At 72.1% G+C, this 87,763-nt stretch carries 65 protein-coding genes and 1 pseudogene; 37 read left to right on the top strand and 29 right to left on the bottom strand.

Going from position 1 to position 87,763, the window contains the following annotated elements:
• Positions 1 to 358 precede the first annotated feature (358 nt).
• The 7 genes from LNK82_RS21085 (at position 359) to LNK82_RS21050 (ending at position 7,401) form a co-directional block, all read left to right on the top strand.
• Positions 359 to 1,285, top strand: a complete 927-nt coding sequence (locus tag LNK82_RS21085; RefSeq protein ID WP_230568747.1) for a 3-oxoacyl-[acyl-carrier-protein] synthase III C-terminal domain-containing protein — start codon at positions 359 to 361, stop codon at positions 1,283 to 1,285.
• Positions 1,286 to 1,304: 19 nt separating this feature from the next.
• Complete coding sequence (locus tag LNK82_RS21080; protein WP_230568746.1) at positions 1,305 to 2,663, top strand: preATP grasp domain-containing protein; 1,359 nt, start codon at positions 1,305 to 1,307, stop codon at positions 2,661 to 2,663.
• Positions 2,660 to 3,961, top strand: coding sequence for a type III PLP-dependent enzyme (locus LNK82_RS21075; RefSeq protein WP_230568745.1), 1,302 nt, complete (start codon positions 2,660 to 2,662; stop codon positions 3,959 to 3,961). The genes LNK82_RS21080 and LNK82_RS21075 overlap by 4 nt, the downstream gene beginning before the upstream one ends.
• Entirely contained in the window at positions 3,958 to 4,230 is a 273-nt protein-coding gene (locus tag LNK82_RS21070; protein ID WP_230568744.1) for an acyl carrier protein, read from the top strand. The genes LNK82_RS21075 and LNK82_RS21070 overlap by 4 nt, the downstream gene beginning before the upstream one ends.
• A 2-nt stretch (positions 4,231 to 4,232) precedes the next feature.
• Positions 4,233 to 5,060 carry a beta-ketoacyl-[acyl-carrier-protein] synthase family protein gene (locus LNK82_RS21065; protein ID WP_230568743.1) on the top strand — a complete coding sequence of 276 codons (828 nt, stop codon included), beginning with the start codon at positions 4,233 to 4,235 and terminating at the stop codon, positions 5,058 to 5,060.
• 137 nt (positions 5,061 to 5,197) lie between these two features.
• Positions 5,198 to 6,217, top strand: a complete 1,020-nt coding sequence (locus tag LNK82_RS21055) for a hypothetical protein (RefSeq protein ID WP_230568742.1) — start codon at positions 5,198 to 5,200, stop codon at positions 6,215 to 6,217.
• Positions 6,214 to 7,401, top strand: coding sequence for an acyl-CoA dehydrogenase family protein (locus LNK82_RS21050; RefSeq protein ID WP_230568741.1), 1,188 nt, complete (start codon positions 6,214 to 6,216; stop codon positions 7,399 to 7,401). Before LNK82_RS21055 ends, LNK82_RS21050 begins: the two co-directional genes overlap by 4 nt.
• Here LNK82_RS21050 and LNK82_RS21045 read toward each other — a convergent pair.
• The 3 genes from LNK82_RS21045 to LNK82_RS21035 form a co-directional block, all read right to left on the bottom strand.
• Positions 7,343 to 7,915, bottom strand: coding sequence for a P-loop NTPase family protein (locus tag LNK82_RS21045; RefSeq protein ID WP_230568740.1), 573 nt, complete (start codon positions 7,913 to 7,915; stop codon positions 7,343 to 7,345). The two genes, LNK82_RS21050 and LNK82_RS21045, sit on opposite strands and share 59 nt — an antisense overlap.
• 37 nt (positions 7,916 to 7,952) lie before the next feature.
• Positions 7,953 to 10,229, bottom strand: a complete 2,277-nt coding sequence (locus LNK82_RS47810; RefSeq protein WP_230568739.1) for an RCC1 domain-containing protein — start codon at positions 10,227 to 10,229, stop codon at positions 7,953 to 7,955.
• Between the two features lie 183 nt (positions 10,230 to 10,412).
• Positions 10,413 to 12,005 carry a tryptophan halogenase family protein gene (locus tag LNK82_RS21035; protein WP_230568738.1) on the bottom strand — a complete coding sequence of 531 codons (1,593 nt, stop codon included), beginning with the start codon at positions 12,003 to 12,005 and terminating at the stop codon, positions 10,413 to 10,415.
• Between the two features lie 260 nt (positions 12,006 to 12,265).
• Between LNK82_RS21035 and sbnB the strand changes: the two genes are divergently transcribed.
• The 11 genes from sbnB (at position 12,266) to LNK82_RS20980 (ending at position 34,231) form a co-directional block, all read left to right on the top strand.
• On the top strand, positions 12,266 to 13,288 hold the full coding sequence (sbnB, locus tag LNK82_RS21030) for a 2,3-diaminopropionate biosynthesis protein SbnB (RefSeq protein ID WP_230568737.1): 1,023 nt from the start codon (positions 12,266 to 12,268) through the stop codon (positions 13,286 to 13,288).
• A gap of 36 nt (positions 13,289 to 13,324) precedes the next feature.
• Positions 13,325 to 14,308, top strand: a complete 984-nt coding sequence (sbnA, locus tag LNK82_RS21025; protein ID WP_230568736.1) for a 2,3-diaminopropionate biosynthesis protein SbnA — start codon at positions 13,325 to 13,327, stop codon at positions 14,306 to 14,308.
• The gene (locus LNK82_RS21020) at positions 14,305 to 25,845 is read left to right on the top strand and encodes a non-ribosomal peptide synthetase (RefSeq protein WP_230568735.1); all 11,541 of its coding nucleotides are present in this window, start codon (positions 14,305 to 14,307) and stop codon (positions 25,843 to 25,845) included. The genes sbnA and LNK82_RS21020 overlap by 4 nt, the downstream gene beginning before the upstream one ends.
• Positions 25,842 to 26,657, top strand: a complete 816-nt coding sequence (locus LNK82_RS21015) for an ABC transporter permease (protein ID WP_230568734.1) — start codon at positions 25,842 to 25,844, stop codon at positions 26,655 to 26,657. Before LNK82_RS21020 ends, LNK82_RS21015 begins: the two co-directional genes overlap by 4 nt.
• A gap of 13 nt (positions 26,658 to 26,670) precedes the next feature.
• A complete protein-coding gene (locus tag LNK82_RS21010) occupies positions 26,671 to 27,882 on the top strand; it encodes a cytochrome P450 (protein ID WP_230568733.1) in 1,212 nt (403 codons plus the stop codon).
• 218 nt (positions 27,883 to 28,100) lie between these two features.
• Positions 28,101 to 30,287, top strand: a complete 2,187-nt coding sequence (locus tag LNK82_RS21005; RefSeq protein ID WP_230568732.1) for an MMPL family transporter — start codon at positions 28,101 to 28,103, stop codon at positions 30,285 to 30,287.
• Positions 30,288 to 30,473: 186 nt separating this feature from the next.
• On the top strand, positions 30,474 to 30,677 hold the full coding sequence (locus tag LNK82_RS21000) for an MbtH family protein (RefSeq protein WP_230568731.1): 204 nt from the start codon (positions 30,474 to 30,476) through the stop codon (positions 30,675 to 30,677).
• A gap of 1 nt (position 30,678) precedes the next feature.
• A complete protein-coding gene (locus LNK82_RS20995) occupies positions 30,679 to 31,623 on the top strand; it encodes an ATP-binding cassette domain-containing protein (protein WP_230568730.1) in 945 nt (314 codons plus the stop codon).
• 174 nt (positions 31,624 to 31,797) lie between these two features.
• Positions 31,798 to 33,048 (top strand): cation:proton antiporter, encoded by a 1,251-nt coding sequence (locus LNK82_RS20990; RefSeq protein ID WP_230568729.1) that lies wholly within the window; start codon positions 31,798 to 31,800, stop codon positions 33,046 to 33,048.
• On the top strand, positions 33,045 to 33,554 hold the full coding sequence (locus LNK82_RS20985) for a flavin reductase family protein (protein ID WP_230568728.1): 510 nt from the start codon (positions 33,045 to 33,047) through the stop codon (positions 33,552 to 33,554). The genes LNK82_RS20990 and LNK82_RS20985 overlap by 4 nt, the downstream gene beginning before the upstream one ends.
• Positions 33,555 to 33,637: 83 nt before the next feature.
• Positions 33,638 to 34,231 (top strand): hypothetical protein, encoded by a 594-nt coding sequence (locus LNK82_RS20980; protein ID WP_230568727.1) that lies wholly within the window; start codon positions 33,638 to 33,640, stop codon positions 34,229 to 34,231.
• Positions 34,232 to 34,269: 38 nt separating this feature from the next.
• Here the strand turns inward: LNK82_RS20980 and LNK82_RS20975 are convergent, their stop codons facing one another.
• From LNK82_RS20975 to LNK82_RS20965, 3 genes are all read right to left on the bottom strand, one after another.
• Positions 34,270 to 35,172: a hypothetical protein gene (locus tag LNK82_RS20975; protein WP_230568726.1), complete on the bottom strand. Its 903-nt coding sequence runs from the start codon at positions 35,170 to 35,172 to the stop codon at positions 34,270 to 34,272.
• A gap of 235 nt (positions 35,173 to 35,407) precedes the next feature.
• Positions 35,408 to 36,484 carry an LCP family protein gene (locus LNK82_RS20970; protein ID WP_230568725.1) on the bottom strand — a complete coding sequence of 359 codons (1,077 nt, stop codon included), beginning with the start codon at positions 36,482 to 36,484 and terminating at the stop codon, positions 35,408 to 35,410.
• Positions 36,481 to 36,984: a SigE family RNA polymerase sigma factor gene (locus tag LNK82_RS20965; RefSeq protein WP_230568724.1), complete on the bottom strand. Its 504-nt coding sequence runs from the start codon at positions 36,982 to 36,984 to the stop codon at positions 36,481 to 36,483. The genes LNK82_RS20970 and LNK82_RS20965 overlap by 4 nt, the downstream gene beginning before the upstream one ends.
• 253 nt (positions 36,985 to 37,237) lie before the next feature.
• Here LNK82_RS20965 and LNK82_RS20960 point away from each other — a divergent pair, with 253 nt between their 5' ends.
• Together LNK82_RS20960 and LNK82_RS20955 are read left to right on the top strand one after the other, a co-directional pair.
• Positions 37,238 to 38,194 (top strand): hypothetical protein, encoded by a 957-nt coding sequence (locus LNK82_RS20960; protein WP_230568723.1) that lies wholly within the window; start codon positions 37,238 to 37,240, stop codon positions 38,192 to 38,194.
• A gap of 35 nt (positions 38,195 to 38,229) precedes the next feature.
• Positions 38,230 to 38,736 carry a hypothetical protein gene (locus LNK82_RS20955; RefSeq protein WP_230568722.1) on the top strand — a complete coding sequence of 169 codons (507 nt, stop codon included), beginning with the start codon at positions 38,230 to 38,232 and terminating at the stop codon, positions 38,734 to 38,736.
• Between the two features lie 61 nt (positions 38,737 to 38,797).
• On the opposite strand, the gene LNK82_RS20950 is transcribed toward LNK82_RS20955, so the two are convergent.
• Both LNK82_RS20950 and LNK82_RS20945 read right to left on the bottom strand, forming a co-directional pair.
• On the bottom strand, positions 38,798 to 39,547 hold the full coding sequence (locus LNK82_RS20950; protein WP_230568721.1) for an SDR family oxidoreductase: 750 nt from the start codon (positions 39,545 to 39,547) through the stop codon (positions 38,798 to 38,800).
• A 157-nt stretch (positions 39,548 to 39,704) separates the two neighbouring features.
• Positions 39,705 to 40,610, bottom strand: coding sequence for an AraC family transcriptional regulator (locus LNK82_RS20945; RefSeq protein WP_230568720.1), 906 nt, complete (start codon positions 40,608 to 40,610; stop codon positions 39,705 to 39,707).
• A 136-nt stretch (positions 40,611 to 40,746) separates the two neighbouring features.
• Between LNK82_RS20945 and LNK82_RS20940 the strand changes: the two genes are divergently transcribed.
• Positions 40,747 to 41,076 (top strand): putative quinol monooxygenase, encoded by a 330-nt coding sequence (locus tag LNK82_RS20940; RefSeq protein WP_230568719.1) that lies wholly within the window; start codon positions 40,747 to 40,749, stop codon positions 41,074 to 41,076.
• Between the two features lie 52 nt (positions 41,077 to 41,128).
• Positions 41,129 to 42,094, top strand: coding sequence for an alpha/beta hydrolase (locus LNK82_RS20935; protein ID WP_230568718.1), 966 nt, complete (start codon positions 41,129 to 41,131; stop codon positions 42,092 to 42,094).
• 286 nt (positions 42,095 to 42,380) lie between these two features.
• Here the strand turns inward: LNK82_RS20935 and lanKC are convergent, their stop codons facing one another.
• Positions 42,381 to 45,014: a class III lanthionine synthetase LanKC gene (gene lanKC, locus LNK82_RS20930; RefSeq protein WP_230568717.1), complete on the bottom strand. Its 2,634-nt coding sequence runs from the start codon at positions 45,012 to 45,014 to the stop codon at positions 42,381 to 42,383.
• A 145-nt stretch (positions 45,015 to 45,159) separates the two neighbouring features.
• Between lanKC and LNK82_RS20925 the strand changes: the two genes are divergently transcribed.
• The 4 genes from LNK82_RS20925 (at position 45,160) to LNK82_RS20910 (ending at position 47,547) form a co-directional block, all read left to right on the top strand.
• The gene (locus LNK82_RS20925) at positions 45,160 to 45,423 is read left to right on the top strand and encodes a hypothetical protein (RefSeq protein ID WP_230568716.1); all 264 of its coding nucleotides are present in this window, start codon (positions 45,160 to 45,162) and stop codon (positions 45,421 to 45,423) included.
• A gap of 6 nt (positions 45,424 to 45,429) precedes the next feature.
• Entirely contained in the window at positions 45,430 to 45,747 is a 318-nt protein-coding gene (locus tag LNK82_RS20920; protein ID WP_230568715.1) for a hypothetical protein, read from the top strand.
• Between the two features lie 71 nt (positions 45,748 to 45,818).
• Positions 45,819 to 46,598, top strand: a complete 780-nt coding sequence (locus LNK82_RS20915) for a nucleotidyl cyclase domain-containing protein (RefSeq protein WP_230568714.1) — start codon at positions 45,819 to 45,821, stop codon at positions 46,596 to 46,598.
• Positions 46,599 to 46,731: 133 nt separating this feature from the next.
• Positions 46,732 to 47,547: an alpha/beta fold hydrolase gene (locus tag LNK82_RS20910; RefSeq protein ID WP_230568713.1), complete on the top strand. Its 816-nt coding sequence runs from the start codon at positions 46,732 to 46,734 to the stop codon at positions 47,545 to 47,547.
• Positions 47,548 to 47,566: 19 nt separating this feature from the next.
• Here LNK82_RS20910 and LNK82_RS20905 read toward each other — a convergent pair whose 3' ends face one another.
• The 4 genes from LNK82_RS20905 to LNK82_RS20890 are packed head-to-tail and all read right to left on the bottom strand — an operon-like array spanning position 47,567 to position 54,358.
• A complete protein-coding gene (locus LNK82_RS20905) occupies positions 47,567 to 48,298 on the bottom strand; it encodes a hypothetical protein (RefSeq protein WP_230568712.1) in 732 nt (243 codons plus the stop codon).
• Positions 48,285 to 49,862, bottom strand: coding sequence for a vWA domain-containing protein (locus tag LNK82_RS20900; protein WP_308257243.1), 1,578 nt, complete (start codon positions 49,860 to 49,862; stop codon positions 48,285 to 48,287). The genes LNK82_RS20905 and LNK82_RS20900 overlap by 14 nt, the downstream gene beginning before the upstream one ends.
• The gene (locus LNK82_RS20895; protein WP_230568711.1) at positions 49,859 to 51,028 is read right to left on the bottom strand and encodes a hypothetical protein; all 1,170 of its coding nucleotides are present in this window, start codon (positions 51,026 to 51,028) and stop codon (positions 49,859 to 49,861) included. Before LNK82_RS20895 ends, LNK82_RS20900 begins: the two co-directional genes overlap by 4 nt.
• 42 nt (positions 51,029 to 51,070) lie before the next feature.
• A complete protein-coding gene (locus tag LNK82_RS20890; protein WP_372470536.1) occupies positions 51,071 to 54,358 on the bottom strand; it encodes a WD40 repeat domain-containing protein in 3,288 nt (1,095 codons plus the stop codon).
• A 264-nt stretch (positions 54,359 to 54,622) separates the two neighbouring features.
• Here LNK82_RS20890 and LNK82_RS48340 point away from each other — a divergent pair.
• Positions 54,623 to 54,976, top strand: a pseudogene (locus LNK82_RS48340) (AfsR/SARP family transcriptional regulator); the annotation flags it as partial.
• A gap of 210 nt (positions 54,977 to 55,186) precedes the next feature.
• Here LNK82_RS48340 and LNK82_RS20885 read toward each other — a convergent pair.
• The 7 genes from LNK82_RS20885 to LNK82_RS20855 all read right to left on the bottom strand — a co-directional run bounded on the left by LNK82_RS20885 (position 55,187) and on the right by LNK82_RS20855 (position 62,846).
• A complete protein-coding gene (locus tag LNK82_RS20885) occupies positions 55,187 to 55,600 on the bottom strand; it encodes a Fur family transcriptional regulator (RefSeq protein ID WP_230568709.1) in 414 nt (137 codons plus the stop codon).
• A 53-nt stretch (positions 55,601 to 55,653) separates the two neighbouring features.
• The gene (locus LNK82_RS20880; protein WP_230568708.1) at positions 55,654 to 56,598 is read right to left on the bottom strand and encodes a methyltransferase; all 945 of its coding nucleotides are present in this window, start codon (positions 56,596 to 56,598) and stop codon (positions 55,654 to 55,656) included.
• A gap of 79 nt (positions 56,599 to 56,677) precedes the next feature.
• Positions 56,678 to 58,327: an ABC transporter ATP-binding protein gene (locus LNK82_RS20875; RefSeq protein ID WP_230568707.1), complete on the bottom strand. Its 1,650-nt coding sequence runs from the start codon at positions 58,325 to 58,327 to the stop codon at positions 56,678 to 56,680.
• Positions 58,324 to 59,988 carry an ABC transporter ATP-binding protein/permease gene (locus tag LNK82_RS20870; protein ID WP_230568706.1) on the bottom strand — a complete coding sequence of 555 codons (1,665 nt, stop codon included), beginning with the start codon at positions 59,986 to 59,988 and terminating at the stop codon, positions 58,324 to 58,326. Before LNK82_RS20870 ends, LNK82_RS20875 begins: the two co-directional genes overlap by 4 nt.
• Entirely contained in the window at positions 59,985 to 60,983 is a 999-nt protein-coding gene (locus tag LNK82_RS20865) for an ABC transporter substrate-binding protein (RefSeq protein ID WP_230568705.1), read from the bottom strand. The genes LNK82_RS20870 and LNK82_RS20865 overlap by 4 nt, the downstream gene beginning before the upstream one ends.
• Entirely contained in the window at positions 60,976 to 61,788 is an 813-nt protein-coding gene (locus tag LNK82_RS20860) for an ABC transporter ATP-binding protein (RefSeq protein WP_230568704.1), read from the bottom strand. The genes LNK82_RS20865 and LNK82_RS20860 overlap by 8 nt, the downstream gene beginning before the upstream one ends.
• The gene (locus LNK82_RS20855; RefSeq protein WP_230568703.1) at positions 61,785 to 62,846 is read right to left on the bottom strand and encodes a FecCD family ABC transporter permease; all 1,062 of its coding nucleotides are present in this window, start codon (positions 62,844 to 62,846) and stop codon (positions 61,785 to 61,787) included. Before LNK82_RS20855 ends, LNK82_RS20860 begins: the two co-directional genes overlap by 4 nt.
• Before the next feature lie 249 nt (positions 62,847 to 63,095).
• On the opposite strand from LNK82_RS20855, the gene LNK82_RS20850 reads away from it, so the two are divergent.
• Both LNK82_RS20850 and LNK82_RS20845 read left to right on the top strand, forming a co-directional pair.
• The gene (locus LNK82_RS20850) at positions 63,096 to 63,596 is read left to right on the top strand and encodes a SigE family RNA polymerase sigma factor (protein WP_230568702.1); all 501 of its coding nucleotides are present in this window, start codon (positions 63,096 to 63,098) and stop codon (positions 63,594 to 63,596) included.
• On the top strand, positions 63,596 to 64,507 hold the full coding sequence (locus LNK82_RS20845; RefSeq protein WP_230568701.1) for a hypothetical protein: 912 nt from the start codon (positions 63,596 to 63,598) through the stop codon (positions 64,505 to 64,507). Before LNK82_RS20850 ends, LNK82_RS20845 begins: the two co-directional genes overlap by 1 nt.
• Here the strand turns inward: LNK82_RS20845 and LNK82_RS20840 are convergent.
• Positions 64,504 to 65,442, bottom strand: a complete 939-nt coding sequence (locus LNK82_RS20840) for a serine hydrolase domain-containing protein (RefSeq protein ID WP_230568700.1) — start codon at positions 65,440 to 65,442, stop codon at positions 64,504 to 64,506. The genes LNK82_RS20845 and LNK82_RS20840 overlap by 4 nt on opposite strands.
• A 276-nt stretch (positions 65,443 to 65,718) precedes the next feature.
• On the opposite strand from LNK82_RS20840, the gene LNK82_RS20835 reads away from it, so the two are divergent.
• The 6 genes from LNK82_RS20835 (at position 65,719) to LNK82_RS47805 (ending at position 75,955) form a co-directional block, all read left to right on the top strand.
• On the top strand, positions 65,719 to 66,381 hold the full coding sequence (locus LNK82_RS20835; protein ID WP_230568699.1) for a hypothetical protein: 663 nt from the start codon (positions 65,719 to 65,721) through the stop codon (positions 66,379 to 66,381).
• A 609-nt stretch (positions 66,382 to 66,990) separates the two neighbouring features.
• Complete coding sequence (locus tag LNK82_RS20830) at positions 66,991 to 68,235, top strand: MFS transporter (protein WP_230568698.1); 1,245 nt, start codon at positions 66,991 to 66,993, stop codon at positions 68,233 to 68,235.
• 5 nt (positions 68,236 to 68,240) lie between these two features.
• On the top strand, positions 68,241 to 69,980 hold the full coding sequence (locus LNK82_RS20825) for a S9 family peptidase (RefSeq protein WP_230568697.1): 1,740 nt from the start codon (positions 68,241 to 68,243) through the stop codon (positions 69,978 to 69,980).
• Between the two features lie 259 nt (positions 69,981 to 70,239).
• Positions 70,240 to 72,138 (top strand): RiPP maturation radical SAM C-methyltransferase, encoded by a 1,899-nt coding sequence (locus LNK82_RS20820; protein WP_230568696.1) that lies wholly within the window; start codon positions 70,240 to 70,242, stop codon positions 72,136 to 72,138.
• Entirely contained in the window at positions 72,135 to 72,806 is a 672-nt protein-coding gene (locus LNK82_RS20815; RefSeq protein WP_230568695.1) for a DUF5825 family protein, read from the top strand. The genes LNK82_RS20820 and LNK82_RS20815 overlap by 4 nt, the downstream gene beginning before the upstream one ends.
• A gap of 179 nt (positions 72,807 to 72,985) precedes the next feature.
• Complete coding sequence (locus LNK82_RS47805; RefSeq protein WP_230568694.1) at positions 72,986 to 75,955, top strand: P-loop NTPase fold protein; 2,970 nt, start codon at positions 72,986 to 72,988, stop codon at positions 75,953 to 75,955.
• Positions 75,956 to 76,054: 99 nt separating this feature from the next.
• On the opposite strand, the gene LNK82_RS20805 is transcribed toward LNK82_RS47805, so the two are convergent.
• From LNK82_RS20805 to LNK82_RS20790, 4 genes are all read right to left on the bottom strand, one after another.
• Positions 76,055 to 76,333 carry a hypothetical protein gene (locus tag LNK82_RS20805; RefSeq protein WP_230568693.1) on the bottom strand — a complete coding sequence of 93 codons (279 nt, stop codon included), beginning with the start codon at positions 76,331 to 76,333 and terminating at the stop codon, positions 76,055 to 76,057.
• Between the two features lie 50 nt (positions 76,334 to 76,383).
• Positions 76,384 to 77,586, bottom strand: a complete 1,203-nt coding sequence (locus tag LNK82_RS20800) for a glycosyltransferase 87 family protein (protein WP_230568692.1) — start codon at positions 77,584 to 77,586, stop codon at positions 76,384 to 76,386.
• Between the two features lie 62 nt (positions 77,587 to 77,648).
• Positions 77,649 to 78,950, bottom strand: a complete 1,302-nt coding sequence (locus tag LNK82_RS20795) for a bifunctional glycosyltransferase family 2/GtrA family protein (RefSeq protein WP_230568691.1) — start codon at positions 78,948 to 78,950, stop codon at positions 77,649 to 77,651.
• 190 nt (positions 78,951 to 79,140) lie between these two features.
• Positions 79,141 to 79,767 carry a TetR/AcrR family transcriptional regulator gene (locus tag LNK82_RS20790; protein ID WP_230568690.1) on the bottom strand — a complete coding sequence of 209 codons (627 nt, stop codon included), beginning with the start codon at positions 79,765 to 79,767 and terminating at the stop codon, positions 79,141 to 79,143.
• Between the two features lie 60 nt (positions 79,768 to 79,827).
• On the opposite strand from LNK82_RS20790, the gene LNK82_RS20785 reads away from it, so the two are divergent.
• Complete coding sequence (locus LNK82_RS20785) at positions 79,828 to 80,088, top strand: hypothetical protein (RefSeq protein WP_230568689.1); 261 nt, start codon at positions 79,828 to 79,830, stop codon at positions 80,086 to 80,088.
• Here LNK82_RS20785 and LNK82_RS20780 read toward each other — a convergent pair.
• The 4 genes from LNK82_RS20780 to LNK82_RS20765 form a co-directional block, all read right to left on the bottom strand.
• Complete coding sequence (locus tag LNK82_RS20780; RefSeq protein WP_230568688.1) at positions 80,082 to 80,315, bottom strand: hypothetical protein; 234 nt, start codon at positions 80,313 to 80,315, stop codon at positions 80,082 to 80,084. The two genes, LNK82_RS20785 and LNK82_RS20780, sit on opposite strands and share 7 nt — an antisense overlap.
• A gap of 626 nt (positions 80,316 to 80,941) precedes the next feature.
• Positions 80,942 to 82,030, bottom strand: coding sequence for a hypothetical protein (locus LNK82_RS20775; RefSeq protein ID WP_230568687.1), 1,089 nt, complete (start codon positions 82,028 to 82,030; stop codon positions 80,942 to 80,944).
• A 318-nt stretch (positions 82,031 to 82,348) separates the two neighbouring features.
• Positions 82,349 to 83,146 carry a hypothetical protein gene (locus LNK82_RS20770; protein WP_230568686.1) on the bottom strand — a complete coding sequence of 266 codons (798 nt, stop codon included), beginning with the start codon at positions 83,144 to 83,146 and terminating at the stop codon, positions 82,349 to 82,351.
• Positions 83,143 to 83,484, bottom strand: a complete 342-nt coding sequence (locus LNK82_RS20765; RefSeq protein ID WP_230568685.1) for a hypothetical protein — start codon at positions 83,482 to 83,484, stop codon at positions 83,143 to 83,145. Before LNK82_RS20765 ends, LNK82_RS20770 begins: the two co-directional genes overlap by 4 nt.
• A 66-nt stretch (positions 83,485 to 83,550) precedes the next feature.
• Between LNK82_RS20765 and LNK82_RS47800 the strand changes: the two genes are divergently transcribed.
• Positions 83,551 to 87,585 carry a CHAT domain-containing protein gene (locus LNK82_RS47800; protein WP_308257242.1) on the top strand — a complete coding sequence of 1,345 codons (4,035 nt, stop codon included), beginning with the start codon at positions 83,551 to 83,553 and terminating at the stop codon, positions 87,583 to 87,585.
• Positions 87,586 to 87,763 lie beyond the last annotated feature (178 nt).

Here is an 87,763-nt window from a genome sequence, read left to right as displayed (position 1 = left end):
GTAGACTGGTAACGCAACGGCTCCGCTCCTGGTCAGACGTCTTCTGTGAGAGGAAAACGATCTTAACCAGGCGGGGCCGTTGCGCTGTCACCAGCGATCAAGAGTTCTGAATAACGCTCCTACGTTCGCGACCCCCGAATTCAACGCTCAGCGCCCCGCGCCCGGACCTGAGCGTTGAATTCGGGGTACCTGAACGTAGGACTCACGCGACGCGAACGTAGGACTCTCGGGACCTGGAGGTTCGACACGCGGGGCCTGAGCGTTCGACACGCGGCGGTCAGTGGAGTGTCAGCACGGTGTCAGCGGGCCTTGCGAACCTTGATCCGGCAACGGGCCAGGGCGAGCGAGGAGGACGCACATGACGGCGTTGGTGGCGGTTTCGAGTCACCTGCCGGAAACGGTGGCCGTCGCGGACCTCAAGGAGCCGCTCGGCCTCGACGACCAGCAGGTGCGCCGGTTCACCCGGCTCTACGGCCTCGACCGGATCTGCAAGTCCGACCTGTCCGAGGCGCAGCTGCTGATCGCGGCGGCCGAGAAGCTGGACGGGCTGCGCGGCCAGGAGGACCGGGTCCGCTACCTCATCCGCGCCAAGGGCATGCGCACCACCGCGCCCTACCCGCTCAGCCCCGTGCACGAGGTCCGCGAGGCCTTGAACCTGCGGCACGCGAAGACCCTCTCGGTCGCCGACCACGGCTGCGCCACCGGCCTGCTCGCCATGGACGTGGCCGGCACGCTGCTTGCCGCCGACGGCGACCCCGACGCGCTGGCCCTGATCCTGGCCGGCGACAAGACGTTCACGCCGTTCACCCAGTGGGTCCGCGACACGTCGATCATGGGCGAGGGCATGGCGGCGATCCTGGTGGCCGCCGACGGCGACCGCGACCACGTGCGCGGCTACGCCAGCCGCATCCACGGCCGCGACGACGGCGTGATCGACCTGACCCCCGAGATCGCCAAGGACGCCCGCCGCATCTACCAGGACGCGCTGGCCGAGGTCGTCGGCGCGGCCACCGAGGAGGCGGGCATCGGCGTCGCCGACCTCGACCTCGTGCTGCCCCACAACGTCAACCGCGTGTCGTGGACGGTCGCGGCGAAGAACCTCGGCCTGCCCAACGACAGGTTCTTCCTGGACAACCTCGGCGCCACCGGCCACTGCTTCTGCGCCGACCCGTTCATCAACTACCAGACGGTGACGGAACTCGGCCTGCTCAAGCCCGGCGACAAGTACCTGATGACGGCCGCCGGCCTCGGTCAGACGTTCGCCGCGATGGTCCTGGAGCACTGAGATGTCCTGGAGCGCTGACATGGACGAACCCGACTTCACCCGCCGGCTCAAGTCGGCGCTGCTCGGCACGCCGGACGCCCCGCTCGCGTTCCTCGGCAACTTCGAGGTCGAACAGCGGTGGGCGCTCGGCGAGCACACCCTGCCCCGGCTGTCGGCCGAGGGCGGCGCGGCCGTGGTCAACCACATGGACGAGTTCGCGCTCCTGCTGGCCGGAGGCGACGACCACGTGGTGCTCAAGGCGGCCCCCGACCCCGTCTACCTGGCCTACCTCACCGAGCTGGGCATCGACCTGCCCACCATCCACGTCGTGGCGGACTCCGACCCCCGCCGCACGGTCACCGCCGACGCCCTCGCCGACCCCGCGACGCTGAAGGCGCTGGCCGGCCTCGCCAAACGGGGCGTGCGGCTGACCGCGCACGGCGTGTCCGACCTCGAAGTCGAGCTGGCCGAGCGCACCGGCATGGCGCTGGCCGCGCCGGACGCCGGCACGTGCAAAGCGGTCAACAGCAAGGTCTACAGCCGACGCGCGGCCGACGAGCTGGGTCTGCGCCAACCCGCCGGGTGGGCCTGCGAGACCGTGGACGAGCTGCGCGAGGCGTTCGAGCGGGCGCGCGAGCTGATCGCGGACGGCCGCAAGGTCGTGGTGAAGGAGGCGTTGGGCGTCTCCGGCAAGGGCATCGCGGTGCTGGAGAGCGAACGCCGGATGGACCGGCTGCTCGGCCTGGTCGCCAAGCAGGTGGAGAAGTCCGGCCGAGCGCGGGTGGGGTTCGTGGTCGAGGAGTGGGTCGCCAAGCGCGCCGACCTCAACTACCAGTTCACCGTGGCCCGCGGCGGCGACGTGCGGTTCGACTTCGTCAAGGAGCTGCACACCGAAGGCGGCGTCCACAAAGGACACCGGATGCCCGCGCGGCTGACCGCGGGCCAGGTCGCCGAGCTCACCGAGACCGCCCACCGGCTGGGCAAGAAGCTCGCCGCGGACGGCTACTTCGGCGTGGTCGGCGTGGACGCGATGGTCGACCCCGACGACGGCCTCTACCCCGTCGTCGAGATCAACGCCCGCCACAACATGTCCACCTACCAGGCACGCGTGCAGGAGCGGTTCGTCGGCGCCGGGCAGATCGCGCTGGCGCGGCACTACCCCGTGCGGTTGCGCCGCAGGCTGCCGTTCGCCGAGGTCCGCGAGCTGCTGCGCGGCCTGCTGCTCGACCGGGCCGGCGGCACCGGCCTGCTGGTCAACAACTTCGCCACGGTCAACGCGGGCCACCGCGCCGACTCGGCGTTCGACGGGCGGCTCTACGGCCTGCTCGTCGCGTCGTCGGACGAGGAGCTGCGCGGCGTGGACGACGACATCACCTCCCGATTGGAGGCGCGACCGTGAGCGCAGAGTTAGAGGTGCAGGGCATCGGGATCACCGAGATCGCCGAACGGCACGGCACACCCCTGTACCTGTACGACGGCGAGGAGCTGGAGTCCCGGGTCGACGGGCTCAAGGAGCTGCTGCACCCGCGGCTGGAGTTCTTCTTCTCCCTCAAGTCGAACCCCAACATCGGCGTGCTGTCCGTGCTGCACGCCCGGGGCGCGCGGGCCGAGGTGTCGTCGATGGCCGAGCTGGTCACCGCGCGACGCGCCGGCGTCGACCCGGCCGACATCATCTTCCTCGGACCGGGCAAGAGCGCCGACGAGCTGGCCGCCTGCCTCGACGAGGGCGTCTACGCGATCGTGTGCGAGTCGTTCGGCGAGCTGGCGCTGATCGAGGAGTTCGCCGCGCTGCGCGGGATGCGCGCGCCGGTCGCGCTGCGGGTCAACCCCAGCTTCGCGGTCAAGGGCTCCGGCCTGACCATGGGCGGCAAGCCTCGCCAGTTCGGCATCGACGAGTCGCAGCTGTTCGCGTCCGACGACCTCGTGGCACGGCACCCGAACGTCCGGTTCATGGGCGTGCAGGTCTACATGGGCACCCGCATCCTGTCCGAGGAGGCGGTCGCCGAGAACACCGAGCGGATCTTCGAGCTGGCCGACCGGCTGGCCGGGCACCTCGGCATCCCGCTGGAGCTGGTCGACATCGGCGGCGGCCTCGGCGTGGCCTACTTCGACGGCGAACGCGACCTCGACCTCGCCCTGCTCGCCGCCCGCGTCAACCCGATCATCGCCGCGTTCGCCGACCGGCACCCCGGCACGCGCCTGGTCATGGAACTCGGCCGCTACCTCACGGCCACGGCCGGCACGTACGTCGTGCGCGTCCGGTACGTGAAGGAGTCGATGGGGGAGAAGTTCGCGGTCGCCGACGGCGGCACGAACCACCACATGGCGGCGGTGGGCATCGGGTCGTTCGTCAAGCGGAACTTCCCCATGCGGGTGCTCAACCGGGTCGACGAGCCCGCCACCGAGAGCTGGCACGTCACCGGACCGCTGTGCACGCCCAACGACACCCTCGGCAAGAAGGTCGAGCTGCCGCCCGTGCGGCCCGGCGACCTCGTCGGTGTGCTGCGCTCCGGCGCGTACGGCCCGACCGCCTCGCCGGTGCTGTTCCTCAGCCACGGCTACCCGGCGGAAGTGCTCGTCCACGGCGGGCGCGCGCACCTGGTGCGCACCCGTGACGAGACCGAGGACCTGCTGCGCCACCAACACCTCCCCGACCTCGCCGCCGCCACGGCTCTCACCGAAGGAACCGCATCATGAGCGAAGCCACCACCGACGCCACGCACGAGCGGATCGTCGGCGCCATCACCGCCGTCCTGGCCCAGGTGCTGGACTACGAGCTGCCGGAGCTGACCGAGCAGTCCCGGCTGTTCGACGAGCTCGGCCTCGACTCGACCGGTGTCTTCGAGCTGCTGATGCAGCTGGAGGAGGCGCTGGAGGTCGAGTTCGACACCGACAACCTGGAGATGGCGCACTTCGAGACGGTCCGCTCGCTGGCCGACTTCGTCGCCGCGGAAATGGACCGCTAGCCGTGTACCGGACGTCCTCGGCGACGTTGTCCTCGTCGTCGCGCCCGGCGGGAGCGCTGGGGTTGGCGCGGGTCGTGCGGACCCGCGTCGCACCCGACCGCTCGCTGGACGACGAGTTCTCGTTGCGCCACTTCACCGATCTCACGTCTCTCTACGGGGTCGCCGTGCGGCCGGAGGTGCTCGCCTCGCCGGGCACGACGTTCACCGCGCTGACCCGGTCGCTGCACGCCGGGTTGGCGCCGTTGGGGCCGGTGGAGCTGGCGATCGTCGCCCACGCCACGCCGGACCTCGACTGCCGGCTGGCCGCGGCGACGTACCTGGCCGAGGCGGTGCCCGGCGCGCCGTTGTCGTTCTCGGTGTCCGACGTCGGCCGGTGCGCGCCGTTCGCGGCGTTGCGGATCGCGTCGGACTACGCGGCGCGGCACGGTTTCGCGCGGGCGCTGGTGGTGATCGCCGACCAGGCGACGTTGCCTTACGAGGTCGACGACCGGCCCGCCGGTGACGCCGGGGTGGCGTTGTTGCTGGAGCCCGGTGGTGCGCCGTTGTCGGTGGTGCACACGCCGGGGGTCGCGGTGGTCGACCTGCCGGACGCCCTCGCCGTTGCGCTGGCGTCGGTGGTGGGTCCGGACGAGCGGGTGGCCGTGGTCGCCGGCGCCGGGATCGACCCGGAGCTGGTGCGGCACGGTGGGACGGTGCGGTCCGCGGCGGCCGGGTACCCGTGCACGTCGCTGTGGGAGGGGTTGGCCGATTCGCTCGGACGGGTGGTTCTCGTCGAGCACGACCCGGTGACCGGCGACCTCGGGCTGGCCGTGGTGGGGGAGGCGCGGTGACGACGTCGGTGAGGTTGGGCGCTGCGGTGTTGTGGCGGGGGGGCGGGGGGCGCGGGGGGGGGGGGGGGGGGGCCGCGCGGTCGCGGCGGGGGTGGCTCGGGGGGCCCGGGGGGCGGCCCGCGGCGGGGACGCGGCGGGTGCGGTTGGGCGCTCCGGTGTTGCCGCGCTGCCCCGGGGCCGCGCGGGAGGAGGGGCTGGCGCCCGCGTTGACGCTGCTGGGTTCGCTCGTGGCGCCGGGTCTGCTGCCGTGCGGTCCGGGTGGGCACGCGGTCGTGCCGCAGGAGGTCGCGGCGTCGGCGGACCGGGTGTGGGCGGACGGTGTCGTGGTGGACCGGTCTGGACTGGACGAGTCCACTGTGGATACGATCGACCTGCCCGGCGGGGCGGTGGTGCTGTTGCGGGTCCTGGATACACGATCGGGTGAAGATGGCCCGAAAATGTACGGAAACAGTGTTCTCGTACCTCGGTTGAGAGCAGCGGACCCCGAGACCGACCCTGGCACGTCCGACCCCGGCGCGTTCGACCAGCGAGCCGCCTGGGCGTTGGGCTTGGTGTGGCTGAGGCTGGGGCTGTCGGAGGCGCTGCGCGAGACGTGCATGCGCTACCTGAACGGGAGGCGCACCGGCAACACCACCCTGCTCCAGCAGCAGATGGTGAAGTCGACCGTCGCCGACGGGCTGATCGAGCACCTGGAGGTGCGCGCGGTCCTGACGGGCGTGGACGCGGGCGAGCCGCCCGGGGTGATCCTGGCCCACCTGCACGCCAGGATCACGGCGGCGGACCGGTGGCTGGTGAACCTGCTCGGTGCGAGCGGGTACCTGGTCGGCGGCCCGGGACAGGTGGCACACCTGTCGGAGCTGCTGGCGGAGGCCTACGTGCCCACCCCGACCACCCACGCCGGTGTCGCGGCGGGTTCGGTTGGTGGCGGATCGGCGGATGTCGTGGGTGGCATGGCGGCCGGTTTGGCTGGTGGTGGGCCCGTGGATGTCGTGGGTGGCACGGCGGCGGGTCCGGTCGGTGCGGCCGATGCCGGTGCGGCCGGTGTCGCCGGTTCGGGTGCCGGCGGTTCGGGTGCCGGCGGTGCCCCTGGTGCGAATGCCGCCGGTGTGGGCGCGGTTGGAGCCGGTGGGGTGCGGTCCGTGGGCGTCGAGTCGTGAGCGCGTTGGACGCGCGGCTCGTCGCGTTGCGCGACCAGGTGCGCGAGTGGGGCGCGGACTTCCGTCGCCTCGGGCTCGCGCTGGACCGCGACCCGGAGCTCATCCGCGACCACTTCGACCTCCCGGCGGTCCGCTACCTGTCGACCATGGGCATCCCGCCGGAGTACGGGAACGTCCCCATCCCCATCGCGGGCAACCGGTTCTACGGCACGCTCGCCCTCGAACGGGCGATCATCATGGAGGAGTTGGCCTGCGCGGACGTCGGCATGCTGGTCGCGTCACCCGGCCCGCTGCTGGCCGGCGTGCTGGTCGACCTGCTCGCCGACGCCGAGCAGAAGGAGTGGTTCTACGGGCGGATGCTCGCCGAGCCGCTGTGGACGTTCTTCGCGCTCACCGAGCCGGACCGCGGGTCCGACGCGGGCGGCCTCACGTCGACGTTGACCCCGGTCGACGGCGGCGGCGTGCTCGCCGGCGAGAAGCGGTACGTCGGCAACGCCTGCCGGGCGCAGCTCGGGGTCGTGTTCGCACGCGTCGGGTCCGGCCCGCTCGGCATCAACGCGGTCCTGGTGGAGACGCCCACGCCCGGCTTCTCGGCGACTGCGCTGGAGACCATCGGCCTGCGCGGCGCCCGGATCAGCGCGATCACGCTGGACGACGTGCACGTGCCCGCCTCCCGCTTCGTCGGACGGCACCTCTCGCCGTCACGCCGCGGCATGTGGGCGTTCGTGCAGACGTTCAACCTGCTCCGGCCGGGTGTGGCGGCGATCGCGCTCGGCATCGCGCGGGCGGCGCACGAGTACGTCGCCGAGCACCGCACGACGTTGCGCCGCGACGAGCGCGACCGGCTCGACGAGCTGGGCCGCCGGATCACGGCGGCCCGCGCGCTCGTGCACCTGGCCGCCCGCGCGGTCGACGCCCGGACCTCCGACGGCTACCTGGCGTCGGCGGCCAAGGCCCGCGCGTCGCAGCTCGCGCTCGACGCGACCCGCGCGGCCTGCGAGTTCTTCGGCGTCGGCGCGCGCTTCGACCACCCGCAGCTGGACAAGCTGGTCCGCGACGCGCGCGGCCTGGAGTTCATCGAGGGCACGTCGAACATGCAGAAGCTGAACCTGTTCCAGGGCCTGTTCACCGGGAAGCTGGACCGGGACGACCCGTTCCGGGTGGGCGTCGGCTCACCGCGCTGAACCCCGCGAGCCACCGCGCCACCGCGGCGGTGGACCGCAGCCGCACCCACGGCACCCCGGCCCGCGCCAACCGGTCGGGGTACTCGGCGAGGTGCCGCCGGCGGGCCCGCACCGCCCAGGCCACCACCGAGTTCCGGCCGACCAGGAAGCCCGGCCGCTCCCGGTTGCCGTTCCACAGCACGGTCCGGCGCACGATCCGGACCGTGCTGCGGCGCAGCAACCGCGGCACGGCGACCCACAGCGGCAGGTCCAGCCACACGATCAGGTCGGCCCGGTGCCACAGCACGTCGGCGGTCAGGGCGGCGAGGTTGCCGTCGACCACCCAGGCGGGCCCCGCGGTGGCCGCAGCCAGCCGCTCCCGGAACTCGTCGTCCGGCGGCGTCGTCCAGTCCGGGCCGTGCTGGATCGCGTCCAGCTCTACGTGCGGGGCGTCGACCACGCGGGCCACCTCGCGAGCCAACGTCGACTTGCCCGCCCCGCTCACGCCGAGCACCACGATCCGTCGCACGGTCATGCCCCCCAGCCTCCCAGGAAACGGCCGGCGACGGTGCTCAGCCCGTCGGCACCAGGGCGAGCGCGCCGTACGCGTAGCCGGCGATCCGGGTGACCCCGATCCCGCTCACGCCCGCGACCCGCAACGGCACGTTCGACGAGGCCGGCGTGGGGGTGCCCAACTGGTGGTTCCAGTTGTAGCCCCACGCCCACACCGTGCCGTCCGAGGTGAGCGCGTAGCCGTTGTGCGCCTCGCCCGACGCGATGTCGACCACGCCGGTCAGCCCGGACACGGGGGTGGGCGTGCGGACGTGCGCGGTGCTCGTCGAACCGTTGCCGATCTGCCCGTTCGCGTTGCTGCCCCACGCGACGACGGTCCCGTCGGCCTTGCGGGCGTAGCGGTTGGCGTTGCTGCCGTCGATCTCGACGACGTCGGTCAGTCCCGGCACCTGGATGGCGACCAGGCTCTCCTCCAGGTTGTCCGTCGAGCCGGTGCCCAGCAGGCCGTACGCGTTGGAGCCCCACACCCACGCCGTGCCGTCGGACTTGAGCGCGAAGCCCTCGGCGCTCACCGCGACCGCGTCCGTCATGCCGACGACCTGCACGGGCACGTTGGACGAGCAGGTTCCCGGCACGTCCTGATCGCACGCCACGCCGTTGCCGAGCCTGGAGAGGAAGTTGTAGCCCCAAGACCACACGGTGCCGTCGGACTTCACGGCGTAGCTGTTGTGCTGGCCCACCGCGATGTCGACGACACCGGTCAGACCCGCGACCCGCACGGGGGTGGTCTGGTGGTCCGACTCGTAGTCGACCCCGTCGCCGATCTGGCCCATGCCGGTGCTCCCCCAGGACCACACCGTGCCGTCGGACCCGAGCGCCAGGCCGTTGCTCGCACCGGCCGCGACGGCGGTGATCCCGGACAGCCCCGGCACCCGCGCGGGTCGCTCCGACCGGTGGCCCGGCACTGCCGAGCTGTAGCCCCACGCCCACACCGTGCCGTCGGCGCGCAGCGCCAGGTTCTCCGCGGAACCGGCCGCGATGGCGACGACGTCGCCGAAACCGGGGATCGCACCCGGATCGGCGCGGTAGCCGCTCGACCCGTCGCCGAGTTGGCCGTTCTGACCCTGGCCCCACGCGAACACGCACCCGGTGTCGCCCGCGCACGTGCCGACGAAGTACCCGGTGACGTCGCCGAGCAGGTGCGCGGCGCCGGACGTGCCGAGGTTCTTCAGCCTGACCTGCCGGTCGAAGAGGGGTGCGAACACCTGGGTCGTCGCCGTCCGCGCGGCCTCGACGAAGAGGGTGCGCGCCGGGTAGTCGCCGGACCAGTCCTGGGCCATGCCGAACCGCGCCGTCCCGGTGCCCTGGGCGCCGGTCAGGTTGGCCACCACGCCGGTGATCGGCAGGGACGGCGCGCCGACCGTCGCGTCGAACGCCAGGTAGCCGCCGGCGGCGACCGGCCCGGAGGGGACGCCCAGGCCGGTGGTGGTGTCGAGCACTCGGCGCGGCGGGACCGGGACGAAGGCGCCGGTGGCGTCGGCGCCGTAGTAGCCGGCGAGCTGGCCGATCACGCGGACCGTGCCGGCCTCGTTGAACAGGTCGACCTTGCGGTCCGCGCCCAGCGCGACCACGGCGAGGTTCGAGGCCGTGCGCCGGGCCGCCGTGGTCAGCACCGACGTGCCCGGCCGCGCGGTGCCCGTCCGCCACGCCGTGACCGAGGTCGGCGCGGTCGTCTGCCCGCCGGTGAGGGTGATGGCCACGGCGGTCGCGCCCGCGGGCACGCGGGCAGAGAGGTCGACGGTCCTGGTGGCCGCCGCGCCGATCGCGAGGTCGAACAGCTCCGCGGACGGGGTGGGCCGGTACTTGGCGCCGCTGCCGGTGGCGTAGTACCCGCTCAGGTCGGCGACCAGGTCCAGCGAGCCCGTGGCGTGGGTGAGGTCGACCTTGCGGTCCGGTCCGACCTGGACGGTGACCGAGCCCGAACGGCTCTCGCCGGTGTGCAGGCTCACGGCGGCGGTGTCCGGCCGCGCCGTGCCGGCCCGGTACGCGGTCACGGTGGTCGCCGCCGACGCGGCGAGCCCCGTCACGGTCAGCGCGACCGCCGTCGCCGTCGCCGGCAGCCGGTCCGACAGGTCCACGGTCACGGTCGCGCCCGCGGCGACCTTGCCGACCCCCGTGCGGGTGTCGAGCACCCGTACGGGCGTGACGGCCGTGTACCCGGACAACGCGGGCGCGGACGCCGCGACCGGCTCGGCCGCCGCGCCGGTGGGCAGCGCGACCACGTGCGCGACCGACGCCACCAGGGCGGCGAGCAGCGCGAGACCCGGTCTGATCACGAGATTCCCCCCAAGAAGACCAAGACGGTCGGCGAAGAGTAGGAACCCGAGCCGATCTCGCACAAGTCCGATGACCGATGGTGAGGAGGACCGGACGCTGAGTCCAGCCCGGACACCGCACGGCGACGAGCCCACCGGGTCGGGGGACCGGTGGGCTCGTCTTTTCCCGGGGGGTGGGAAGACCTACTTGCCGTGCAGCTGCTTGAGGTACTCGTACGTGGTGGGCAGCGTGCTCATCAGTTCCTTCTGCGTCTGCTTGATCTGCGCGAACACCGCCTCGGCCGAGTCGAGCACGTCGGGCCGCGCGGCCAGCGCGGGCAGCGTGTGGTCGGGCAGGTACTCGAGCCCGGCGAAGATGCAGTAGTAGTTGGAGTTGTTCCAGAAGTTGCGGAACTCCGCCTCGAAGTTCGCGTAGTACGTCGACTCGTCGGTGATCGGCATGTTGACCGCGAGACCGGCCTTGTACATGCGGACCTTCTCCTTGAAGTCGTCCGCCAGCTCCAGGTCCTTGCACGCCTGCCAGAACGGCGTGTCGTTGCGGGGCGCGAAGCTGAAGTGGCCCTGCACGAAGTCCCGCGAGTCGTCGAACATCGTCTCGATCTCCGCGTTGAAGCGGTCCTGCAGGATCGAGTCGAAGTCCTTGTCCGGGAAGTGCTTCGCCAGCTGGAACAGCGCCGCGTAGATGAAGTAGATGCCGGTCGACTCCAGCGGTTCCAGGAAGCACGACGCCAGGCCGATCGAGACCACGTTCTTGACCCACGCCCGGCGGTTGCGGCCGACGCGGAACTTCACCTGGTTCAGCGGGGTGTTCTCCGGGTCCAGGCCCCACATGTCGCAGAACTCCAGCGTCGCGTCGTCGCGCGACTGGAACCGGCTGGAGAACACGTAACCGCTGCCGAAGCGGCCCAGCATCGGGATCTTCCACGTCCAACCGGACGACATCGCGATGGCGCCGGTGTACGGCTCGACGCCGTCGACCGCGTCGTCGTGCGGGATCTGGGCGGCGACCGCGCTGTCGTTGAGCAGGTGGTCGCTCATGTCCAGGAACGGCTCCTTCATCGCCTGGTTGATGAGCAGGCCGCGGAAGCCGGAGCAGTCGATGAACAGGTCGCCCTCGAGGGTGCGCCCGCTCTCGGTCTTCAGCGCCGAGACGTGGCCGCGCTGGTCGATGACCGCCTCGACCATCTTGTCCTCGACGTGGATCGCGCCCTGCTTGGTGGTGGCGAAGCGGCGCAGGAAGTCGGCGACCAGGTTCGCGTCGAAGTGCCACGCGTAGTTGGTCCACTTGGTGCCGTCCAGGAACCTCGGCGAGAGGTTCTGGTCCATGATCGGCGGCTCGCGGTAGCAGGCGTAGTCGAACGGCTCGTCGGTCTGGCCGGTGAGCTTCTTGTGCGCCCAGTAGTGCGACAGCGGCTGGTTCTCGTGGTTCGGCAGCAGTCCGAACAGGTGGTAGTAGTGGTCGCTCGTGCCCTGGTACGGGCGACCGCTCGCCTCACCGACACCCGGCGTGCGCCAGTTGGTGAACTTGATGCCCATCTTGAAGCTGGCGTTGCACTCGCGCATCCAGTCCTCCTCGGCGATGCCGAGGAAGTCGAAGAACGTCTTGTGCAGGTTCGGCACGGTGGCCTCGCCGACACCGATCTTCGGGATCGCGGGCGCTTCGAGCACGGTGATGGTCACGGCCGGCCCGAGGGCCTTGCCGAGGTACGACGCGGCCATCCAGCCCGCGGTGCCGCCACCGAGCACCACGACCTTCTTGATCCTACGATCTGTCATCGAGGTTTGTCCTCCCGTCATGATCACGACAAAGGTCGCGGAACCGACGTTCGCCGCGGTGCTGCCGGTGTTCGAAGGGCGAGTGCCCGGAATACGCGTGTCGGGACAACCTGAACCCAAATCGCTATGGATTTTCTATACCCGACGCCGTCAGTGACGTGTCAGCGGGTTGTCAGCCGTGTTCGCGAGTATGTGGTCGTGGCCGCTGCCCGGCCGGGTCGGCGCAGCTCATCAGGCCTGCACGAGAAAGGGACGGTAACGTGGCACCTGCCTTCGCGGTGATTTCCGGCGCTCAGGTGGACGAGGTATTGCGAGGGCGCGAGAAGCACGTTGTCGAACTCATCGAAGCCGCCTACCGGTGGCACGGTGAAGGCGACACGGTCAATCCGCCGTCCTATTTCCTGCGGTTCCCCGAAGACCCCTCGTCGCGGATCATCGCGCTGCCCGCGTCCATCGGCGGCGACGTCGGCGTGCACGGCGTGAAGTGGATCTCCAGCTTCCCCGCGAACGTCGCCGCGGGCCTGCCGCGCGCGTCCGCGGTGCTGATCCTCAACGACCGCGAGACCGGCTACCCGATCGCCTGCCTGGAGAGCTCCATCGTCAGCGCGGTGCGCACCGCCGCGTCCGCCGCGCTGGCCGCGGACTGGCTCAGCCGGAACCGGAACCGGCCGACGCGGGTCGGGTTCGTCGGCACCGGCCTGATCGCCCGCTACATCCACACCTACCTGACCGCCACCGGGTGGAGCTTCGACGAGGTCGGCGTGCACGACCTGAGCCCCGACTCCGCGAACGGCTTCCGCGAGTACGCCCAAGGCGCGGGCGACGGCGCGGTGGTGATCCACGACAGCGCGGAGAGCCTGATCCGGTCCAGCGACCTGGTCGTGTTCGCCACCGTCGCGGGCACGCCGCACGTCACCGACCCGACGTGGTTCGACCACAACCCGCTGGTGCTGCACGTGTCGCTGCGCGACCTGTCGCCGGAGGTGATCCTCGCGTCCACCAACGTGGTGGACGACGTGGAGCACTGCCTGAAGGCGAACACCTCGCCGCACCTGGCCGAGCAGCTCACCGGCGACCGCGACTTCCTGTCCGGCACGTTGCACGACGTCATGACCGGCGCGGTGACGCCACCGGCGGACCGGCCGCTGGTGTTCTCCCCGTTCGGGCTGGGCGTGCTGGACCTGGCGGTCGGCAAGCACGTCTACGACGAGGTGTCGCGGGCGGGCGGGCTGGCCGTGGTCCCGGACTTCTTCTTCGACCTCGACCGCTACGGCAAGCGCTGAGCCGCCTGACCGTGCACTTCGCCTAGGAGTCGGCGCATGCCAGTGATATCGACGCCCCAGGAGTTCAACGTGGACGACCTCTACGTGGACCTCCGGCGGCTCTCGGGCCACCCGCTGTACCTCAAGTGCGAGGGGTTCAACTTCGCCGGGTCCATCAAGCTCAAGGCCGCCAACGAGATGGTGTCCGCCGCCGTGCGCGCGGGGACCCTGCGCGAGGGCGTCACGCTGGTGGAGAGTTCGTCGGGCAACCTCGGGGTGGCGCTGGCGCTGGTGGCGGCGAGCCGCGGCTACCGCTTCCTGTGCGTCACCGACGCGCGCTGCAACCTCGCCACCAGGCAGCTGATGGAGGCGTTGGGCGCGCGGGTGCACGTCATCACCGAGCCCGACCCGCAGGACGGCTACCTCGGCGCCCGCATCCGCTACGTCAAGCAGGTGTGCGAGGACGAGGGGCACGTGTGGCTCAACCAGTACGCCAACCCGGCGAACTGGATGGCGCACTACCAGAGCACCGGCCCGGAGATCCTGAAGAGCTTCCCCGAGGTCGACGTGGTGTTCATCGGCGCGGGCAGCACCGGCACGCTCATGGGCTGCGCGCGCTACTTCAAGGAGACCAAGCCGTCGGTGCGGGTCGTCGCGGTCGACTCGGTCGGCTCGGTCACCTTCGGCACGCCCGCGCAGCCGCGGGTGCTGCCGGGCCTGGGCACCAGCGTCCGCCCGCCGCTGCTGGACGAGTCCTTCGTGGACGAGGTGCTGCACGTGGCGGAACGGGACACCGTGCGCGCCTGCCGGACGTTGCTGCGGCACGGCTTCCTGTTCGGCGGCTCGACCGGCACGGTGCTGTCCGGCGCCGCCGACTGGCTCACGCGCAACCGGCCCGACGGCGACGTGACCGCGGTGGCGATCGCGCCGGACCTCGGCGACCGCTACCTGGACACCGTCTACCGGGACCAGTGGATCAGCGACATCTACGGCGCGGACCTGCTCGCCGAGGACGCGATGCTTGCGAGGAGACTGCCATGACCCCACGGCTGCCCCTGTCCGCCGGTCAGCTCGACATCTGGTTCGACGAGAAGCTCTCCGGCGGCACGTCGGCGTACAACACCGCGGGCTACCTGGACATCCGCGGACCGCTGGACGTCGACGTGTTCCGCGCGGCCGTGGCGCGGCTGGTGGTCGAGTCGGAGTGCATGCGGGCGCGGTTCACCGAGATCGACGGCGAGCCCGGCCAGGTGGTCGAGCCCCTGCCGGACCCCGGTCTGCGGGTGCTGGACCTGCGCGGCGAGGCCGACCCGGAACGGGCCGCCCGCGACTGGGTGCGGGCGGACCTGGACGTGCCGTTCGCCCTCGGCGACTTCCCGCTGTTCCGCCTGGCGCTGCTGCGCGTCGGTGACGAGCGGGCGTTCTTCTCCCTGTGCATCCACCACTTCCTGTGCGACGGCTACTCGCAGGTGGTGTTCTGGCGCAGGCTCGGCGAGCTGTACGAGGCCCTGCTGGCGGGCGCGTCGGTCGACGACGGCCGGTTGCCGCCGTTGGCCGAGCTGATCGCCGCCGAGGCGGCCTACGGCGGGTCGGGGCAGGCCGAGCGGGACCGCGGGTTCTGGGACCGCCGGTTCACCGACGCGCCCGAGCTGGTGAGCCTGTCGCACCGGGACGGCCCGCGGACGCAGGGTTTCGTGCGCCGCACCGCCGTGGTGCCCGAGTCGACCGCGCGCCTGCTCCGCGAGATCGCCGCCGAGGCCAAGGTGACGTGGCCGACCGTGGTGACCGCCGCGATGGCGGCCTACACCCGGCGGATGACCGGCGTCCGCGACGTGCTGCTGACGTTGCCGGTGACCGCCAGGGTGGGCGCCCGGATGCGCGCCATCCCCGGCATGGTGGCCAACACCGTGCCGCTGCGGCTCGCCGTCGACCCGGCGACGTCGCGCGCCGGGCTGCTGGCCGACACCTCGCGCGAGGTCACCAGGGTGCTGCGCCACCAGCGGCACCGGGTCAGCCGCATCCGCGGCGCGATGGGCCTGCGCAGCGACGACCGCAGGCCGTTCGGCCCGCTGGTCAACATCCTGCCGCAGGAGACCGAGCTGAAGCTCGGACCGTGCGTGATGACGGTCAACAACCTGTCAACCGGCCTGGTGGACGACTTCGAGGCCACGGTCGTGGAGGCGCCGGGCGGCGGCCTCGAACTGCACATGAGCGGCAACGCGGGCCTGTACGAGGACGACGAGGTGGCCGGCCACGTCACCCGCTTCGCCGTGTACCTGGAGGAGTTCGTGCGGGTCGCGCCGGACGCCGCGCTGAGCCGGGTCGACTTCGCCGGGACCGACGCCGTCCTCGGCCCGGTGCGCGAGGACGATCACACCGGTGTCGTGGAACGCGTGCGTGCCGTCGCCGCGGCCACCCCCGCCGCGGTCGCCGTGGTCGACGGGTCCGGACCGGTGACCTACGGCGAGCTCGTCGCGCGCGCCAACGCCCTGTCGCACGAGCTGACCGCCGGGCTGACCGCCGTGCTCGCCGAGCCCGGCGCCGGGTTCGTCACCGCGGTGCTGGCCGCCCTCGGCGCGGGCGGCGCCTACGTGCCGCTGGACGTGCGCGCGCCGGTCGCCCGGATCGCCGGCCTGCTGGCCGACAGCCGCGCCACGCACCTCGTCGTGGACCCGGCGCACCGCGCGCTCGCGGCCGAACTCGCCGGCAGCGCGCGCGTGGTCGTGCTGGACGACGCCGAGGACCACGAGCTGTCACCGGTGTCCGACTCGGCGGACGACCTGGCGTACGTGATCTTCACCTCGGGGTCGACCGGCCGGCCGAAGGGCGCCATGGTGCACCGGGGCGGCCTCGTCAACCACCTGCTCGCCAAGGTCGAGGACCTCGGGCTCACCGCGGCCGACACCGTCGTGCAGAACGCGCCGGTGACCTTCGACGTGTCCGTCTGGCAGATGCTCGCGCCGCTGGTCGTGGGCGGACGGGTGCGCGTCGTGGGCGCGGCGGAGGCCGCCGACCCCGACACCCTGTTCGGCCTCGCCGCGACCGAGGGCGTGACCGTGCTGGAAGTCGTGCCGTCGCTGCTGCGCGCCGCGCTCGACGCCTGGGACGCCGCCGGCGGCGCCGTGCCGCTGCCCGGGCTGCGGCACCTGGTCGTCACGGGCGAGGTGCTGCCCGCCGACCTGTGCGCGCGCTGGTTCGACCGCTACCCGGGGCTGCCGCTGGTCAACGCCTACGGGCCGACCGAGTGCTCGGACGACGTCACGCACGCGCTGATCACCGGACCGGTCGCCGGCACCCGCGCGCCGATCGGCCGCGCCGTGCGCAACACCAGGCTGTACGTGCTGGGCGACGACCTGCGACCGATGCCGCAGGGCGTGCCCGGCGAGCTGTACGTGGCCGGCGCGGGCGTCGGCCACGGCTACCTCGGCGATCCCGAGCGCACCGCGACGACGTTCCTGCCCGACCCCTTCGGCGGGCCGGGCGACCGCATGTACCGCACGGGCGACCGCGTGGTGCGCCACGCCGACGGGCAGCTGGAGTTCCTGGAGCGCCGCGACTCCCAGGTCAAGATCCGCGGCCACCGCATCGAACTCGGCGAGGTCGAGGCCGCGGTCCGCGCGGTGCCGGGTGTCGGTGACGCGGCGGTCGCCGTCGTCACCGACCCGGCCGGGCACAAGCGGCTCGTCGGCTACGTCGTGGGCGAGGCGGCCGGGGTCCGCGATCAGGTGGCGGAACTGCTGCCCGAGTACATGGTGCCGTCGACGTTCGTCGTGCTGGACGCGCTGCCCTTGACCCCGCACGGCAAGGTGGACCGCAAGGCGCTGCCGGCGGTGGACTTCGGCACGCCCGTGGCCACGCGCGGGGCCCGCACCCGCGAGGAGGAGATCCTCTGCGGTGTGCTCGCCGAGGTCCTCGGCGTGGCCTCGGTCGGCGTGGACGACAGCTTCTTCGCCCTCGGCGGCGACAGCATCAGCTCCATCCAGGTCGTCAGCCGCGCCCGCGCGGCGGGGCTGGTCGTCACCTCGGCGGACGTGTTCCGACTGCGGACACCGGCCGCCCTCGCGGCGGTCGCCAAGCCCGTCTCCGCCGTCACGGTGGTCGCGGACGACGGTGTCGGCGAGGTCGAACTGCCCCCGATCGCCCACCAGTTGCGCGAGACGCCCACCGGGCTGACCCGTGACTACAGCCAGCACGTCGCGGTGTCCGTGCCGGCGGGCCTGGACCTCGACCGGCTCACCGCGGCCGTGCAGGTTGTGCTGGACCACCACGACGCGCTGCGGCTGCGGCTCGCCGAGCCGGTCGAAGGGCTGTGGGCGCTGGAGGTCCAGCCCCGCGGCGCGGTCCGCGCGGCCGACGTGGTCCGCGCCGGCGGCACGCTCGACGCGGCACGCGAGCGCTTGGCGCCCAAGGACGGCGTGGTCGTCCAGTTCGCGCTGAACGACGGCGAGCTGCTGGTCGTGGCCCACCACCTGGCCGTGGACGGCGTGTCGTGGCGGATCCTGCTGCCCGACCTCCGCGCGGCCGTCGAGGGACGGCCCCTGCCGCCGGTCGGCACCTCGTACCGCCGCTGGACCCGGCTGCTGTCGGAGCAGGCGCGCACCGCCGCCCGCACCGCCGAGCTGCCGCTGTGGACCGGCCTGCTGCGCGGCGGCGACCCGCTGCCGGTCGCACGCCCGCTGGACCCCGCCGTGGACGTCGAGCGCACCGCGGGCCACCACCGGTTCGAGGTGGCCGACGCGGCGGCGTTGACGACCACCGTGCCCGCCGCGTTCCACGCCGAGACCAACGAGGTGCTGCTGGCCGCGCTCGCGGTCGCGGTGGCACGGCGGCGCGGCGCGGGGTCGGTGCTGGTCGAGCTGGAGGGCCACGGGCGCGAGCAGGCCGAGGACGTGGACCTGGCGCGCACCGTCGGCTGGTTCTCCAGCGTGTTCCCCGTGCGCCTCGACGTCGGCGACACCTCGGACGTGCCGGGGGTGGTGAAGCGGGTCAAGGAGGCGTTGCGCGCCCTGCCCGACCACGGCCTCGGCTTCGGGCTGCTGCGCCACCTCAACCCCCAGACGCAGGGCGTGCTGGCCCGGTTCGCCCCGCCGCGGATCGGCTTCAACTACCTCGGGCGCTTCGGCGTGGACCGGGGGGAGTGGTCGTTGCGCGGCGACGTCGGCCTGCACGCGCACCCGGACGTGCCGCTGCGGTACGCGCTGGAGGTCGCCGCGGTCACCGAGGACCGGCCGGACGGCCCGGTGCTCGTGTCCGACTGGCAGTACGCGGGCGCGCTGCTGTCCGAAGAGGACGTCCGGGGCATCGCCGAGACGTTCACCGCGGTCCTCGGCTCGCTCGTGGAGCACGCGGGCCGGGCCGGTGGCCGCACGCCGTCGGACTTCCCGCTGGTGTCGCTGACCCAGCGCGAGATCGAGGACGTCGAGCAGGCGGTCGGCCCGCTGGACGACGTGCTGCCGCTGTCGCCGTCGCAGAAGGGCCTGCTGTTCCAGGCCGACTACGACCGCGACGGCGTGGACGCCTACACGTTGCAGGTGACCGTGGACGTGTCCGGTCCGCTCGACCCGGCCCGCCTGCGCGCCGCCGCACGGGCGCTCGTGGCGCGGCACCCCCTGCTGCGCGCCGCCTTCCGGCACCGCGAGTCCGGTGACGCCGTCCTGGTCGTGCCCTCGGCGGTCGAGCCGCCGTGGGACGAGGTCGACCTGACCGGGATGGACCCCGCGGACCGGGACCGGGAACTCGCCCGGCTCACCGACGCCGACTGGCTGCGCCGCTTCGACCTGACCGCGCCGCCGCTGGTGCGGTTCACCGTGGTGCGGCTGACCGGCGAGGCGTCCCGCGTCATCTGGACCGTGCACCACTCCCTGGTCGACGGCTGGTCCAACCCGATCTTCGCCCGCGAGCTGTTCACCCTGTACGCCAACGGGGTCGACACGGCGGCGCTGCCCCCGGTGCCACCGCACGCCGACTACCTGCGGTGGCTCGCCGACCGGGACGTCGAGGCGGCGCGTGGCGCGTGGCGGGCGGCGTTGGCCGGGCTGACCGAGGCGACCCGCCTCGCGCCGGTCGACCCGGACCGAACGCCCGCGGTGCCCGACGAGCTGCTGGTCGACCTGCCCGAGTCGCTGACGGCCCGGTTGACCGACTGGGCGCGAGCCAACGACCTCACGCTCAGCACGGTCGTGCAGGGCTGCTGGGCGGTGCTGCTCGGCGCCCTGACCGGGAGCCGGGACGTCGTGTTCGGCGCGGTGCGGTCCGGCCGGCCCGCCGAGCTGCCGGGCGTCGAGGCGATGATCGGCCCGTTCCTCGGCACGCTGCCGGTGCGGGTGGCGCTCGACCCGGCGCAGACGCTCGTGCGGCTGCTCGCGGACCTCGGCGCAGGCCAGGTCGACCTGGAGCCGCACCAGCACCTCGGGCTGGCCGAGGTGCAGCAGCAGGCCGGGATCGGCGAGCTGTTCGACACCGTGGTCAGCTACCACAACTACCCGATGGCCGACGCCCGCGAGCTGGGCGGCCTCGTGCCGGACCTGGACGTGCTCGGCGGCGAGGCCCGCGTGGTGGCCGAGTACCCGTTCGCGCTGGGCGTGTACCCCGGCGAGCGGATGCGGCTGCACGCCCAGTACCGGGGCCGGCTGTTCACCCGCGACGACGTGCGGGTGCTGGTCGACCGGTTCGTGCGGCTGCTCCGGACCGTCGTCGACGCGCCCGACACCGCCGTGGGCCGGGTCGACGTGCTGGCGCCGGGGGAGCGGGAGCTGCTGCTCGGCGAGTGGAGCGGGCGGATCGAGCCGGTCCCGGACGTGACCGCGCCGCGGCTGTTCGCCGACCGGGTCGCGCAGGCGCCGGACGCGCTCGCCGCGGTGTTCCGCGACGAGGAGCTCACCTACGCCGAGCTGGACGCCCGCGCGAACCGGCTGGCCCGGCTGCTGGCCGCCCGGGGCGCGGGCCCCGAGAGCGTGGTCGCGTTCGCCCTGCCGCGGTCGCTGGAGGCCGCGGTGGTGGTGCTCGCCGTGCTCAAGTCCGGCGCGGCGTTCCTGCCGATCGACGCCAAGCTGCCGCTGGACCGGATCGGGTACATGGTGGACGACGCCCGGCCGATCGCGCTCGTGTCCACTGTGGACGCCAGTGCGCGGATGGCCGGGCTCGACGTGCCGCTGGTGCTCCTGGACGACCCCGCGGTGCTCGCCGAGCTGGATGGCCTGCCCGCCACCGCGCCGGAACCGGCGCTGCGCCGAGGACACCCGGCCTACGTGATCTACACCTCCGGGTCCACCGGACGGCCCAAGGGCGTCGTGGTCGACCACACCGGGCTCGTCGCCATGGTCCGGAGCCTGATCGCGAAGTTCGACGTCACGCCCGACACGCGGGTGCTCCAGTTCGCCTCCTACAGCTTCGACGCCACCGTGTGGGAGTGGGGCCTGGCCCTGCTCGGCGGCGGCACGCTGGTGGTCGCCGACGACGACGCCCGCGCGCCGGGCCAACCGCTGCTCGACCTGATCAGGACCCGTCGGGTCAACCTCGCCGCGCTGCCGCCGGTGGTCGCGGGCGGGCTGCCCGAGGGCGCCCGGCTGCCCGACGACCTGGTGATGGTCGTCGCGGGCGAGGCGTGCCCGCCCGAGGTGGTGGCGCGCTGGGCGCCCAGGCACCGGATGTTCAACGGGTACGGGCCGACCGAGGCGGTGCTCGCCTCCACCGTCGGCGGTCCGCTGACCGGCGGGGGCAGGCCGCCCATCGGCCGGCCGACCGCGGCGCACCGGGTGTACGTGCTCGACCCGCTCCTGCGGCCGGTGCCCGTCGGCGTGACCGGCGAGCTGTACGTCGGCGGCGGGCTCGCCCGCGGGTACCTCGACCGGCCCGGCCTGACCGCCGAGCGGTTCGTCGCCGACCCGTTCGACGTGCCGGGCGGGTTCATGTACCGCACCGGCGACCTCGTCCGGTGGCACGCCGACGGCCAGCTCGACTACGTCGGCCGCGCGGACGACCAGGTGCAGCTGCGGGGCTTCCGCATCGAGCTGGGCGAGATCGAGTCGGCGCTGGTGTCGCACCCCGGGGTCGCCCAGGCCGTGGTCGTGGTCCGTGAGGACGACGGCGACCGCAAGTTGGTCGGCTACCTGGTGCCGGACGTGCCCGCACCCGAACGACCTGGCGCGGTGCCCGAGGGCGTGCGGGAGCTGCTGGCCGAGTCGCTGCCGGAGTACATGGTCCCCGCGGCGCTGGTCGCGCTGGACGAGCTGCCCCTGACCGCGCAGGGCAAGCTGGACCGCAAGGCGCTGCCCGCGCCCGAGGCCGGTGCGCCCGCCGGCCGCGGCCGGGGACCGCGCACACCGGTCGAGGACATCCTGAGCGGGCTGTTCGCCGACGTGCTCGGCCTGCCGCAGGTGGGGATCGACGAGGACTTCTTCGAGCTGGGCGGGCACTCCCTGCTGGCCACGCGGGTCATCAGCCGTGCCCGGTCCGCGCTGGGCGTCGAGCTGCCCATCCGGGCGTTGTTCGAGGCGCGCACCGTGGCGGCGTTGGCCGAGCAGGTGCGCGGCGCGCAGGGCGCCCGACCGGCCCTGGCGCCGATGCCGCGTGGCCCACGGGCGCCCCTGTCGTTCGCCCAGCGGCGGCTGTGGTTCCTCAACCGCCTGGAGGAGAGCGCCACCGGCACCTACAACGTGCCGCTGGCGATGCGCCTGACCGGCGAGCTGCGGGCCGACGCGCTGCGCGCCGCCCTGCGCGACGTCGTGGCCAGGCACGAGGTGCTGCGCTCGGTGTTCCCGGACGTGGACGGCAAGCCGCACCAGCGGGTGGCCGACCTGCCACCGGACTACCCGGCGCTGGACGTGGCCGAGGTCTCCGAGGCCGAGCTGGGACGCGTGCTGACCGCCGAGACCGACCGCGGGTTCGACCTGGCGGCGGAGCCCGCGTTGCGCGCCAAGCTGTTCCGGCTGGGCCCGGACGAGCACGTGCTGCTGATCGTCTTCCACCACATCGCGTTCGACGGCTGGTCGATCGCGCCGTTCGCCCGCGACCTGACCGACGCCTACCGGGCCCGCTGCGCCGGCGTGGCCCCGGACCGGCCGCCGCTGCCGGTGCAGTACGCGGACTACGCGCTGTGGCAGCGGGAGCTGCTCGGCTCCGAGGACGACCCGGAGAGCCTGCTCGGCGCTCAGCTCGCGTACTGGACCCGGGCGCTCGCCGACCTGCCCGAGGAACTGGACCTGCCCACCGACTTCCCGCGCCCGGCGGTGAGCACGCACGACGGCGGCGAGGTCGAGTTCCTCGTCGACGGCCCGCTGTACGCGGGGCTGGTGGCGCTGGCACGGGAGTCCGGCGCGAGCGTGTTCATGGTGTTCCAGGCGGCGGTGTCGGCCCTGCTGACCAAGCTCGGCGCGGGCACGGACATCCCGCTCGGCACGCCGGTGGCCGGCCGGGCCGACGAGGCGCTCGACGAGCTGGTCGGGTTCTTCGTCAACACCGTGGTGCTGCGCACCGACACCGGCGGCGACCCGACGTTCCGGGAGCTGGTGCACCGCGTGCGGGAGGCGAACCTCGGCGCGTACGCGCACCAGGACCTGCCGTTCGAGTACCTGGTGGAGAAGCTGAACCCGGTGCGGTCGCCGGCCCGCCAGCCGCTGTTCCAGGTCATGCTGGTGATGCAGAACGACGGTGACGGACCCGCCGTCCTGCCCGGCCTGAACGCCCGCGTGCAGCCGGTGGCCGCGCCGCGCGCGAAGTTCGACCTCACCTTCCAGCTCGACGAACTCGTCGCCGACGGCGTGCCCTCGGGCATCCGGGGCGCGCTGGAGTACACGACCGACCTGTTCACCCGGTCCACGGTCGAGCGGATCGCGGACCGGCTGACGCGGTTGCTGCGTGCCGCGGTGGCCGAGCCGGGCGCGCGGCTGAGCCGGATCGACGTGCTGGAGCCTGAGGAGCGCGACCGGGTGCTGGGCGCGGGCGTCGGTCCGCGCCGCCCGGACGCGTACCGGGGCGTGGTGGAGCGGGTGCGCGAGTTCGCGGCCCGCAACCCCGACGCGGTGGCGGTCGTGGACGACGACGGCGAGGTCACCTACTCGACGCTGGTCCGCCGTGCCGCCGCCGTGTCCCGTGAGCTGGACGGCGGTCTGGCCGCAGTGCTGGCCGCACCGGGCGCGCGTTACCTCTCGGCCGTGCTCGGCGCGCTCGGCGCGGGTGGCGCCTACCTGCCGTTGGACGTGCAGGCCCCGGTGTCGCGCACGGCCGCGCTGCTGGCCGACAGCGGCGCGCGCGTGCTGCTGACCGACGTCGCGCACCGCCGCCTGGCCGAGCAGGTGGCCGGTGCCGCCCGGGTGGTGGTGCTGGATGACACCCTGCCGGCCGACACCGAGCTGCCGCCGTTGTCGGGCGCGGCGGACGACCTCGCGTACGTGATCTTCACGTCCGGGTCGACGGGCAAGCCGAAGGGTGCGATGGTGCACCGGGCGGGCATGGTCAACCACCTGCTCGCCAAGGTGGACGACCTGCGCCTGACCGAACAGGACACGGTGGTGCACAACGCGCCGGTGACGTTCGACATCTCGGTGTGGCAGATGCTGGCGCCGCTGGTGGTCGGCGGCCGGGTGCGGGTCGTCGGCCGTGAGGTCGCCGCGGACCCGGAGGCGTTGTTCGGCATCACGGCGGGTGAGCGCGTCTCGGTGCTGGAGGTCGTCCCGTCGCTGCTGCGCGCCGCGCTGGACGTGTGGGACACCACGGGCTCGGCGCCGGAGCTGCCGTCGTTGCGCCGGCTGGTCGTCACCGGCGAGGCGTTGCCCGCCGACCTGTGCGAGCGGTGGTTCGCCCGGTTCCCCGCCATCCCGCTGGTCAACGCCTACGGGCCGACGGAATGCTCGGACGACGTGACTCACGCGGTGATCACCGAACCGGTGCGCGGCACCCGCGTGCCGATCGGCAAACCGGTGCGCAACACCGCGCTGTACGTGCTGGGCGACGACCTGCGGCCACTGCCCGTCGGCGTGCCGGGCGAGCTCTACGTCGGCGGTCTCGGCGTCGGGCGCGGCTACCTCGGCGACCCCGCGCGGACGTCGGTGACGTTCCTGCCCGACCCGTTCGCGGCGGAGTCCGGTCTCGGCGCGGGCGCGCGGATGTACCGCACGGGCGACCGGGTGGTGCTGCGGGCGGACGGCGACCTGGAGTTCCTGGAGCGGCGCGACCACCAGGTCAAGATCCGCGGCCACCGCATCGAACTGGGCGAGGTCGAGGCCGCCGCACGAGCGTTGTCCGCCGTGCGCGACGCGGTGGTGGTCGCCAACGCCGACGCCAAGGGCCACAAGCGGCTCGTCGGCTACGTCGTGCTGGACGACGATGCAGACGGTGACATCGCGCTGCTGCGCAAGGAGCTCGGCGAGTCGCTGCCCGACTACATGGTGCCCGCCGCGCTGGTGACCCTCGACGCCCTGCCCCTGACGCCCAACGGCAAGGTGGACCGCAAGGCCCTGCCCGCCGCGGACTTCGCGCACCTGCCCACCGGACGCGCGCCGCGCACCCCGGGCGAGGAGCTGCTGGCCGGGATCGTCGCCGACGTGCTCGGCGTGCCGTCGGTCGGCGTGGACGACAACTTCTTCGCGGTCGGCGGCGACAGCATCAGCTCGATCCAGGTCGTCACCCGTGCCCGCAAGGCGGGGTTGCCGATCGCCATCGCGGACGTGTTCGTGCACCAGACCGTCGCCGACCTGGCGGCCGCGGCGGACGAGCGCGCGCCCTCGCGTGCCGCGGCGATCTCCAGCGTGTTCGAGGAGTTCGACGCCCTGGCGGAGACCACCCCGTTCGACACGGTGCTGCGGATGAAGCCGGGCGGCGGGCCGGCGCTGTTCTGCCTGCACAGCGGCGTTGGCTTCGCCCTGCCCTACATCGGGCTGGCGCCGCACCTCGGCCCGGACACGCCGCTGGTCGGCATCCAGTCGCCGTCCATCACCGAGCTGGCCGCGCTGCCGATGTCGTTGGGGCAGTTGGCCTCGGACTACCTCGACCTGATCAAGTCGATCCAGCCGGAGGGCCCGTACCACCTGCTCGGCTGGTCGTTCGGCGGCATCCTCGCCCACGAGGTGGCGGCGCGGCTGGAAGCCGACGGCGAGCGGGTCGGCGTGCTGGCCAACCTCGACGCCTACCCGCCGAGCAGGCACGACCCCCACGGCGACGAGCAGGCGATGCTCGGCTGGGTGGTCGAGCTGGTCGGGCACGACCGGTCGGAGTTCTCGGGCCGCGAACTCACCGCCCAGGACGTGGTCGAGGCGCTGCGCCGCGACGGCAGCCCGCTGGCCGGGCTCGGCGACGAGCGGGTGCTGGCGATGATCGAGGTGATGAAGGTCCACTCGCGGTTCTCCGAGCGGTACCGGCCGTCCCGCTACGACGGCGAGGTGCTGCTGTTCGCGGCCTCCGGCGACCTGCCCGAGGACGAGCTGGCCGAGCGGGTCGACCTGTGGACGCCGCACGTCGGCGGCCTCCGAGTGCACCACCTGCCCGGTGGGCACGACCACATGATGAACCCGGGCCACCTGGCCCGGATCGGCGCGGCGGTGGCGGCCGGGATGGCCCGCCCGCACGGGAATGGGGAATCGTGAACGCACTGGTCGACGTCAAACCCGGGCTCGGGGCGACCCTGGTCGAAGTCCTGGCCGTGACCGGCCGGCGGCTGCGGCACCTGCGCCGGGCGCCCGGCCGGTTCATCGGGGTCACGCTCAACCCGCTGGTGTCCATGCTGGTGCTCGGCTACCTGTTCCAGCAGTCGATCTCCATCCCCGGCGGCGGCAGCTACCAGGAGTACCTGTTCGCGGGAGCGGCGCTGCAGGTCGGCCTCGCGGGCGTCGGTCCGACCGCCATCGCGGTCGCGACGGACCTGAAGGGCGGCCTGATCGACCGGTTCCGGTCGCTGCCGATCTCGCGGTCGTCCGTCCTCATCGGACACACGATCGCCGACCTCGTCGTCGCGGTGATGGGCCTGGTCGTCGTCGTGGGCGTCGGCCTGCTGCTGGGCTGGCGCTCCCACACCGGGCTGCTGCCCACGCTCGCCGCGTTCGGCGTGCTGATCGTGTTCTGCTACGTGGTGACGTGGGTCGGCGTGCTGCTGGGCATGTCGTCCAAGAGCCTGGAGACCATCGACTCGATCGCGCCGCTGGTCGTGGTCGTGTTCCCGTTCCTGTCGAACGCGTTCCTCTCCGAGCAGAACCTGCCCGCGTGGCTGGCGCCGATCGCCGCCTGGAACCCGATCAGCGCGGTGGCCACGGCCTGCCGGCAGCTGTGGGGCAACCCGGTCACCACCGGCGGCGGCTTCCCGACCGACCACCCGGAGGTGGTCGTCGTGGTGACCCTCGGCCTGCTGTTCCTGCTGACCTCGTTCGTCAGCCTGCGCCGGTACGCGAGCACCGCCAACTGAGGAGAACACGGACATGACCGCCCACCTGGCCGATGTCGACCTGGCCGACCTGGACCTGGCCGACCCGCAGACGTTCCTGGACGTGGACCTGCACTCGATGTGGCGGCGGCTGCGCGAGGAGGACCCCGTGCACTGGAACCCGCCGGGCGACGGCACGCCGGGCTTCTGGGTGCTGTCCCGCTACGCCGACATCGTCGCGGTGTATAAGGACAACAAGAGGTTCACCTCCGAGCACGGCAACGTGCTGGCCACGTTGTTGCGCGGCACGGACTCGGCGTCGGGCAAGATGCTCGCGGTCACCGACGGCCCGCGGCACCGGGACGTGCGCAACCTGATGATCAAGTCTTTCTCGCCGCGCGTGCTGGCGAAGGTCGCCGAACGGGTGCACCAGCGCACCCTCGCGCTGGTGGGCGACCGGGTCGGGCCGACGTTCGACTTCGCCACCGACGTCGCCGACCACATCCCGATCAACACGATCGGCGACCTGATGGACGTGCCCGTCGCCGACCGCGCGAAGCTCGTGGACTGGAACAACCGGACGCTGAGCCGGTACAGCTCCGAGGACACCGAGCTGGAGGAGTGGCTGGCCCGCAACGAGATCCTGCTGTACTTCTCCGGCCTGGCCGACCAACGCCGGCGCAACCCCGGCGACGACGTGGTCAGCGCCCTGGCCAACGGGCTGGTGGACGGCGGGCCGCTGAGCGAGGACGAGATCGTCTTCAACTGCTACAGCCTCATCCTGGGCGCGGACGAGTCCAGCCGCATGTCCTCGATCGGCGGACTCCTGGCGCTGCACCAGCACCCGGAGCAGTGGCGCGCGCTCAAGGACGGCGAGGTCGACATCGACACCGCGACCGAAGAGGTGCTGCGCTGGACCACGCCGGCCATGCACTTCGGCCGCCGCGCCGTCGTGGACGTGGAACTGCGCGGGCGCGTCATCAAGGCGGGTGACGTGGTGACGCTGTGGAACAGCTCGGCGAACTTCGACGAGGAGGTGTTCGCCGACCCGATGTCGTTCGACCTGTCGCGCACGCCGAACCGGCACATCGCGTTCGGCCACGGACCGCACTTCTGCCTCGGCGCCTACCTCGGGCGCGCCCACGTGCGGTCGGTGCTGGAGGCGGTGCGCGACCTGGTCGACGAGATCGAGCTGGCCGGTGAGCCGCGCCGGCTGTTCTCCAACTTCGTCCACGGCTACTCCAGCCTGCCGGTGACGTTGCGCTGACCCGGTGACGTTGCGCTGACCCCGTGCCCACGACCGCCCCGCCGCGGACGCCGCCCCTCCGGTCGACGTCCGCGGCGGGGCTTTCCCTTGTCCGCTGCGGGGATCCGCACCAGAGGTGGGGACAGCCCTACCCCGACCCGGTGGGCACCACCAGTGCCCGCGTGGTCACGCAGCGGAACGATCTGAAGACACAGTGCCACAGCGGAGGAGTTGAGGTCGTGGGCAGCGTGCCGGTGACCGTGTCAATCGCCAAGTGGAGCGCCACTCATCCGTGGCGCGCGATCATCGGGTGGCTCGCCTTCGTCGCGGTGTGCGTCGCCGCGGGCGCCATCGTCGGCGTCCGAGACGCCTCCAGCGAGGACTACCGGGTCGGCGAGGCGGGCCGCGCCGAGACCGTGGCGGCCGACAGCGGGCTGGTGGACCCGATCGTGGAACGGGTGCTCATCACCTCACCGTCCGGGCCGCTGGACCAGGCCGCCGCCGACACCGCGGCGCGCGAGGTCGCCGACCGGATGCGCGCCCTGGCCGAGGTGTCCTCGGTCGGCGAGCCGACGCGCTCGCCGAACGGCGACGCCGTCCTGGTCGAGGTGACAATGAAGGCCGCGGACCGCACGGCGATGGAGCAGGTGGCCGTGCTGCTGGAGCAGACGGCCGCGGTGCGCGGCGCCCACCCGGAGCTGGTGGTCGAGCAGACCGGCGGCGTGTCGATCGACGTCGGCATCGACCAGCAGCTGGCCGCGGACCTGGCGTTCGCGGAGAAGCTGACGCTCCCGGTCACCCTGCTGATCCTGCTGGTCGTGTTCGGCGCGCTGATCGCGGCCGGGGTGCCGGTGCTGCTGGGGCTGTCGTCGGTGGTGACGGCGATGGCGCTCTCGGCGGTGGCCTCGCACGTGTTCCCCGACGCGGGCGCGACGAAGAACGTGATCCTGCTGCTGGGCATGGCGGTGGGCGTGGACTACTCCCTGTTCTACCTCAAGCGGGAACGCGAGGAACGCGCCCGCGGCGGTGGCCGGGTCGACCACGTGACCGCGGTGGAGCTCGCGGCGGCGACGTCCGGGCGGGCCATCGTGGTGTCCGGTCTCGCCGTCATGGTCTCGATGGCCGGTCTCTACCTCGTCGGCGACGTGGTGTTCTCGTCACTGGCCACCGGCTCGATCATCGTGGTCGCGGTGGCCGTCGTCAGCTCGCTCACCGTCCTGCCCGCGCTGCTGGCCAAGTTCGGCCGCTGGGTCGACCGGCCGCGCGTGCCGCTGCTGTGGCGGCTCACCAGGCGCGGCGAGGGCCGGGTGTGGCGCAGGGTGCTGGAGCCGTCGATGCTGCGGCCGGGGCGGACGCTGCTGATCAGCACCGGCGCGATGCTGCTGCTCGCCCTGCCGGCGTTGGGCATGCAGCTGGGGCTGCCCGGCAACGACACGCTGCCCAAGCAGGTCGCGGAGATCCGCACTCACGACCGGATGGTGGCGCTGTTCCCCGGCGAGGGCGCGCGGCACGTCGTCGTGGTGCGGGCCGATCCGGCGCAGGCCGCCGAGGTGGCGTCGGCGCTGGACGGGCTGGTCGGGCGGACGCAGGGCGACCCGCTGTTCGCGCCCGGGGCCGCCGAGCGGGTGTCCGGGGACGGCCGGGTCACCGTGCTGGAGCTGCCGATCCCGTTCTCACCCGAGTCGCCGCGAGCCGAGGAGTCGCTGGCGAAGCTGCGCGCCGAGCTGGTGCCCGCGGCGGTGGGCGGGTTCGAGCACGCGGTCTCCGGTGACGTCGCGCGCAACGTGGACACCGTGGCGCACCAGTCCGACAAGCTGCTGCGGGTCGTGCTGTTCGTGCTGCTGCTGACCTTCGTGATGATCGTGGTCGCGTTCCGGTCGGTGGTGATGGCGCTGCTGACGATCGCGCTCAACCTGCTCGCCACCGCGGCCACGTTCGGCGTGCTGGTGCTGGTGTTCCAGCTCGGCTGGGCCGAGGACCTGCTGGACTTCACCTCCGGCGGGTTCATCGTGTCGCGGGTGCCCCTGTTCCTGTTCGTGATCCTGTTCGGGCTGTCGATGGACTACCACGTGTTCGTGCTGAGCCGCGTCCGCGAGGTGGCGCAGAGCGGCGTGCCGTCGTGGCAGGCGGTGCGCGAGGGCATCGCGGGCTCCGCCGGCGTGGTGACCAGCGCGGCCGTGGTGATGGTGTCGGTGTTCGTCAGCTTCGTGTTCACCAGCCTGCTGGAGATGAAGCAGCTCGGCCTGGGGCTGGCGGTGGCCGTGGTGCTGGACGCGTTCGTGATCCGGCTGCTGGTGCTGCCCTCGGCGATGCGCCTGCTGGGCCGGGCGGGGTGGTGGCCGTCGAAGCTGTCCCGCCGTGCGGACGACTCGACGGTCGGCGAACCGCAGCCGCAGTCGCACGAGGAGGCGCGCTTGCCGCGCTGAACCTTGTGACGGGGGATGGCCTCCGGGGTCGTGACGCCGTCGGACGGCGCGCACGGCCCGGGAGGTCGGCGCGTCGTCGGCACTGCCGCGGGGTCCGGTCAGGTATCCGTCAGTGCGCTGTCAGCGGTGTTGACCAGGATCGGGAGCACCCGAGGCCGACGCCGGCGACGCGGACGGAGTACTGACGTGGTGAACCCCTTTGACGACGAGGACGGCACGTTCCTGGTGCTGGTGAACGACGAGGGCCGGCACAGCCTGTGGCCGACCTTCGCGGACGTGCCCGCGGGCTGGACCGTCGCGCTCGACGCGGGTCCGCGTGCCGCCGCGCTGTCCTACGTGGAGCGGAACTGGACCGACATGCGGCCCGCGGGTCTGCGCGAGGCAGGCTGACGTGGACGCCGCGATTCGCGTTGAAGGACTGAAGAAGACCTACAAGGGCGCCGAAGCCCTCCGCGGTGTCGACCTGACCGTCAAGCCGGGATCGGTGTTGGGCCTGCTGGGCCCCAACGGCGCCGGCAAGACGACCGCCGTGCGGATCATGGCGACGCTGCTCGCGCCGGACAGCGGGCTGGTCGAGGTCGCCGGCTACGACGTCGTGAGCCGGCCGGGGGAGGTGCGCCGGCGGATCGGCCTGGCCGGGCAGTACGCCGCGGTCGACGAGCTGCTCACCGGCCGGGAGAACCTGACCCTCGTCGGCAAGCTCCTGCACCTGGGCGGCAAGGGCGCTCGGGACCGTGCCGCGGAACTGCTGGAGCGCTTCGACCTCGTCGCGGCGGGCGACCGGCCCGTCGGCACCTACTCCGGCGGCATGCGCCGGCGGCTCGACCTGGCCGGCTGCCTGGTCGGCCGGCCGCAGGTGCTGTTCCTGGACGAGCCGACCACCGGGCTGGACCCGGCGAGCAGGCAGTCGCTGTGGAACACCGTGCGCGGCCTGGTCGCCGACGGCATGACCGTGCTGCTGACCACCCAGTACCTGGAGGAGGCCGACTACCTGGCCGACCAGGTCGTGGTCATCGCCGCCGGCCAGGTGATCGCCGACGGCACGCCCGACGAGCTCAAGCGCAAGGTCGGCCAGGAGTGGCTGGAAGTGGCCGTCGCGCTGCCCGACCGGGTGGCCGCCGCGGTGGCGGTGCTCGCGCCGCTGGCCGTGGACGAACCGGCCGCCGATCCGGTCAAGGGACTGGTGAAGCTGCAACTGCGCGACGGCATGGACGGCATCGCCGCCGCCGCCGTCGCCCTGCGTGACGCGGGGGTGGACGTCGCGGACTTCGCGCTGCGCCGCCCGACCCTCGACGACGTGTTCTTCAACCTCGTCGGACACCAACCGCAGGGATGAGGCACCGGAACACCGAGCATTCGCGGCGCCGACGTCCGAGGCCCGACAGCCGAGCGGCGCCACCCACCGATCGGAAGGGATCCCTGCCGTGCACCTGCGCATCCCCAACTTCGCGGGCAGCCGCGCGCTGTCGATGACCAGGCACCACGTCCACGGCTCGCCGGGGGCGCGAACATGACCGACGTCCTGTTGCGCGTGGGGCACGTGGCCGCCGTCCTGGCGGTCGTGCTGGTCGCGGCGTACCTGGGTCGGGTCGCGGCACGCGCCGCGCGGCAGCCCGAGGTCATCGGCGAGATCCTGGCGGGCATCCTCGTGGTGCCGGCGGTCCTCGCGGTCGGCGGCGCGCCGACCCTCGCCGCGGTGCTGCCCACCGACGTGGTGAGCCCGTTGAAGGTGATCGGCCAGGTCGGCCTGGTGCTGTTCCTGGTCGGCGTGGCGCACGACCTGCGGCACGGCGGCTCCGGCCTCGGCGCCCGCGCGGTCGGCTGGGTGACCGCGGGCTCGTTCCTGCCCGCCCTGCTCACCGGCCTGGTGATGGCCGCGTGGGTGGTCTGGGTGGCCGACCCCGAGCTGCGCGGCGACGCGCCCGCGCCCGCCCTGGTGCTGATGATCGCGGTCGCGTTGAGCGTGACCGCCGTGCCCGTGCTGGCCCGCGTGCTGGAGGACCGCGGCATGGTGGACAGCCCCGCGGGCAAGCTCGCCATGGCCGCGGCCGTGGTCACCGACTCGGCGGCGTGGGTGCTGCTGGTGGTGGCCGTCGGCATCTCCGGCGGCCTCGTGGTGTCCCTGGTCCTCGTCGCCCTCGGCGTCACGGTGACCGTCGTCGGCCGCATCCTCCTGCGCGGCCGGGTGCCCATGTCGGCCGCCGAGCGCTTCCCCCGTGTCGCGGGCGCCGCCGTCGCCGGGTTGGCGCTGCTGGTGGCGTTCCAGTTCGAGCACTGGGGCCTGACCGCCGTGTTCGGCGCGTTCGTGGTCGGCCTCGCGATCCCCGGCGGCGCGTGGGCCAGGGCCGTGCGGCCCGTGATGGCGTTCGGCAGGCTGCTGGTGCCGGTGTTCTTCGTGGTGGCGGGCATGGGCGTGGCGAACGCGCCGCGCGGCTCGGTGCCGTGGACCGCCATCGCCGTCGCCATCGCGCTGGCCGTCGTCGGCAAGGTCGGCGGCGGCTACCTCGGCGGCCGGTTGGCCGGCCAGGACCGCCGCACGGCGGTGACGGTCGGCGTGCTGGTCAACACCCGCGGCCTGACCGAGATCGTCGTGCTGCAGGCCGGGTACAGCGCCGGACTGCTGTCCGTGCAGCTGTTCCTGGCCCTCGTGGTGATGGCGTTGGCGACGACCGGCATGACCGGTCCGCTGCTCTCGCTCATCGAACGCGCCGGAGCCCCGAAGCCCGTGCCGGTACCCGAGTTGCCCGGGAGCAGGTCATGACCCAGTCGCTGCCCGCGATCGAGATCGCGGAGTTCCGCACCCTGATGTCGCACTTCCCGACCGGTGTCGCCATCATCACCACGACCGGCCAGGACGACTCGCCGCGCGGCATGACCGTCTCGTCGGTGTGCAGCGTGACGTTGTCGCCGCCGACGCTGCTGGTCTGCCTGCGCAACGGCAGCCCCACCCTGGACGCGGTGCTGGCCCGCGGCGCGTTCGCGGTGAACTTCCTGCACGGCGACGCGAAGCCCGTGGCGCAGCTGTTCGCCTCCGGCGCGCCGGACCGGTTCGACCTGGTCCCGTGGCGCCTGCCGCCGCGCGCGGGCGGACCGCACCTCGTGCAGGACGCGCACGCGGTGGCCGACTGCAACGTCAGCCGGACCGAGGCCGTCGGCGACCACACGGTGGTGTTCGGCCAGGCGTTCCGGGTCGCGCGGGAGCAAGGCCTGTTGCCCCTGCTCTACGGGATGCGCGAGTACCAGGTGTGGCGGTCCGACCAGGGGTAGGGCCAGCCCTACCGGCAGTTGGAGAACCCCGATCGCCCCGGCGGCCCCTGTCACCGGGGCGATCGCGCATTAGCCTCGGGAACGTGGTCCGGTTCTCGCCAGTCATCACCAGGTCCGCGCCGGAGACCTTCGACCTGTGGCCGGTGTCCGGCGGCGACGGCGGCTGGCTGCACCTGGACGGCACGGTGGGCCAGGACGAGGTCGGCTCGGTGCTCTGCACGATGTACCTGGACAGCGGTGGCCGGGACGCGCGCACCGCGGCCGCGGCCGTGCACGAGCTGATCGGCTTCGACACCCTCTGCGGGCGCGGCGGGCTGCTGCTCGACGGCGGTGGCGGCGTGCGCGTCGAACCCGGTGGCACGGACCTGTTCGAGTGGCGCACCTGGCTGCACGCGCTGCACCGCGCGCCGGTCGACCTCGGTGACCCGCCCGCGCCGTGGGTCGAGTACGTCGGCGTGGACGTGGTCCGCGTGTGGGTGGACGAAGGACGCGACGCGCCGCACGTGGACCTGTCCAGGACCGTGCTGCCCGCGATGCTGCGCGCCGCGCAGCGCGACCTGGTCGACTTCCTCGGCCCGTTGCGCAGCTGGGCCGGCGTCCACTCGCCCCACCAGGCCGAACTCCTGGTGGCGAGCGTGGACGCCGGCCTGCAGATCACCGAGCCGTTGCCGCTGTAGCCGGTGCGGTGGCCGATTCCGCGGTCGGCGCGATTCGATCAGGCGTCCGGCCGTCGAGTGAAATAGATCTTCCCGTCCGGGTGGCGGGTGAACGCCATGATCCCGGTGCCGTTGCCGGTGTAATCGGTGACCGCCAACCCGCTCGTCTTGACGGCGCCGGAGACGAGGGTCCAGTCGCCTCCCGGAGCGGCCGACTTGCAGCGCAGGTTGTCGGCCAGGTCCTTGGCGAACACCAGTGATTTACCGGGTGTTACGGCCGGTGCTCGTTTCGACAGCAAGGGCGGCTGTACCGCCGACCACTGGGCCGAATTGTCCACCGCGCCGTTCTGGACGAAATACGGCATGTGGTGGATGTGGCTGTCCTCGCCCCGCCGGACCAGGCTCAGCGCGTTGCCGAGGCCGGGGCGGTAAGCGGCCACCTGCTGGTCGCTCTTGCCCGGTGCGGTGAGGAACTTCGGGGCGGTCCACGACGTGGGCGCGCCGACGCCGCCCTTGCTCGTGGCCCGCAGCCAGGCGATCGACCCGTCCAGGGCGGCGGTGAGGAAGACGTACAGGTGATCGGTGGTCGCGCCGGCTTGCGGGAGCGAGATGGCGCACGGCCGGCCGCTGTTCTGGGTGCCCGGCACGAAGGTCCACGTCGAGAAGTTCCCCATGTGGCGGGTGTTGCTGTAGACCGAGAAGCTCGGGGTCATGCCGAACAGGTGCAGGCCGTCCTCCCAGCTGACGGCGCTGAGTGACACGACCGGCTGATCGTCGGCCACCGGCTGCCAGTCGTCCCACGATAATCCGGCATTGCTCGTTCTTGTCCAGTGCGCTCGCTTCGCGACGCCGTCCACGGCGAAAAGAAATACCTGGTTGAAATAGTTCACTGCGGTCAGTTCATTGTTCCCCGCACCGTTCGGCTGATTTCCGGGCACGACTGCCCAGCCTGTCCAGGCCACGATGATCTCCTTGGGCTACCGGTGCAATCCGAATTCGCCCGTGTGACTCTGCCAGAGCTTGGGGTGAGTGTCGTCCTCGGTTCGAGTGAAGTGAAGTCCTCGTTCAGCGGTAGGAGCGTGCCGTCGACCTGCCGTCGTGCTCGGCGGTGGCCATCGCCACCGCCGAGCACGAGATCGACGACGACTCGGCTGCGGGGATCTTGCCCCGACCCGGTGGACGTCGGTGGTCGACGTGCTAGCGCACGCAGTCGCCGTCCGTCGGCGTGCGGCCGGGCTCCTCGGTCTCCGTGGCGGGCATCGGCACGGAGAAGCCGCCGGTGGGCGTGCCGGTGGCGCCGTCGGCGAAGAACGCCGCCAGGAACTCGCGCACCGCCGCCGGGTCGACCGACAGGGCCTGGCCGTGCTCCGAGTCGATCGCCTCGCCGAGCGGGATGATCGCCGTCCGCACGGTCGGGGTGAGCCGCCCGGCGAACTCCACCAGGTTCCACCCCGGGTCGACGCGCAGGTGCCGTGCGGCCACCTGCGCCAGCTCGGCGATCTTCGCGGGGTCGCTCGCGACCACCTTCTTCGCCAAAGCACGCAGGAACGTCTGCTGCCGCACCACCCGGTCGAGCTCACCGTTCTCGAGCCCGTGGCGTTGCCGCAGGAACGCCAGCGCCTGCGCGCCCGAGAGCGACTGCCGCCCGGCGGGCAGGTCGACGCCGGAGAGCCCCTCGCGCGACGCGTGCTTGAGGCAGACCTCCACGCCGCCGACCGCCTCGGACATCGCGCTGAACGCCGCCATGTCGACCGCCGCGTAGTGGTCGACCTCCACGCCGGTCAGCGCCTCGACGGTGGCGGTGAGCGACTCCACGCCGGCCTCGTGACCGTCGCGCCCCTCGGCCTCGGCCGCCCGGTGGGCCCGCGCGTACGCCGAGTTCAGCTTCCCCTGGCCCACACCGGGGATGTCGACCAGGGAGTCCCGGGGCAGCGACGCCGCGCTGACCACGCCGTCCGCGCCGACGCGCGCCAGCACGACGGAGTCGGTGTTCGCCGACCCGTCCAGGCCGATCAGCAACACGGTCTGCGCGGTCGCCGGCGGTGCGGCCGGGCCGACCGGGGACGGCGCCGCGCTCCGGTCCACGGCCAGCGGCACGATCACCGCGACGGCCGCCGCGACGACGGTCAACCCGGCCGCGGCGAACAACGCGAAGGGACGCCGCCGGGACCGCGCGCCGTGCAGGTTCGCCAGCACGGTCCGGTAGTCGACGGCCTGGTCCGCCTCGGCCGCGATCGCTTCGCGGATGAGGGCTTCTTGCCGGGTGTCGGTCATCGCAGCACCTCCGAGGGCGTGTTCTCGTTGACCCGCAACGTGTGCAGCGCGCGGGAGATGTGGCTGCGGACCGTTCCCTCGGTGCAGCCCAGGATTTCGGCGATCTCGGCGTCGGTGCTGTCCTCGTAGTACCGCAGCACCAGCGCGGCCCGCTGCTTGCGCGGCAGCACGGCGATGCGGGCCCGCATCTCGTCCCGCTCGGCGTGGCGCACCGCCGGGTCGGCGACCGCCGGCGCCAGGTCGTCGAGCACGACGTGGGTCGAGGACACGTCCCGCGCCGCCCGGCGGCGCCGCCACGACAGGTACTCGTTGGTCACCATCCGCTTGACGTACAGGTGGGGCACGTCGACCGCCCCGATCCGCGCCCACTTCTGCCGCGCGCGCAGCAGCACGTCCTGGACGATGTCCTGGGCCAGGTGCTTGTCGCACGTCAGCGCCGTGGCGTACCGCAGTAGTCGATCAAGACGCTCGGTGACGAACTGGTCGTAGTCGGCCGGCACGTCGCCCCTTTCCTCCGCTGTCGGTTTCCGTTGCGGACGGGAAACCCTTCAGAGGACGTCTGATGTTGAACCAATCGGGTGTGACCTCGGACACAGGCGGTCCATCGCCCCTCGTGCGGGTTGGTCGGGATGTTCGCCTCTTCGCGGGTGAGGATGCCCTACTTGCAGGTGCCGGCCGGTTCGTCCTTCGACTCGATTTGTGCGCGTGAGGTTTCAAGGTCGACACTGTCGTCACGTCGGCTTGGGGGTCCGGATGATCGATGCGTCACCCGACGACGGGGGTGGTGGTCGTGCCGCGACGGCGAACACGCAGAGCGGTGCGGCGGGCAACGTCGTGCAGGCACGGGACATCCACGGCGACGTCCGCCTGGACACGCCCCCGCAGCGGCGTTCGTGGGCGCCCGCCGCAGTGCTCGCCGTGGCGGTGATCGTCGCAGCGTTGATCATCGCCTGGCCGCGGTCGTCGGACGACCCCGCGACCGGGGCGCCCCCCGAGTTGGGCGTAGTGGTCGACATGTCCCACAACGACCAGGCCCCGTGGGGGTACGTCTCCGAGTCCCCCGACTTCCCCGGCAGCGCCCTCGTGGACCGACTGGCCGAACCGATGGCCGCACTGGATCGTGACCTGGTGCGGGAGATCCGCACGTCGGACGGGGCGATCAGCCTCCACCGCCACCTGATCCGGCTGCACCTGATCGGCCCCGTCGGAGGTACGAGGGTGACCGACATCCGGCCGGTCATCCGGCGCACGGCACCGCCGCCCTCCGGCAGCCTCGTCCACGTGCCACCCCAAGGCAGTGAGGAGTCCTCGGAAGTACTGCTGCTGTTGGACGAGGGGTTCCCGGTGCTGCAGAGTTCCGAACCGATGCCCTCACCCCCGCCGGGCGAGGCGGGCCGTCGGATACCCACCGGCCCGTACTTCCCGCGGCACACGATCAACCTCGCCGCCGGTGAGACCCATGAGGTCGTGCTGACCACCATTGCGCGGTCCCGCAGCTACGAGTACGACCTCGCGATCACCCACCAGACCGGGACCGAGATCCGGGAGACCGTGGTGGACGACAACGGCCAACCGTTCCGAGTCGCCGGTCGCTCGTGCAGCAGCGAACACGTCGCGAGCTACCAAGCCGCCTACAGGTTGGTCACCGGCTTGAGCGTGGTCGCCGAGTTCGACCCAGCACGCATCGATCTCAGCCCGATCCTCTGCTGACCACCATGCCCAACACCAACCGCAACCGGCTCGTGGTGAGCATCATCGCCGCCGTGCTGATCATCCTGGCCGCCGTGGCTGTCCGTTCTTTGCTCGACTCCCCGGACACCGAGCAAGGACAGGCGTCAACGACCACGACACCGTCGTCGACGACCGCCACGCCCGCCGGCCGGACGTGCGGCGAGGTCAAGGGCGTGGACGCGGACGGCCAACCAGTGCCCGCGGCCCTGCTCGCCCAGGTCCGCGCGATTCACGAGGCAGCGTGCCGACCGGACCCCCGCGCACTGCTCGACACCCTCACCGCACCAGGCCACGAACTCCCCGAACCGACTCTCGAACAACTGCGGGCAGACCCCGGGGCCAGGGCAACCCTCGCCCTCACCCTGGAAACGGCTCCACGCACGAGCCAGGGCGGCCACACCTACTGCGCGCCAACCGGCGCCGCTGCCGTCTTCGGACGGGGAACCCACGACCGTCCAGGTGGCCTGACCGCGTTCACCACACGGCCCACCGGCATGACCGAAGGACTCTGCCCAGCGTGACGGCACGTCCGCGCCGCCGACCAGCTACCTGGTCCGTCGGCACGCCTCGCTCGCTGGACGGTCACTTCGCCTGGGCGAGCCAGACGGCGTCGGCACCGGCAGGGAACCGCAACTGGCCGGTCGTGTCGTGCGCGGCCAGCCACACCGCCTCGGCGACATCGCTCTCCCGGGTGTACGTGTCCTGGCTCGTGAAGGCGGCCATGGCCTTCCTCGCCCACGGTGCGTAGGGCGCCGGGACCAACTCGTCCAGCGAGGCGCCGTTCGTCGCCCTGGCTGCGAAGTTCGTCGTCAGGCAGGCGCCCGGCTCGACCGCCTTCGCCCGCACGCCGAAGGGCGCGAGTTCGAGCGCGAGCGACGCGGTGAACCCCTCGACGGCCATCTTGCTCGCCTTGTAGACGGCGGAAAGCGGCATGTGGCCCAGCACCACGCTGGAGGTCACGTTGACCACCACGCCGGAGCCGCGCTCGCGGAACTGGGGCAGCACCGCCTGGGTCATCGCCATCACGCCGAACGTGTTGGTCTCGAACACCTCCCGCACGCGGGCCATGGGGGTGCCCTCGAACACGCTGATCGACGGGACGCCCGCGTTGTTGACCAGGACGTCGACGGGCCCCGCCGCCTCGAAGGCGGCGGCGATGCTCCGCGGCTCGGTGACGTCGAGCCCGACGACGCGGAGCCGGTCCGACCGGGGGAGGACGTCCGGCCGCGGGGTGCGCATCGTCGCGATGACGTGCCACCCCCGGGAGTGGAAGTGGAGGGCGGTCTCCCGCCCATAGCCGGAGGACGTGCCAGTGATCAGGACCGTCTTCATGGGATGCTCCGTGCGATCCGGTGGGATTCGACAACACCGACCCCTCCTTCGCCGAAGGAGCAGCGGTGATCCCATTCAATCGCCCTGACCTGCTGGAACGGTAGAACGATCCTGCCGTCGTCTGACACGATCCTCTCCTGGTCACGTTCCGCCTCGATCAGGTCAGCACGCCCGCCGGAGTGCGCCCGACATCCCGCAGGCGCGCCGCGTCCCGGCTCGGGGGTTCGCCGAACTGCCGGCGGTACTCCCGGCTGAACTGCGACGGGTTGTCGTAGCCGACCCGCCGGCCGACCGCCGTGACATCGCCGGGGTGGGTGGCGAGCAGCAGTCGGGCCTCCTGCAACCGGATCTGCTTCTGGAACTGGATGGGGCTCATCGCGGTCACCGCCTGGAAGTTGCGGTAGAACGCGGACGTGCTCATGCCGGACATGCGCGCCACGTCCTCGACCCGGAAGGGCTGCGCGTAGTGCTCGCGGATCCAGCGCACGGCCCGTGAGATGTGGCTGAGGCCGCTGTCGGCCAGCCCGATCTGGCGCACCGTCGCCCCCTGCTCGCCGGTGATCAGGCGCCACAGGATCTCGCGCTTGACCAATGGCGCCAGCACGGCCCGGTCGCGGGGCTCGTCGAGCAGGCGCAGCATCCGCACCACCGCGTCGATCAGCTCGGCGGACGCGTCGCTGACGGAGATCCCCGACGGGACGCCCTCACCGGCACGCGGGAGGTCCCCGGGACCGGCCTGCAGCAGCAGTTCGGCGACGGCGGAGGGTTCCAGCACGAGGCCGAAGCCGAGCGCCGGCCGCTCGGGGTCCGCGCGGGTGAACTCCCCGGTGACGGGCAGGTCGACGGAGGCGACCAAGTACTGCCCGGGGCCGTACTCGTAGATCCGATCGCCCAGGGCGAGGCGTTTCGCGCCCTGGGCGATGACCGCGAGGACCGTGCCGGACATCGAGGGCGCCGGTGGGTCGGGCCGGTCGACCCTCGAGATGAGGACGCCGTCGATGGCGGTGGTCCAGTCGGGGCCGGCATGTCGGGCCAGCAGGGCGCGGAGCTCGTCGAGGCACATGCGCCCATTGCAGCACCCTTCCCGCTCAAAGCTCCCGAAGTTGAGAGGATCGTGCAAGCCGTCAAGAGGATAGTTCTACGTTTCCCCAGCTCAGAAGGGTTGAATGGTGGCACACCACTCCCTTGTTGAGAGGAAGATGATGATCGCCACCTACGGCTTCAGTGCCACCCTGACCGCATCCCCGGGCCTGGGTGACCGGCTGGTCGACCTCCTGCTGACCGGCCTGGACGAGGGGAGCCCCGGCGCGAGCGAGCACTGCGTCGTCTACCTGGTCTCCCGCTCCGCGTCCGATCCCGACGTCGTCCACGTCATCGAGGGCTGGACCAGCGAGGAGGACCACCACCGGGTCTTCGCCGGCGAGACCGCCCAGGCCATCGTGGCCCGGATCGGCGAACTGCTGGCCGGGGAGCCCGAGTACGCCGACCAGGTCCCGGTCCGCGGCAAGGCCGCCTTCCCGCCCCGGTGATGCGGCCCGCTTCCCGTCCACCCCTCCGGCACCACCCACGAAAGGCGACGACATGACGACCGCCCGCCCCGCCCTCGACCCCGAACTGCGCGAACTGCTGACCGGCATGCCCCTCGTGCCACGGCTCGACCCGGAAGTCCTGGCGCAACTGCGCGACTACCCCTCGACACCCCTCGAACCCCTCCTCGCCCACCGGCAGGTCGACCGGCACGAGACCACCGTGCCGGCCGAGGACGGCACCCCGATCCAGCTGTCGATCTTCAGCCCCGCGCACCGCGCCCCCGCCGCCCCCTGCGTGTACTGGCTGCACGGTGGCGGAATGGTCATGGGCGACCGCTTCTCGCAAATCGACATCCCGCTGGAGTGGCTCGACGAGTTCGGCGCGGTCGTCGTCTCCGCCGAGTACCGGCTCGCACCCGAGGCCACCGGCACCACCCCCGTCGGCGACTGCCACCGGGGACTGCTCTGGGTCGCCGAGCACGCCGCCGAACTGGGCGTCGACCCCGCCCGGATCATCGTCGCCGGCGCCAGCGCGGGTGGCGGCTTGGCCGCCGGCCTCACCTTGCTGGCACGCGACCTCGGCACCGCGGCGATCGCCGCGCAGGTGTTGATCTGCCCCATGCTCGACCACCGCAACACCAGCACCTCCAGCCGCCAGTACTCCGGTGTGCCCGGCGTGTGGACCGGCGAGATGAACGCGTTCGGTTGGCGCGCCCTCCTCGGCGACCTCAGCGGTGACGAGGTGCCCGCCTACGTCTCACCCGCACTCGCCGACGACCTCACGGGCCTGCCGCCCACCTACGTCGACACCGGCTCCGCGGAGGTCTTCCGCGACGAGGCCACCGACTACGCCACCCGCATCTGGGCCGCCGGCGGCCACGCCGAACTCCACGTCTGGTCAGGCGGCTTCCACGGCTTCGACGCCCTCTACCCGCAGGCACGCATCTCGACCACCGCCCGTCGAACCCGCACCGACTGGCTCGCCCGCCTCCTGACCACGAACCAGGAAGGCGCCTGACAGGTTCCGGCGCCACCGCAGCGCCGCCTCCGGGCACACCAGCGCATGCCGTTCTCGGGCGGAACGCGTGCGGGAACACGCGTCGGGGGGGGGGGGGGGGGGGGGGGGGGGGGGGCGGGGGGGGGGCGGCGGGGGGGGGGGGGGGGCCCCCCCACCCCCCCCCCCGGGGGGGCGGGGGGGGGGGGCCCCCCGGGGGGGCGACGAGCGGTGGCGTCACAGGCAAACGCTGCCTCGACTGCTCATGGTGAGCACGTTGCAGGCCATCAGCTCGTCCTCCTGCGCCACCTCAGCTTGCAAGAACAGCACTTCCTCCATGCTGATCACTCCTTCCACCCGGTGTCGGTGCATCGGTGTCCCCTCGACGTGCTGCCGGGGGAGTCTGGGCGGCGTCGAGCAGGCGTCGCAGGGCGATCAGGACGCCGGCCCCGCCCGACCACAGGTCGGTGGAGATCCGCTGACCTGGCTCGCCGAGCCAGCCTGCTCCGCCCCCGTGCGGCACCGCGTACCTGAACAGGCCGCGGGCGCTGGTCAGCGCGGCGTCCACGAGGTCGGGCCGGTCGAGCCGCGAGCCTGCGTCGGCCAGCGTCGTCACGAGGCCCGCCAGCCCCGGGAACAGACCGGGGAACACCGTGAACCCGGCCGTGCACGCGTCCAGGCACCGCGACAGCACCTCGGTGGCGGTGAGGTCGACGTCGACGGGCACGCCGAACTCCGCGTCCGGCCGGTGCGCGAGGAAGCGGGAGAGGACCCAGGCGTAACCCGCGCTGCCCGCGAACAGGTAGGGGTAGACGCGCCGGTCGCCGCGGGCGACGCGAAAGCCCACGCCGCCGCCCGGCAGGGGCACGGCGTAGGCGAGTTCCTCGCCCAGCAGCCGCATGCCGCGGGCGAACAGCCGGTCGTCCCCGGTGGCGCGGTGCAGGTGGTGCAGCGCGAGCGCCACACCGGCCCGCCCGCTGACGAGCCCGGATCGCGTGGACGTACCCAGGCGGGCGGTCAGCTCGTCACCGTCCGGCACGCGATCGAGCAGCCCCGAAGCCAGGTCCAGCCAACGCTGTTCACCCGTGCGCCGGTGGTGGGCCAGCAATCCGAGCGCGGTGCCCGCCGCGCCGCCGCCCACCGTGCTGGAGGTGTCGTTGAGGCGGTGGGAGGCCGCCTCGTCGAGCAGCTTCCCGGCCGCGTCCCCCTCGCCGAGTTCGGCCAGCACACCCGCGATGCCCGCACTGCCGTGGAGCAGGCCGGGTGCGGTGGTCTCGGCTGACGCCAACGAGTCGTCCCGCAGCCTCCGGACGATCGCGGGGTCGATCGCGCGACCCGCGCGGTGCAGCGCGTGCACTACACCCGCGGTGCCGGCGGCCAACGCCCGGGTGTTCGTCTGGTGCCCGAGCGGGATCGTCGGGTAGACCCGTGCCGGGTGGTCCGGCCGCGCCACCTCCTCGATGGCGTCGGCGGTTCGCTCGGCCAGGTCGTGCAGCGCGGCGACCGGGTCCGCCCGAACGGCGGCCGGGGAGGGCAGGCGGGTGTCGTCGCCGCGTTCGTGGCAGCGCGTGGCCCACCGCCACAACCGCGGCTCGACGGGAGCTGTCCCTACCAGGTCCGCGTGCAGGTGGTCGAGCGCGGCCGGGTGACGTTCGGCCACTTCGTGCAGCGGGAACACCAGGAGCAGCGCCAGCGCCGACAACCCGTACCGGTCGAGTTCCCTCGGGTCCTGCTCGACCACGGCGCGCGGGTCCGGGTGCAGGTAGCCCGGCGTGCCCATGTACCGCCGCACGCGGTCGGTGGGCTGCACCGCCTCGAAGTCGACCAGCCGGACGCGATCCTCGTCGTCGACGAGGACGTTGGTGGGGCTGAGGTCGATGAACACGAAACCCAGGTCGTGCAGCGCGCGCAGGTGCGCGTCGAGCTGGTCGAGGAGCGCGAGGCAGCGCTTGTGGTACCCGGCGTACGCCGCCGCGTCCGCGTGGTCGAGCACCGCGGGGTTGTTCGTCACCATCCACCGGTACAGCGACACTCCGGGGATGAACTCGGAGACGAGGTAGCTGTGCTCCCAGTGGTGGAACAGCTCCACCGGCCGCGGGCACACGCCGGGTGCGCGGGCGTGGACCTCCCGCAACACCAGGTATTCCTCGGCTAATCGGGTCTTCGCGTCAACGCCGTCCGCGGTGTAACCGTTGTGCGCTCTCGCTTCCTTGACGAACACGGTGGCGCCGTCGCCGGTGCGGAACCGGTAGGCGCCACCGGCGTTGCTGTGCCGCAGCACGGAATCGAACGTGTAGCCGTGCATGGTGACCGGTCCGGCGGCACGCGCGGGGGCGGTCTCGCGAAATGGGTCGGACATGCCGTGCGGCAGGCGGAAGGCGGGTCCGCGCTCGTCGTCCGTGACCTGCCCGTCCGGACGGGTCATGGTCGGCACGTGGTTGCCGTCCGCGTCGACCCTGCTCCGGCCGCGGAACGCGCCGTACCGGTACGACACGCACGTGCTGTCGCCGAATCGCCGGTCCGTGAGCACGAACGGCCCGTCGATCCCGGCCAGGTCCTCCGACAGGCGCCTCATCAGCAGGAGCGCGCGCTCTTCGGTGGGCGGGTACAGGGTGCAGAACTTGCCGCTCTGCGGCCTGGCGGCGTGCTTGTCGTGCGCGATGAGGAAGGTGCGCTCGCCCGCGAGGTGCTTGAACGGCACCCCGAGTTCGACGCAGGCAGACGACACGATCGCCAGCACTGACCGCGCGTTGCGCAGGGAGCTGGACACGTGCACCTTCCAGCCCTGGTCGGGCAGGACGAGCCCGGGCGGTCCCCAGTGGGTCCACGCGCCGTCGTGCAGCCGCGTCCACCCGTCGGGCACCTGGGCGGGGGAATAGCGCACGCCGGGATCAATGGTGTCCCACGGTTCGTAATAATCTGCATCCGCGATCAGGAAAGACATGTCGACAGCCATTTCATGCCCCTGTCTGCGGACGAGAGGGCACTCGCGCGCAAATCAAGCATCGCAACCGGTCCACGCAACGTCAAGGAACGATTTTCGCGCAATATGAAAACGTTCCGAGTGGTCGAACACGGTGGTAGCAACGGTGCAACGCGGCTCCGACGTCGGGCCCAACCGCGCCCGAACCGGCTTGGTTCCGCCTCCCGGCGCCGTGGACCTCGTCTTCGAAGTCGACCCGGACCCGGTCGACCAGGCCAAGGTGGTGCTCTCGCACTGGTTGACCGGAAGGGCTCCGACCGCCGTCGCGGCGACGTCCCTCCGCGCCCGGAGGGACTTGGAGGCGGAGGTCGACCGCGTCATCGCCGAACCGGAGGCCGAACCCGGTATCACCCAGCCGCCGAGGGTGTGAACTCGAGTGGTCGAGTTCGCCCCGCCCTGGGAGATGATCAACGCTGCAGTGGAGTTCTGGCGGAAGGCGTCTCCCACCGACGTCAACGTGCCGTTCAGCGCCGGGATACCGATCACCATCCGGGATCGCGACGACTGTTCCAGCCGCCACTTCCACGAAGCCGTAATCCGCTTGTCCTGCGCTGTGGAGGTGCGGCGGCTACCGGATCGCTTGGTCCGAATCTCGGAGAACACATCCCCCAGTCAGGAGATCAGCTCTGTGACGACGTCCGATGTCCGACGGTCAGTGGCCGAGGTCGGCTGCTGTGTGAAGGAACAGATGTGAACGTCTCGGGTAGCCCACTGGACACAGGTGACCGGTCGCCTGCTGCGACACAGCCGCAGGTGTGGGGTCACGTGCCGTTGCGCAACCCGGACTTCGTCGGCCGCGACGACCTCCTGGAGCAGCTGCGCCTGCGGTTGGGTGAGGCGGGGTCCACCGCCGTGCTGCCCGAGGCGTTGCACGTGCTGCCGGCCAACGCCGACCCCGATACCTCGACCAACTGGCCGCGCTACGCCGAACTCCTGCCGCACGCCCTGGCGGCCCGCGCGGTGGACGGCCGGGACCGGCGGGTACGCGCGCTGATCACGAACCCGGCTCGGTACCTGCTCAACACCGGCGACTTCGACGGCGCGCGCGACCTGTCCGAACAGGCCGTGCGGTCTCGGCCGGAGCACCCCGCGGCGAGTCAGGCTTCCGGGCGGGTGAGCCGGCCTGTGCGGCGATCATTCCTGATCGTGGACATCGAAAACTCCAGCGACCGCACCAACCTCGGATTGCTGGAACTCCGACGAGACCTCTACGAAATGCTGGACACCGTAGTGGCACCCTGGGGATGGCTCCCTGATCAATGGGTGACCGAGGACCGGGGCGACGGCGTCATGGTGATCGCCGACGTGTCGATATTCGATCTTCTCGATCAGTTCGTCGACGATCTGTCGGATGCCCTGGCCCGTCGGAATTCGCGGTCACCGAATGGACGGATGAGATTGCGGATCGGGCTCCACTACGGGTTCGTGCACCGTGACCGGTACGGCTGGGCCGGAGAGGCTCTGACCACCGCGTTCCGCATCGTCAACGACGACCGGTGTCAAGGCGGCGTTGGCAGCAATCGACCGCGCCCACGCGGTCCCTGAGCGCTGACGATCGAACGGCGTGGCTGCGTGATGTAGTCGACGATGAGACGCCGGGGTTGCGTCCACAGGTGAACGGCTGGTGATCCGGTCGTGCCTGGTCCAGGCCCCGGGAGCGGTGGGTTAGGGTCCGGTCGTGCCCACGTTCCATGCCGCAGACGCAGTCGAGCTCCACTACGACGAATGGGGTGAGGGCAGGACGCTCGTCGTCCTGCCGGGTGGTGCGGGACGGCACCCGGAGTACCTGGGTGACCTCGCGGGGTTGCCCGGTCGGCTCGTGGTGCACCACTTCCGCGGCTCCGGGAACTCGGCGTCCGCGGCGACGGTGTCGTTCTGGGAGCAGGCCCGTGATCTGGAGGACCTGCGCGCCCACCTGGGGTTGGCACGCCTGGACCTGGTGGCGCACTCGGCGGGCACCCGCGTGGCGGTCGCGTACGCCGCCCGGTACCCGGAGCGGGTGGCGAGCATGCTGTTGATCACGCCCCCGGTGGCCTACCTGACCGACACGCCGTGGGACGGCGAGGAGATCGCCGCGCACCGTCGCGGCGACCCGGCGTTCGACGCGGCGGCACTGGCCACCCGCGAGGGTCCGCGGAGCGAGGACCAGACCGACTTCGAGCGGTGGCAGGCGTTGACGGCGCCCGCGGGGTACGCGGCGTGGACCGAGAGGGAGCGGGCCCATTCGCGCATCGGGCACACCGAGCTGGCGACGGTCCGGGCCTTCCTCGCCGCGACCGTGCCCGACGATCTGCCGCAGCGCCTGTCGATACCGGCCGCGCCCGTGCGGGTGATCGCCGGTGCGCAGGACTTCCTGACGGGCCTGGCGCCGGTGGTGGCCGCGGCGGGGTTGTTCCCGAAGGGCGAGGTGGTGGTGATCGACGACTGCGGCCACTACCCGTGGGTGGAGCAGCCGGACGCCTTCCGCGAGGCAGCGGACCCGTTCGTCGTCTGACGCGCCACGAAGGCGAGGGTCAGCGGAAGACCGCCAGCGCCCACATCTTGAGGACCTTGTCGCCGGCGTCCCAGTTCTCCACCTTGCCCAGCACGCGGGCCCGGAACGACGTGTCCTCCGGCAGGACGTCCTGCTCCCGCACACCCCGGCGCGCGATCTTGACCCGGACGTGGGCGTCACCACCCGGGTACGGCGCGCGCAGGCGCAGGTACTCCTCGTCGGACTCGTCGCCCTCCTTGTACTTCTCGAAGAGGCCGTCGACGGAGAGGAACATCCTGGTCTCGCTGAGCTTCGCGTCCGCGGCGCCGCCGTCGACCAGGCTCCGGTGCGCGTGCACCTCGCCCTTGTGGAAGTCCGCGTAGACGATGGCGTCGGCGGCCTCGAGCTGCCGCAGGACGTCGCGGATCGCGGTGATCGGCCGGTCCTCGGCCTCGAAGGACTCGGCTCGCTGGGCCTCGTGGACCCGGTTCCCGCCCAGGTTGAACCAGCGGACCTTCACCTCGCCCCGGCCCTCCGCGTTCTCCCGGGTGTACTGCTCCACCAGCCGCTTGAGCGCCGGCACGTTGCCCCGGTTCTGGAACATCTCCATGACCATGGTTTCGTTGAGGTAGATCAGCACCTCGTGCTCGCCGATGGTGCCGGCCACCTCGCGCGGGGACCGCCCGTGACGTCGGTGCAGCACCACCGCCGCGACGACGAGCGCGACGCCGAGGGTGGCCAGGACCCAGAACCAAGGGCTATCGACAGCCACGGATCTCCTTGAAGGCCTCGGCGAGGGACGTCGCGTTCGCATCGACCATGCGACCCCCGGTGGCCCTCGCCGCCCGGTCCAGCTCCACGGGGTCGGCCTCGCCGAACCGGACGGTGTAGGTGTGGACGGCCTTCGCCGCGGGATCGCGCGCCTCGTGGTTGCGCAGGAAGTCGGCCAGGCTGAGCCCGGCGTTGCTCTCACCGTCGGTCATCAGCACGATGGTGACCGGTGACCCCGGGTTCGCCCCGGTCACCGCCGCGGCTTTGGCGTAGGCGGCGTCCAGTGCCGACCACACGCCGGTGGCCTGGTCGAACCGGTCGGTGGCGATGTGGTCGCGGATGGCGTCCAAGTCGGCCTGGTCGGAGATCACGAAGTCGCGCTCGTCGAGGACCGCGCCGCCGAAGCGCATGATGGTGAACCTCTCGCCCTTGTAGAAGCGCGTGAACTTGCCGGTCTCCGACGAGTCGGCGCCGCTGAAGCCGGCGAACGCGGACCGCAGGGCGGCGATGCGCGCTCCCTCCATCGACGAGGAGAAGTCGAGCACGAAGATCACGTGGGACGGGTTGCGCGACAGCGGGTCGGCGTACTCGGCGGTGAGCCGGTCGACGGTCTCCTTGCGCTCGGGGAAGTACAGCGTGTTCGTGCCGAAGTCGTGGAACCGGGGGTCGCGCGGCACCTGGTTGTTCAGCGGGCGGCGCAAGGTCCGCTCCATGATCCCGCGCTGCGCCCGCTCCGACTCGAACCAGCCCACGACGGTGTCGAAGCTGTCCCGCTTGGTCGGGTCGAGCAGCAGCATCGGGTAGTCGGCCAGGATGATGCCGTCGCGCGGGTACAGGATCTCCAGCGGCTCGCGCAGCTTCCCGCTCGCGTTCAGGGACAGCAGCACCGACTCGTAGTTGATCAGCGCGTCCGCGGCGTCCTGGTCGGCGGCGTAGGACTCGGCCAGCCGGTGCGAGGTGTCCTCGGTGACCGTGCGTCCGGCGAAGAAGCCGCGGAGCCGGTCGCAGGTCACGTCCTCCTCGCGCAGGGCGCCGCCGGCACCTGCTGCCGCGGTCGCGACACCGATCAGCGCGGACAGCCCGCTGCCCGCGTGCTGGGGGTCGGCCATGCCGAAGCGCACCATCCCCGCCGCCGACCGGTCGGCCAGGTCCGCCCAGGACAGCTGCCGGTCCGCGGTGGAGGAGCGGAGCAGCTCCGCGGTCTTCGGCTTCACCCCGATGGCCAGCGGCGAGAACATGAACCTGCTGCTGGGGGGCCGTTCCCCGGTGAAGCCGAGTTGCTTGAGCTTGAGGTCGAAGTAGCGGTCCGTGGACAGCCAGGCGACGTCGTGCCGGTAGTCGCCCGGGTTCAGCGCGTTGGTCGCGTCGATCGTGCCGCGGTGCTCCAGGACGAGTTCCACGCCGGTGTCGCGCCGCAACTCGTCGAGCAGGGGACCCATGTCCGCGAGTTCGGAGGAGGCGAGCACCCGCAGGGTCACGTGCGGTGGCCGCTCGGTGGTGCACGCCGCGAGCAGCGCCAGGACCGCGCACAGCGCGGTCAGCCTCCGCGCGACGGGCCGCGTCACCGGCAGTCGCCGATCGTGGTGATGAGCTTCTCGAACAGGTCGACCGAGGGCAGGTACGCGCGGGTGTCGTCGTCGGTCGAGGACGGCGCCTCGACGCCGCGGTCGGCGAGCAGGCCGGCCAACTGCGGGCTGGCCGTGTCCTGGCCCGCGTCGAGCACCCGGAACCCCAGTTCGACGGCACGTTTCCGCAGCTCCGCGTCGGTCCGCAGCAGCTGGGCCAGCAGCGTTCCCCGCTCGTTGAGCGCGATGAACGACGGTTGGGTCTCGAAGTGGTCGGCGGGGTAGAGCAGGACCCGCTCCAGGTCCGGCTGCCCGGTGGGGCGGCGCAGCTGGTGGGCGAGGTACTGGTGCTCGTAGATCACCACGATCGGCGCGATCCGCTTCCCCTCCTGCGACAGGTAGAAGGGGACGCGGTCCGGCGTCGGCGCGCCCTGCTGCCGGTAGAACGACTTCAGCGACTCGCCGAGCGCGACCGCCTCGCTCTCGGAGCTCGCGATCCGGCCGCCGTTCCTGGCGTAGGCGATCAGGCCCTGGTACGTGCCGCCCGAGTTGGACTTGCACACGTCGGAGGTGTGGGCGAGCACCAGGTTGTTGTTCGTGATGCCGTACGTGCCGATGCCGATGTCGTTCCAGCGCTTGCCCTGCTCGGTGAGCCGGATGAACGCGCCGATGTCGAGTTCGTAGTACAGCGTGTCGGGGCGGCTCGGGTCCATCGGCGTGGCCACGCCCGCGTCCCGCAGCGCCTGGGCGTAGGGGCGGTAGGTGGCGAGCACGATCGGGCTGACGAACGGGACGTGCGCCTGGGCGAACTGGTCGCGGGCCTCCCGGTCGGCCAGGATCAGGTCGGTCGTGGGCTGGCCCGAGGGGAACACGAAGTCGTACTGGTCGATGTCGTTCGTGGCCATCTCGCGAGAGCCGGTGTTGTGCACGACGACCTCGACGTCGCGGCGCTTGAGGATCTCCTGCACCTTGCCGTCGCGGAAGAAGTCGACCTTCGACCCCATCTTGCCGAGGACGACGGTGACCGGCTGCGCCGGAGGCGCGGGTCGGACCACGGCGGGCGTCAGCACCAGGAGGATCAGGCCCACCGCGCCGACCACCAGCGCCGGGGCGTGGTTGGGCCGGGGCGGACGTTGCCTGATCCGTAACAGCGGTTCCTCGGCCACCCGTCCTCCAGCGATCCCCCCATGGCCCTGACGATCACACCTTTACACCCGCCGGGTGAACACGACGGGTCCAGTCGATAACGCTTCGCCCTCGGGTGCCCTGGTGGGTCGAGGCGTTCGACTTCGTCCCGGTGTCGCGGGGGAACTGCGCAGTCGGACCATGCCGCGTCGAGTGCCCACCAGGAACGACCCGTCGCTGTCAACGGCGAGTGCGGTGATCGGCAACTCCAGGTCGGCCTCCCACGCCAAGGTCAGGTGCGCCGATGGGGCGAAGTCGACCGAGCCCTCCGCCCCCGCGACATCACCGCGCGCACTGGGCGGCGGGTCGTCGCGGACCGGCAAGTCCAGCCGCCAGCAGCACACCAGGGTGCCGCGGGTGGTGGCGATCCACCGGATCCCGTCCGGAGTCGTGCCGCACACCGGGGCATGGCCGGTCGCGGCGCCCTCGGTTGGCGACGTGATCGGTCCACCGACCTCCAAGTCCCACACCACCATGGACGTCCCGGTGACGACGAACAACTCGCCACCCGGCCAAGCCGAGATGAACCTCGTCCTGTCCGCGGTGATGCGGGCAGCCCAGCGCGTGCCGATCCGCCGCCTCACCCACGTGCCGGTCGCGGCGTCGATCGCGTGGATCTCGTTGCGCGAGTCGGCGTACAGCACGATTGTCCGCCCGTTCCGGTCGGTCGTCGCGCAAAGCGCCGTCACGCCGCCATCACGCACGGTCCACAGTGGAGTCGACGTGCGCAGGTCGATCCCGTGGAGGGCGGGTGCCTCGGTCGCCACGATCCCCACCACCGAACCGTCGGGTGAAGCCGATGCGGTGAGGGCCGTCATGTCGTGCACGAGTCGCGGCATCAGCTTCGAGTTGACGGGCGACGAGGTCAGGTCCAGGACCTCGATCACTCGCCTGTCCCAAGGGACGAGCAGCAGTGTGACGCCCGCACGGTTCACCACCGCGACGGCGACGTGGCTGTCGCCACGCTTCAGCACCGCCGTCTTCCGACCGCTCTCCCATACCCAGTGCGCCTGTCCGCCGTACTGCTCGACGTGCGTGCTGACGACGTGCCGCCCCGCCGCGACGATCTGCGTCACCGGGCCGATCCGGAACGGCGTCGGGCCGTCCGCGCGTGGAACCGACACGTCCCACAGCCGCACGTCGCCGTCGTCCCGGCCGCTGGAGGCGATGATGACGCGACCGTCCGATGTGCGGGTCGAGGCGAGGGCGGCGATCTCGCCGGTGTCGGCGTCGACTTCGACCTCCACGCCCGGAACCTCGGGTTCCGCGGGGTCCCACAACCGGATGGTGCGGTCGTCCCGATGGATGCGCAGCTCTCGGCCATCAGGAAGCACCACCCTGCTCTTCGGCCGCATCGAGGCCGCGAGCACCACGTCGAGCGGCAGCGGCACAACGGTGTGGTCGAGGCCGATCGGGTCCGCGGGCAATCGTCGGCCGGTCCGGGCGTCCCACACCTCCACCCACTCGGGCAGGAAGTTCTCATGAGCGGGATCGACCACCGTGACCGCGAGCGTGCCGTCCGAGCGCGACTCGACCATCATCGCGTAAGCGTGGCGCCGATCCGTCCCGGACAGCGGAGGACCGATCCGGCGGTTGGTCGTGACGTCCCAGGTGAGTACGACGTACATGTCGAAAGCGATCGACACGGCAGGTCCGCGTGGCGTGTCGGTCCAGGCGACCGCCCGGACATCGGCCCGCCGGTCTCCGTGCGCCGGTCCGCGCCACGTGGTGGCGCGTCCGGTGACCAGGTTGCGAGCGGTGACGGTCCCACCTTGCCCGCAGACCACCAACACCGGTTCACCGTTGCGCAGTGGCACGCACACCAGTCGCTCGCAACCCTGGAGCGAGCCGAGCCAATCGGGCTCCACCGCCTTGCTGCCGGTGATGTCCGTGATCCGCACGGTCCCCCTGATGTCCTTGCTGAACACCCACACGGGACCGTCCGGCAGGCGCGCGACGTCGAGGGCGATCACCGGGCTGCTGTGCCGCGTCAGCACCGCGTACGGCTGTTCCGGCGCCCACATGGCCGCGACACACCGCCACGGTGCCTGCCCTGCTGACGCGCGCACGACCTCAGCCAAGTCCTGGTCACCGGCGCGGCGCGCGGCGAGTTCGAGATAGGCGGGGTGTTCGGCGGCGGGGCGATCGCGCAGGTGGTGGGCCACCCGCCGGTACGCCCAGGCCGCGGTCCGCCCCCGTGCCGAGAGGACCTCGCCGAGCACGGCCAACAACTCCGGCTGGTCGGCGGTGAGCAGGAAACCCGCGTCGACCACCAACGAGTCGAGCAGCCCTGCCGCGGCGGCGTGACCCGCCAGGTGTCGCCGCGTGTACGGACGTGCCGCGGCCCAGTCATCCGGGACCTCCGCTCGCAACCGCTGCACGAGGGTCGCGTTCAGCACGGTGATCCGTTCCTCACCGAGGGTCTTGCGCAAGTACGTGCGGAGGACATCGTGCAGCCGCACGGCGTCGCCCGATCTCGTCACCAGTGCGGCGTCGGCCAATTGCCGGCACAACGCGCGACTCACCCGCGGATCCGCTCCCCACAGAATCCCCGCGACCTCGACGGGGATGTCGACGTCCTCCGGGAAGACGCCCAACTGCCGGAAGCGGTCACGCCCGACCTCGTCGAGCCTGCGCACGCCGGCCTCGATCGTGGCGCCCACGGCCGAGTCGCGGCGATCCGCGCTCGCGAGGTCCAAGCCGGCCGGACCGTCGAGCGCCAGTTGCTCGGCGATCAACCCCGCGGCCCTGTCCGGCGGGGTGCCATCCATGACCTCGTACCGGATCGCGCTGTTGACCAGCGACAGGAGGATCGGCCATCGACCTGTGAGCCGTTCCAGCCGGGCGGTGCCGGTCAGACCCGCTATGCCGGAGGTCAACAACGCCTTGCTCTCTTCGGCGCTCATCGAGGCCAGCACGACGACCTCGGCACGGGGCGGCAGCACTCCGCGCAAGCGCGTGGTCACCAGTTGCGGCACGTCGGGGAACGCCGCCAGCCGGTCCGCCGACCACACGTCGTCCACGACCAGCAACGTCGCCGGCCGCTCCGCCAACAGCCGCCCGAGGTGCTGACCCGCCACCACCGGGTCGGTCAGTCGAGGCCGATGACCGCTGACGACCTCGCTCAAGTCGTTCACCTTGTCGGCGAGCACCGGGTCGGGCACGTGCTCGCCCAAACCCACCCACAGCACGCCGCCGGGAAACCGGTCGCGCACCCGCGCGCAGACCTGGGCGGCCAGCATCGTCTTCCCGAACCCGCCGGGCCCGACGACGCCGACCGGCGCGGTTCCCCGCGTCAACCGCTGAACCACGTCGTCGACACCGGCACGCTCGACCCAGGCGCGTGGTGCTGCGGGAACCAACCAGACCGGGCCACCGACGGGCCGAGGACCTTCCGCGATGGTGACGTTGCGCGCTTGGACGACGTTGCCCACCACGGTCCCGCTGATCTCGTTGTGCGTTCCCGCCACCCACCCAGTATGCCGCCGCACAACGCTTCGAAGATCACACCGAGACGAGATCCCCCGTGCTGGTGATCGGCCGCCCGGCAGGCACGGAACACGTTGTACGGCTACGTGTACCGCCTGCGGCAGGCGTTGGTCGACGTGGGCGTCGCGATCGACCGCACGCACGCCGGGTACGTGCTGCCGGTGGACGAGGGCGAGGTGGACCTGCACCGGTTCCGCGGTCTGGTCAGCCGGTGGCGGCGCGAACCCGACGAGGCGGCACTGGCCTCGGTGGGCGAAGCGCTCGGGTTGTGGCGCGGTCCGGCGTTGAGCGGGCTGCAGGGCACCTGGGCGGAGGCGGTGCGGCGGACGGTGGAGCAGGAGCGTTGGCAGGCGGTGCTGCACCGCAACGACCTCGCGTTGCGGCTGGGTCGGCACGCCGACGTGATGGCGGAGCTGACCGCGTTGGCGGAGGAGCACCCGCTGGACGAACGGCTGGCCGGCCAGGTGGTCGTCGCGTTGTCGCGCTCGGGTCGGCAGGCGGTTCCTCACCCAACACCGGTCCGCCGCCGCCCACCGCGTCGCCGCCCGTCTCGACCACCCCCACGCCCGTGCTCGACGCATGACCGGTTCCAGCCGCCGGGGTGCCGCGGCAGGTCGGGTGAACGTACGCAGCCCGTTCGCCGCACCCGGTCACCGATAAGGGGTAACGGCGGTGGTGCCGGTCGCCCGGCCAGCCGGGCACCGCGCGCACCGGCCGCTCAGGTCGATCGAGACGGCGATGTCCGAGAACCCGTGGGCCACCGCCGCGTCGGCGGCCCACCTCAGCGCGACCGAGGCGTCCACCCGCGTCACGCGACCGCACCGGACGCACGTGAGGTGGTAGTCGCGGAAGTCGTCGGTCCTGAGGTGGAACACGTGCCGCCCGTCCCGGTCCAGCCCGGTGCCGATGACGCCGGCGTCCACCAGGGAAGCGAGCTGCCGGTACACGATCGTGAGGCCGATCCGCTCGTCGCCCGCCCGGAGCGCCCGGTGGATCGAGTGGGCGGTCGCGGGACCGGGCAGGGCGGCCAGCACGCGCAGCACCGCCCGTCGGTGCGGGGTCATCCGCGACTGGACGCCTCTGCGGGCCGCGCTCTCGTCCACCGTCGGCAGGCCCGTCAGGAGCAGGTGGCTTCGATCAGGCAGAACCCGGACGGTGGCAGCGGGATGACGTCGTCGACGGTGAACCCGTTGCCGCTCAACAGGGTTTCGAACTCGGCACGGGTGCGCTCCCGGCCGCCGACGTTGACCGGCATGTTGAGGTCGCTGAGGTAGACCACCGGGGACAGGGCGTCCGCGACCGCTTCGGGGAGGACCGGCTCGACCACCAGCAGGCGGCCGTGGTCGGGCAGGGCCTGCCGGCAGTGGCCGAGGATCGTAGTGGCGCGCTCGTCGTCCCAGTCGTGCAGGACGCTCTTGAGCAGGATCGCGTCGACACCTCCCGGGAACGAGGTGAAGAAGTCGCCGGTCCGGACCGCGCACCGCGACGCCACACCGGTCGCGCGCAGCGTGCCGTCGCCACCACCGACGTCCATCACCGCGCCGAACCGCCCGAAGTCGTACGCCTCGGGCAGGGCGGCGGCGGCCAGGTGGGTGCCCTGGCTCATCGCCGCGTTGAACGCCGCCGCCAGGTCCGGTGCGGTCTTGAGGTGGTCGAAGAACGGCACCCCGAACTCGTCCTCGAAGGTGGTGCGATCGCCGATGACGGCCTCGTCCAAGCGGTGCCACGGCCGCACCATGACCGGATCGGTGAACACGCGGGCGAAGGTGTGCGGGGAGCCCTCCCCACCGGACCGGAGCATCGCGCCCATCGGGGTCAGCGCGAAGCGGTCACCGCCGCGGTCGACCGCCAGGCCCAGCGCCGTCGCCGCGCGCAGCAGGCGACGCGTCGTGCCGACCGGCGTGCCGCACGTCGAGGCAACCTCCGGTGTGCACAGTTCGGCTTCGCCGAGGGGGTCCGCGACGCCGAGCCGGACGCACGCGCTCACGACCTGGGAGGCCATCGAGCCGAAGATCATGTTCATCAGGGCGCGGCGTGCTTCGGTGATCGTGTCCTGTCCCATCGGATCCCCCCGGGTCGCACCGACGACAACGATTATCATCACTGATATACGCGGTGATCGGATGTGGTGTCGTGGTCGATCACGTGGCGCACCGCCCCTCGCGCAGCTCGACGACCCGGTCGCAGCGGGCGAGGGTCGCCGGGCGGTGGGCGATGACCAGGACGGCGACGGTGTCGTCGGCCGAGGTCAGCGCGGCGGTGATGGCCTCGTCGGCGTCCGGGTCGAGGTTGGCGGTCGCCTCGTCCAGGACGAGCACGCGTGGGTTGACCAGCAACGCCCGGGCCACAGCGACCCGTGCCCGCTGACCGCCGGACAGCCCGGCGCCGGCCTCGCCGACGACGGTCTCCAGTCCGGCGGGCAGACCGGCCCGCGGGTCCAGGATTCCCGCCCTCCGCGCCGCGCGCTCGATGTCCGGGTCGTCGGCGCCGGGGCGGCCGAGGCGGATGTTGGTGGCGATCGTCCCGGCGAGCAGACCGGGTTCCTGCGGCACGGCGCTGATCGCGCGGCGCAGGTCGTCGTCGGCCAGCTCGGTGAGGTCGACGCCGTCGAGCGTGATGTGGCCGGTGTCGGGATCCCACATCCGGACGGCCAGCAGCGCGCAGGTGGTCTTGCCGGCACCGGACGGGCCGGTGAGCGCGACCCGTTCGCCGGGGCGGACGGTGAAGGACACCTCGCGCAGCACGTCCGGCCCGTCGCCGTAGCGGAACGTCACGCGGTCGAACAGGAGACCCGTCGCCTGGTCGCGGGCCGGCAAGGGCCGGGGCGCGGCGGCTTCGCGGACCGCCGGGGCGCGGTCGAGGAGGTCGACGATGCGGCTGCCGGCGGCACGCAGGGTGCCGAGGTTGCGCAGCAGGTCGGAGATCTGCGAGACCGGGCCGAGCGCCGCCGTGGCCAGGATCATCGCGACCGGCGCGAGCGCGCGGCCGACCGCGTCCAGGTTGACCGCGCAGACCGCGAGGGCACCGATCGCGCTGAGCGACAGCGCCGCGTCGGTGACCGCGCGTTCCACGCCCGTCCGGGAGCCGATCCGCGCCTGCACGGCGGTCAGCACGCCGGTGTGCCGGTCGAGCGCGGCGGTGCGGCGGTCCAGGGCGCCGGCGGCGCCGAGTTCGTCGAGGCCGCGGACGGTGTCGACCAGCTCGGCGTTGAGCGTGGCCGCCGCCGCGGTCAGCTCGGTGCCCTGCCGGGTGGCGATCCGCCCGAACAGCCAGGGCAGCGCCGCGGTCAGCACGACGAACGGCGCCCACACCAGCAGCAGCCACGGCGTCACGAGCAGCGACAGCGTCGTGGTCGCGGCGATCAGCACGAGGGAGGTGAGCGCCTGGGCCGCGGTGTGGGCGTAGAGCCATTCGAGTCGGTCGACGTCGGCGAACGCGACCGAGGCCAGGTCGCCGCTGCGGCGCGGCTTTCGGCGGTCGGGCAGGCTCACCAGGAGGCGGTCGAACACGCGGGCGCGCAGGGTGGTGATCAGCCGGTACGCCAGGTCGTGGGAGACCCACGACTCGCGCCAGGTCATCGCGGCGGTGAGCACCGCGACGCCGCACAGGACGACGGCCGCGGGGACCAGCGGCGCGGCGCCGGTCGCGGCGGTCCGGCCCGCGAGCCACGTGCCGGCCACGGCCGCGGTCAGCGCGCCGAGCTGGGCGACGGCGTTGGCCGCGATGGTCCAGCCGAACGTGGCCCGTTGCTCGGCGATCACGGGCAGCAGGCGCCGCAGCGGGCCGCTCATCGTCGTGCCGCCGAGGGGACGACGCCGGCGACGCGGCCGGATTCGATCGTGACGACCGCGTCGGCGTCGCGCAGGGCGCTCTCGCGGTGCGCGATGACGATCCGGGTGGTGCCCGGGCGGTGCTCGGCGAGCCGGGTGAGGACGCGGGCCTCGGTGTCGACGTCCAAGGCGGAGGTGGCCTCGTCCAGCAGCAGCACGGGTGTCGCGGCGAGCACGGCCCTGGCGATGGCGAGCCGTTGCCGCTGCCCGCCGGAGAGCCGGGACCCGTTCTCGGTGAGCACCGTGTCGAAGCCCCGGGGGAGCGCCTCGATGAAGTCGAGCGCGTCGGCGACGTGGGCGGCGGTGCGGACCTCCTCCGGCGTGGAGTCGGGGCGGGCGAGGCGCAGGTTCTCCGCCACGGTGCCGTGGAACAGGTGCGTGTGCTGGCCGACGACCGCGATGCTCGCGCGCAGGGCGGCGAGGGTGTAGTCGGTGATCGGGGTGCCGTCGAGTTCGATCGTCCCGTGCTGCGGGTCGACGTGCCGGATGATGAGCCGGGCGAGCGTGCTCTTGCCCGCACCCGACGGGCCGACGATCCCGGTGGTGGCACCGGGCGCGCAGTCGAAGCCGACGTCCGCCACCCCTGCCCCGTTCGGGTACCGGTAGCCGACGTGGCGCAACCGCAGCCCCGCCCCGGGAGACGCGGGATCGGTGCGCGTGCCGGTGTCCGCGACGGCCGGGCGTGCGGTGAGGATCTCGTCGATGCCCTCCACCGCGCCCAGCCCCTGGTAGCCGAGGTGCCAGTGGGCCGACAGGTCGAGCACCGGGCGGAAGCACTCCCTGGCGCACAGCAGGAACAGCAGCACCGACCCCGACGGCGCGGTGCCGCCGAGGACTCCGGCGCAGGCGACGACGATGGTGGCGGCGGTGCCCAGGTGCAGGGCGAGCGCGCTGACGGCCGACTCCACGAGCGAGACCCGCAGCTGGGCCATCGTGGCGCGGTGCAGGTGTTCGCCGCGTGCGGCGAGCGCGTCACCGGTCCGCTTCCCCGCGCCGAACACCCGCAGGACGCCGATCGCCTGGGTCGCCTCCAGGTAGTCCGCCGCGAGCTTCTCGTAAGCGCGCCAACGGTCCCGTCCCGTCCGGAGCAGCCGGGCGTCCCAGAAGCGGGGGACGACCACGGCGCACAGCACCGCCGAGGCGAGGGCGGTGGCGGCCGGGACCGAGACCGTGAACAGCCACCCGGTCACGGCGGCGGGCACGAGGCACGTCACCAGCAGCTGAGGCAGGTAGCGGCTGTAGTAGGCGTCGAGGGCCTCCACGCCGTCCACGACCGTGTGGGTGATCGCGCCGGACCGTTCCCCCTGCGCCCACGCCGGCCCCAGCGCGGTGATGCGGCGCAGCAGCTCGCCGCGCAACCGGGTGCGGATGGCGATGCCGAACCTGGCGGCGGCGACCTCCCGCAGCCACAGCAGGGCCGCTCGCACCGCGACGACGCCGACGAGCGCCGCGATCAGGGGCACCACGCCGGCGCCGTCCCCGCCGGTGAGGTCGGCGAGGACGGCGGCCGTCAGCACGGCCCCGGTGACGTGGCAGGCCGACACCAGCGCCGACAGCACCGCCAGCAGCGCGATCGGCCCGAGGACGACACCCGCCAGGTGCAGCAGCCTGCGGTGGATCACGACGTGAAGGCGTCCGGGTGCAGCCGCTCGGCGATCTCCCGCACCACGGAGACGTTCCCGAGCGTGCCCGGGTAGGTGTCGGAGGCGTCGATCGCGATCAGCCGCTGCTCGCGCACCGCGGTCATGTCGGGGAACGTGCGGGTCAGGTAGTCGACGGTGGACTGCCGGTGCTCGGGGGAGTTGGCGGCGAACACCAGCGCGTCGGGGTTGGCGGCGGCCAGCGCCTCCGGGGTGATCTGCGCGGCGAAGAACTTCGCGAACTGCGGGTCCTGCGGCGAGAACACGTTGTCCCCGCCCGCCCGGCGGATGATGTCGTACTCGATCCCGGCGCCGATCGCGGTCACGGTGGTGCCCTCCAGGTACACCTGGGCGACGGTCGGCTTCTCGCGGTTGGCGAGCGCCGCGTCCACCTCGGCCAGGTCGGCCTTCCCCTTCTCGATCAGCGGCGCGGCCTTGTCGGGCACGGCGAAGACCTTGCCGAGGTTCTCCAGGTCGGTGAAGACGTCCTCGACCGTGCCGCTCATGCGCCGGTCGGCGCACCCTCCGGTGGCGACGTACGCCGCGACGCCCGCCTCCCGGAGCTGCTCCAGGCTCGCGAAGCCCTGCTCGGCGTTGAACTCGTACGTCGTCGGCGAGAACACGAAGTCCGGCTTCGCGTTCAGCAGCTGCTCCCGGCTCGGCGGCTTGGACTCGCTCAGCACCGCGACGTCCGCGGCCAGACCCGCCACGTCCTCCGGCAGCGGTGCGGTGGCCGTCTGCGCCTGCCCGACGAGCGACCCCGCGAGGCCCAGCCGGAGCAGCAGCTCGGTCTGCGACGGGCTCAACCCGACCGCCGCGCCCGGCGCGCCGGCGACGGTGACCTCCCGGCCGCAGTTGGTGATCGTGACCGCGCCGCCGGCGGCGCTCGTCGGGGTGGTCGGGGTGACCGGGGAACCGCAGCCGGCGACCAGCGTGACGCCGATGCCGATCGCGAGCAGGGACAGGGTGCTACGCATGGATCTCATCTCTGTGCTCGGTGGGACCCGGACCGGCCGGACCCGGGTGGTCGAAGACCAGGACCGGACGGCCGGTGCGCGGATGCGTGAGTTGGTCGACGCCGACCCGGAAGACGTCCTTGACCACGCGGGGCGTCAGGGCTTCGGCCGGCCGGCCGATGGCGACGAGCCGTCCCCCGTCCAGGACCGCGATGTCGTCGCAGTGGGTGGCGGCCAGGTTGAGGTCGTGCAGCGCCGCGATGATCGTGCGGTCCAAGCCGGTCGCGATCCGCATGAGTTCCAGCTGGAAGGCGATGTCGAGGTGGTTGGTCGGCTCGTCCAGCACGAGGACCGGCGCGTCCGCGGCGAGGGCGCGGGCCAGCATCACCCGCTGCCGCTGCCCTCCGGACAGGCGACCGATGGGCCGGTCGGCGACGTCGGTCGCGCCCACCCGTTCCAGCGCGGTCCACGCCAGGTCGAGGTCGGCGTCGGTGTCGCGGCCGAACCCGCGTTGGAACGGCACCCTGGCCAGCAGCACGGCGTCCAGCACCGTCAGGTCGAACTCGGTCGACGTCTCCTGGGTCATCACCGCGACCGACCGGGCGACGGTGCGCCGATCGGTGCGCCATACGTCGTGCTCGTCCAGCAGCACGCGGCCCGCCGACGGCGCGACGGCCCGGTAGAGCGTGCGCAGCAGCGTCGACTTGCCGCTGCCGTTGGGGCCGACCAGGCCCAGGAACCGACCCGGGCGGATTTCGAGGTCCACGTCGTGCAGCACGTCGCGCCCGCCGAGGGTGGCGCTGACGTGGTCGAAGCGCACCCTCATCGGTCCAGCCCCGCCCGTGCGCCCGTGTCTCGGCGCATCAGCCACAGGAAGAACGGCGCGCCCACCACCGCGGTGAGGATGCCGATGGGCACTTCCGCGGGTGCGGCGACCGTGCGCGACAACAGGTCCGCGAGCATCAGGAACGCCGCACCGCCGAGCACCGCGACCGGGAGCATCCGCCGGTGGTCGGCGCCCACGAGGATGCGCGCCACGTGCGGGATCACCAGGCCGACGAAGCCGATGCCGCCGCTGACCGAGACGATCGACCCGGTCAGCAGCGCCGACGTCACCAGGAGGACGGCCCGCAGCCGGTTGACGTCCACGCCCAACGCCGTCGCGGACTCGTCACCGGTCAACAGCGCGTTCATCGCCCGCGTCCGCAACCCGACGACGACGCACGCGACCACGAACGCCACCGCGGGCACGACCAGCGAGCCCATGGACGCGGCGGACACGCTGCCCAGCAGGAAGAACAGGACGCTGAACACGTTCTGCGCCTCGGTCGTCAACGTCAGGTAGCTCGTCACCGCGCTGAACAGCGAACCCAGGGCCACCCCCGACAGGATCATCCTGGTCGGCGACAGCACGCCGCGGTGCCGTGCGGCGAGCGCGACGCACGCGCTGGCCACCAACGCCCCGGCGAACGCCGCCGCGCCGAGCGGAAGGCCGCCCACGGCCGCCGACCCGAGCGTGATGACCAGCACCGCCCCGACCCCCGCGCCGGACGACACACCGAGCAGGTACGGCTCGGCCAGCGGGTTGCGCACGATCACCTGCATGATCGACCCGGCCAACGCCAGCCCCGCCCCGGCGAGACCGGCCAACAACGCGCGCGGCAACCGGAACTGCCACACCGCCTGGTCCTGCAACACGGTCAGGCTGCCGTCCGACATCCACGGCATGTTCGGCACGAGGTGCCCGACCACGATTCGCGCCGTGTCCACGACCCCCACCTCGACCGTCCCGACCGAACCGGAGACGACCACCAGCACCAGGATCGCGAGGGCGAGCGCCGAGACCACCACCCGCTGCGCGGTTGGCGACCGGCGCGCGGACACCCGCCGATCACGGTCGGCCGACCGGGACGACCGGGGACGAACAGCCATGACGAAGCCGATCACTCTGAGCAGGGGGGACCGCGCGAGCCTAACCGCACTGATAACCGTTATCAACAGTGACCTGGATCATGGGACGACGAACGCGCCGGCCCACGAACGGGTTCACGATCATTTCCATCACCGGGCAACCTCGCGGCGCACAGGGTGCGTTCCTGCTTGTGTAGAGGCACGACACAGGAGGTCATCGAGGTGAAACGGTCCGAGGAGAACGCGTACCGCGAGTACGTGACGGCTCGGTTGGAGCCCTTGCGGCGCACCGCGTACCTCCTGTGCCGGGACTGGCACACGGCGGACGACCTCGTGTCGATCACCATCAGCAAGCTGTACCGGCACTGGCCGAGGGTCGGCGCGACGGCCGGCATCGACGCGTACGTCCGCAAGGCGCTGCTGCGCACCTGGCTGGACGAGAAGCGGAGGCCGTGGCGTCGCGAGCAGTCCGTGGAGGAGCTGCCGGAACTGCCGACGACGGCCGAGTTCGCCGTCGTCAACCGGGCCCAGCTGCTCGACCTGCTCGACGGTCTCCCGCCGAGGCGGCGGGCCGCCGTCGTCCTGCGCCTCTACCTCGACCTCTCGGTGGAGGAGACCGCCGAGATCCTCGGCTGTTCGGTGGGCACCGTGAAGAGCCAGACCGCGCGAGGTCTCGACACGTTGCGCACCAGCGCCGCGCAGGCGACCAGGGAGGGGTACTGATGGACAAGCAACTGTTCGACGACGCGATCGGGGAGGTGCCGCCGTCCACGGTCGACGTGGACGCGGTCATCGCCCGCGGCCGCCGCGCGGTCCGGCTTCGCCGGGTGGCGAACCCGGCGGTCGCCGCCGGAGTGGCCGTCGTGGTGCTGACCGGCGCCGTCGCGTACACGCTGACCAGCGGCGACGGCGGGGGCGCGCCGATCGGCGGGTCGCCGGGCACCACGTCCGCAATGTCGCCGTCCTCGACCACGCAGCACCAGCCGGCCGAATCCAAGGTGTCCACGTCGTCGGTCGACATCGTGGATGACAAGGTGCCACCGCCCCCGTGCGGGGGCAGGCTGGAGCCCGCGGCCGAAGCCGCCGCGCGGCTGACCCTGGCGACGACCGACGCGGTCAAGGCACAACGGCCGGACCTGAAGCTGTCGGCCAACCCCGCGGGCGACTACCCCGCGGGCACGCCACACGGGCCGCTCGACTACTACCAGGTGAACCCGACGGATCCGGGTGTCGAGCTGTCCATCTGCGACACCGACGCCACCTTCGAGGCGTCGGCGACCACGACCACGGCGGACGGGAGCGGGAACATCTTCGTCCTCATGGCGCCGACCTGGCACGACGGCCTGGGCCCCGTGTGTTCCTATCCCGGCCTCGGGACCCGGACGTCCTGCGTGGCGGAGACCGGCCCCCGGGGTGAGGAGATCGTCAAGCAGACGGCGGACATGGGAGGCGGCATCACCATGAACCAGGTGCTGGTCCACCGCGAGGACGGCACGCGGATCCTCGTGCAGGCCGAGAACATCGACACCTCCGGCAAGATCGGTGGCGCGCCGACCGCGTCGAAGCCGCCGCTGACCCTCGACCAGCTGGTCGAGATCGGCGTCGACCCGGCACTGACGATGTTCCCGGGCTAGTCCCCCGCAGCAGAAACTCGATGGCCTTCTTCCTCGGTCAGCTGCTCGAGCAGCGCGAAACCGTGCCGGTCCACCGAGATCGCGGTCGCGGAGAGGACGACCACCGCGGTGCCCGCCGCGCGGTCCAGGCCCAGCCAGCTGCGGAAGCCCCCGGTGCCGCCGTTGTGCCACGTGATCGCACGGCCGTTGCGCTCGAGCGTGATCCACGCCGCGCCGATGCGCACCACCCGGCCGGTGAAGTCCTCGACGGGTTCCAAGGCGGCGGTGCCGGGCGCGGAGCCGTCGAGGAGCGCGGCGGCGAGGCGGGCCATGTCGCCGATGCGCGCGCGGATGCCCCCGGCCGGCCCCAGCGCTTCACCGGTCCACGGCTGACGCTTGCGGCCCCACCTGGTGGTGCCGTTGAGCGCGGCCGGTCGCAGGTCGGCCGGGGTGGCGGGCGCGTAGCACACCTCCAAGCCGAGAGGGGTGGCGACCCGGTCGCGGAGCAGGTCCTGGAACGTCGTGCCGGCGGCGCTCCCCAGGGCGTGGCCCAGGAGTTGGAAGCCCAGGTTGGAGTAGCGGGGGCGGGGTGGGCCGGGGCGCACGCCACGTGCCTGGGTGAGCAACTCATCGAGCGTTTCGCCGTACGGGTTCGCGCCGTGCAGCCACAGCGCCAGCGACCTGCGCAGCAGCGAGGCCGAGGCGGGCAGGCTCGGCAGGCCCGAGTGGTGGGTGGTGATGGAGGACAGCGTCACGCCCGCCACCGGGGTGCCGTCCAGCGGCAGCAGGTCGCCCAGCGTGGTGGACGGCCCGATCTCGCCGCGTTCCCGCGCGTCGGTGTAGAGCAGGCCGGTGATCCCCTTGGAGATCGAGCCGATCTCGAAGTCGGCGTCGTCGGGCGCGCCCACGCTCGCCACCGAGGTCCCGGCGGGCGAGACCGTGGCGACGGCGGCCACCGGGTGCCGAGGCCCCAGGCGCGCGACCGATCTCTCCGCAAGCGTTGCACCTGACAAGACCCACACCCCTTGGACTTCTTCGACACGGCGACGGGCAAACCGTAGTCGGCGTGCCCGTGATCGACAGTGCCCCTTCGGCTACCGGTGGCCCGACTTTGGTATGAGCCGGCCGTGATCCGACGGCGACCCGTGATGGCCGGTGGCCGGGCGGCAGCGTTTGACGAGTCGCCGGAACGGGGATCCGTGTGCTCGCGGGAGGAGTGCTGGGAGGCGCCGGTGGACGAGGGGGTTCGGCGGGCGCGTGACGAGGTGGTCAACATGGTCGCGCTGCGCCCGGTGGCGACGTCGATCGGCCGCGGGGCGCTGCCGCGCGGACTCCTCCGGCGCGACCTGGGGTTGTCGGTGGCGTCGGGTGTGTTGGATCTCCTGGCCGCGGCGGCGGTGGTCGCCGTGGGCCCGGACGCGTGGTTCACCACCGCCGCCGGTGTCGGGTTGGGCGTGGCCGGCGCGAACGCGATCATCGAGGCCTTCCAGGAGTGGCGCCGGCGCACGGCAGAGGTCGCACGCATCCGCGAGTACGGCGCGGACGAGGTCGACACCCTGACGGACCTGCGCGCCGACGTCCCGACGCCCTTGTGGGGCAAGGTGGTTCGGGTGCTGTACGACCTGCTCTTGCTCACCGTGGTGACGACGGTCCTGGTCTGGTCGGCCGGGGCGCACGCTCGGGTGACCGTGGCGGCCGCCCTGGTCTGCTGCCTCATCGCCGCCGTGCTGGAGCACCGGTACGCCCGCCGCCGGGAGCGGTGGAGGGCGGACTTCCTCCGCGGGGAAGACGTCGCCCTGCCACCCCTGCCGGACGGCTGGCGCATTCTCGTGCCGCGCCGACCGGACGAACCCGGCGCTGTCGCGGGTACGGGAAAGCCTGCCGAAGGCGCCTGAAAGTCGGTCTTCGGGCCCAGGCGCTCGCGGAGCGATTCGGTTCAGTAATGCCACGAGGAATGCTCGGCCGCCGATGGGGAACTGCGGACGGGCATTGCCCGGTCGACGTTGCAGGACGGTGATCCGGCGCCGTGGCGTCCTTAGGCAAAACGGATCAGCACGGCCGGCCATCTGCCGTGTCGATCAACGTCACGGCGGACGGCAGCCGTCCGTGAGTGGGCGACGCCTCTTGGGTTTGTACGTCCTCTACCTGCATGGATGGGCTTCTCGGAAGACACAGGGTCGCTGGGTCACCGCGGTTGCGCAATACCGAACGAAGGCCATTGCTTCGGACTTCCGCGCGGGTTGCGTCCGTTGGAGTTGTCCATGGTCCGTACGCCAGCGGAATTGCTCTGCCGGGGTGCATGACGGGTCTTGGTCGGGCGTGTATAAATTCCGGGGAAGCATCCGCTGCCACTGGTGAAACAGGGGTTGTCGACGCGATATCAGGCTTGCCTCGGTCTCGTTATCCCCGAAAAGGGCGGTCCTGAACCCGTTCGTCGAACCGACCGTGCGCCGTTCGTCGCACGGATTTGATTTCGCAATTCCGGAAGACGGGAGAACCACGGGATGTCGGTGGTCGGGACCAGCGTGCGCGGACACCGGGACTTCCGGCTGTTCTGGCTCGGTGGCGCGGCTGCCCTGCTCGGCTCGCACGCCTCGGCGCTGGTGCTGCCGGTGCTGGTCCTGCTGCTCGGCGGCTCGCCGCTGACGGCGGGCGTGCTGGGGACGGTGGTCGGGTTGGCCGAGGTGCTGGTCTCGCCGGCGGCGGGCGTCTACGCCGACCGCGTGCCACGCCGGCCGATGATGGTGATCTCCGCCCTGGTCGCGGCCTGCGCGGCGACGGTGATCGCGCTCGTGGTGCTCACGGGTCGGGCGTCGTTGCCGGTGCTGTTCGCCGCCGCGGTCGTGGAAGGCGTGGCCACCGCCTGCTACGCGGCCGCCGCGTCGGGCGCCATCCGCGCGATCCTCCCGACGGACGACCCGGCGGGCGCGCTCGGCGCCTTGCAGGCCAGGGAGAAGGCCGCCAAGCTCGCCGGACCGGGCATCGGCGGTGGCCTGTACCAGGTCGCGCCTTGGGCGCCCTTCCTCGTCCACGCCTTCGCCTACGCGGTCACCGCCCTGTGCGCGGGCCTGCTCAGCTCGGACCTGCGACCGGCGCGGACGGAGGAACACAAGTCCTCCTTCCTGCGCGACTTCGCCGACGGCGTGCGGTTCCTGTGGGCCGAACCGTTCCTGCGGTTCATGGTCACGTGGGCCGCGAGCGTCAACCTGGTGCTGGGCGCGCTGTACTTCCACGTCATCCTCGTCGCGCGCCTGCACGGCGCGTCCGCCGCCACGATCGGCCTGCTGCTCACCGCGGCGGGGGTGGCGGGCCTGTGCGGGGCGCTGGTCGCGCCCTTCTTCCTGCGCCGCTTCGCGCCGACCCGCCTGGTCCTGGTCGTCTCGTGGCTGGTCGTCGTCGTCGCGTTCCTGTTCACGACCACTCCGCCGCCGCTGGTGATGGGAGTCCTGCTGGCCGCTGTGTCGGCCCTCACCCCCGCGCTGAGCATCGCGTTCCAGAGCAAGGCGATCACCAGCACCCCGGACGGGATGCAGGGCCGGGTCGGGACCGCGCTGGGCGTCGTCGGCGAGGGCACGGGCGCGGTGGCGCCCCTCGCCGCGGGCGTGCTCGTCGCCGCGCTCGCCCCGGCCTTCGTCGCCGTGGTGCTCGGGGCGGCGCTGGTGGCGATCGCGCTCTACACGACCGCGACCGTGCGGTCCCTGGCGGCGCCGTCCGGGGCCGACCGCACCCCCGAGCCGGTAGAGGAGTGACCGCCGTGCAGATCGACGTGCAGGTGTTCTTCCCGGAGGTGCCCGCCTTCGCCGAGTTCGCGCCCGACCGCGCGGTCTACATCGGTGACGTGGACGGCCGGTGCGAGGTGTTCGCCCGGTCCGCCGCGGGCGCGCGTCAGGTCACCGACCGACCGCAGGGCACCATCACCTGCGCGATCGACCCGACCGGCGCCCGGGTGTGGTGGTTCGACGACGACCTCGGAGGGGTGGGCCGCTGGCGGATCACCCCGTTCGGCGGCGGGGACTCCGAGGACGCCGGGTTGCCGCCCGGACGCGCGGCCGGGCTCGCCATGTCCGCCGACGGCACTGCCGCCGTCGGCGTCGGCCACGACGGCCTCTCGGTCTACCGGAGGAGCCCGGACGGCCGGGTGGACCACGTCGGCGACTTCGACGGCCACACCACGCTCGTCGACCTGTCCCACTCCGGCCGCCTGGCCGTGCTCGCCCGCGACCCCGAGGACCCGGTGCCCGCGGTGGTGCTGGACCTGGCCACGGGCGAACGGCTGCCGCTGCGGCTGCCGGGACGAGTCCTGTGGGTCTCGGGGTTCGCCCCGGTCGAAGGCCCGGAACGGCTGCTGCTGACCGCCGCGGACGACACCGCCTACCGCCTGGCCGAGTGGACCCCGGACGGCGGCGTCCGCGAGCTGCGCTGGTTCGACTCCGACACCGAGATCGCGCCGACCTGGTACCCCGACGGCAGGCGGGTCCTGGTGCGCCGGGACCGGCACGCCCGGTCCGAACTGCGCGAACTCGACCTGGAGCGGCGGACCGACGCGCCCGTGCCGACGCCGCGCGGGAGCATCCTGGCCGCCCAGGTGCAGCCCGACGGCGACCTGCACTACGTGTGGACCGACGCGACGCACCCGCCGCACCTGCGCACCGCGTCGGGCCGGTGGTCGCTCGGCGGCCGGCGGAACGCGACCGTGGCGGGCGTGACGAGCGAGGTGTGGGTCGACACCCCGGCAGGACCCGTGCACGCGCTGCTCACCGCGCCGGACTCACCCGGACCGCACCCCACCGTGTTCCTGCTGCACGGTGGCCCGCACACCGCCGCCCGCGACGCCTACGACGCCCTGGTCTCGGTCTTCACGGGCATCGGCTGCACCGTGGTCAGGCCGAACTACCGCGGCTCGACGGGCTACGGACCGGCCTGGCGCAACGACTTCTCCGACGGCCCCGGTCACACGCAGCTCCTCGACCTCGCCGCCGTGCGCGAGCACCTCGTCGCCGCGGGCGTGGCAGACGAGGACCGCACGGCGGTGGTGGGCACGTCGTGGGGCGGCTACCTCGCCCTGCTCGCCGCGGGCGTCCAGCCGGAGCTGTGGCGTGCGGTCGCGGCGGTCAACCCGATCGCGGACTACGTCGCCGCCTACCGCGGCGCCACACCCGCCGTGCGGGCCCTCGACCGCCGCATCTTCGGCGGGGACCCCGACCAGCGGCCCGCCGCGTACGCCGCGGCGTCCCCGATGTCCCACGTCGCCTCCGTGCGGGCGCCGGTGCTGATCCTGGCGGGCACCGAGGACGACCGCTGCCCACCGGACCAGGTCGCCGCCTACGTCGCGGCGCTGGAGGCGCACGGCGTCGAGCACGAGCTCCAGTGGGCCCCTTCCGGCCACGAAGGCCGCACCGGCGCGGTCCACCGCCAGATCATCGGCTCCGTCGTGAGCTTCGTCGCGACGGCGCTCGGGGGACGGGAGATCGCCGCCCCCGCCAAGACGGGATGAACGAGGGCCCCGGCACCGGGCCGGACCCGTCCGCCCCGACCACAGGAGGGAGGTGACCACATGCGCAAGCGCGTCATCAAGAACGACCCGATCAGCGGCAACCGCGACCAGAGCCGCGGTGTCGAGGTGAGCGTGTCCGTCAAGGTCAGCTTCTGACGTCACGCCACCCAGGTGGCAGAGGCGGGCGGTACCCGATCGCCCGCCTCCCACCCCCCGGATCCGGACACCACAGACGCGAGCACGACGAAAGCGAGCCGCAGTGCGAATCGTTCTGGTCAACATGCCGTGGGCGCTGATAGACGTGCCCTCGCTGGCGCTGGGCATCCTCAGCTCGGCGGTGCGCCGCGAGGTCCCCGGTACCTCGGTCGAGGTCGTGCACGCCAACCTGGACTACGTGGACTGGATCGCCGAGCGCAGGTCGTTCACCGTCCGCGACTACTACTTCTACTCGCTCGACACCTACTTCCAGGGCGTCGGGGACTGGGTGTTCACCTCGGCGCTCTACGACGACCCGCACTGGCGCGAGGCCGAGCTGGACGAGCTGGTGCCGATGCCGGACGAGCAGCGCGCGATGTCCTTGGAGCTGCACGAGACCGCGCCGGAGTTCGTCGCGGAGACCGCTCGGCGCATCGCCGAGAGCAAACCCGACCTGGTCGGGTTCACCTCCACGTTCCAGCAGAACGTGCCCGCGCTCGCGGTGGCCAAGGAGCTCAAGCGGATCCTGCCGCACGTCCGCGTGGCCATGGGCGGGGCGAACTGCGACGGCGTGCAGGGCGAGGCGATCCACCGCAACTTCCCGTTCGTCGACTACGTGCTGCGCGGTGAGGGCGAGGTCTCCTTCCCCGCCCTCGTCAAGGCGATGCACGACGGCGCCCCGCCCGCCGAGGTGCCCGGCCTGTGCTGGCGGGACGACGACGGCGCCGCGGTGGTCAACCCCATGGTGACCACGCCGCTGGCGCCCGCGCAGATCGTGGCGCCCGAGTACGACGGCTACTTCGAGCGCCTCGACGCGTCGGTGGTGCGCGACTGGCTGGACCCGAAGCTGGTCGTGGAAGGCGCGCGCGGCTGCTGGTGGGGCGAGAAGCACCACTGCACCTTCTGCGGGCTCAACGGGTCGTTCATGCAGTTCCGCAGCAAGAGCCCGGAGGTCTTCTGGGACGAGATCGTCGAGCTGGTGCGCAAGCACCAGGTGCTGGACATGTTCGTCGTGGACAACATCCTGGACATGAACTACGTGCGCACCCTGCTGCCCACGATCATCGAGTCCGGCTACGACCTGCGCATGCAGTACGAGATCAAGTCGAACATGAACCGCGGCCAGCTCTCCACGCTCGCCGCGGCCGGGCTGGTCAACGTGCAGCCCGGCGTCGAGAACCTCAACAGCCGGGTCCTCAAGATCATGGACAAGGGCGTGACGGGCTGCCACAACGTGCGGATGCTGCGCGACGCGGCGTCGGAGGGCCTGTCCATCGCGTGGAACTACCTCTACGGCTTCCCGGGCGAGACCGAGGACGACTACCTGCCGGTGATCGAGCAGATGCCGGCCCTGCACCACCTGCCGCCGGTGGAGGGCGTCGCGCGGATCGTCATCGAGCGGTTCAGCCCGTACTTCAACCGCCCGGAACTCGGGTTCGCCAACCTGGGGCCCGGCACGCAGTACGCGATGAACTACGACCTCCCGCACAGCGAGCTGATGGACCTGGCCTACCTGTTCACCTCCGACTCGCTCGGCGTGGGCGAGGACATCGGCGACCGGTTGCGCGACGCGGCCGACCGGTGGCAGCGCGAGTTCCCCACCAGCAGGCTCAGCCACACCGACCTCGGCGACCGGATCCTGCTCGTCAGCCGCCGCGCGGACTTCGACTGGACCAGCCGGTGGCTGGACGACCCGTGGGAGGTCGCGCTGTTCCGCCTGCTCGACCAACCGCACGCGCCGGGCGCGCTGTCGCGCAAGCTCGCCGCGGCGGGGCTGGACGCCGACCCGGGCCGGATCGCCGACGTCCTGACGGAGTGGCTGCGGCTCGGGGTGCTGTTCACCGAGTGCGACACGTACGTGCACGTGGCGCCGATCGCCCGCAACCAGGACCTGATGAGACTGCCCCGGCCCGACTCCGAACCGGAGCACACCCGGCCCGACATCGAGGAGGTGCCCGCGTGACCGCCGCCGTCCAGGCCTTCGAGCACCGACCCGCCCCCGTCCCGCTGCTGCTCTGGCGCGACCACGACGACGCCGTCCTGCACCTGCCGGAGCTGGCGATGGGGGAGCAGCCCGCCTCGGGCGACCCGCAGGCCACGGCCGCGGACCTGTACGCGAGGGGCGTCCGCAAGGTCTCCGTCGGCAGCCCGGTGGACCTCTCCGGCGGGATGGACGCCAGGACCCTGGTGTGGCTCATGGTCTTCCTGCGCGAGCTGACCAGTTGGAGCGTCGCCTACGACTGGACCATGATCTCCGGCAAGAACCAGGACGTGTGGACGCGCCTGAACCACTTCCACCCGCCGCGCGCCATGCCGGACCACCCCGACGCCGACGCGGTCCTGGAGCAGTGGCGGAGCACGTACTACCTGTGCAAGTGCATCCACCGGCACGGTCCGGGCTTCCTGGAGGTCAGGGACCGCCGGGCGGGTGACCTGTCGCGCTTCGTCATCGACGATCCCGACTACCTCGCCGCGGTGGAAACCCTGATGCCGGGTGCGCGGTCGGACTCGATACCCCCGGACGTCCTCGCCCACCTCATCGACGAGGGTCTTGTCGGCACCGTGGACGCCTTCGCCTGGTGGCTGCCCTACCGCGTCCGCCGCTGGCCCTGGCCGTCGATGATCGTCTGAACCCGTCACCGCTTCACGGGCGGCGGTGTTCGGCGCGAGCCCGGCGTCCGGGACGACCGGGCTCCTCCGCCCACTCATGATCCGCAGATGTGCGGAAAGCGGGAAGGGTGTTCAGCAGCCCTTATGCTCAGCGCGGCGGAGGTTCGGACTCCGGGTTGCAGAGGTAAAGGGTGGCGTCGGTGGCAGCGGAGCAGTCCTCGTTCACGACCTGTCCCGTCTGCCTCGACACATTCGTCTGGGACGACAGTGCGCAATGGTACTGGGGCGACGACGGCCATGCCCGTGTCCGAAACGACGAGGTGCCCGTCGACCACCGCTACGTGCGCTGTCCGAACCCTTCTGCTGATGCGCCGGAGCACTACCTTCCGGTGGGTTACGCGGATTATGGCCCTCCCGTCGTGATCGGGCTGGTCGGTGTCCCGATGGCAGGGAAGTCGACGCTGCTCGCGGCACAGGTTCACCAGGTGCTCGCGGGCGGTCTCCGGGACTTCGGCCTCACGGTCGAACCATTCGATACCCCGCGGTTGAGAAGCTTCCGGGACCGCAACGTGATTCCGTACTCGCAGGGGCAGGTCCTGGTGCCGGCAGGCACCGGCCATTCGATGCGTTCTTACGACTTCTCCTTGCTGGTCACGCGCCGCGACGGTCAGCAGAGGCTGCTGGTCTTCTTCGACCCGCAGGGCGAGGATCTCGAATCGGAGCACGACGGCGGGTCGCGCTTCCTGCGCGCGGTGAGTGGGCTGATGGTTCTCGAATCGGCTGACACGGCTGTTCCGGCAGTGTCCGACGACAGGTTCACCGACCCGAGTGGCTGGGCCTGGTCGGCGCGCTTGCCCGATCGCGCAGTCCCGTGGGCGGTGGTGGTGACCAACGCCGATCGCCTTCGCTACCTCCCCGAGGTCTCGAAGTGGCTGCGCTTCCCCAGGCCTTCGGGGCCGCTGTCGGCCGACGCGATGAACGACGAGAGTCGAGAGGTCGCACGCCTGATGCTGCGGGCAGGGCTTCGGCACCCGCGGCTCCAGCGGAGCGGGCCCACCACCTTCCACGTGATCTCGGCGTACGGCACGGCACCGCGACGGGGTGGGACCGATCACAACCTCCGGTTTCCCCGAGTGGCGCCTGCTCGTGTGTTGCAGCCACTGGTCGCGCTCCTGGCGATGACCGGGGTACTCCCTGACGAGGACTCGCGGCGGGTCGGCCTCACCGGCCAAGACCTGGCAGCGTTGGCCGCGGAGGATCTGGCGCCCTTGCCCGATCCGACGTCGAGCGAACTCGAGGCGATGGCCCCGGTGCCGCATTCCGCGGTGGCCAGCGATGCCGCCGACACCGTGGACCGGCTCGGCATGGGCGCCGATGTCGTCACGGTCGCGACCCTGCTGGCGGCGAAGAGCACGGCGCTGCCGGTTTCGCTCGCACTGCTCGGGGAGTGGGGAACGGGCAAGTCCAGTTTCATGATCCAAGTCGCCGACCACGTCACGGCGCTCACGGAGGCGTCGAGCAGTGCGCCGCGGGAAAGCGCCTACGTGGCCAACGTGCGGCAGGTCCGGTTCAACGCCTGGCACTACAGCGACGATCACCTGTGGACAGGGTTGGTCGAGCACATGTTCCGCGAGTTGTCGGCGGATGCTCCGCGCGGGGAAGAGCCGCGCTCAGGCGTGGAGAGTCGGCTGCGTGAAGCCGTGGAGGCGCGCGCGGAGATCGCTGAACAACTCGAGTCGGTCGCCCGGGTGGAAGTCGGTGGGTGGCTGGGTTGGCTTCGCCGGCCCTTCCGAGCGTTCCGCGTCCTCAGCGCGACCAGACGAAGCGTGTGGAGGGAAGCGAAGACGAGCCGTGATCTGTGGCCGGGCCTCGTGTTGCTGACGCTCGCCGCAGGAGCGGTGCTCGCCGGAGTCCGCTTCGGCTCGACGGCGATCGGCGTGGTCGGCGGTGTCGTAGCCGCCGTGGCGGGAATCCTCGCACCTGTGGTGAGCGTCAAGCGCAAGGCCGCCGCTTTTGTCGATGAAGCCCACACAGCCCTGGTCGATCGCAGCCGTGAGGCCGATGAGCGCGTGCAGCAGTTGGAGGACGAACTCCTCGCCGCCGACCCGGCGAGGCGGCTCGGCGTGCTCCTGCACGACATCGGCACAGCCGACCGGTACCAGGACTTCCGTGGACTGGTGGGCCGTATCCACCGCGACCTGCTCCAGGTCGACCACAGCCTCATCGAGGCCCGGGACGAGTGGGAACGAGTGCGAACCAACGTTCCGCCACCTTTGCAGCGGGTGGTCCTCTACGTCGACGACCTCGACCGCTGCACGCCGGGCAGGGTCGTGGAGGTGCTCCAAGCGGTCAGCCTGCTGTTGAGCATGCGCCTGTTCGCAGTCGTGGTGGCCGTCGACCCGCCGTGGCTGCTACGGGCACTGGAAGAGCACTACGGCCCGGCCCTGCTCACCGCGGACGCGATGGGCGAGCCCGGACAGCGCCGCGCCTTGGACTACCTCGACAAGATCTTCCACCTGACCTATGCGCTCGCGCCGCCCGACCCGGGCCAAGCCGAGGCCTACCTCCGGGATCTCCTTCCCGATATTCCTCCACCCCTCGGCCTCTTCGACGAGACAGGACCACCGGTCACCGATCCCGTCAGCAGCACTGCGCCCGACACCGTCGAGAGACCGACCGACTCCGTCGGGACACAGCGACCGCCGAGTCGTCGGCCCTCTGGCCGGCCGTCGGCCAGCCTTTCCGACCTGTCCAGCCAGACACTCACGCTCACGACCGCGGAACACACGTTCCTCCCCACGCTGCACCCGCTGCTGCCCACGCCGCGCGCGATCAAGAAGTTCGCCAACCTCTACCGCCTGCTGCGCATCACGGTCCACGAGGAACTGGCCGGCTTTCTCGGTGACGACGAGGAACAGCCTTTCAAGGCGGCGGCGGTCCTGCTGGCCGTCGTGGTCGGCACACCGTCCATCGCACGGGACCTCCTCGTCGGGGTGGCCACGAACACCGACCAGGACGACATCCTCAAGGTGGCCGAGGAGCTGAAGATGATCGGCCTCACCGCGTGGCTGCCGACTTCCGACGCACCCCGGACCACCGCGGCCTATCGACGCTGGGCCCCGACCATCGCCCGATTCGGCATCGAGACGTACCGGTTGCTCCGTCGTTGACCAACCTGAGCAGATCGTCCGGGACGGTCCACGGCTGCGACTCACCCGCCTCACGACCGGAACGATCCACATTGGACATGCTGGACACCACTGCGGTGATCATGTTGTCAGGACCGGTCGGGTCATCGCGGGATCATCCAACAGGCATTCAGCGCCACCGTCGTCGAGCACGTCCCTGGCCCGAGTCGAGGTCTTGCTCAGGACGGATTCGTGTTCGGCAGCAGGCAGATCGGCGAGTGCCTTCTCGACCAGGGGCACGAGTCCGTGCATCAGGATGTTGTCGCCTTGTCGAATCGCCAAGTCGAGCCGGTCGGCGATCGCCGCTGTCAGCTCCGGACGAGGACCACGACGTTCGCCGCTCATGACGTTCGGCGACACGGAGGCGATCCGCCGAACCCGTGCTGGACCCGCCGGCGTGTAACTCTCGGTCAGCCCGACCGGGTGGCCGCCTCCGCGACGGATCGGCCGGTCCGTCGCAGGACGACGGCGAGCGCGCCGAGGAAGCCGACGGCGGCGAGCAACTGCACGGCGTGCAGCAGCACGATGGTCGTCAGGCTGCCCGGCAGCACGGTGTTCGCCACGGACAGGTCCGGTGAGACGACCACGATGACGTACGTCAGCACGCCGGCGGCGGAGGACGTCAGCCACAGGGCGGCCAACCCCACCCGGTGCGCCACACCGCGCCGCCTGGCCCACCACATCCACACCGCGAACCCGGGGATCAGCCAGACCCAGTGCTGCGGCCACGAGAGCGGGGACACCAGCAAACCGGTCACCGCACAGGCCAGGACACCGGCGGCCTCCACACCACGCCGACTGGCCCACGTCGCGATCGTCAGCCCGGCCACGCCCACCACGACCGCCAGCGCGAGCCACAGACCCGGCGCGGACAGCACTCCGGGCAACTGCCCGAGCACGCCCTTCAGCGACTGGTTGAAGGCGCCGGACGGGCCGGTCACCTCGGTCCGCTCGGCGGCCAGGATGAGCCCGCCCCACCAGGCCACGGACGGACCGGGCAGCACGACGAAGCCGACGAGCACCGTGCCCAGGAACGACGCCGTGGCCACCGCGGCGGCGCGGAACCGGCGGGTGAGCACGAGGTAGGCGATGAAGATGAGCGGGGTCAGCTTGATCCCGGCCGCGATGCCGATGCCGACGCCCTGGAAGCGCCCCGGCCGCCGGGTCAGGTCGACGAGGACCAGGAGCATGAGGAACACGGTCACCTGGCCGACGTTGAAGTGCATCACCAGCGCGCCCGACGGCAGGGCGATGACCGTGGCCGACAGGGCGTACTTGGCCCGACGACGCGGTGACTCCCGTTCCACCAGCCCCATCGCGAGCCAGGCCGCCACCTCCAGCGCGAGCACCGAGAGGAACGTCCAGAGGACGAACCCGACGTGCAGGCTGGTCAGCGCGAGCGGGATGAACACCAGCGCGGCGAACGGCGGGTAGATGAACTGGAACCCGTTGTCGGTGGCGATGTCGTAGGGCGACACGCCGTCGAGCACGGCCGAGCCGGTGATGTCGTAGACCTTGAAGTCCACCTCCAGCATCCAGATCGAGCCGCCGATCGGGATGGTGGCCGCGAGGGCGGCCGTCACCATCACGGCGATGGCGACCGCCGCGAGCACCGCCCCGGGGGGTGGGCGGTGGGGTGGAGCCGGCGCCGAACGCGCGGGTGCGCCTGCCGCGGTCATGTCCGGGGTTCCTTCCTGGGTTCGGGGATCGATACCGGCTGCAGCCGGAAGATCCACGTGTTGAGCAGGACGAACCGGCCTAGCGTGCCCAGGGCCGACGAGGCCAGGAGCACCACCAGCTCGACCAGCCTCGACGGGCGGTCGGCGACGGCGTCGAGCACCAGCAGCGCTCCGGAGGTGAACCCGCAGTACAGGGCGAACACGACCAGGGACTGCAGGTGCACCAGCACGAGCGGCCCCCGCGGCCGGTCCCGGAAGGTGAGCCGCCGGTTCGCCTCGGTGTTCAGCAGCAGGCTCAGCGTCATCGCGACCAGGTTCGCCGCCAACGGCGGCCACCAGGTGCGGAACACGGTGTACAGCACCAGGGTCGTCACGGTGGCCATGAGGCCGATCACGGAGAACATCACCAGGTGGCGCAGGCGCGGTGTGTCCCGCACGGCCAGCACGGCGTCGGGGTGGACCGCGTTGGGCTCGGCCCGGGGCGGCAGCTCCGCTATGTCCGCGCCACCGGAGAGCTTGGTCCACACCATCCGGATCAGGCCGCGCAGGTTCGTCGCGGCGGTGCCGGTGACGTTCACGCGGCTGTCCACGTCCTCCACCCAGTCGACGGGGATTTCGAGCACCCGCAGGCCGTTGTGCTCGGCCAGCAGGAGCAGTTCGGTGTCGAAGAACCACGTGTTGTCCTCGACCCGTTGGAGCAGTGGGCGCACCACCTCGGCCCTGGCCGCCTTGAAACCGCATTGCGCGTCCCGGAACTGGGCTCCGTGGGTGAGTCGGAGAAGCATGTTGTAGCCGCGGGAGGCCAGTTCCCGTTTGATGCTCCGCACCGCGCGGGCCCCCGGCGCCAGTCGCGAACCGATGGCGATGTCCGAATGGCCGACGGCCAATGCGGCCACCAGCGGGATGGTCGCGTCGAGGGCGGTGGACAGGTCCACGTCCATGTAGGCGACGACGTCGGCGCGACTGGCCGACCAGGCGGCCCGCACCGCGTTTCCCTTGCCGCGTTGCTCCACGGACATGACGCGCACCCGGGGCCACTGCCTGGCGAGCCTCTTCGCGACCAGGAGGGTGCCGTCGGTGCTGGCGTTGTCGACGATGGTGATCGTCCAGTCGAACGGCATCCGCGCGGTCAGGAAGTCGTGCAACGTGGCGACGCAACCGGGTAACGCGCGCTCCTCGTCGAAAACCGGAATGATGATCTCGACGGTGGTGGTGACGAGGGGAGTGCTCGACGGGACGTCGGACGGCGCCGGCTCTTCACCGGGTAGGGGCAATTGCTCCGGCAGGGGTCCATCCATCTCCGCACCTCTCCGCAAAAGCCGCGGCGTCAACCGTAACTCCGGTCGAGGTGGGGAAACTTGTTCTGGAATGCGGAATGTGCCGCGCACGTCGACGCCGCGGGCCGGGCGCGGGCGCGGCGCACACCGTGTCGACTGAGCGAGGTTCGCCGACGACCGCCCTACCGGGCCCCGAGCCTGTGGTTCGTTCTCAACGGTCCTCGGAGGCGTGCCCGGGCCGGGGCACGGGCGTCGGGAACACGGTCCCCAGCACGTGGGTGAGGATGGCGGCGGAATCCGCGGGTGGGGCGATCGTGTGACGCAGGGCAAGCCCGATTCCCAGCGCGCCGAGCATGACGACCGCTTGGTGCAGGGGCATCGCGGGGTCGAGGCGCAGGCGTTGGGCGTGCTCGGTGAGCAGGGCGACGACCTCCTCGTCGTGACGTTGCTGGAGGGCGGCGATCAGAGGTGCGGTTTCGGGTTGCTGGGCCGTCGCGGCGAGCACTTCCGCAGCCGCAGCGCTCCACTTCGCCGCGGCCTCGGCGGCCGGGCCGAGGGGGGTGAGGGCCGCGATCAGGTCGTCGCGGCCGGTGGCCTGGGCGAGGGCGTCGCGCAGTTGTCGCAGGTGGGTGGCTGCGTCGGCTTCGATGATCGCCAACCACAGTCCCTCCTTGCCACCGAAGTGCTTGTAGACGGCACCTCGGGTGTAGCCGGCGTCGGCGGCGATCTCCTCGACCGTCGCGGCGATGAAGCCGCGTCGCAAGAACACCTCCCGTCCGGCTGCCAACAGGTGTTCGTGGGTGCGTCGCTGCTGCTCCGCACGCGTCAACCTGACCATCGCCCACCATTCAGTAACGGAACGTTTCCAGAAACACGACGTTACTATACGCTCGGACCCATGGAGTCCCTGGCTGTCGCGGCGTCGTTGCTGAGCCTGCCCCTCTGCCTGGCGGGGTTCGTCTGGTACGCCGTGCGCGCACGGCGCAGCGGCGGAGGCCCCTCGATCATGTCGCCGTTCGAGGAGATCTGGGACCCGATCACCCACAGGACGAACATCGAGATCCAGATCGAGGCTGAGCGGACACCGCAGACACCCTCCCCCGGCGACCCGCCCGTGCTCCTGTCGCGACGCCTCGACGATCCCAGCACCCCTCAGTGACGATCGGATTGGCCGTCCGCACATCGGCAGTAGCGGAAGTCGAGCACCACGTCGAGCCGGACATCGGGCGAGAGGCCCGGCGCGGTGTCGAGTGTGCGGTCGCACGTCGCCCGATCCCGCTTCGAAACCACACTCGTCCACAGCGAGCGGGTGCCGGGACCCGACCAACCCACGACCAGGACGATCCGGTCAAGCCTGAGAACCGCGAGATCGTCGTGAACGCTCACGCCTCGCGGCCGCGGACCGGCCGCCGGCCTGGAACCACCGCTCATCGGCATGTCCGTGCGTTGCCTGCTGCACTGCACCGGTCGAGGGCCGGCCTGGCGCCGACGCTCGGGTCGGGGTCCGCTTGCCGTTTGACGAGCGCCCGGGTCGTCCGGAGAGCCGGCAGGCTGCTGTGATCCGTGAACCCGATCGTCGCCCAGGTGTTGACCATCGTCGGTGTCCTGCTCGGCTCAGCCGCCACGTTCGTCGTCACGTCCGCTACCGAGCGGATCCGTTGGCGAGGAGCGCAGTCCGCCCGGTGGGACGACAAACGCCTCCTCGCGTATTCGGATCCGCGTTCACGGCCCTCGCGGAGGCGGAGACCGAACGAGCCGAGCGGTGGGAGACAGTCACGGGCGCGGGCGTAGAACTCGTTGCGCGATGCCTGCCGAAGTGCCATGCGACTGCTGCCCGAACTCACGTGGAAATCGCTCGAGGACGACCCCGACCCGTCCTCCTCCGCCGAACCCCCGCCACCACCGCCCGACCGCCCCGCCGCACCTTGACGACCGATCAGCGGCCTGAGCGCATGTGAGCGTGGCCCGGCGCTCACTCGGTGCCGGGACAAAGCAGGCTTCATCCGGGGGCTTCAGCCAAGTCTCGTGGGCCTCAGGACGGGCGCTGTCGCCAGCGTCTCGGCGAGAACCGTCGCGAAATCGGCGGGTACCTCGGTGCCCTCCGGCGGTAGTGGCTCCCCGCGCACGGCCTGGCAGAGCGAATACTGTGCATAAGCCACGTAAGGGTCGGGTTCCTCGATCGAGGTCAAGGCCAGCGCGGCTCGATACCGGCGAGCGAGCTCGGCATCCGGCATCACCTCGCCGAGCACCTCGGACGACTTGTCCTCCGCGGTGTTCGTCGCCAGGCTGGTCAGCCGCTGGAGCATCAACGCGGCGACCTTGCGTTCCGCCGACGGTTCCGCGAGCTGATCGGTGATCTCCTGGACCTCATCCGGGTCGCACAGATCAGCGCCCTGGTTGATCCCGTGCATGGCCCCGACACGGGGTGTGAGGAAGTGACTGCGGACGCTGAGATGGTCGACGAGCGCGCCCACGGCCTCGACCGGCACACCCCACTCGGCAGCGACCCTGGCATACGGCCACCACTGGTCACGCGTCAGGTGGAGCCGGTCGACGATCCGCGTGCGCTCGACCTCGACGCCCACGAGCACGTCCCGAAGCCACTCCGCGAGGTTCGACACATCATCCACCCTCGGGCAGCCGATCTCCCCGGTCGCGGTGTGGAAGACGACATCGACCCCGTTCGGTTTTCCCATCTTCACGCGGTGGAGCACGGTGACCCGTCGCACTTCCCTCATCGGCACCCGGGTTTCCCCGGAAATCCGCTTGACCAGAAGAAACTCCGGAGCCTCTCGTGGACGCAGCTCGACCCAGCGGACCGCGGCGAACTCGTGGACGACCACGAACACCGACAGCGCCAGCCCGAGCAGGACCAGCATGCCAACCAGCACAAGCACCGTGTACCAGGCGGCTGTAGCCCCGAAGAACCCCCACGCGGCAGGCACCAGCACGATCGCGAACGGAACCGCCATCACCGCCGGCGTGACGAGCCCGCCCGCCGCGTTGCCGCCCAGATGGCGGGCCACACTCGGCAGGAACACCAGCCGCCACCCGTCAGGCCGCGCCGACACGATCCCGGGAATCGCCGATGGCACGTCCATCGGTACAGCTTGCCCCGTTCGCCGCACCGAAGCGACAGCCAGCCGGACCAACCCACCCCACCGTCAAGATCGGCCACCCGCTTGCCCGTTGGGATCGTCGCAACGACATACAGCGATCCGGGGCAGGCGATCCCGCTGTACGAGGCCACCCCCACCAACAGCGAGCGGGTGCTGAGACCCGACCACCCCACAAGCAGGATCACCCGCTCGAACCTCGGCGAGGCAAGACTGACGTGAAGCCGTCACCGTGGGGTCGGTACGGGACCGGCCGACGGTAGCGCCGAACGTCCGGACATCGGCGGTGTCGGCCGTGTTCTCTCAGGTTCCCTTGCGGAACGCCGCCGTGACCTCCTCGCCGGTGGTCAACGGTGCGCCGAGCTCGCGCGCCAGCCGGCCCGCGTGCACGTCGACGACCGCTTCCAGCAGGTCCGCGTACACCTCCACCGCTCCGCGCACCCGCACCCACCCGACGACCGCGACGCACACCGCCACCACCACCGCCGGCCACCAGAACGCCCCGACGACCGCGTAGGGCACGCACCACGTGGTCGTCGCGACCGCTGCCTCTGCCTCCGCCCGTGCCGCCCGCAGCTCGGCCCGCCCGGAGTCGTCGAGCACCAACCACAACCGTGCCCACCACGACTTGAGATCGACGGCGTACTGGTGGTGCACCCGGTCCTCGACGGCCGCCAGCCGGTCGCCCGTCCACGTCGCCCGGGTCGGCGCGGCGAGCGCGATCCGGTTGCGCTTCGCCGCCTCACCCCGTTCGTGCGCCCGCACCCATCGCCGCCGCCGGCGCCGTGCCGCCCAACGCGGGCGCGTGCCGAGGAAGCAGCGCCACGTCACCGGGCACAGCGCCCGCACCACGAGCCCCGCCGCCACCGATCCCAGCAGCACGGCGGCCAGCACGAGGAGTTGGGCTGCCGGCGGCCGGGTGCCGAGGTCGCGGGTGACCCCGTCCACCCGCGCGACCAACCTCGTCACGTCCAGCGCGTGCGCGTGCCCCAGCAGCGCGCCCACCGCCGCGGTGGCGAGGAACAGCACGCCGGGCAGCACGAGCAGCGACACCCACCGCTCGGCCAGCCGCTTGCCCAGCTCACCGAAGAACGCGTTCACGCCGGTCGCCGCCTCAGCGGCTCGTCGCGCAACCAGCACCGCTCCGCCGGCACCGGACCGCCCGGCTCCCGGGCCACCTGCCGCGCGCACGCGTCCGACGGGCACGCATACACCTCGCCGAACGGCCGACCACGCATCCCGGGCAGCACCAGGTCGCTGCCGCGCAGCACGTCGGCGGGGATGCCCAGGCGCGGCAACTCGTCCTGCAGCGGGTGACCCGCGCGCACCCTCGCCAGCACGTCATCCAGCACCCGCCCCAACCCCTGGCGCGTCACAGCGGCGCGCAGTTCGGGCAAGGTGGTGCAGAAGGCGGCGAGGTGTTCGTCGGCGTGCGGCACGACGTTCCTCCTCTTCGTCGGGGACTCCCCAGCCTGTCAGGAATACACGGAGATCGAGGTGGATGGGTGCGGGACGAGCTGATCCAGGACGTTCTCGGCCGGATCGCGCGCGCCGACGACGGCGACGCGGAGGCGGTGCTCGCTGCGGAGGCGGAGACGGCGGGAGAGCAGTTGTTGGCGTTCCTGTCCCCGGAGGGCAAGCTCGACTTCGAGGTGCTGCACATCGTCGGCACCCTGCACCTGGCGCGCTCGATGTGGCGGGAAGGACCGGCGGCGGCCGAGTCGCACACCCTCGCCGAGATCCTGCTCGCGCCGGTCTTCCTGCTCCGCCCCGACCTCGCGCCGCCGATCTGGGAGGGCGACCCCGCGGCCCCGGAGGGCCGGCGGCGGCGCGACCTCGGGTCCGCGTTGGTGCGGGTCGGCATGGTGCTCGGCAACCCGACCGCGTTCCACGTCGCCGTCGACGTCCTCGCCCCGACGGCCAACGATCCGGCCGACCCGTTCGCCGCCGGGTGCGGTGTCGTGCTCGCCGCCGCCGCGCGCCTGCTGTCCTGGCACACCGGCGATGCCGAAGCGTTGACGACCGCCCAGGTCGCCGCGCAGCGCGTCCTCGACGCGGGGCCCACCGACGCCACGCCGGCGGCCCGTGCCGAACTGGTCCGCGCGCTGCTCCTGGAGCACACCCGCACCGGCGACCAGGCCGTGGGCGGCCGCGCGGTGCTGGACCCCCGGGACGCGCCCCCCCAAGACCCCGCAAGCCGGGGGGGGGGGCGCCGGGGGGGCCCCCCCCCCCCCCCCCCCCCGCCCCCCCGGCCCCCCCCCCCCCCCCCGCCCCCCCACGCCCGGCAGGCGCCGCCCGATGACCCCGAAGCCCTGGGGGTCGCGGCGATGGCGCTCGCGCTGTCCGCCGAGCGCACCGGGGACCGCGCACTGGCGCAAGAGGCCACCGCGCTGGGTCGCGAGGCCGTGGCCCGCCGGCAGGAACCCGACCAGCTCGGCGCGCTGGCGACCGCCCTGGACACCACCGCCGGGTTGACCGACGACCCCGCTCCGCTCGTCGAGATCACCGACCTGTTGCGCCCGTTCCTCGACTCCGGCTCGCAGCAACTGCTGTACCTGCACGGCAGCGCCCTGTTCCGGCTGGCCTCGACCGATCCGGCCGCCCTGGACGAGACGGTGACCGTGCTGGCCGGAGCCCTCGCGCAGATCCCGCCGACCCACCCCGACCACCCGGTCCGCACGGGCATGTACGCGGAGGCGCTGTGGCGACGGTGGAAGCACACCGGTGACCGGGACAGCCGCGAGGCCGCGCTCGCCGTCCTGGAAGGCGGCGCCGACCCGCGCCTGCGCGCCACCCGCGTGGGCTACCTCGTGGACCTCGCCGCGTCGAGCCACGACGTCGCGGACGTCGACACCGCCCTCGCCGCCGATCCGGACTGGAACGACCGGGCGATCCTGCTCGGGCACCGCTACGACCTGGTCGGCGACCGCGCCGCCCTCCTGGAGGCGATCGCGTTGAACCGGGCCCACCTCGCCGACCCGGACGATCCCGAGGACGAGGCCCGCATCGCGCACAACGCCGCCATGCTGCTGCGCAAGCTGCACGACCTGGACCGCACGCCCGAGGTGCTCGCCGACGCGCTCACCCTGGCCCGGCGCGGCGTGGCCGCCAACCCCGCGCCGACGGGCCGGCAGGCCGAACGCGTCGCCCTGCTGGCCCTGCTCACCGCCGAGTCCGGGCAGGTCGAGGAAGGCTCGCGGCTCGCCACCCAGGCCGTCGCGGACTGCCCGCCGGACCACCCGAACCGCTCGATGGTCCTGGCTCGCGCCGCCGATGCCCACTACCGGCACCACGACGCGACAGGCGCGAGCACCTCGCTCGACACCGCGATCGCCGTGTGCCGCGCCGTTCTTCTCGCCGATGAGGACCAACCCCGGGTGCTGGAGCTGCTCACGGTGGCGTTGCGGCGGCGCGCCGAGCTGTCACCCGACCTCCACGCCCTGGACGAGGCGGTCGACTTCGGGCTGCGCGCGGTCCAGGCGCAGCCCTTCTCGCGGATCCGGGCGTCCACGGCGCTCAACCTCGCGGGCTCGCTGGCCGAGCGCTACCGCCGCACTCGGGACGTGGACGACCTGCACCGCGCACTGGACGTGATCCGCGACCACCTCGGGGCCGTGCCCCCGACCGACAGCTTGAAAGCCCGGCTGGCGGACCAGATGGGCGTCGTGACGATGTTGCTGTACCAGCACACGGGCGACGAGGACGTGTTGCGCGAACGGGTGCGGATCGCCGAGCGCGGCGCCGAGCGGTTCGGCCCGCACGACCCGACCCGCCCCCAGGTGCTCAACAACCTGTGCTCCTCGCTGATGGAGCGCTACTTCGTGGACGGAGACCCAGCCGACGCGGAGCGGGCCGTCGCCGCCGCCCGTGAAGCCGTCGCCCTGACTCCCGCCGGCCTGGCCATCCGCGGCTCCCGGCTGCTCAACCTCGCCATCGCGCTGGGAGTCCTCGGCGAGGCGACCGGCACCAAGGGGCCGCTGCGGGAGGCCGTCCGCGTCGCCGAGGCGAGTGCGGGCGTGCTCAACGCACCGCCCGCCACCCGCATCCGCGCCCACCGGGTGTGGGGTGGCTGGGCGGTGATCCTCGGGCGGTGGAGCACCGCACTGGCGGCCTTCGCCGGCGGCGTGGACCTGGTGGCCCAGGTCGCGCCCCGGCACGTGCGCCGTGCGGACCGCGAGTTCCGCCTGGCCGACCTGCGCGGGGTGCACACCGACGCGGCCGCCGCCGCCCTCGCGACCGGTGACCCGGTCCGCGCCGTCGAGCTGCTGGAGCAGGCCCGCGGCGTGCTCCTCGTCGACGAGCTCGACGCCCGGGCGGGTTCGCTCGCGCTGCGCGACCGCGCACCGCACCTCGCGGCCGAGTGGGACGCGGTGCTGGAGGAGCTGGCCGACGAGTCCCAGTCGACTGACGAGCGGCAGGCGTTGTCGCGGCGGTGGCAGGACGTGCTGGACCGGATCCGCGCGGTTCCCGGTCTCGACGCCTTCCTGCGCCCACCGAGCGCGCTGGACCTGCGCGTCTCCGACGGCGCGATCGTGCTGGTGAACATCAGCCGGTGGCGCTGCGACGCCCTGCTGATCACCTCTCGCGGCGTGCGCTCGAAGCGGTTGCGGCGCGTCACCATCGAGGAGGTCGAAGAGCGGGCCGGCGCCTACCTCTCGGCGCTCGACACGCTCGACGGCGGCGACCTGGTCGCCCGGTTCCACGCGCAGACCGTGGTCCGCGAAACGCTGGTCTGGTTGTGGGACACGATCGCCGGACCGGTCCTGAAGGCGCTCGGCCACACCCGCGCGCCCCGTTCCGCGTGGCCCCGTGTGTGGTGGTGCCCGACCGGCGCGCTCACCCACCTCCCGCTGCACGCCGCAGGTCGGCACGACATCCCCGGCGCCGCCGTGCTCGACCGCGTGGTGTCGTCCTACACACCCACCGCCCGCACCCTGAGCCACACCCGGTCCCGCCCGCCGACGACGCGGCGCGACCTCCTCGCCGTCGCCATGCCCACCACCCCCGACCACGCCGACCTGCCCGCGACCGACGCGGAGGCGACCGACCTCGCCGCGCTCCTCGCCGCCGAACCGCTGCGCGGTCCCGCCGCGACCCGGGCCGCCGTGCTCGCCGCGCTGCCGCACGCGACGTGGGCCCACTTCGCCTGCCACGCGCACAGCGACCCGCTCGTCCCGTCCGCCGGCCACCTGCTGCTCGCCGACGGCGCGCTGACCGTCGCCGACATCGGCGCCCTGCGCCTGGAGAACGCCGAGCTGGCCTACCTGTCGGCGTGCTCCACCGCCCGCGCTGCCCGCACCACGCCGGACGAGGTGATCACGCTCGCATCGGCGTTCCAGCTCGCCGGGTTCCGGCACGTCGTCGGTGCGCTGTGGCCGATCCAGGACGCCGTCGCGGCCCGCGTCGCAGCCGCCTTCCACCGCCGCGTGCACGCCGGCACGCCACCCGCCGAGGCCCTGCACCAGGTGTTGCGCGAACTGCGCGCCGAGTTCCCGCTCGCGGTGTCGCAGTGGGCCGGGTACGTGCACGTCGGCTCCTGACCGCCATTCCCACTACGGCCACTCGCGCGAGGCGAGCGGGGGTCGGGCAGGGCGCGGGCGTCCCACGGCTGGTCTCACGGATCAACCTGGCCCACCCCGACCGTCAGTAGGTGATCCGGGTCAGGTGATCCCGCTCTACGAAGCCGCCATCGCTCACTCTGAGCGAGCGCTGGGCTCC

Origin of the sequence: Saccharothrix luteola (genome assembly GCF_020859565.1) — a bacterium.
Lineage (GTDB): Bacteria > Actinomycetota > Actinomycetes > Mycobacteriales > Pseudonocardiaceae > Actinosynnema > Actinosynnema luteola.
The sequence above is the reverse complement of the archived record's forward strand: the minus strand, read 5'-3'. Positions and strand labels throughout refer to the sequence as shown.

What these genes read in the sequence shown, in the direction of transcription:
- LNK82_RS20785 (WP_230568689.1), top strand. Translation starts at nt 79,828, where the DNA reads ATGGAGTCCCTGGCTGTCGCGGCGTCGTTGCTGAGCCTGCCCCTCTGC.
- LNK82_RS20935 (WP_230568718.1), top strand. Translation starts at nt 41,129, where the DNA reads ATGACGACCGCCCGCCCCGCCCTCGACCCCGAACTGCGCGAACTGCTG.
- LNK82_RS21080 (WP_230568746.1), top strand. Translation starts at nt 1,305, where the DNA reads ATGGACGAACCCGACTTCACCCGCCGGCTCAAGTCGGCGCTGCTCGGC.
- LNK82_RS20970 (WP_230568725.1), bottom strand. Translation starts at nt 36,484, where the DNA reads ATGACCGACACCCGGCAAGAAGCCCTCATCCGCGAAGCGATCGCGGCC.
- LNK82_RS20985 (WP_230568728.1), top strand. Translation starts at nt 33,045, where the DNA reads ATGACCCAGTCGCTGCCCGCGATCGAGATCGCGGAGTTCCGCACCCTG.
- LNK82_RS20865 (WP_230568705.1), bottom strand. Translation starts at nt 60,983, where the DNA reads ATGCGTAGCACCCTGTCCCTGCTCGCGATCGGCATCGGCGTCACGCTG.
- LNK82_RS20790 (WP_230568690.1), bottom strand. Translation starts at nt 79,767, where the DNA reads ATGGTCAGGTTGACGCGTGCGGAGCAGCAGCGACGCACCCACGAACAC.
- LNK82_RS20845 (WP_230568701.1), top strand. Translation starts at nt 63,596, where the DNA reads ATGGACAAGCAACTGTTCGACGACGCGATCGGGGAGGTGCCGCCGTCC.
- lanKC (WP_230568717.1), bottom strand. Translation starts at nt 45,014, where the DNA reads ATGTCTTTCCTGATCGCGGATGCAGATTATTACGAACCGTGGGACACC.
- LNK82_RS21045 (WP_230568740.1), bottom strand. Translation starts at nt 7,915, where the DNA reads ATGACCGTGCGACGGATCGTGGTGCTCGGCGTGAGCGGGGCGGGCAAG.
- sbnA (WP_230568736.1), top strand. Translation starts at nt 13,325, where the DNA reads ATGCCAGTGATATCGACGCCCCAGGAGTTCAACGTGGACGACCTCTAC.
- LNK82_RS20775 (WP_230568687.1), bottom strand. Translation starts at nt 82,030, where the DNA reads ATGGACGTGCCATCGGCGATTCCCGGGATCGTGTCGGCGCGGCCTGAC.
- LNK82_RS20940 (WP_230568719.1), top strand. Translation starts at nt 40,747, where the DNA reads ATGATGATCGCCACCTACGGCTTCAGTGCCACCCTGACCGCATCCCCG.
- LNK82_RS20960 (WP_230568723.1), top strand. Translation starts at nt 37,238, where the DNA reads ATGATCGATGCGTCACCCGACGACGGGGGTGGTGGTCGTGCCGCGACG.
- LNK82_RS21020 (WP_230568735.1), top strand. Translation starts at nt 14,305, where the DNA reads ATGACCCCACGGCTGCCCCTGTCCGCCGGTCAGCTCGACATCTGGTTC.
- LNK82_RS20880 (WP_230568708.1), bottom strand. Translation starts at nt 56,598, where the DNA reads ATGGGACAGGACACGATCACCGAAGCACGCCGCGCCCTGATGAACATG.
- LNK82_RS21010 (WP_230568733.1), top strand. Translation starts at nt 26,671, where the DNA reads ATGACCGCCCACCTGGCCGATGTCGACCTGGCCGACCTGGACCTGGCC.
- LNK82_RS21085 (WP_230568747.1), top strand. Translation starts at nt 359, where the DNA reads ATGACGGCGTTGGTGGCGGTTTCGAGTCACCTGCCGGAAACGGTGGCC.
- LNK82_RS20885 (WP_230568709.1), bottom strand. Translation starts at nt 55,600, where the DNA reads ATGACCCCGCACCGACGGGCGGTGCTGCGCGTGCTGGCCGCCCTGCCC.
- LNK82_RS20875 (WP_230568707.1), bottom strand. Translation starts at nt 58,327, where the DNA reads ATGAGCGGCCCGCTGCGGCGCCTGCTGCCCGTGATCGCCGAGCAACGG.
- LNK82_RS20860 (WP_230568704.1), bottom strand. Translation starts at nt 61,788, where the DNA reads ATGAGGGTGCGCTTCGACCACGTCAGCGCCACCCTCGGCGGGCGCGAC.
- LNK82_RS21035 (WP_230568738.1), bottom strand. Translation starts at nt 12,005, where the DNA reads ATGACAGATCGTAGGATCAAGAAGGTCGTGGTGCTCGGTGGCGGCACC.
- LNK82_RS20830 (WP_230568698.1), top strand. Translation starts at nt 66,991, where the DNA reads ATGTCGGTGGTCGGGACCAGCGTGCGCGGACACCGGGACTTCCGGCTG.
- LNK82_RS20945 (WP_230568720.1), bottom strand. Translation starts at nt 40,610, where the DNA reads ATGTGCCTCGACGAGCTCCGCGCCCTGCTGGCCCGACATGCCGGCCCC.
- LNK82_RS20795 (WP_230568691.1), bottom strand. Translation starts at nt 78,950, where the DNA reads ATGGATGGACCCCTGCCGGAGCAATTGCCCCTACCCGGTGAAGAGCCG.
- LNK82_RS20950 (WP_230568721.1), bottom strand. Translation starts at nt 39,547, where the DNA reads ATGAAGACGGTCCTGATCACTGGCACGTCCTCCGGCTATGGGCGGGAG.
- LNK82_RS20990 (WP_230568729.1), top strand. Translation starts at nt 31,798, where the DNA reads ATGACCGACGTCCTGTTGCGCGTGGGGCACGTGGCCGCCGTCCTGGCG.
- LNK82_RS21070 (WP_230568744.1), top strand. Translation starts at nt 3,958, where the DNA reads ATGAGCGAAGCCACCACCGACGCCACGCACGAGCGGATCGTCGGCGCC.